This window comes from Pseudomonas sp. GD03903 (assembly GCF_029840045.1).
GTDB classification, from domain to species: domain Bacteria; phylum Pseudomonadota; class Gammaproteobacteria; order Pseudomonadales; family Pseudomonadaceae; genus Pseudomonas; species Pseudomonas pseudonitroreducens.
In genome coordinates, this window is record NZ_JAOCBT010000003.1 from 338,156 (window position 1) to 440,408 (window position 102,253).

The window sequence follows — 102,253 nt, forward strand, 5'->3', positions numbered from 1 at the left end:
TCACTGGAAGTCGCCGCCAAGGCGCCGGTCCAGCTGCGTCTTGGCTTCGCCCAGGGCGCCCAGGTCAGCTACAACGGCCAGCCGGTCGAAGTCACACCGGCGCGTGGTGGTACCGCACGCCTGAAGTTGGGTGGACAGTAAGATGCATTGCGAGTCTCCGATCAAACGTCGCCTGTCCCGCAAGATCTGGGTAGGCAACGTGCCGGTGGGTGGGGACGCCCCCATCGCCGTGCAGAGCATGACCAACACCGACACCCTGGACGTGGCTGCCACCGTGGCTCAGATCCGTCGTCTGGAAGACGCCGGTGCTGACATTGTCCGCGTCTCCGTGCCGGACATGGACGCCGCCGAGGCGTTCGGCAAGATCAAGCAGCAGGTGAAGGTCCCGCTGGTTGCCGATATCCACTTCGACTACAAGATCGCCTTGCGCGTGGCCGAATTGGGTGTCGACTGCCTGCGCATCAACCCGGGCAACATCGGTCGCGAAGACCGGGTAAAGGCCGTGGTGGATGCTGCCCGCGAGCGCAATATCCCGATCCGTATCGGCGTCAACGCCGGCTCCCTGGAGAAGGACCTGCAGAAGAAGTACGGCGAGCCGACCCCCGAGGCATTGCTGGAATCGGCCATGCGCCATGTCGATCACCTCGACCGCCTGGACTTCCAGAACTTCAAGGTCAGTGTGAAGGCCTCCGACGTGTTCATGGCCGTGGCCGCCTACCGGCTGCTGGCCAAGCAGATCGAGCAACCCCTGCACCTGGGTATCACCGAAGCCGGTGGCCTGCGCTCGGGCACCGTGAAATCGGCGGTGGGCCTGGGCATGCTGCTGGCCGAAGGCATCGGCGATACCATCCGCATCTCGCTGGCCGCCGACCCGGTGGAAGAGATCAAGGTCGGCTTCGATATCCTCAAGTCGCTGCGCCTGCGCTCCCGTGGCATCAACTTCATCGCCTGCCCGAGCTGCTCGCGGCAGAACTTCGATGTGGTGAAGACCATGAACGAGCTGGAAGGCCGCCTGGAGGACCTGCTGGTGCCGCTGGACGTCGCCGTGATCGGCTGCGTGGTCAACGGCCCGGGCGAAGCCAAGGAAGCCCATATCGGCCTTACCGGTGGTACGCCGAGCAACCTGATCTACATCGACGGCAAGCCGGCGCAGAAGCTGCAGAACGATAACCTGGTGGATGAGCTGGAACGGCTGATCCGCGAAAAAGCGGCCGAGAAGGCCGAGGCCGACGCCGCACTCATCGTGCGCGGCTGACCGCAACAAGGATCCTAAGTGAGCAAGTCCCTGCAAGCCATCCGTGGCATGAACGACATTCTGCCGGACCAGACCCCGGCCTGGCGCTATCTGGAACGTACCTTCGCCGGCCTGCTGGACAGCTACGGCTACAGCGAGATCCGCCTGCCGATCCTCGAGTTCACCGAGCTCTTCGCTCGCGGTATCGGTGAAGGTACTGATGTGGTCGACAAGGAGATGTACACCTTCCTCGACCGCAATGGCGAATCCCTGACCATGCGCCCGGAAGGCACTGCGGGCTGCGTGCGCGCCGTGCTGGAGCATGGTCTGTCCGGCGGTGGCCAGGTGCAGAAGCTCTGGTACACCGGCCCGATGTTCCGCTACGAGAAGCCGCAGAAGGGCCGCTATCGCCAGTTCCACCAGATTGGTGTGGAAGTCTTCAACCTGCCCGGCCCGGACATCGACGCCGAGCTGATCATCCTTACCTGGCGCCTGTGGCAGAAGCTGGGCATGGCCGATGCCGTGACCCTGCAACTGAACACCCTGGGCTCCAGCGAAGCCCGTGCGCGCTATCGCGATGACCTGGTGGCCTACCTGCAGGAGCGCTTCGAGCAGCTGGACGAAGACAGCCAGCGCCGCATGACCACCAACCCGTTGCGCATCCTCGACAGCAAGGTGGAGAGCACCCAGGCCCTGCTGGTCGGTGCGCCGAGCCTGCACGACTACCTGGACGAAGAATCGATCGCCCACTTCGAGGGCCTGAAGGCCCGCCTGGATGCGGTCGGCCTGCGCTACGAGATCAACCAGAAGCTGGTTCGCGGCCTGGATTACTACTGCCGCACCGCTTTCGAATGGGTCACTGACAAGCTCGGTGCCCAGGGCACCGTTTGCGGCGGGGGCCGCTACGACGGCCTGGTCAGCCAGTTCGGCGGCAAGCCGACGCCGGGCGTGGGCTTCGCCATGGGCGTGGAGCGCCTGGTGCTGCTGCTGGATACCCTGGGTGTGGTCCCGGCTGAATTGAACCGTCCGGCCGACCTCTACGTCTGTGCCTTCGGCGAGCCGGCAGAGCTGGCTGCGCTGGCCCTGGCGGAGAAGCTGCGTGAAGCCATCCCGGGGCTGCGCCTGCTGGTCAACGCCGGTGCCGGCAGCTTCAAGAGCCAGTTCAAGAAGGCCGACAAGAGCGGCGCACAGTTCGCAATGATTCTGGGTGACGACGAACTGGCCAACCGCGTGGTAGGTTTCAAGCCCCTGCGTGGCGAGGGCGAACAACAGAACATCGCCTGGGATGCTCTGCCCGAGCACCTGGCTGCCTGCCTCCAGCAGGCTTGAATCGAGCGGATAGGAGTATTGGGGTGAGTAACCGTACCGAAGAAGAACAGATCGCTGACATCAAGGACTGGTGGCAGCGTAACGGCATGCCCCTGCTGACCGGCGCCGCTCTGGCGCTGATCGTGGTGTTCGGCTGGCAGGCCTGGAAAAAGTACCAGACCAACCAGTCCCAGGGCGCTTCGACCATTTATCAGGCCCTGCTGGAAACCGCGCTGAACCCGACCGGCAAGCCCGACACCGCCAAGGTCGCCGAGCTCGCTGGCAAGCTGAACACCGACTTCGCCGGCACTCCGTACGCCCAGTACGGCCGCCTGTTCGTCGCCAAGGTCGCGGTGGACAGCGGCAAGCTGGATGACGCCGTCCTTGAGCTCAAGGCGGTAGTCGACAAGCCAGTTGACGCAACCCTCGGCGAGCTGGCCCGCCAGCGCCTGGCACGTGTCCTGGCTGCCCAGGGCAAGGCCGAAGACGGCCTGAAGCTGCTCGACGGCACCGTCGACAAAGCCTACGTTGCTACCCGCGAAGAACTGCGCGGCGACCTGCTGCTGCAGCTCAAGCGCAATGACGACGCGCGCGTCGCCTACGAGAAGGCCAAGGCTGCCCTGCCGGAAGATGCCGCCGTCGGCGCCCTGCAGATGAAACTCGACGACCTGGCCAAGGGAGACGCCTGAGATGTTGCGTTGGAAACACGTTGCACTGCTGGCACTGACCCTGATGGCTGTGGGTTGCAGCAGCAATAGCAAGAAAGAACTGCCGCCGGCCGAACTGACCGATTTCAAGGAAGAGGTTCGCCTGGAGAAACAGTGGAGCCGTTCGGTCGGTGACGGCCAGGGCGACCTGTACAACCTGCTCGAGCCTGCCGTCGATGGCCAGACCATCTACGCCGCGTCTGCCGAAGGCCGTGTCATGGCCATGCAGCGTGAAACGGGCGAAGTACTGTGGAAGAAAGATCTCGACCTGCCGATCTCCGGCGCCGTCGGCGTGGGCAGCGGCATGGTCCTGCTAGGCACTCTGCGTGGTGACGTGATCGCCCTGGATTCCGGCTCGGGTGAGCAGAAGTGGCGCGCCAAGGTCACCAGCGAAGTGCTGGCCGCTCCGGCCACCAACGGCGACGTGGTGGTGGTGCAGACCCAGGACGACAAGCTGATCGGCTTCGACGCTTCTACCGGCAACCAGCGCTGGATCTACGAAGGTACTGTCCCGGTGCTGACCCTGCGTGGCACCGGCGCTCCGCTGATCGCCGGCCGTCTGGCGCTGGCCGGCCTGGCCAGCGGCAAGGTCGTTGCCGTGGACGTCGAGCGTGGCCTGCCGGTGTGGGAACAGCGCGTTGCCATCCCGCAAGGCCGTTCCGAACTGGACCGCGTCGTCGACATCGACGGCGGTCTGCTGCTGGTCGACAACGTACTCTACGTGGCCAGCTACCAGGGCCGCGCCGCGGCGCTGGACGTAGGCACCGGCCGTGTACTCTGGCAGCGTGAGGCTTCCAGCTACGTCGGCGTGGCCGAAGGTACTGGCAGCGTGTTCATCAGCCAGGCCAGCGGCACCGTGGAAAGCCTCGATTCCCGTGGTTCGTCCTCGCTGTGGAGCAACGATGCACTGGCTCGCCGCCAGCTGTCCGCTCCGGCCGTGCTGTCGAGCAACGTGGTCGTCGGTGACCTGGAAGGTTACGTGCACCTGCTGAGCCAGGTGGACGGTCGTTTCGTTGGCCGCGAGAAGGTCGACGGTGACGGCGTGCGGGTTCGCCCGCTGGTAGTCGGCAGCTGGATGTACGTGTTCGGCAACAGCGGTAAGCTGGCCGCCTACACGATTCGCTAAGCTGAGTGTTACTGCCGGCCACTGCCGTGAAAAACGGCAGCGGCCGTCGTGTTTTCTGAAAATCAAATTTCCTGGAGAGCCGCATGGTTCCCGTTATAGCCCTGGTGGGCCGCCCGAACGTCGGCAAGTCCACCCTGTTCAACCGCCTGACCCGCACCCGTGACGCCATCGTCGCCGAGTACGCAGGTCTGACCCGCGACCGCCAGTACGGCGAGGCCAAGTGGCAGGGCAAGAAATTCATCGTCATCGATACCGGCGGTATCTCCGGTGACGAAGAGGGTATCGACGCCAAGATGGCCGAGCAGTCGCTGCAGGCCATCGAAGAGGCCGATGCCGTCCTGTTCATGGTCGATTCCCGCGCCGGCCTTACCGCTGCCGATGAGATGATCGGCGAGCACCTGCGCAAGAAGAACAAGCGCACCTACCTGGTGGCCAACAAGGTCGACACCGTCGATCCGGACATCGCCCGCGCCGAGTTCAGCCCGCTGGCCCTGGGCCATGCGATCCCGATTGCCGCCGCCCACGGCCGTGGCATCACCCAGATGTTGCAGGAAGCCCTGGGCGAGATGTTCGCTCCGGAGCCCGAGGCGCCGGAAGACAACGACCTGCCCAGCGAGCTGGAAGAGGTTGCCGAGGGTGAGGAAGCCAAGCGCATCCCCGGCCCGAGCGAGAAGGATGGCATCAAGATCGCCATCATCGGTCGGCCCAACGTCGGCAAGTCCACCCTGGTCAACCGCATGCTCGGTGAAGAGCGGGTGATCGTCTACGATCAGGCCGGCACCACCCGCGACAGCATCTACATTCCCTTCGAGCGCAACGAAGAGAAGTACACCCTGATCGACACCGCCGGCGTGCGCCGCCGCGGCAAGATCTTCGAGGCGGTGGAAAAGTTCTCCGTGGTGAAGACCCTGCAGGCGATCCAGGACGCCAACGTGGTCATCTTCGTCATGGACGCGCGCGAAGGCGTGGTCGAGCACGACCTCAACCTGCTCGGCTTCGTGCTGGAAACCGGCCGCGCGCTGGTCATCGCGCTGAACAAGTGGGATGGCATGGAATCGGCCGAGCGCGACTACGTGAAGACCGAGCTCGAGCGCCGGCTGATGTTCGCCGACTTCGCCGACATTCACTTCATCTCCGCCCTGCACGGTACCGGTGTCGGCCACCTGTACAAGTCGGTGCAGGACTCCTTCCGCTCCGCGGTGACCCGCTGGCCCACCAGCAAGCTCACGCAGATTCTGGAAGACGCCATCCAGGTCCACCAGCCGCCGATGGTCAACGGCCGCCGCATCAAGCTGCGCTATGCGCACCTGGGTGGCGCCAACCCGCCGTTGATCGTGATCCACGGCAACCAGGTGGACGCGGTGCCCAAGGCCTATACGCGTTACCTGGAGAAGACCTTCCGCCGCGTGCTGAAGCTGGTCGGTACGCCGATCCGCATCGAGTACAAGGGTGGCGACAACCCGTTCGAGGGCAAGAAGACTCAGCTCACCGATCGCCAGGTCAACAAGAAGCGCCGCCTGATGTCGCACCACAAGAAGGCCGAGAAGAAGAAGAAGGACAAACGTAAATAACGTCTTTCGGGCTTCAGGCCGCAGGCTACAGGCGATAAGCTGGGGCATCCCTTGCCGCCTGAAGCTTGTCGCCTGTAGCCATGATTGCCAGCAAACTGCCGAATGTCGGCACCACCATCTTCACCCGCATGTCCCAGCTCGCCGCACAAAGCGGAGCGCTGAACCTCTCCCAGGGCTTCCCGGACTTCCCCGGCCCGGCTCCGTTGCTCGAAGCCGTCGGCCGCCACGTCATGGCCGGACACAACCAGTACAGCCCGATGACCGGCCTGCCGGCACTGCGCGAACAGGTCGCGATCAAGGTTGCCAGCCTCTATGGCCGCCAGGTCAGCGCCGACGCTGAAGTAACCATCGTTCCCGGCGCTACCGAGGGCATCTTCTGTGCGGTGCAGGCACTGATCCGCGCCGGCGACGAGGCCATCGTCCTCGACCCCTGCTATGACAGCTACGAGCCTTCGGTGGAACTGGCCGGCGGGCGCTGTGTGCATGTCGCGCTGAGCCAGCCGGACTTCCGCATCGACTGGCAGCGTCTGGCCGATGCCATCACTCCGCGCACGCGCCTGATCTTCCTCAACAGCCCGCACAATCCCAGCGGCGCGCTGATCGACCGCGCCGACCTGGATCGCCTGGCCGAGCTGATTCGCGACCGCGAGATCTACGTCATCAGCGACGAGGTCTACGAGCACCTGGTCTACGACGGCGTGGAGCATGCCAGCGTGCTGGCCCATGACGAACTGTATCCGCGCGCCTTCGTCATCAGCTCCTTCGGCAAGACCTACCACGTCACCGGCTGGAAGACCGGCTACGTGGTGGCGCCGCCGGCGCTGTCGGCGGAGATGCGCAAGATCCACCAGTACGTGAACTTCTGCGGCGTGACCCCGCTGCAGCATGCGCTGGCCGACTTCATGGCGGCGCACCCCGAACACCTGCGCGAGCTGCCGGGCTTCTACCAGGCCAAGCGCGACCTGTTCTGCGACCTGCTGGACGGTTCGCGCTTCACCTTCCAGCGCGCTGCTGGCACCTATTTCCAGGTGGTGGACTACTCGGCGATCCGCCCGGACCTCGACGACGTCGCCATGTCCGAGTGGCTGACCCGCGAGCACGGCGTAGCCGCCATTCCGGTCTCAGTGTTCTACCAGCAGGCCCCGGCAGACATGCGCCTGGTGCGCTTCTGCTTCGCCAAGAAAGAGGAGACGCTGCGCCAGGCAGCGGAACGACTATGCGCGATCTGAGCCAACTGCCCGACCTCAAGCTTGCCCTGGTGCAGACCACCCTGGTCTGGCATGACGCCAAGGCCAATCGCGAGCGCTTCGACGCGCTGCTGGAGAGCGCCCGCGGCGCGGACGTGGTGATCCTCCCGGAGATGTTCACCACCGGATTCTCCATGGACTCCGAGGCATTGGCCGAAGCGGAGGAGGGCGCGACCTACGCCTGGCTGCGCGAGCAGGCTTCGAGGCTCGATGCCGTGGTCTGCGGCAGCGTGATCATCCGTGCCGCCGACGGCAGTCATCGCAACCGCCTGCTCTGGGCGCGCCCGGATGGCGAGATGCAGCACTACGACAAGCGCCACCTGTTCCGCATGGCCGGCGAGCACAAGCACTACACGCCGGGCGAGCAGCAGATACTGCTGGAATGGAAGGGCTGGCGGATTCGCCCGCTGGTCTGCTACGACCTGCGCTTCCCGGTGTGGAGCCGCGATGCCCAGGACACCGACCTGCTACTCTATACTGCCAACTGGCCGGCCGCGCGCCGGCAGCACTGGAACCGCCTGTTACCCGCGCGGGCTATTGAAAACCTCTGCTACGTCGCGGCGGTCAACCGTGTCGGCGAAGACGGCAAGGGCCATGCCTATTCCGGCGACAGTCAGGTGCTGGACTTCCAGGGCGACAACCTGCTGGCGGCCGGCAGTGCCGACGGGGTATTCCAGATCGCCCTGAATGCGGCGGAGCTGGCGGCCTACCGGGAACGCTTCCCGGCCAATCTCGATGCGGACGAGTTCGACATCCGTCGCTGAAGTCGTGCCTCGCTGAAATCAATCGCGGACGGAGTCCGCTCCTACGAAACTTGACACCGCGTAGGAGCGGACTCTGTCCGCGATGTTTTCGCCCCGCTCAATAAGCGCTGGCTGTGTTCAAGCGCTGGATCGCCTCGTCACTGAGCTTCAGGTCCACCGCTGCGATCAGGTCCGGCAACTGCTCAAGCTTCGATGCGCTGGCAATCGGTGCGGTGATGCTCGGGCGGGCCATCAGCCAGGCCAGGGAGACCTGTGCTGGCGTGGCATTCAGCTCGCCAGCCACTTCCTCCAGTGCATCGAGGATCGCGAAGCCGCGCGCGTTCATGAAGTTCTTCACCTTGTAACCGCGCACGCTGCTCTTGCCCAGGTCCGCCTCGCTGCGGTACTTGCCGGTGAGGAACCCCGCCGCCAGCGAGTAGAAACTGATGACGCCGAGACCCAGTTGTTGCACCGTGGGCTCCAGGTTGGTCTCGTAGTTGGCGCGATCGTAGAGGTTGTAGTTGGGCTGCAGGCTCTGGTAGTTCGGCAGCTTCAGACGTTCACACACCTCGCGCGCTTCGCGCAGGCGCCTGGCCTCCAGATTCGACGCGCCGATCACCCGCACCTTGCCGCTCTCTACTGCCTCGGCGAAGGCACCCATGGTTTCCTCCAGGGAGGTATGCGGGTCATCGCAGTGGGATTGGTAGAGGTCGATATAGTCAGTCTGCAGGCGCTTGAGCGAACGCCCCAGCGCCTGCTCGATGTAAACCGCCGACAGGCCCTTGTGGCCGTTGCCCATGTCCATGCCTACCTTGGTGGCGATCTGCACCTGGTTGCGCTTGCCGGTCTTCTTCAGCCATTTGCCGATCAGTGCTTCCGACTCGCCGCCATCGTGGCCGGGAGCCCAGCGCGAGTACACGTCCGCGGTGTCGATGCAGTTGAGTCCGGCGTCGAGCAGGGCGTCGAGCAGGCGAAAGGAGGTCGCTTCGTCGGCGGACCAGCCGAACACATTACCGCCGAACACCAGCGCGGGAATCTTCAGGCCCGATTGTCCGAGTTCGCGTGTACGCATCTGCTTTGCCTCCTCTGGGGTGTGCGAGAACCCTCAGTGTAGACGCCGCCTCTGGCCGCGCCGGGCGGAATAACCGGCAGCCGCCACCCAGCTGGTCTATCATGGCGGCCAGCCCAATTGCCGAGTGCCGAACATGACCACGACTCCCTATCTGCTGGACCAGCTGGAAACCGCCGACATGCTCTTGATCGACGGCCTGCATGCCTGGCAGTTCGAGCTCAACGAGGCACTACTGGACCAGGCGGACGCCGCCGCCAACGCCGGGCACCCCTTTGCCAGTGAAGACGTTGTCCTGCAGATCGAATCCATCGACGGCCGTGATCGCCGCGAATGGCGCTTCAGCTACAACCAGGTGATGGAGGCCAGCTATCAGGCCGAGGACGAGAGCTGGCTGCTCCACGCAGGCGAGCAGCAGCACCGCCTGTGTTGCCTGGGCGCGGTAACGGCCAGTGGCGACGACGAGTGAATGAACAAGGCCCCGAAAGGGGCCTTCTTCATTTCAGGGCCTTCAGAGCGCCAGCGGGTAGCTGGTGATGAAGCGCACCTCGTCATAATCGCTGGCGTAGCTGCTGCGCACGGTTGAGGTGCGCATCAGCAAGGACACTGACTTCAGTGGCCCGCCCTGGATGGTGTAGCCGATATCCGTGTCGCGCTCGTACTCGTGGCCATCGCTCTTGCCAGGGCGCGAGATATCGGTGCCCTTGGTATAGCGCGTCATCAGCGTCAGGCCCGGCAGGCCAAGACTGGCGAAGTCATAGTCGTAGCGCAGCTGGTAAGAGCGCTCCTGCGCCCAGAAGAAGCCGCCGTTGGTCACCCAGTTGACCAGATAGGGCTGTGGCGTGTTGCCCAGCAGCATGGGGAACATGTCCTCGCCCAGCATGCGCTGGTAGGTGGCCGATAGCGTGTGGCTGCCGTGTTTCACGCCCAGCCGCGCACCATAGGCACGGTTGTCGATGCGACCGGACAGCGCCTGCCCCGACTCCTCGTTGTGGAAGTAACTCAGGGTGCCGAGCAGCGCGGTGTTCTCGCCGACCGGCTGTTTGAAGTTGGCGCCGACATAGTGCTGGTCGTAGATGTCCTCGAGCTGGGCGAAGTAGTAGCTGGTGGACAGTCCAGGCGTCCACTGCGCATCGACGCCGCCCAGATTCAGCTTGTTGCTGTCCTGGCTGGCAGGACGCGTGGCCAGGTAGAACGACTCGCGGTCGCTGGAGGCGCGGGTGCTGGTATTCCATAGCTGCGCGGCGGTGAACTTGAAGCGCTCCGACTCCTTAGACTCCAGCATCACGCCCTGGAAGGTCTGTGGCAGCACGCGCACATCGTCCTGGAAGATCACCGGCAGGCGTGGCTCCAGCAGGCCAACTTTCAGCGTGGTCTTCGAATAGCGCAGCTTTAGCGTGGCGCCACCACGGCTGAAGTCATCCACCGGCTCGCCGGTCGTGCGGTCATAGGGCAGGTTGCTGTCGTTGCTGGTGCCGGCGCCGCCGTCGAGCTTCAAGGCGTAGAAACCGGTGAAGTCCATGCCGACACCGATGGTGCCTTCGCTAAAGCCCGAGCTGAAGCGTGCCAGCACCGCCTGCGACCAACTGCCCGCCTGGGACTGCGGAGCGTTGTCCTGGCGGTAATCGCGCAACATGTAGAAGTTGCGCAGCGAGGTGTCCAGGCGGCTGTCGTCGATCAGGTCGGCCTGGGCACAGAGGGGCAACAGCGCGCTGGAAAGCAGCGCACTGGCAAAGCGATTACGCAACATCGTCATCTCCTGAGCATCGTTCGCCGGGGCGCAGGGCGCCACGCCGGCGAACGGGCGTACGTCTTGTCGAGGCGGGCGCGATCAGTTCGCGGCGGCGGTGTTATCCAGCGATACCGCTTCAGGCTGGACTGTCTGCTCCTGGCCCAGGCTGCGGCGGAAGTGCTTGCGCCCGCTGCCCAGCAGCCACAGGCAGAGCAATCCGGCGAGGGTGACGATGATGCCGATGGAGGAGCCGACGGCTTTCGGGTCCTTGAAGTACTGGTCGGTGAGCAGCGCGACCAGGGTGGTGCCGACACCCAGGCCGATAAGGTTGGAGACCAGCAGGAACAGCGCCGACACCTGCGCGCGCAGGCGATTGGGTGTGAGCACCTGCATGGCGGCTGCCGAGGTGGAGATGCAGAAGGCGCAGAAGAACATCGCCGCGCCCATCAGCAGCACCGACAGCTGCAGGCTGCCGGCCGTCACCGAACCGATGACGAAGGGGATGGTGCAGGCGGCGCCGAGCATGCCGCTGATCAGCGCCGCATCGCTGCGCCCGCGCTTCTGCAGCACGTCCACCAGCCAGCCGGCGCAGAACACCCCGGCGGTGTTGAGCACCAGCAAAATGCCGCCGAGTATGTAGCCCACCTCCAGCGGCGACAGGCCGTACTGGCGGATGTACAGGGCCGGCGCCCAGCCCATCAGCGCGTACTGGCACATGGCGAAGAAGGAGAAACCCAGGTAGTGGCAGGCGAAGGTGGCGCGATGGCGCCCCAGGAAACGCAGCCCGTCACGAACCGTTGCCTTTTGCTCCCGATCGCCCAGCTTGCGCGCCGGGTCGCGGATGGTCAGCGCGATCAGCAGCGCCACCAGCACGCCGGGCAAGCCAACGATGAAGAACGCGATCTGCCAGGAACGCACCTGGCCCAACCAGCCCAGGTCGATGGCCGGTACGTCGCGCAGCGCCTCGATCACGTAGCCGCCGACCAGGAAGGCCAGGCCGCCGCCGAGGAAGGCGCCCATGGAGTACAGCCCCAGCGCGCGGCCGAGTTTTTCCTTGGGGAACAGGTCGGCGAGCATCAAGTAGGTCGCCGGGGTCAGCGCGGCTTCGCCGACGCCCACGCTCATGCGCGCGAGGAACATCTGCAGGAAGTTCTTCGACAGGCCGCACGCCGCGGTGGCGAAGCTCCAGAAGGCCACGCCGATGGCGATGATCCTGACCCGCGAGGAGCGATCGGCGAGGTAGGCAATGGGCAGGCCCATGAAGGCATAGAACAGCGAGAAGGCCAGCCCGCTGAGCAGGCTGAACTGGGTGTCGCTGATCTGCAGGTCGGCTTTGATCGGCTCGATCATCAGCGAGAGGATCTGCCGGTCAACGAAGGAGAAGATATACGCCACCATGCACAGCACGACGACATACCAGGAATAACGGGAAGTGTGGACGGATTGCGGGTGGGGAGATTGCGGGTTCACGGTTACTGGCTCCTGAAGCGGGTGAAGGCAGATGGCCAAGCACGTCGAGCTCGTTGTTGTTGTAGGTAACCAGGCGCCTCTGTACGCAAGGCAGGGGCGGCCGAAAGTGTCTGATTGCGTGACACGGTTTTTTGTTTGCCTGCCGCTTTCGCAGCAGTGCAGGCAAGACTAGGGAAGGGGGGAGCGGGGAGTAATCGGGGCGAGCCCCAGCATTGCGGAGACTTCCCCCTAGGGGGCTAGGGGGAATCTTTAGGTGATGTGCAGAGGGTGATTCAGATCAGCCCGAACAGCGCCAGGACAAAGGCACCGCCGAAGACCACGGCCATGACCGCGAGCAGGAACAGCAGGCTGACGCCGAAAGCACGCCAGTTGGAGGTGAACTGGCCACCCTGGGCCGCATGCTGCTCGACAGCTGCACCGGTGTGCTGCTTGGCGTAGTGATACATGCCGAAGACGGCGGCAATGTTGATGGGGGTGGCGGGGACGCTATCCGGCAGGAACATGCCCAGCAGGAAGATCGCAACGAGGGCGCCGATGCCGGTGATCCAGGCGTTGCGCACCTGAGCGTGGCGGCCCAGACGTTTGAGGTTCTGCGCGATGACCCAGGCTCCGGCGACCGGCGTGCCGAAGAAGGTGGCGATGCCCACGGCGGCGAGGCGGTAGAGCGGTTCGCCGGTGGCGACGGCCGGGCCATCCTGAAGTACCGCGGCGGGCGTCTGGAAGGGGTTGTCCTGTGGTGTATCGGTCATGTTTTCACTCCGTTGAAAACAGCCCCGGACGCACGAGGCGTCCGGGGCAAAGGGGACTGCTGTATTACCAGGCTTACGCGGCTTTCGCGTGGCCCAGCGTCACGGCACGGTTCAGGGCGCTGAACAGCGCACGGAAGCTCGCGGTGGTGATGTTTTCATCGATGCCGATGCCGTGCAGCGAACGACCACCCTCGACACGCAGTTCGATATAGGCGGCCGCGCGGGCATTGGTGCCGGCGCCGATGGCGTGCTCGTTGTAGTCCATGATCTCGACGTCCACCGGCAGCGAGGCGACCAGGGCTTCCAGGGTGCCCTTGCCCTTGCCGTGCCAGTGGTGCTGCTCACCCTTGTGGGTCACGTCGATATCGATGGCGCAGGTACCGTTCTCTTCCTGCAGACGGTAGTTCTTCAGGCCGAACGGAGAGACAGCCTGCAGGTACTCGGTCTGCAGCAGGGTGTAGATCTGCTCGGCGGTCATCTCCAGGCCGAGGCGATCGGTCTCGTTCTGCACGACCTGGCTGAACTCGATCTGCATGCGGCGCGGCAGGCTGATGCCGTATTCCTGTTCGAGCAGGAAGGTGATGCCGCCCTTGCCGGACTGGCTGTTCACACGGATCACTGCCTCGTAGCTGCGGCCGATGTCCGCCGGGTCGATCGGCAGGTACGGCACTTCCCACACGGCGTCTTCCTTCTGCTGGGCGAAGCCCTTGCGGATGGCATCCTGGTGGGAGCCGGAGAAGGCGGTGTGGACCAGGTCGCCGACATACGGGTGACGCGGGTGCACCGGAATCTGGTTGCACTCTTCGACCACCTTACGCACGGCATCGATGTCGGAGAAGTCCAGCTCGGGATCGATACCCTGGGTGTACATGTTCAGCGCCATGGTCACCAGGCAGAGGTTGCCAGTGCGCTCGCCGTTACCGAACAGGCAGCCTTCTACCCGATCGGCGCCGGCCATCAGGGCCAGTTCCGACGCGGCCACGCCAGTACCACGGTCGTTATGGGTGTGCAGGCTGATCAGCACGCTGTCGCGCTTGTTGATCTGGCGGCCGAACCACTCGATCTGGTCGGCGTAGTTGTTCGGCGTGGCGCACTCGACGGTAGCGGGCAGGTTGAGGATCAGGCGGTTCGCCGGAGTCGGCTGGAACACGTCGATCACCGCGTTGCACACCTCGACGGCGAAATCGGTCTCGGTGGAGCTGAACACTTCCGGCGAATATTCGAAGCCCCACTGGGTTTCCGGCGCGGCGTCGGCCAGGCGCTTGATGGTCTGGCCTGCGGCCACAGCGATGGCTTTCACGCCGGCCTTGTCCTGGTTGAAGACGATCTTGCGGAAGCTCGGTGCGCAGGCGTTGTAGTAGTGGACGATGGCTTTCTTCGCGCCCTTGAGGGACTCGAAGGTGCGCTCGATGAGATCGTCGCGGGCCTGGGTCAGCACCTGGATGGTGACGTCATCGGGAATGTGGCCGCCCTCGATCAGCTCACGAACGAAGTCGAAGTCGGTCTGCGAGGCGGACGGGAAGCCCACTTCGATTTCCTTCAGGCCGACCTGCACCAGGCACTTGAAGAAGCGCATCTTCTTCTCGGCGTCCATCGGCTCGATCAGCGACTGGTTGCCGTCGCGCAGGTCGGTGGACAGCCAGATCGGTGCCTTGTCGATGATCTTGTCCGGCCAGGTGCGGTCGGGCAGGGTGATCTGAGTGAAGGCACGGTATTTCTTCGACGGGTCTTTCAACATGCTCATGAGCGGAATCCTTGTTCTCTGCGGCCTGCGGGGCCTGCGCAAATAAAACGAAATGAGGCGAAACCGGGGGAGGGGGGCTCAGCCACGCAGTCGCGGGCTGACCAGACGCAGGCAGGCGTGTTGGCGAAGCAGGATGAGGGTGTGTGCGGTTTTCATGAGTGCCAAGCTAAAGGCCTCGGAGACCAATGGCAAGCATTTGGGGAAATTTGGTAGAAAAAGTCTATTACTGCATTTTTGCGATGATTAATTGTTGGTGATGTTGATTTTCAGCAATTATTCCTAGCGCTTAACGCTGTGCTTAACTGATTCTGCGTCCACGTGCCGCAGCGGAGCTTTGTAACTCCGTGCGATCATTGCGCACCCCCGCCGCAGGTGGGGCATACCCTGCTCAAGGACATTTCGTGACCCGTCGCACTCGACAAGGCGTAGGCACCTGGCTGGCGTTGTTCGCCATGCTGATGATCTATGTCGGCCCGCTGGTTTCCCAGTCGATGCCGATGGATCACGCCATGCCCATGGATCACGTCATGCCGATGGAGCATGGCAAGGCCATGGACCATGGTGCGGCCGTCGCCGCCATGGACGAAATGGCCTGTTCGGATGGGCACCGGGCTGCTGCACAACACGCGGCACCGACTTCCCACGGCGAACAGCCGCTCACCGCCGACGCCTTCATGGAGAAGTGCGGCTATTGCAGCCTGCTGATCCACAGCCCGCCGCTGACTCCGCCGCCAGTCCTGCTTGACCACGGCCTGCCCAGCGCCGGCGCCCCTGTCGTCCAGCTGCTTTCCTCGCGCATTCCCGACTCGCCGGTCTTTCCCGGCGCCCGTTCCCGCGCACCCCCGCTCCTGATCGGCTGACCTGCAATCCCGACTCCCCGACCCCGGCGCGGATGCCTGCATTCGCTAGCGCGCCGTGCGAGTACGTGTGGAGCGGGCGTCATCACTGATCATGGAATTCATGGAATGTCCCGCATGCCTATGCGCCGTCGGCAAACTGCCGTCGGCCTGCGCGCCCTGTGCGCGCTGACCGCCCTCGGCGGTTTCACTGCCGTCCCTGTGCTGGCCGAGGAAGAAGATCACTCGGCGCATGTCACCGAGCTGTCTCCCAGTGTCATCACCGCCGTGGCGCAGAGTTCGCCGCTGACCGTGGTCACTGATCCGAAGCAGCCGCGCCAACCGATCCCCGCCAGCGACGGCGCCGACTATCTCAAGACCATCCCCGGCTTCTCCTCCATCCGTAACGGCGGCACCAACGGTGACCCGGTGCTGCGCGGCATGTTCGGCTCGCGTCTGAACATCCTCACCAACGGCACTACCATGCTCGGCGCCTGCCCGGCGCGGATGGACGCGCCGACCTCCTATATCTCGCCGGAGACCTTCGACAAACTCACCGTGGTGAAAGGCCCGGAAACCGTGATCTGGGGGCCGGGCGCCTCGGCTGGCACCATCCGTTTCGACCGCGAGCCGGAGCGCTTCGGTGAGCTGGGCATGCGGGTCAACGGCAGCCTCACCGCTGGCTCCAATGGCCGCTTCGACCGGGTGCTGGATGCGGCCGCCGGCGGACCATTGGGTTACCTGCGCGTCACCGGCAACAAGTCCCAGTCCGACGACTACGAGGACGGCAGCGGCAATACCGTGCCCTCGCGCTGGAACAAGTGGAACGGCGACGTGGCTGTGGGCTGGACGCCGGACGCCGACACCCTGGTCGAACTCACCGCCGGCAAGGGCGATGGCGAAGCGCGTTATGCCGGACGCGGCATGGACGGTTCGCAGTTCAAGCGCGAAAGCCTCGGCCTGCGCTTCGAGAAGTCCAACATCGGCGAGGTGCTCGACAAGCTGGAGGCGCAGGTCTACTACAACTACGCCGACCACGTGATGGACAACTACAGCCTGCGCACGCCCTCAGGCATGGGCATGATGGCCGGCCCCATGGCCTCCAATGTCGACCGCCGCACCCTCGGCGGGCGCCTGGCCGCCACCTGGCGCTGGGACGATTTCAAGCTGATCACTGGCGTCGATGCGCAGACCAACGAACACCGTGAGCGCAGCGGCATGGGGATCAATACCTATGACGAGCAGCCGTGGGACAAGGACGCCGTGTTCCACAACTACGGCGCGTTCGGTGAGCTGACCTGGTACGCCGCCGACCGCGATCGCGTGATCACCGGTGCGCGCCTGGACCGCGCTTCGGTCAAGGATTACCGGCAGAGCTCCGGCTCGGGGATGATGGCGATGCCCAACCCCACTGCCGACGACACGCGCGCCGATACCTTGCCCAGTGGCTTTGCGCGCTACGAGCACGATCTGGCCGACACGCCGACCACCCTCTACGTCGGCCTCGGTCACGTACAGCGCTTCCCCGACTACTGGGAGCTGTTCTCCCCGGACAAGGGCCCGAGCGGTTCGGTCAACGCCTTCGACAGCATCAAGCCGGAGAAGACCACCCAGCTGGACTTCGGCGCGCAGTACGAGGACGAGAAGCTCAAGGCCTGGGCGTCGGGCTACGTCGGTGTGATTCGCGACTACATCCTGTTCGACTACATGCCCGGCGGCATGATGGGCCGCACCTCCCAGGCGCGGAACGTCGACGCCCGCATCATGGGCGGCGAACTGGGCGCGGCCTACGCGCTGACCAGCAACTGGACCGCCGACGGAACCCTGGCCTATGCCTGGGGCAAGAACACCACCGACGACACCGCGCTGCCGCAAATGCCGCCGCTGGAGGCACGTTTCGGCCTGACCTACGAGGAAGGCGACTGGAGCGCTGGCGGTCTTTGGCGCGTGGTCGCGCACCAGGGCCGCATCGCCGAGAACCAGGGCAACGTGGTCGGCTACGACTTCGACGAAAGCCCCGGTTTTGCGGTGTTCTCGCTCAACGGCGCGTACAAGCTGAGCAAGAACCTCAAGGTCAGCACTGGCGTCGACAACCTGTTCGACAAGGACTACGCCGAGCACCTGAACCTGGCGGGCAACGCCGGCTTCGGCTACCCGGCCAACGACCCTGAATCGATCCACGAGCCGGGACGCACGTTCTGGACCAAAGTGGACTTCTCGTTCTGATGCCCGACCGGCCCCCGCTGGTCGGGGGCCTCCTTGCGTGAGGAGATCAACGAATGCAGAACAAGACATTCGACTTCTACAACCTGGCCTGGCGCTGGCACTTCTATGCCGGGCTGTTCGTCGCACCGTTCATGATCCTGCTGTCGCTGACCGGCATCATCTACCTGTTCAAGCCACAGCTCGACCCGCTGATGTACAGCGACCTGCTGCACGTGAAACCGGGAGAGATGCGGCTGTCCGCCGATGAGCAACTGATGCACCTGCGCCACGAGAACCCGCAGTTGCAGGTCAGCCAGTATTTGCCGGCACCGGCCGCCGACCGCAGCGCGCAGTTCGTCGCCCAGCTCGATGGGCGCGAGGTGAATGCCTTCGTCGATCCCTACAGCGGCAAGCTGCTCGGCGTGCAGGACGCCAAGTCCAATCTGCAGGCCATGGCCCGCGCGCTGCACGGCGAGCTGATGATCGGCACCATCGGTGACCGGCTGATCGAACTGGCCGCCGGCTGGGGCATCGTATTGGTGGTCTCCGGCCTGTACCTGTGGTGGCCGCGCAAGCGTTCCCTGCGCGTGCTGCTCTGGCCGGACCTGTCCCGCCGCGGCCGTGCGCTCTGGCGCGAAGTTCATGTGGTGGTCGGTTTCTGGGGCTCGCTGCTGATGCTGTTCATGCTGCTCACCGGCATGACCTGGACCGGCTTCTGGGGAAAATCCTTCGCCGATGTCTGGAACCGCTTCCCGGTGGCCATGTGGAACGACGTGCCCAAATCGGACCTGGAGGCGCGCTCGCTCAACGAGGCGCACCGCCAGACCATTCCCTGGGCCATGGAAAACACCCCGATGCCGATGTCCGGCGGCGCCCACGCCGAACACATGGCCCACGGCTCCGGCGGCATGGCAATGCCGCAGATCAGCCTGCAGCAGGTGGTCGATACGGCCGACAAGGCCGGCGTGACACCGGGCTATGCCGTCGCATTGCCCAAGGGCGCCGAGGGCGTATTCACTGTCTCGGTGTTCGCCGACGACTCGCGCAACGACGCCACCCTGCACATCGACCAGTACACCGGCAAGGTGCTCGCCGACGTGCGCTGGAAGGACTACGGGCTGGTGGCCAAGGGCGTCGAATCCGGCGTGATGCTGCATGAAGGCAAGATGTTCGGCCTGTTCAACCAGCTGCTGATGCTCGCGGTCTGCCTGATGATCCTGCTCAGCGCCGGCAGCGGCCTGTGGATCTGGTGGAAGCGCCGCCCGCAGGGCCGCCTCGGCGTGCCGCCGATGCCCCATGCGCTGCCGGTGTGGAAGGGCGGGGTGGCGATCATGCTCATCCTCGGCATCGCCTTCCCGTTGGTGGGCGCATCGCTGCTGCTGGTATGGGCGCTGGACTGGGCGGTGCTGTCGCGCTTCAAGCCGCGCAGCCCGGCGCTGGGCTGATGCGTACCTGTTTCAACCTGACGCCTGCCGCGAGGCAGGCTATGCTGCGGCGCGATCGTTGCGCCCGCGGCCCGATGTTTTATCGCCCTTGTGGCGGATCTGATCACAAGCCAACTGGAGTCTCGAACATGCGTAAAACCCTGCTCGCTTTCGCTGTCCTGCTGGGCTTCTCCGGCGCCACCATGGCCCACGAATACGAGGCCGGCAACCTGCACATCGACCACCCGTGGTCGCTGCTGCTGCCGGCCAACTCGGTGAACGGCGCCGCCTACTTCATCGTGCAGAACCACGGCAAGGACGCGGACCGTCTGCTCGGCGCCGATACCGATCGCGCCGCCAGCGCCGAAATCCACCAGCACGTGGAGAAGGACGGCATGATGAAGATGCAGAAGGTCGAGGGCGTGGATATTCCCGCCGGCGGCAAGGTCATCTTCGCGCCGGGCCAGTACCACCTGATGCTGTTCGGCCTGAAGAAGCCGCTCACCGATGGCGAGCGCTTCCCGCTGACCCTGCACTTCCAGAAGGCCGGTGACGTGAAGGTCGAGATCGCCGTGCAGAAAGAAGCCCCGCTCTCTAAAGGAGCAGAGGGGGGCACCGACATGGGCCACGACATGCACGGCATGAAGATGAACTGATGAGCGACCGGCTCCTGCGCCCCTTGGTGTGGGCGCAAGACGGCGAGTGGCTGCTGGGTTTCGACGGCAGCTACTCGAGCGACTCGATCCTGCGCATCGAGAGCGCCGCCGATGGTTTCATCCTGCGCGAGGAGCGTCTGGCGGAGACGCAGACCAAGCGCTATCCCTTCGCCGATCTGAAGGATGACGTCACGGCGGCCGACTGGACCGCCGTGGTCGTCGACGAAGAAGGCGAGCGCCTGGGCTTTGCCATCGCCCACTACGAAATCTGGAACCGCCGCGCGGTGCTGGACGACCTGTTCGTCCTCCCCGAGGCGCGCGGGTTGGGCGTAGGCAAGCAACTGCTGGACGGTTGCCTGGACTGGGCGCGCGGCACCGAGGCGCGCCACCTGTGGCTGGAAACCCAGAGCCTCAACCTGCCGGCGGTGGGCTTCTACCGCTCCCGTGGCTTCGCCCTCAGTGGACTCTCCACTGACCTCTACGACCCGGCGCAGGTGCTGCCCGGGGAAATGGCGCTGTTCTTCAGCTACCCGCTGGCCTGAGGGCCATGCGCGCCTGTCGCGCCACAAGGATCAGCGCGAAGCCGATGCAGTAGGCCAGTACATCCAGCCAGTCCGGCGTGGCGCCCAGCACGATGCGCAGTGCGCGGTTGCCGATCTGCCAGTGGAAGGCTGCGGCGAGGAACTGGCCGAATTCGATCAGCAGCCCGCAGGCCAGCGCCGCTACGGCCAGCCAGTGCGCGGGCGCATCCAGCGCGGCGCGCAGCAGGCAGTACAGCCAGATCACCGCCAGCACGTCGCCGCCAAAGCCGCGCAGCCAGCCAAGGTGCGCGCCGGCCGTGGCCAGCCAGACGAGTACGGCAAACCAGAGCAGCGCGAAGATCGCGCTGCGTCCATCGAAACGAAGCTGCATCAGGGCTTGAACGCGCCGATGAAGATCGCCGGATCGACGCGGGCGTCGTTCAGGCTGACGTTCCAGTGCATGTGCGGCCCGGTGGCGCGGCCGGTGGCACCGACGCGGCCGACCACGCCGCCGCGCGGGAGCTGGTCGCCGACCTTCACGTCGATCTTCGACATGTGGCAGAACATGCTGATGAAGCCCTGGCCGTGGTCGACGAACACCGTGTTGCCGTTGAAGAAGTAGTTGCCGATCAGGATCACCTTGCCGGCGGCCGGTGTCTTGATCGGCGTGCCGGCGGGCACGGCGAAGTCGAGGCCCGAGTGCGGGTTGCGCTCCTCACCATTGAAGAAGCGGCGCAGGCCGAAGGGGCTGGAGAGCGGGCCGTTGACCGGTTTGTCGAGCACCAGGTTGCTTGGCGTGCCGGGGCTGAAGCTGCGGTAGGCGGCGGTCTGCTCGGCCAGCTCGCGGTTGATGCGCTTGAGGTCTTCGGGCAGCGGGTTCACTTGGCGGGTGTTCTTCAGGGTGATGTGCTGCTCTTTATAGTGCTTGGCTCCAACGCTGAAGCCGAGGTTGCGGCTGGCTCCGCCCTGCTTAACGGCGATCTGCTGGCTGCCGGCCTTGGCGGTCAACGGGATGCCGACGATGGCGATCCAGTCACGGCCTTCTTCACGCACCACCAGCACCGGCTTGCCCTGGAAGGTGGCGGTGGGCACGGCGGCATCCTGGCCCAGTTGCACCACGGCGACACCGCCGGGCACCGGCTTGTTCAGGGTACGGCTGATGAAGCCTTCGGCATGGGCGGGCAGGGTGAGAAGGGCGGCGGCGAGCAGGCAGAAGAGTCGAAACATGGCGCAATCCGTGGACGTATCGGCGGATGAAGCGGGCAGTCTACACGGCGCTCTTCGGCGAGCGGGACGATTTCGTCGAAAGCGGAATCCAGTTGTACTGCCGATCAATCCAGGAGCACCAACGTAGGATGGGTGGAGCGCAGCGATACCCATCGATAACTCAACTGCGCCTATTGATGGGTATCGCTGCGCTCCACGCCATCCTACAAAGCGACTGCTACCGGTGCAGGCCCTCGAGCTGCTGGCGCCACAGCTGTTCTAGCGGCAGTACCTGTGCCGGGCCGTAGATGGCGTGGGGCTTGCCCAGATGAGCGGCCCACAGCTGGTCGCCGTAGTCGTAGTGCCACCACTCACTGGAGAGGTTGCTGAAGCCCGCCGCGTGCATGGCGTTGAACAGGATTCGGCGGTTGTCGCGGATACGCCGTTGCGATTCGTCGGGCTCGGAAATCTCTTCGTAGTGGCGGGTATACGAGCGTGGCGTGGCCTCGTCGAACAGGCTGCCCATGTCCAGCCAGCGGCCTTCGCGGTCGCACAGGGTGAGGTCGATGGCGCCGCCGGTGAGGTGCGGGCTGGGTGATTCCGTGCGGGTACTGGGCGGGGCGACGAATTCGCGGGTGCGCCGGGTCAGTTCGGCGGGGTCGGCGTCCGGCTGGTGCTGGTGGAGGATGTCGTAGAGCGTGTCGTACAGGTGCTGCTGCACGGCAAACGGCCGCCAGGCGTCGAGGATGACCAGGCGCAGGCCGTCGGGCAGCAGGCTGGCCGCGAGCAGCAGGCGCTCGAAGACTTCCGTGCGGGCATAGCATTCCGGCTGCGCGTTGGGCACGCCGAGGCGGTGGTACGCCGGCCATACGCTGAATCCGCTGGCGATGCTCAGTGCCTGCAACGGCTGGTCGCATTCGATGATCGGCACCCGGAAGGCCTCGGCCCAGTCCGGGTCGGGTTGCGGCAGGATCGGCGCGAGCAGGTCGGTCATCGGCAGTCAGTCCAGCAGGGAAAGGGTGACGGGCGCCTGGTGGTTGTCTTCCACGCGCACTTCCAGCTCGCCGTCGCCCAGCCTGGCCTTGAGGCGCTGGCCGTTCTTCGTCTGCGCCGCGCTGCGGATGGCCTGGCCCTTGTCGTCCAGGAGGATGCTGTAGCCACGGCCGAGGGTCGCCAGCGGGCTGACGATGTGCAGCGTCTGCATCAGGCCATCCAGGCGCTGGCGCTGTTCGCGGAGCATGGCTTTGGTGGCGCGCGGCAGGCGGGCGCTGAGGTTGTCCAGACGCTGGCGCAGCAGGGCCAGGTTGCGGCCGGGATGTTGCGCGGCGAGGCGGGTATCCAGGCGCGCCACACGCTCCTGGCGGATCTGCAGCTGGCGCTCGAAGGCGCGGCGCAGGCGCATGTCCAGGTCGTCCAGGCGCTGGGACTGCTGGCGCAGGCGCTCGCCGGGGTGGCGCAGTCGTCGGGCCGTGCCTTCCAGACGCAGCCGTTCGCGGGTCAGGCGGTCCTGGATGCGCAGGATCAGCCGGCGGCGCAGGCTGTCCAGGCGTTGTTGCAGGTCGCCGCTGTGGGGTGCGAGCAGTTCGGCGGCGGCCGAGGGCGTCGGTGCGCGCACGTCGGCGACGAAATCGCTGATGGACACGTCGGTCTCATGGCCCACGGCACTGACGATGGGCGTCACGCAGGCGGCGATGGCGCGGGCTACCGGTTCCTCGTTGAAGCACCAGAGGTCTTCCAGCGAGCCGCCGCCACGGGCCAGGATCAGCGCGTCGAAGCCCTGCGCATCGGCCAGCTTGAGCGCGCGGACGATCTGCCCGATGGCTTCGCGGCCCTGCACGGCAGTGGGGATCAGGGTCAGCTCGACCTGTGGGGCGCGGCGGCGGAACACACTGATGATGTCGCGTATCACCGCGCCGGTGGGCGAGCTGACGATGCCGATGCGCCTGGGATGCGCAGGCAGTTCCTGCTTGCGTTCGGCGGCGAACAGGCCCTCGGCGGCGAGCTTTTCCTTCAGCGCCTCGAAGGCCAGGCGCAGCGCACCATCGCCGGCGGGTTCGACGGTATCGGCGATCAGCTGGTAGTCGCCCCGCCCCTCGAACAGCGAAACCTTGCCGCGCACCCGCACGGCCAGGCCGTCGCGCAGGGCCTGGCGCACGCGCAGGGCGTTCTGCCTGAACAGCGCGCAGCGCACCTGGGCGTTGCTGTCCTTGAGGGTGAAGTACATGTGGCCGGATGCGGGGCGGGCGAGGTTGGAAATCTCGCCTTCGACCCAGACCTGCGGGAACACGTCCTCCAGCAGGTGGCGGGCGCGCTGGTTGAGCTGGCTGACGGTCAGAACCTCGCGGTCGAGGCCCAGCCGTTGAAAGGGATCTTTCTGCATGGCGAAGGATGATAAGCGGGCCTGTGGACAGGGGCCAGCACGTAAGCCAGATAAAGACTGCATTCAGATCGTCTGGTTACGTTGAGCCGCACCCCTCAGCTGGGATATAATGCCGCGCTTCCATTTTTCCCGATCGGGAGCCCCCGCCATGCTGCGCATCAGCCAAGAAGCCCTCACTTTCGACGACGTCCTCCTGATCCCAGGTTATTCGGAAGTCCTGCCCAAGGACGTGAGTCTGAAGACTCGCCTGACCCGTGGCATCGAACTGAACATCCCGCTGGTGTCCGCCGCGATGGATACCGTGACCGAAGCCCGCCTCGCCATCGCCATGGCGCAGGAAGGCGGCATCGGCATCATCCACAAGAACATGAGCATCGAGCAGCAGGCTGCCGAAGTTCGCAAGGTCAAGAAGCACGAGACCGCCATCGTTCGCGACCCGGTCACCGTGACCCCGTCGACCAAGATCATCGAGCTGCTGCAGATCGCCCGCGAGTACGGCTTCTCCGGCTTCCCGGTGGTGGAAGAGGGTGAGCTGGTCGGCATCGTTACCGGCCGCGACCTGCGCGTGAAGCCGAACATCGGCGACAGCGTGGCCGCGATCATGACCCCGAAGGACAAGCTGGTCACCGCCCGCGAGAACACCCCGCTGGAAGAGATCAAGGCGGCGCTCTACGAGAACCGCATCGAGAAGATGCTGATCGTCGACGAGAACTTCTACCTCACTGGCCTGGTGACCTTCCGCGACATCGAGAAGGCCAAGACCTACCCGCTGGCGTCCAAGGATGACCTGGGTCGCCTGCGCGTCGGCGCAGCGGTCGGCACTGGCGCCGATACCGGCGAGCGTGTTTCCGCCCTGGTCGCTGCCGGCGTTGACGTGGTTGTCGTCGATACCGCCCACGGCCACTCCAAAGGCGTGATCGATCGCGTCCGCTGGGTCAAGGAAACCTTCCCGCAAGTCCAGGTCATCGGCGGCAACATCGCCACCGGCGAAGCGGCCAAGGCACTGGCTGACGCTGGCGCCGACGCCGTGAAGGTCGGCATCGGCCCGGGCTCCATCTGCACCACCCGTATCGTCGCTGGCGTCGGCGTGCCGCAGATCTCCGCCATCGCCAACGTCGCCGCCGCCCTCGAAGGCACCGGCGTTCCGCTGATCGCCGACGGCGGCATCCGTTTCTCCGGCGACCTGGCCAAGGCCATGGTGGCTGGCGCCTACTGCGTGATGATGGGCTCGATGTTCGCCGGTACCGAAGAAGCGCCGGGCGAGATCGAACTGTTCCAGGGCCGCTCCTACAAGTCCTACCGTGGCATGGGCTCCCTGGGCGCCATGGCCGGTTCCACCGGTTCCTCCGACCGCTACTTCCAGGACGCCTCCGCCGGCGCCGAGAAGCTGGTGCCGGAAGGCATCGAAGGTCGCGTGCCCTATAAGGGCCAGCTGACCGCCATCGTTCACCAACTGATGGGTGGCCTGCGTGCCGCCATGGGCTATACCGGCAGTGCCGATATCCAGGACATGCGCACCAAGCCGCAGTTCGTGCGCATCACCGGCGCCGGCATGGCCGAGTCCCACGTCCACGATGTGCAGATCACCAAGGAAGCCCCGAACTACCGCGTAGGTTAAGGGCTTTTCGGTTAATGAGTCGGACACGGGGCTGCTTGATACAGCCCCGTGTCGTTTAAGAATTTCGCTACGAGAGATGGCCATGGCCCAAGACATTCATGCTCACCGGATCCTGATCCTCGACTTCGGCTCCCAGTACACCCAGCTGATCGCCCGCCGCGTTCGCGAGATCGGTGTGTACTGCGAGATCCATCCGTTCGACATGAGCGACGACGAAGTTCGCGCCTTCGCCCCTCGCGGCATCATCCTGGCCGGCGGCCCGGAGTCGGTGCACGAAGCCAACAGCCCGCGCGCGCCGCAGGCCGTGTTCGACCTGAAGGTGCCGCTGTTCGGCATCTGCTACGGCATGCAGACCATGGCCGAGCAGATGGGCGGCAAGGTGCTGGGTTCTGACCTGCGCGAATTCGGCTACGCCCGTGTCGACGTGGTCGGCAAGGCTCGCCTGCTGGATGGCATCGAGGATTGCGTCAGTGAAGACGGCGTGTTCGGCCTCGATGTGTGGATGAGCCACGGCGACAAGGTCACCGAGATTCCCGAAGGCTTCCACATCCTCGCCAGCACCCCGAGCTGCCCGATCGCCGCCATGGCTGACGACGTCCGTGGCTACTATGGCGTGCAGTTCCACCCGGAAGTGACCCACACCAAGCAGGGCGGTCGCATCCTCTCGCGCTTCGTGCTGGACATCTGCGGCTGCGAAGCCCTGTGGACCCCGTCCAACATCGTCAATGACGCCATCGCCACCGTTCGCGCCCAGGTGGGCTCGTCCAAGGTGCTGCTGGGGCTGTCCGGTGGCGTGGACTCCTCGGTGGTCGCGGCGCTGCTGCACAAGGCGATCGGCGACCAGCTGACCTGCGTCTTCGTCGACAACGGCCTGCTGCGCCTGCACGAGGGTGACCAGGTGATGGCCATGTTCGCCGAGAACATGGGCGTCAAGGTGATCCGCGCCAACGCCGAAGAGAAGTTCCTCAGCCGTCTGGCCGGCGTCAGCGACCCGGAGCAGAAGCGCAAGATCATTGGCGGCAGCTTCATCGAAGTCTTCGATGAGGAAGCCACCAAGCTGAAGGACGTGAAGTTCCTCGCCCAGGGCACCATCTACCCCGACGTGATCGAGTCGGCCGGCGCCAAGACCGGCAAGGCCCACGTGATCAAGTCGCACCACAACGTCGGCGGCCTGCCCGAAGACATGCAGTTCGAACTGGTCGAGCCGCTGCGCGAGCTGTTCAAGGACGAAGTCCGCAAGATCGGCCTGGAGCTGGGCCTGCCCTACGACATGGTCTACCGCCACCCGTTCCCGGGCCCGGGCCTGGGCGTGCGCATTCTCGGCGAAGTGAAGAAGGAATATGCCGACCTGCTGCGTCGCGCGGACCACATCTTCATCGAAGAGCTGCGCAATTTCGACTGGTACCACAAGACCAGCCAGGCCTTCGTGGTGTTCCAGCCGGTGAAATCCGTCGGTGTGGTCGGTGATGGCCGCCGTTACGCCTGGGTCGTCGCCCTGCGTGCCGTGGAAACCGTCGACTTCATGACCGCTCGCTGGGCGCACCTGCCGTACGAGCTGCTGGAGAAGGTCTCGAACCGCATCATCAACGAGATCGAAGGCATCTCCCGCGTCACCTACGACGTGTCGAGCAAGCCGCCGGCGACCATCGAGTGGGAATGATCGGAGACGTCTGAAAACCTGTTTCGATCTGCTGCGCGTCGGCTGTAGTGTGCTTTCCACCTACTACGGCTCTAGCTCGCGAGATCGAAGTCAGGCTTTAACGTTTCCTTAACGAGGAAAGCGGCAATCTCGCCGCTTTCTTCGACAGGCCAGGACGGGGATACCTGTCCTTGACCTGGCGCATGAGAGGCGTTCGTGCCTTCATGCACAGTTGTCTTCTGCTTTCGATGTGGAAGCAGAGCAGTGCAGCCGGCCGCACGAGCCTGGCGCCGGGCGCTAAACGCGCCAACCTCCGTGAAAGCCGATGGGGTCGCAAGTCCCTTGTTTGAGGAGTCTGGACCCATGTCGTTTACCCGTAGACAAGTACTCGGTGGCCTCGCTGGCCTGGCCGTCGTCGGCCTGGGCGCCGGTGGCGCGCGCATCTGGCTGGCGCGCCCGCAGGTAGCCGCCGAGCACGATTACGAACTGATCGCCGCGCCGCTCGACCTGGAGCTGGTGCCCGGCCACAAGACCCCTGGCCTGGGCTATGGCGGCCAGGCTCCCGGTGTGGAAATCCGCGCGCGCCAGGGCGACTGGCTGCGCGTGCGCTTCACCAACAAGCTGGACGAGCCGACGACCATCCACTGGCACGGCATCCGCCTGCCCATCGAAATGGACGGCGTGCCCTACATCTCGCAGCCGCCGGTGCAGCCGGGCGAGAGCTTCATCTACCAGTTCAAGACGCCGGACGCCGGCAGCTACTGGTACCACCCGCACCTGATGAGCAGCGAGCAGCTGGGCCGTGGCCTGGTCGGGCCGCTGATCATCGACGAGCGCGAGCCGACCGAGTTCACCAGCGAAAAGATCCTCAACCTGAAGACCTGGCACGTGGACGAGGAGGGCAACTTCACGCCCTTCAGCGTGCCGCGCGAGGCCGCGCGCGAAGGCACTCGCGGACGCCTGTCGACCATCAACGGCGAGCGTACCCCGGTAATCGAACTGCCGGCCGGCGAGATCGTCCGCGTGCGCATCCTCAATGTCGACAACACCGTGACCTACCGCCTCAACCTGCCGGACGCCGAGGCGAAGATCTACGCCATCGATGGCCACCCGGTGGAGCCGCGGGATTTCGGCAAGGGGCCGAATGACCAGTACTGGATCGGCCCGGGCATGCGCCTGGAGCTGGGTATCCGCGGTCCGGCGGAAGGGACCGAGCTGTCGCTGCGCAATGGCCCGGTGCGCCTGGCGACCATTCGCGGTGTGGCCAATCCGAAAGCGCCCACCGCCAAGTGGCCGGCGCCGCTGCCGCACAACCCGGTGGCCGAGCCGGACCTGAAGAACGCCGAGACCATCAACTTCAAGTTCGAGTGGGTCGGCGCCATGTCCGACTACTCCAAGGGCCAGTCGGCGCCGTCGCTGTGGCAGATCAACGGCGTGGCCTGGCAGGGCGGCGAGGAGCACAAGCACAACGCGCCGCCGCTGGCCAAGCTCAAGGAAGGCAACAGCTACATCTTCGTGCTGCGCAACATGACCCAGTACCAGCATCCGATCCACCTGCACGGCATGGCCTTCAAGGTGCTGGATTCGGATCGCCGCGACATCATCCCGTACTTCACCGACACCTACCTGCTGGGCAAGAATGAGACGGCCCGCGTGGCGCTGGTGGCGGATAACCCCGGCCTGTGGATGTTCCACTGCCACGTGATCGATCACATGGAGACCGGCCTGATGGGAACCATCGCGGTGGGCGAGGCATGGTGCGGCTGACCAACAGCAAGGGGCATCCGACGGTGAAGGGGCTGGCGCCGGTCATCGACCGCAGCCAGGACATCCCCTTCATGCGCGAGGCAATGGCCCTGGCCGAGCAGGGCGCGGCGCTGGGCGAAGTGCCGGTGGGCGCCGTGCTGGTGCTGGATGGCCAGGTCATCGGCCGTGGCTTCAACCGCCCGATCACCGCCCACGACCCCAGTGCCCATGCAGAAATGGTCGCCATCCGCGAGGCCGCCGCGGCCGCGCAGAATTACCGCCTGCCCGGAAGCACCCTCTACGTTACCCTCGAACCCTGCAGCATGTGCGCCGGCCTGCTGGTGCACTCGCGCATCCAGCGCGTGGTGTTCGGCGCCACCGAGCCCAAGTCGGGCGTGGTGGTCAGCCGGGGCAACTTCTTCGAACAGGATTTCCTCAACCACCGCGTGCTGGTGGAGGGCGGAGTGCTGGGGGATGAGTGCAGCGCGATGCTCTCGGCCTTCTTCAAGGCGCGCCGCAAGGGTTCTTTGTAGGAGCGAGCTTGCTCGCGAACCTGCTCAACCTTGCGCGGTGCTCGGCCTATCGCGGATAAATCCGCTCCTGACTAATGCTCGACATCCGCGCAGGAGCAACTGTCTTCTCTGGATAGTCCGTTGCTGCGTTTTCCGCCCTCACCCCAGCCCTGGCTGCGCGCCCCGCTCCTCAGGGAGAGGGGGCAGTCCGAGCCGACTGACGCGAAGGTTTCATCCTGCACTGAACGGTCCCATCTCCCCTTGGGAGAGGGCTACGGTGAGGGATGGCCCAAGCGCAGAGGTATCTCGTAGGAGCGGACTCCGTCCGCGATCGATTCGACGTGTCACGTTGGCGAGTCAGTGAGGTTGAAGCCTCAGAGCTTCTGGTCCCGCGCGTCGTCGCCGTCGTCGGGCTTGGTCTTGTTCACGCCCGGCAGGTGCAGGCCGCTCTCGGCGAGCTGGCCGCCTTCCATCTGCGGCTGGGTCACCCAGGTGAGGATGTCGTAGTAACGGCGCACGTTCTGCACGAAGTGCACGGTTTCGCCGCCGCGCGCATAGCCGTAGCGCGTCTTGCGGTAGTACTGCTTCTGCGCCAGGCGCGGCAGCATCTTCTTCACGTCGAGCCACTTGTTCGGGTTCAGGCCTTCCTGCTCGGCCATCTTGCGCGCGTCGTCCAGGTGCGCGCCGCCGATGTTGTAGGCGGCCAGGGCGAACCACATGCGGTCCGGGTCCTTGATGCTGTCGGGCAGCTCGTCCTTGATCTGCACGTAATACTTGCTGCCGCCCTGGATGCTCTGCTTCGGGTCCAGGCGGTTGGCCACGCCCATGGCCTGGGCGGTGCGGTTGGTCAGCATCATCAGGCCGCGCACACCGGTCTTGGAGGTCGCGTCGGGCTGCCACATGGATTCCTGGTAGCCGATGGCCGCGAGCAGGCGCCAGTCGGCCTCGAGCTTGGTGCCGCTCTGGCGGAAATGCGGCTCGTACTTGGGCAGGCGCTGTTGCAGGTGCTGGGCGAAGGTGTAGGCGCCGACGTAGCCGAGTACGTCCACATGGCCGTAGTAGCGATCCTTCAGGCGTTGCAGCAGTCCGTCCTGCTTGGCCTTGTCGAGGAAGGCGTTGACCTTCTCCAGCAGGCTGTTGTCGTCGCCAGCCGGCAGCGCCCAGGCCAGGCCCTTGGCATCACCGAGATCGAAGGCGACGCGCACGTTGGGGAAATAGACCTGGTTCATCGCCAGTTCGTTGGAATCCACCAGGGTCAGGTCGATCTCGCCGACGTCCACCATGCGCAGCAGGTCGACCATTTCGTCGGCGTCGGACTCGCGGTACTCCAGTTTGGGGTACTGCTTCTTCAGTTCGGCCAATTGCGCGGCGTGGCTGCTGCCTTTCAGGACGACGATGCGTTTGCCCACCAGGTCTTCGGGGCGGGTGGGGCGCTGCGCGCCGTTGCGGTAGACGACCTGTGGGGTGACGTCGAGGTAGGAGTGCGAGTAGCGCACCTGGGTGTCGCGCTCGCCGCCCGGCGTCAGGCCGGCGGCCGCCAGGTTCGGTCCGCCGTCGCGGCCGATGCGGTCGTAGAGATCGTCGATGTTGTCGGCGGTTTCGATCTGCAGCTGGACGCCCAGGCTGTCGGCAAAGCGCTTGGCCAGTTCGTATTCGAAGCCGGTATCGCCGTTGCGGTCCTGGAAGTAGGTGGCCGGACTGTTGCGGGTAATCACGCGCAGCACGCCGTCCTTCTGCACGCGCTCGAGGGCCGTCGGGGCTTTCGCCTCGCTACAGCCGGAAAGCAGCAGAAAGATACAGGTCGCCAAGATCCAGGCGGTGCAGCGCACACGGGACACAGTCAGGGCAAGCATCGGGGCAGTATACGCAAAGGCCGTTGTGCGCCATATCTCGACAGGTCGAAGCTTCTCTGCTAGCCGGGGCACCGTTCGTCGGCATTTTTCTCGCTGAAGGCCGTGGGGCGGGGCTTTTTCCTACGCCGCTCGAAGGCCTTCGAAGATGAGTGGCGCTATCCGCCGGAGCAACGGCAAGGAAGGCACTTGAAAGGTGCCTCCGCGCAACGCTTTACGGTAGAATGCACGGCCTCTGTGGGCCGGCCCGTCCGGCCCCACACACTTCCCCGTCTCCAGAGGCTGTTCCGACAATGCTGATCCTGCGCGGTGCTCCCGCCCTTTCCGCTTTCCGCCACGGCAAACTGCTCGACCTGCTGACCCAGCATGTACCCGCCGTCACCGGGCTGTATGCCGAGTTTGCGCACTTCGCCGAGGTCACCGGAGCCCTCAACGCCGAGGAAGAACAAGTCCTGGCGCGCCTGCTGAAATACGGCCCGAGCGTCCCGGTTCAGGAGCCCGCCGGCCGCCTGTTCCTGGTCCTGCCGCGCTTCGGCACCATCTCGCCCTGGTCGAGCAAGGCCTCTGACATTGCCCGCAACTGCGGCCTGGCCAAGATCGAGCGCATCGAGCGCGGGATCGCCTACTACGTCACTGGCGAGTTGAGCGAGGCCGACGCACAAGCCGTCGCCGCCCGCCTGCACGACCGCATGACCCAGCTCGTGCTCAACGAACTGGAGCAGGCTTCTGCGCTGTTCAGCCACGCCCAGCCCAAGCCGTTGACCGTGGTCGACATCCTCGCCGGCGGTCGCGCCGCGCTGGAGAAGGCCAACCTCGAGCTGGGCCTGGCCCTGGCCGAAGACGAGATCGACTACCTGGTGAAAAGCTTCGTCGAGCTGGGCCGCAACCCGCACGACGTCGAACTGATGATGTTCGCCCAGGCCAACTCCGAACACTGCCGCCACAAGATCTTCAACGCCAGTTGGGACATCGACGGCCAGGCTCAGGAGAAGAGCCTGTTCGGCATGATCAAGAACACCTATGAAATGCACCGCGAAGGCGTGCTGTCCGCGTACAAGGACAACGCCGCGGTGATGAAGGGCTACGTGGCCGGGCGTTTCTACCCGAACGCCGAGACCCGCGAATACGCCGCCAGCGAAGAGCCGGTGCACATCCTGATGAAGGTGGAGACCCACAACCACCCGACCGCCATCGCTCCCTTCCCCGGCGCCTCCACCGGCTCCGGCGGCGAGATCCGCGACGAAGGCGCGACCGGTCGTGGCGCCAAGCCGAAGGCCGGTCTGGTCGGCTTCACCGTCTCCAACCTGAACATCCCCGGTTTCGAGCAGCCCTGGGAAGTGCCTTACGGCAAGCCCGAGCGCATCGTCACTCCGCTGGACATCATGATCGAAGGCCCGCTGGGCGGCGCCGCGTTCAACAACGAATTCGGCCGCCCGAACCTGGCCGGCTACTTCCGTACCTTCGAACAGTCCATCGCCACCCCGCGCGGCGAAGAAGTCCGTGGCTACCACAAGCCGATCATGATCGCCGGCGGCATGGGCAACATCCGCGAAGACCACGTGCAGAAGGGCGAAATCTCGGTCGGCGCCAAGCTGATCGTGCTTGGTGGCCCGGCCATGCTGATCGGTCTGGGCGGCGGTGCCGCTTCCTCCATGGCCACCGGCGCTTCCGCCGCTGACCTGGACTTCGCCTCGGTGCAGCGCGAGAACCCGGAAATGGAACGCCGCTGCCAGGAGGTCATCGACCGCTGCTGGCAGATGGGCGAGAACAACCCGATCAAGTTCATCCACGACGTGGGTGCGGGCGGCATCTCCAATGCCCTGCCGGAACTGATCAACGATGGCGGCCGCGGCGGCCGTTTCGAACTGCGTAACGTGCCCAACGACGAGCCGGGCATGAGCCCGCTGGAAATCTGGTGCAACGAGTCGCAGGAACGCTACGTGATGTCGGTGGACGCCGCCGACTTCGAAACCTTCAAGGCCATCTGCGAGCGCGAGCGCTGCCCGTTCGCCGTGGTCGGCGAAGCCACCGAAGAGATGCAGCTCACCGTCGCCGACAGCCACTTCGGCAACAAGCCGGTGGACATGCCACTCGAAGTGCTGCTCGGCAAGCCGCCGCGCATGCACCGTTCGGTCACCCGCGAAGCCGAACTGGGCGATGACTTCGCCGCTGCCGGCCTGGACCTGACCGAGTCCACCGAGCGCGTGCTGCGCCACCCGGCGGTGGCCAGCAAGAACTTCCTGATCACCATCGGCGATCGCACCATCACCGGCCTCGTGGCGCGCGACCAACTGGTCGGCCCGTGGCAGGTTCCGGTGGCCGACTGCGCCGTTACCGCCACCAGCTTCGACGTTTATACCGGCGAAGCCATGGCCATGGGCGAGCGCACCCCGCTGGCCGTGATCGATGCCCCGGCCTCCGGCCGCATGGCCATCGGCGAGACCATCACCAACCTGGCTGCCGCCAGCATCGACAAGATCTCCGAGATCAAGCTGTCCGCCAACTGGATGGCCGCCGCCGGCCACCCGGGCGAGGACGCGCGCCTGTACGACACCGTCAAGGCGGTCGGCATGGAGCTGTGCCCGGCGCTGGGCATCACCATCCCGGTGGGCAAGGACTCCATGTCCATGAAGACCCGCTGGCAGGATGGCGACGCCGAGAAGAGCGTCACCTCGCCGATGTCGCTGATCATTTCCGGCTTTGCCCCGGTCAACGACGTACGCAAGACCCTGACGCCGCAACTGCGCCTGGACAAGGGCGAGACCGACCTGATCGTCATCGATCTCGGCCGCGGCAAGAACCGTATGGGCGGCTCCATCCTTGCCCAGGTCAACGGCCAGATCGGCCGCGCCGCGCCGGACGTCGACAATGCCGAAGACCTCAAGGCCTTCTTCGCCGTGATCCAGGGCCTGAACGCCGACGGTCACCTGCTGGCCTACCACGACCGTTCCGACGGCGGCCTGATGGCCACCGTGGTGGAAATGGCCTTCGCCGGCCACTGCGGCCTCGACCTCAACCTCGACGCGCTGGCCGAAAACCGTGACGAGCTGAGCGCTGCGCTGTTCAACGAAGAGTTGGGCGCGGTGATCCAGGTTCGCACTGGCGCCACGCCGGAAGTCCTCGCCCAGTTCAGCGCTGCCGGCCTGGAAGACTGCGTTGCGGTCATCGGCCAACCGGTCAACACTGCCGAGATCGAGCTGTCCTTCAACGGCGAGCGCGTCTTCAGCGCCCAGCGTCGCAACCTGCAGCGCATCTGGAGCGAGACCAGCTACCGCATCCAGCGCATGCGCGACAACGCCGACTGCGCCGATCAGGAGTTCGACGGCTTGCTGGAAGAGGGTAACCCCGGCCTGTCGGTGAAACTCAGCTTCGACGTCAACGACAACATCGCCGCGCCCTACATCAAGAAGGGTGTGCGCCCGCAGATCGCCATCCTTCGTGAGCAGGGCGTCAACGGTCAGGTGGAAATGGCCGCGGCCTTCGATCGCGCCGGCTTCGCCGCAGTCGACGTGCACATGAGCGACATCCTCTCCGGCCGCATCAGCCTGGAGCAGTTCAAGGGCCTGGTGGCCTGCGGCGGCTTCTCCTACGGCGACGTCCTCGGCGCCGGTGAAGGCTGGGCCAAGTCGATCCTGTTCAACGCCCGTGCCCGTGATGGCTTCCAGGCCTTCTTCGAGCGCAAGGACAGCTTCGCCCTCGGCGTGTGCAACGGTTGCCAGATGATGTCCAACCTGCACGAGCTGATCCCCGGCACCGAGTTCTGGCCGCACTTCGTGCGCAACCGCTCCGAGCAGTTCGAAGCGCGCGTGGCGATGGTCCAGGTGCAGGAATCGCAGTCGATCTTCCTGCAGGGCATGGCCGGTTCGCGCCTGCCGATCGCCATCGCCCACGGTGAAGGCCATGCGGAATTCGAGAGCGAAGAGGCACTGCTGGAAGCCGACCTGTCCGGTACCGTGGCCCTGCGTTTCGTCGACAATCTGGGCAAGGTCACCGAAAGCTACCCGGCCAACCCGAACGGCTCGCCGCGTGGCATCACCGGTCTGACCAGCCGTGACGGCCGCGTCACCATCATGATGCCGCACCCGGAGCGCGTGTTCCGCGCCGTGCAGAACTCCTGGCGTCCGGATGAGTGGGAAGAGGACGGCGGCTGGATGCGCATGTTCCGCAACGCCCGCGTCTGGGTCGGCTGAGTCCGCGCTGATGCGACACGAGAAAGGGGAAAGCTTCGGCTTTCCCCTTTTTCTTTGCCCGGCCTCTGGAGGACAAGGTCTTGGCTGACCAGGAGATACTTCCCGATGTTCGTGCGGTCACGCCCGGGCAGGTGCTGCGCCTGTGTGGTTGCGGGCAGTGCGCCACTCGGCCGGATGCCGCTGCCGCCTGTACTAATCTGCTGGAACTGACGGTTGGACGCGAGCGTCACCTGTTGCTGTGCCGTTGCGGGCTCTCGGCGCGGTTGCCGTTCTGTGACGGTTCCCACGCGCCGGCTGCACCTGGCCTGAAAGAGCGCTGGCGACGTTTCACCGGTAGGTGAGATCGAAGTTCGTCACAGATTTCGTACAAAGTCGTCTGTAGGCGAACAAGCCCGGAACCGGACGGTCGAACTTCCACGACGACCTGCAAGTCATAAGGGGCAAAGTGCCACTATTTGTGGCAGCATTTGTCACCCGTGTCGCTCTTTGCCACGGCAGTGTCCCTGTTTCGATCGGAGTCTCCGATGTACAAACTGTGTTTCTACGTTCCGGAAAGCCATCTGGAACCGGTCAAGAAAGCGGTGTTCGCCGCCGGTGCAGGACGCATCGGAGCCTATGACAGCTGTTGCTGGCAGGCGCTTGGACAGGGACAGTTCCGCCCTCTGCAGGGCAGCAACCCGTTCATTGGCCAGGCCGGCAGCGTCGAGCAGGTCGCCGAATGGAAGGTGGAGATGGTGGTGGCCGACGAGTTGATCCATGACTCGGTGAAGGCTCTCAAGCAGGCTCATCCCTACGAAACGCCGGCCTTCGAGGTCTGGCGGCTGTCGGACATGGTGTTCTGAGCAGATGTTCTGAGCAGACATGAAAAAGGCGCCCTTGGGCGCCTTTTTCTTTTCGCTTCGCTTACGGGCGAATCTCGATCAGCGTGCCGTCCTTGACCAGGCTCCAGACCTCGCGCATGTCGGCGTTGGTCATGGCGATGCAGCCGTTGGTCCAGTCCAGGGTCGAGAAGTACCACTCGGGGTAGTCGTCATCCATCGGCGTGCCGTGGATCATGATCATTCCGCCGGGCGACAGGCTTTTCTCACGTGCCTTGGCGACGTCGCGGGCGTTGGGGTAGGAGATGTGCATGGAGAGGTTGTACTTGTCGCTGGTCTTGCGCCAGTCGACCCAGTAGAAGCCTTCCGGCGTGCGGTTGTCGCCCTCGGCGAGCTTGGGGCCCTGCGGGCGTTTGCCCAGCGACACGCGGTAGCTCTTGAGAACCTTGCCGTTGCTCATGAGATGCAGTTTGCGCTCGGACTTGAGCACGAGAATCTTGTCGATGTGACCGTCGAGCGTGGGCGTCGCGTTGGCATGCGAGAACGCTGCGAAGGTCAGACAAAGTACGGCAATCAACCAGCGCATCGAGTGGAGTTCCCCGGTAGTTCCTAAAGCCTTAGAGGCGGTATATGAGCTTATTAGTTCTTTTTCTGTACAAGCATTGGAAGAATCCCTTCATTGCGTATCGGAAAGTTCTGCACGATCCGGTCCGCCAGGAAATATTCTAAGGTACGGCCCACGGTGGGGAAAGCCAGCTCCCCCCACGGAATGTCGGATTCTTCGAAGAGTTGCACCTCCAGGCTTTCCTCGCCAGCGCAGAAGTCCAGATCGGCCAGCTGCGCGCGAAAGAAGATATAAACCTGGCTGATATGCGGCAGATCAAAGACCGTATAAAGCTGCAGGCCGTGGACGCGGGCATTGGCCTCTTCGAGGGTTTCCCGGGCGGCGGCCTGCTCCAGGGTCTCGCCGTTCTCCATGAAGCCTGCCGGTAGCGTCCAGAAGCCCTGGCGCGGCTGGATGGCGCGGCGGCAGAGGAGGATGCGCCCGTCCCAGACCGGCAGGCAGCCGGCGACGATACGTGGGTTCTGGTAATGCACGGTCTGGCACTGGTCGCAGACGAAGCGCGGGCGGTTGTCGCCGCTGGGGATGCGCAAACTCACGCTGGCGCCGCACTGACTGCAGAATTTCATGCTGCTTCCTTGTTATCGATTGGAACAATCTTGCGCGTTGCGCGGGGCGCCCAGCAAGGGGCGGGGGTTGGGCAGGGACGTCTTTCGTGCCATGATCCCTCAATTAGAAGAATCGGCCCCCCGCAGGATGTTCGGCATGCTGGACCAGCTGCGCCAACGTATACAGACGCACAAGCCAAGCGACCTTGAAACGGACCACAGCTTTCCGGAAGCGGCGGTCCTGCTCCCCATCACTCCCCAGGAAGAGCTCGTGCTCACCCTGCGCGCGACCGGGTTGTCGACCCACAGCGGCGAAGTCGCCTTTCCCGGTGGGCGCCGCGATCCCGAAGACGTCGACCTGATTCACACGGCCCTGCGCGAGGCCCACGAGGAGATCGCCCTGCCGCCGGGACTGGTGGAGGTCGTCGGGCCGTTGAGCACCCTGGTGTCGCGGCACGGCATTCTGGTCAAGCCGTTCGTCGGCTTTGTCCCCGATTTCGTGGAGTACCGCCCCAACGACGGCGAGATCGACGCCGTGTTCAAGGTGCCGCTGGAGTTCTTTCGCGGCGACCCAAGGGAAACCACCCACCGCATCGATTATTTCGGCCGCAGCTGGTATGTCCCGAGCTACCTGTTCGAGGGCTACAAGATCTGGGGCCTGTCCGCGATCATGCTGGTCGAACTGCTGAACCTGCTCTATGACGCCCGTATCGACCTGCACCAGCCGCCGTCGAAGTTCATCAAGCTGAGCTGAGACCCGAGAATAAAAAGCGGCCCCCGCCTGAGGAGAAACCCATGAAGTACCGCCTGGGCTCGTCCCGAGTCGAAACCCATCCGGAAAGCTGGATCGCCCCCAATGCCACGGTGGTCGGCAAGGTGCGCCTCGATGCCGGCGCCAGCGTGTGGTTCAACGCCGTGCTGCGCGGCGACAACGAGCTGATCCACATCGGCGAACACAGCAACGTGCAGGATGGCACCGTCATGCACACCGACATGGGCTTTCCGCTGACCCTGGGCAAGGGCGTGACCATCGGCCACAACGCCATGCTGCATGGCTGCCAGGTAGGCGACTACAGCCTCGTCGGCATTAACGCGGTGATCCTCAACGGCGCGAAGATCGGCAAATACTGCATCATCGGCGCCAACGCGCTGATTCCCGAAGGCAAGGAAATCCCCGATGGCTCACTGGTCATGGGCTCGCCCGGCAAGGTCGTGCGCGAACTGACCGAGCCGCAGAAGAAGATGCTCGAAGCCAGCGCCGCCCACTACGTGCACAACGCCCAGCGTTACGCCCGCGACCTGGCCGAGCAGGAAGATGACTGAAGAACGTCCCGTCGCCTCGCCCTGCGTGCACGTCTGCGCGCTGGACGACGCCGACGTCTGCCTGGGCTGCCAGCGTAGCGCAGCCGAAATCACCCGCTGGGGCCTCATGGACAACGCCGAGCGTCGTGAGGTGCTGAAGCGCTGCGAACAGCGCGCCCGCGAGCAGGGCGTGCTGGTCTAGAGCCTTCACGCTTGAGAGCTACCCTGTTTCGAACTTTCCCTTCCCGAGGTTTCCCGCAATGCCCCGTATTGGAACTCCCCTGTCGCCGAGCGCGACCCGCGTACTGCTCTGTGGCTCCGGCGAGCTGGGCAAGGAAGTGGCGCTCGAACTGCAGCGCCTGGGCTGCGAAGTCATCGCTGTCGACCGCTATGCGAACGCGCCGGCCATGCAGGTTGCGCATCGCAGCCACGTGATCAGCATGCTCGACGGTGTCGCCCTGCGTGCCGTGATCGAGCAGGAGAAGCCGCATTACATCGTGCCGGAGATCGAAGCCATCGCCACGGCGACTCTGGTCGAGCTGGAAAGCGAAGGCTACACCGTCATCCCCACGGCCCGTGCCGCCCAGCTGACCATGAACCGCGAGGGCATTCGTCGCCTGGCCGCTGAAGAACTGGGCCTGCCGACCTCGCCCTACCACTTCGCCGACACCTACGAGGATTACGCCGCTGGCGTCGCCGCCGTGGGTTATCCGTGCGTGGTCAAGCCGATCATGAGTTCCTCGGGCAAGGGCCAGAGCGTGCTGAAATCCGCCGCCGACCTGAAGACCGCCTGGGACTACGCCCAGGAAGGTGGGCGTGCCGGCAAGGGGCGGGTGATTGTCGAGGGCTTCATCGACTTCGACTACGAGATCACCCTGCTGACCGTGCGGCACATCGGCGGCACCACCTTCTGCGCGCCCATCGGCCATCGTCAGGTGAAGGGTGACTACCACGAGTCCTGGCAGCCCCAGGCGATGAGCCCGAAGGCGCTGGCGGAGTCCGAGCGCGTAGCCAGGGCTGTCACTGAAGCGCTGGGCGGCCGGGGCCTGTTCGGCGTGGAGCTGTTCGTCAAAGGTGACGAGGTGTGGTTCAGCGAAGTTTCGCCGCGCCCGCACGATACCGGCCTGGTCACGCTGATTTCCCAGGACCTCTCCGAGTTCGCGCTGCACGCCCGGGCCATTCTCGGCCTGCCGATTCCGGTGATCCGCCAGCTGGGCGACTCCGCTTCGGCGGTGATCCTGGTGGAAGGCAAGTCGCAGCAGGTTTCCTTCGGCAACCTCGGCGCCGCGCTGAGCGAACCTGACACCGCACTGCGTCTGTTCGGCAAGCCGGAAGTGGATGGCCAGCGGCGCATGGGCGTAGCCCTGGCGCGCGACGAGTCGATCGACGCCGCCCGCGCCAAGGCCACCCGCTCGGCCCAGGCGGTCAACGTCGAACTGTGAGCCGCTGGGCGGGGCTGATCTGGTGGGCGGCGGCACTGCCGCTGCTGCCGCTGGCCCTGCCCATGGCCGTGCGCACCCGGCGCACGGCCTTGCGTCTGGCTCCCGCTGCTGGCGTCTGCGAAGGTGTCGCCGGTGCGGAGCTGCCAGGCCAACCCTTTCGCCTGCTGTTACTGGGCGAGTCCACGGTTGCCGGTGTCGGCGCGTCCTGCCTGGACTTCGCGCTGGCCGGCCGGCTGGCTTCGGCGCTTGCCAGCCGTCTCCAGCGTCCCGTCGCCTGGCGCGCGGCAGGGGAGAACGGGATCACCGCCGGTGAAGCCTGCGAACGCCTGCTACCGTTGGTGGCCGAGCAGGGTTACGACCTGGTGGCACTGGTCTTCGGCGTCAACGACACCACGCACTTCAGCTCGCGCCAGCGTTGGCTGGGCGCCCTTGAACGGCTGATCGAGCACTTCCAGCGGCGCGGGGCGCGGGTGGTATGCACCGCCGTGCCGCCGCTGCAGCATTTCACCGCCTTGCCCTGGCTGTTACGGCAGTTGCTGGGGTGGCGTGCGTCGTTGCTGAACCGGCAACTCAGTGCGCAAGCGCTGCTCCAGGGCGCCGGGTACTGCGCAGTGAGCCTGGAGATGCAGCCGCAGTTCCTCGCCATCGACGGCTATCACCCTTCGGCGCTGGGCTACCAGGTGTGGGGCGAGCATCTCGCGCAGTGGCTGGTTTCCCGGCCCTGAGTCGATGCGTCAGTGCAAGCGCACCCAACAGAAAACCAGCAGCGAAGCCGCCACCAACCAGGCCAGCGCGGCCATCGCCAGTGAGAGCTCAAGGCGCATGCGATCCACCATCAGGTAGAGCGCGGCCAGATAGACGAAGTAGGGGATGATCGACCACATGCCGAACAGGATGGTGGTCTTCAGGTCGTCCAGCGAACGACTCTTGCCGACGATGTAGTGGGCGATCAGGGCGAAGGTGGGGAACAGCGGCACCAGGCCGGCGATGTAGTAATTGCGCGTCTTCGACAGCGCGGCGAGGATCAGCACCACGCCGGCGCCGAGGGCTGCCTTGAGGATCAGGTCCACGTCGTTCTCTATGCGGCGACGCCACCGGGTCGGTGGCGTCGGGGATTATCCGCGAGAGAGGTGGCTCGCTCCAATGCGACGTTCAGGCAACCTGCGTGCTGGGCTCCAGCGGGCTTTCGCTGCCGAGGAGTTGCTCCAGGCGCTCCCGCTGCCGCGCATTGAGAAACAGGCCGAGCTTGGTGCGGCGCCAGAGGATGTCGTCGGCGTCGCGCGCCCATTCTTCATGAACCAGGTATTCCACTTCCCGCGCATACAGCCCGGCGCCCAGGTGTTCGCCCAGCTCGCTGAGGTTGTGCGCGCCGTCCAGCAGTTTCCAGATGCGACTGCCGTAGGTGCTGGCCCAGCGGCGGGCGAGGGCGGGGTCGAGCTGGCGCAGGCGTTCCATGAGCTGGATGGCGAGGTCTTCCACTGTGGTCATCGCTTCGCCGCCGGGCAGCGGGGCGCTGGCGGTCCAGCTCGCTTTCATCACGCCGGCGAAGTGCGGCGCCAGTTGTTCCAGCGCAGCTTCCGCGAGCTTGCGGTAGGTGGTCAGCTTGCCGCCGAACACCGACAGCAGTGGCGCTTCGCCGGGGGTGTTGTCCAGCGCCAGGGTGTAGTCGCGGGTGACGGCAGAGGGATCGTCGGACTCGTCGTCGCACAGCGGGCGCACGCCGGAGAAGGTCCGCAGGATGTCCTGGCGGCCCAGCTGGCGCTTGAAGTGGGCATTGACCACGTTCAGCAGGTAGTCGGTCTCTGCTTCGCTGATGCTGATCTGCGCCGGGTCGCCCTGATACTCGCGGTCGGTGGTGCCGATCAGGGTGAACTGGCGCAGGTAGGGGATGGCGAAAACGATGCGGCGGTCTTCGTTCTGCAGGATGTACGCATGCTCGCCGTCGTACAGGCGCGGCACGATCAGGTGGCTGCCCTGGATCAGGCGGATGCCGTAGGGAGGCTTCTGCCGCAGTTCCTCGCGCAGGAACCGATCGACCCAGGGGCCGGCGGCGTTGACCAGCGCGCGGGCGCGGATCGAGTAGAGGCTGCCGTCGTGGCGCTCCAGGTGCAGGTGCCACAAACCCTTGCTGCGCCGCGCGCTGACGCAGCGGGTGCGCGGGTGGATATGCGCACCATTCTCGCGGGCGGCCATGGCGTTGAGCACCACCAGGCGGGCGTCGTCCACCGAGCAGTCGGAGTATTCGAAACCGCGGGTGATCTCGGCTTTCAGCGGGCTATCCAGGCCGAAACGCAGGCCACGGGACGCCGGCAGCTTCTCGCGCTTGCCCAGGTGGTCATAGAGGAACAGCCCGGCGCGGATCATCCAGGCCGGGCGCAGGTGCGGGCGGTGCGGCAGCACGAAACGCAGCGGGTGGACGATATGCGGGGCCTTGGCCAGCAGGACTTCGCGCTCGGCGAGAGCCTCGCGGACCAGGCGGAATTCGTAATGTTCGAGGTAGCGCAGGCCACCATGGATCAGCTTGCTGCTGGCGGAGGAGGTGTGGGCGGCGAGGTCGTGCTGTTCGCAAAGGAACACTGACAGCCCGCGCCCGGCGGCGTCCGCCGCGATCCCCGCGCCATTGATGCCGCCGCCAACGACGGCCAGGTCATAGACTTCGGCAAGGGGCGCGTGGCGCTTGCTGGTGGAATTCATGGGACCGCCTGGGTGTTGAAAGTGAATCTTTTATGTTCGTTTTCGAAAATATCCTAGTTCAGTGAACGAAACATGACCAGCCTTTGCCGCGAATTCGCGCAGGCATTCGTCTGAATGTTCGAAAGTGAATTGACTGGAGGGGCTCAGACCAGCTCGAGCTGAACCTTGTGCTGGCTCATCAGGCGTGCCACGGCGGCAGGCGGCGGGCTGTCGGTGAACACCCGGTTGACCAGGGAGATCGGTCCCAGGCGCACCATGGCGTTGCGGCCGAACTTGCTGGAGTCGGCGGCGAGGAATACCTGCCGCGCGTTGTCGATGATGGCGCGGGAGACGCGCACTTCCTGGTAGTCGAAGTCCAGCAGGCTGCCCTCTTCGTCGATGCCACTGATGCCGACCACGGCGAAGTCGACGCGAAACTGCTCGATGAAATCCACTGCCGCCTGCCCGACCACGCCGCCGTCGCCGCGCACCGTGCCGCCGGCGATCAGCACTTCGAAATCATCCTTGCCGGCGAGGATGCTGGCGACGTGCAGGTTGTTGCTGATGACCTTCAGGTTGCGGTGGCCGAGCAGGGCGCGGGCGATGGCTTCGGTGGTGGTGCCGATGTTGATGAACAGCGAGGCATTGTCCGGAATCTGCGCGGCGATGGCTTCGGCGATGCGCTGCTTCTCGTCGCGCATCTGGTCGGCGCGGGTGTTGTAGGCGGTGTTCTCGATGCTCGAATCCCAGGCTGCGCCACCGTGGTAGCGACGCAGAAGATTCTGTTCGGCAAGCTGGTTGATATCGCGGCGGATGGTCTGCGGGGTGACGGCGAACTGCTGGGCGAGCTCTTCGATGCTCAGGTAGCCGCGTTCGCGGACCAGATCGAGGATGTTCTGCTGGCGGGGTGGCAGGTTCATGCGGTTCGCTCGTGCGGACGGGCCGGGAGGGCAAGGATGCCGCACGCAGCCAACGCTGTCATGCGGCGCGGGCTTCACCTGTTGGAGCGAGCTTGCTCGCGAACCCGTCCAGGCACATCGGCATCCAGCGGTTCGCGAGCAAGGACTGGGCGTCCCCCTCGGTCCTACAGAAGAGCAATCAGTCGTCGGCAGCCCAGCCTCGGGTGCGTTCGACGGCTTTTTGCCAGCCCTTGTACAGCCGCGCGCGCTCGATCTCATCGCAAGCCGGCTGGAACACCCGCTCGATCACTGCCTTGTTCTTCAGCTCTGCGAGGTCGCCCCAGAAGCCACAGGCCAGGCCTGCCAGCACGGCGGCGCCGAGGGCGGTGGTCTCGCGCATCTGTGGGCGCTCCACTGGCGTGCCGAGGATGTCGGCCTGGAACTGCATGAGGAAGTTGTTGGCCACCGCGCCGCCGTCCACGCGCAGCGCGCGTAGCGGTTCGCCGGCGTCCTGCTGCATGGCGTCGAGCACGTCGCGGGTCTGGTAGGCGATGGACTCCAGGGTGGCGCGGATCAGGTGATCGGCCTTCACCCCACGGGTCAGGCCGAACAGTGCGCCGCGCGCGTAAGGGTCCCAGTAGGGCGCGCCGAGCCCGGTGAAGGCGGGGACCAGGTAGACGCCGTTGCTGTCCTTCACCTTGGTGGCGAAGTACTCCGAATCGTGGGCATCGTTGATCACCTTCAGCTCGTCGCGCAGCCATTGCACGGTGGAGCCGCCGTTGAACACCGCGCCTTCCAGCGCATAGGCGACTTCGCCGCGCGGCCCGCAGGCGATGGTGGTGAGCAGGCCGTGGGTGGACTTCACCGCCTTGTCGCCGGTGTTCATCAGCAGGAAGCAGCCGGTGCCATAGGTGTTCTTCGCCTGGCCCGGCTCCACGCACATCTGCCCGAACAGCGCGGCCTGCTGGTCGCCGGCGATCCCGGCGATGGGCGTGCGGTGCACGCCGAGGCCGCCGACTTTGGCGTGGCCATACACCTCGGACGAAGCTCGCACCTGCGGCAGCATGGCGCGCGGGACGTCCAGCGCGGCAAGCAGCCGTTCGTCCCAGTCGCGCTTGTGGATATCGAACATCAGGGTGCGCGAGGCATTGGTGTAGTCGGTGACGTGCACCTCGCCCTCGGTGAGCTTCCAGATCAGCCAGCTGTCGACCGTGCCGAACAGCAGCTCGCCGCGCTGCGCGCGCTCGCGGGCGCCGTCGACGTTGTCGAGAATCCACTTGAGCTTGGTGCCGGAGAAGTAGGGATCGAGGACCAGCCCGGTGGTGTCGCGGATGTGCTGCTCCAGGCCGTCGCGCTTGAGCTGCTCGCAGATCGCGGCGCTGCGCCGGCATTGCCAGACGATGGCGTTGTGGATCGGCCGGCCACTGGCCTTGTCCCACACCAGGGTGGTTTCGCGCTGGTTGGTGATGCCGATGGCGGCTACTTCGGCAACGCTGATGTTGGCCTGGGCCAGGGCTTCCACCAGGGTCGAACTCTGGGTCGCCCAGATTTCCATCGGGTCGTGCTCGACCCAGCCCGGCTGCGGGTAGATCTGCGCGAACTCGCGCTGGGCCGTGCTGACCACGTTGGCGTCGTGGTCGAAAATGATGGCGCGCGAGCTGGTGGTGCCCTGGTCGAGGGCGACGACGTATTTCTTGTTCTTCGGGTCGGTCATGCGGGCGGCCTTGTGCGGATTCCGTTCGGTAGTCCCGGCCACGTGGGCCGGAAGGTGAATGGCGCAGACCATACGGGATTCGCCCGCGTCGGTGAAGCGAACACCGTGCAGTGCAACACGCCTTGGCTTACTGTTATGCGCTGGAAAGCCGCTTGCGAGAAGCCTGCCGATCATGACCCCCGCCATCGACCTGCTGAAGAAGAACCGTGCCGAACACCATGTGCTGAGCTATGAGCACGACCCCAAGGCACCATCCTATGGCCTGGAAGCCGCCGAGAAGCTCAATCTCGACCCGGCGCGGGTGTTCAAGACCCTGTTGGCGGCGAGCGAAAAGGGCGAGCTGCTGGTGGCGGTGGTACCGGTGGTGGGCACTCTGGACCTCAAGGCGCTGGCCCACGCGGCAGGCGTCAAGAAGGCCGACATGGCCGACCCGAATGCCGCGCAGCGCGCGACCGGTTACCTGGTGGGGGGCATCAGCCCGCTGGGGCAGAAGAAGCGCTTGCGCACCTTTATCGATGAGTCCGCCCAGGGCTTCCCGACCATCCATGTCAGCGCCGGCCGGCGCGGCCTGGAGGTGGAGCTGAGCGCCGAGACACTGGCCGGGCTGACCTCGGCGAAATTCGCCCCTATCGGTCGCCCCTGAGCACGCCGTACCGGGGACTGTCTGGTCCCTACTGTACGGTTCGTCGTTGATCGGCTTCTGTCATGCTCGGCCATCACTTTTCAGGAGACTGCCATGCTGCTCGATTTCCACCAGGTAGACGCTTTCACCGACCGCCCGTTCGCCGGCAACCCGGCCATGGTCTACCGCCTCGATGCCTGGTTGAGCGACGAGCTGATGCAGCAGATCGCCGCCGAGCACAACCTCTCGGAGACCGCCTTCCTGGTGAAGGAACCGGCCGGTTGGCGCATCCGCTGGTTTACCCCGACCGCCGAGGTGCCGCTCTGCGGCCACGCCACCCTGGCCAGCGCCCATGTGCTGTTCGAAGTGTTCGATGAGCCGGGCGAAGTGCTGGAGCTGAACTCCCTGTCCGGGCCGCTTCGCGTGACCCGCGAGGAAGGCCGGCTGGCACTGAACTTCCCGGCGCAGCCGCCGAGCGAGTCGGGCTCCACGCTGGAGCTGGAGAATGCCCTGGGAGTCGACGTGGTGGATGCGCTGAATACCGCCAACCATCTGTTGGTTCTGCTCGAGTCGGAGCAGGCGGTGCGCGACTGCAAACCTGACTTCGGCGCCCTGGCGCGCCTGCCGTACCTGGGCGTTATCGTCACGGCACGTAGCGACAACTACGACTTCGTTTCGCGCTTCTTCGCCCCGGCCATCGGCCTCAACGAAGACCCGGTGACCGGCGCCGCCCACTGCGTGCTGATTCCCTACTGGTCGCGGCGACTGAACAAACTGCAGATGCGCGCATTCCAGTCTTCCGCCCGTGGCGGTGAGCTGTGGTGCCGTCTCGAGGGGGAGCGCGTGAGCATCGCCGGCTACGCGCGCCTGGTGGCCAGCGGTCGTTTACTGGTTGTTTGATCTGTGACCGGGGAGTTTTGCGCTTCCTCGCCTAGGCTTGCTCCCATTGGCTGTCGCGCACCCGGCGCGGCTTGGAGGCAGGCCCATGGCAATCCTGGTCATCGCTGACTACCACACCTACACCGGCTCCGCCGTCCTGGCGCCGGCGACCCTGAATGCCCTGGCGGCCGCACGGCAGATCGGCAACGACGTGCACCTGCTGTTGGCCGGCAGCGGCCTTGACCGACTCTGCGAGACGGCACGCCGTCTCGAGGGAGTCACTCGCGTGCTGCAGGTGGATGATCCGCTCTATGACCACCTGCTGGCGGAAAACCTCTCCGCGCTGGTCATTCGGCTCTCGCCTGGCTACAGCCACATTCTCGCGCCCGCCACGGCGATGGGCCGTGACTGCCTGCCGCGGATTGCCGCGTTGCTGGACGTGGATGCGGTTTCCGAGGTTATTGCGGTGATCGACAGCGAGACATTCCAGCGCCCGATCTACGCCGGCAACGCCATCGCCACGGTGCGCTGCGAAGGGCCGATGACGGTGCTGGGGATTCGCCCCACGGCGTTCGATCCGGTTCGCGCCGAGGGTGGGAACGCCGAGCTGGAGCGGCTCAGCGGCGCCGGCGATCTCGCACTTTCATCATGGCAGGGGGAAGAACATCCGGACTTCGAACGCCCCGCGCTGGAGTCGGCGCGCGTGATCGTTGCGGGTGGTCGCGGGCTGCAAACGGCGGAGGGCTTCGCCGCGCTCTATCCCTTGGCGGATCGCCTGCACGGCGCCGTGGGCGCTTCGCTGGCGGCGGTGGATGCCGGCTTCGCGCCGGCAGAACTGCAGATCGGCCAGTCCGGACGCATCGTCGCGCCGGAGCTTTATCTGGCCGTGGGGATTTCCGGTGCGGTTCAGCACGTGGCGGGCATGAAGGATGCCAAGGTCATCGCCGCGATCAACCTCGACCCGGACGCGCCAATCTTCGAGATTGCCGACTATGGACTGCAGGGCGACCTGTTCGAGTTGCTGCCGGAGCTGCTGCGCGAACTGGACGATTCGCTCGGCTAGAGCGCTACGCTGCCCTGGGCCGGAAACAGCACCAGATGCTCGGCGGCCACGCCAATCGCCACTTCGTCGCCCGGCTCATGGTCGGCATGGCTGGGGAACAGTGACTCCAGTTGGGTACCGGTGGGCAGTTGCAGACGATAGAGCGTCGCTGCACCGAGGAACGACTTGCCGACGATCCGTGCCTTCAGCGCGCCGTCGGCGGCCGGCACCAGGTCATCCGGGCGTAGCAACACGTCTACCGCGCTGCCGTCCGGCAGGCTGTAGGCGCGGTTGCCGCGCAGCAGACCGAGTTCGGTCTGCACCGCATCGTTGCCGCGCATTTGCCCGCGAATGAAATAACCCTGGCCGACGAAGCTGGCGACAAAGGGCGTCTGCGGTTCGTGGTACAGGTTGAACGGAGTGTCCCACTGCTCCAGCAGACCGTTGCGGAATACACCGACATGATCGCTGACGGCGAAGGCCTCTTCCTGATCGTGGGTCACCAGGATGGCGCTGGTGCCGCGTGCCTTGAGGATATCGCGGACCTCGTGGCTGAGCTGGCGGCGCAGCTCCACATCGAGGTTGGAGAAGGGCTCGTCGAGCAGCAGCAGCTGCGGTTGCGGGGCCAGCGCGCGGGCCAGGGACACGCGTTGCTGCTGGCCGCCGGAGAGTTCGTGGGGGAAGCGCTGGCCGAGGCTGTCGAGCTTCACCAGTTCCAGCAGCTCGCCGACGATGCGCCCGCGCTCGGGGTGCTTGCGGATGCCGAAGGCGATGTTGTCCGCCACTGACAGGTGCGGGAACAGCGCGTAGTCCTGGAACACCATGCCGATCCGGCGTTTCTCCGGCGACAGGGTAAAACCGGCGCGGGAAATGACTTCGCCGGCCAGCTCGATCCGGCCGCCTTGGACCGGCTCGAAACCGGCAATGGCACGCAGGGTGGTGGTTTTGCCGCAGCCCGAAGGGCCGAGCAGGCAGCCGATATCGCCGGCGTTCAGGTGCAGGCTGACGCCTTGCACCACGCGCTGCTGTTCATAGCCACAGGAAAGATCGTCGAGGTTGAGCAGCAGCGTTTGGGTCATCGGGCTCGAAACAGGGGCTTAGGCGTAATGCGCGTGCTCGACCAGCAGTTCGAGCAGGGCCTTCTGGGCGTGGAGACGGTTTTCCGCCTGGTCCCAGGCCACCGAGCGCGCGTCGTCCAGCAGGTCTTCGCTGATCTCTTCGCCACGGTGGGCCGGCAGGCAGTGCATGAATAGTACATCCGCCGCCGCGCCGTCGAGCAGCGCACGTGTTACCTGATATGGCTGGAACAGGCGCAGGCGCGCGGCAGCTTCGTCCTCCTGGCCCATGGAGGCCCAGACGTCGGTGCTCACCAGGTGCGCGCCGGCTACCGCCTCGCGCGGGTCGCGGAAGATCTTCACACGCTCGCCGGCCTGCGCCATCAGGGCCGCGTTCGGCTCGTAGCCTTCCGGGCAGGCGACGTTCAGCTGGAAGTCGAAGCGGATCGCCGCCTCGATGTAGCTGTTGCACATGTTGTTGCCGTCGCCGATCCAGGCGACAGTCTTGCCGGCAATGCTGCCGCGGTGCTCATGGAAGGTCTGCATGTCGGCCAGCAGCTGGCAGGGGTGCAGATCGTCCGAGAGGCCGTTGATCACCGGTACGCGGGAGTTCTCGGCGAACTCGATCAGGTTGCTGTGGGCGAAGGTGCGGATCATCACCGCATCGACCATCCGCGACATCACCCGCGCGGCGTCGGCGATCGGCTCGCCACGGCCCAGCTGGGTGTCGCGCGGGGAGAGGAAGATGGCCTGGCCGCCGAGCTGGATCATGCCGGCCTCGAAGGAGATTCGCGTCCGCGTCGAGGCTTTCTCGAAGATCATGCCCAGCACGCGATTCTTCAGCGGTTCGTAGAGCACGCCTCGGTCGCGCAGGTCCTTCAGCTCGGTGGCGCGGCGGATCAGACCGAGCAGTTCTTCGGTCGTGTAATCCAGCATCGAGAGGAAGTGACGTGCGCTCATGGTTCGTACCTACTACTTATTCTCAGAATCAGGCCGAGGTACCGACCGGCTTTCGTGAGAAAAAACGGGCTGAACCTGCGGCGGGACCGCATGGAGCGGGAAATGGGGGAAGGCGCGATCCTATAAGGAAATGACGGATCTACGCAAGTTTCGCCCGGAAGGCCCGTCGGCCGGGGCTTCAACATGGTCGTTCCTGATGCCCGGGGATTCACCCGACGGAAGCTGGTGGTGCTTCGCCAGGACTGGATTCATAGTGCTTTCGACCCTGCGACCGGCCCCTTGAGCGCCGGCGACAACAATAACGAGGCGAGCCATGAGCAAGACCCTCCACCACCGTGCGTGCCACCTGTGCGAGGCCATCTGCGGCCTGACCATCGAGACCGAAGACGAGCGCATTCTGTCGATCAAGGGCGATGCCCAGGACAGCTTCAGCCGTGGCCACATCTGCCCCAAGGCGGTGGCCTTGCAGGACATCCAGAACGACCCGGACCGTCTGCGCCAGCCGGTGCGCCGCGTCGGCAGCGAGTGGCAGCCGATCGGCTGGGACGAAGCCTTCGAGCTGGTCGCCACGCGTCTGGCGGAGATCCGCGAGCGCCATGGCAACGATGCCGTGGCCGTGTACCAGGGCAACCCCAGCGTGCACAACTACGGGCTGATGACCCACAGCAACTACTTCCTCGGCCAGTTGAAAACCCGCAACCGCTACTCGGCGACCTCCGTCGACCAGCTGCCGCACCACCTGGTCAGCCAGCAGATGTTCGGCCATGGCCTGCTGATCCCGATTCCGGACATCGACCACACTGATTTCATGCTGATCCTGGGCGGCAACCCGCTGGCCTCCAATGGCAGCATCATGACCGTGCCGGACGTGGAGAAGCGCCTGAAGGCGCTGAAGGCGCGCGGCGGCAAGCTGGTGGTGGTCGACCCGCGTCGCACCGAGACCGCGGCGATTGCGGACCAGCACCTGTTCGTCCGGCCCGGGGAGGACGCCGCGCTGCTGCTGGGCATCCTCGATACGCTGCTCAGCGAAGGGCTGACCCGCGAATCCTCGTTGCCGGTCAACGGCCTCGACGTGGTGCGCGAGGCGCTGGCGCCATTCAAGGTCGAAACCATGGCCGTTCGTTGTGGCGTGCCGGCCGAGGATATTCGCCAGTTGGCGCGGGAATTCGCCGCCGCCGACAAGGCCGTCTGCTATGGGCGCATGGGCGTTTCCACCCAGGTTTTCGGCAGCCTCTGTCAGTGGCTGGTACAACTGATCAACCTGTTGACCGGCAACCTCGACCGCGTCGGTGGCACCCTGTGCACCACGCCGGCGGTGGACCTGGTGGCGACCACCGCGGGTGGCGCGTTCAATCGCTGGCAGAGCCGCGTGTCCGGCCTCCCCGAATACGGCGGCGAGCTGCCGGTGGCGGCGCTGGCCGAAGAGATGCTCACCGAAGGGGAAGGGCAGGTGCATGCGCTGGTGACGGTGGCCGGCAATCCGGTGCTGTCCACGCCCAATGGCCGTCGCCTGGAACAGGCGCTGGACGGCCTGGAATTCATGCTCAGCGTCGATCTGTACATCAACGAAACCACCCGCTACGCCGACCTGATCCTGCCGCCCACCGCGCCGCTGGAGCACGATCATTACGACACCACCTTCAACGTCTTCGCGGTGCGCAACGTTACCCGCTTCAACGAAGCGATCCTGCCCAAGCCCGAGAGCGCGCTACACGACTGGGAAATTTTCGTTGGCCTGGCAAAGGCCTACGCCGCGCGCCTGGGTACCGAGCTGAAGCCGACCATGGCGCCGGAGCAGATGATCGAGATGGGCCTGCGCTTCGGCCCCTACGGTGACGCCAGCGAGCACAAGCTGAACCTGGCCAGGCTGCGCGAGCATCCTCACGGGCTGGACCTCGGCCCGCTGCAACCGAACCTGGCGCCGCGCCTTAAGACCGCCAGTCGCAGCATCGAAGCGGCGCCGGACATCTTCCTCAATGACCTGCGCCGCTTCGCCGATACCCAGTCGCCGGCCGTCGACCAGTTACTGCTGATCGGTCGCCGCCACGTGCGCAGCAACAACTCGTGGATGCACAACTATCACCGCCTGGTGAAGGGCAAGCCGCGCCATCACTTGCTGATGCATCCGCAGGATCTGGCCTCGCGTGGGCTGGTGGACGGGCAGAAGGTGCGGGTGCGTTCGCGGGTTGGCAGCATCGAAATCGAGGTCGCCTCCAGCGACGAAGTCATGGCCGGTGTGGTCAGCCTTCCCCACGGCTGGGGGCATCGGCGACCGGGTGTGCAACTGTCCATTGCCAGCGAGCAGGGCGGCGCCAGCGCCAACGACCTGACCGATGAGCGTCATCTGGATTCGCTCTCCGGCAACACCGCGCTCAACGGCGTGCCGGTGGAGGTGGAAGCGGCCTGACAAGCTGACGCACGTCACCTGCAAAGCCGAGCGTGGCGCTCGGCTTTGCAGTACAATGCGCGGTACCGTGCCGGCCAACGCCCACCGTGGGGACTGCCGGGTCAGTATCTGATAGTTCAGCCGAGGAAGTTCATGGATATCATCGATACCATCAAAGAGCAGATCGCCAACAACCCTGTCCTGCTGTACATGAAGGGTTCGCCGAATGCTCCGCAGTGCGGTTTCTCGTCCCGCGCCGCCCAGGTTCTGATGGCTTGTGGTGAGAAGTTCGCCTACGTGGATATTCTGCAAAACCCGGAAATCCGCGCCAACCTGCCCAAGTACGCCAACTGGCCGACCTTCCCGCAACTGTGGGTTGGTGGTGAGCTGGTCGGCGGCAGTGACATCCTGGCCGAGATGTTCGAGAAAGGTGAGCTGCAACCGCTGATCAAGGAAGCCGTAGGCAAGGCCGACGCCTGAGTCTTTCGTGCTGTCGCACAAAGCCCCGCTTCGGCGGGGCTTTGTTTTTGGGAAGAAAAACATGACTGAACAGACGCGGGCCAACGCCGCCCGCTGGGCGTGCGGATACTGCTTCGCCATGGGCGGGATGGTCCACGGCAGCGTGATGGGGCGGGTGCCGGCGCTCAAGAGCATGACCGGGGTGGATGAGCAGCAACTGGGCCAGGCGCTGTTGGGCGCGGGCTTCGGTGCGCTGCTGGCGTTTGCCTTCGCCGGCGCGCTGGTCCGCCGCTACGGTAGCCGGGCGATCACCGTGATCTCGGGGCTGGCGCTGATGGCGACCTTCCCGCTGCTCGGGCTGGCTCAGGACGTCTGGGTCCTGGCGGCGGGCTTCCTCGCCGTTGGCCTGACCTTCGCCACCATGGACGTGGCGATGAACACCCAGGCGGTGGAAGTCGAGCGGCGCCTCGGCCGCCCGTGCATCTCCAGCCTGCACGGCATGTACAGCCTGGGTGGCCTGGTGGGTGCCGTCGGCGCTGCAGTCTTCGCCGGCCTGGCGCCGATCTGGCATTTCAGCCTGTTGGCGCTGATCGCCGTGGCGATCCTGCCGTTCTTCGCTCGCCAACTGTTCGAGGGCCGTCCGGAACCCATGGAGGAACAGGCGCCAGCCCAACGTGGCTGGCGCCTGCCGCCCCCGGCGCTGATCGGCCTGGGCCTGTTGACGCTGTGCGCGTTCGTTTCCGAAGGGGCGGTCGCTGACTGGGGCGCTCTGCTGCTGCACCAGGTGCTGGGCGCGTCGGAACGCCTGGCGGCGCTGGGCTTCGCGGCATTTTCCGCGACCATGGTGCTGGGCCGGTTGTTCGGTGATCGCCTGCGCGTGCGCTTCGCCGATGAAGCGCTGGTGCGCAACCTGGCGCTGCTGGCCATCGCCGGCATGCTGCTGGCGTTGTTCAGCCCTTGGGTCGCCGGTGCGATTGCCGGTTTCGCCCTGGTCGGTGCGGGACTGTCGGTGGTCGTGCCGATCCTGATTGGCGCAGCGGGCAATCGCCCGGGCGTCGAGCCGTCGCGTGGTGTGGCGGCAGTGGCGTCGTTCGGCTATGGCGGTTTGCTGATGGGCCCGCCGCTGATCGGCTTCCTCGCCGAGCACGTGGGCTTGCGCCTGTCATTGCTGGTAGTGGTGGGGCTGTGCGCCGGGCTGGTGCTGAAGGCGTCACTGGTACGCCGCCCGCCGAAGGCGAACGTCTAGGAGGGAAGGGCACCGGCGTCCACAACTGCGCCGGTGCCCCAGGCCGGTCAGTCGTCTTCGTGCATGTGCGACTGCAGGTAGTTCTCCAGACCGACCTTCTGGATCAGGCCCAGCTGGGTTTCCAGATAGTCGATGTGCTCTTCCTCGGACTCGAGGATGTCCTTGAGCAGGTCGCGGCTGACGTAGTCATGCACGCTTTCGCAATGCACGATGGCGTCGCGCAGGTCCTTGGTGGCCTTGAGTTCCAGGTTCAGGTCGCACTGCAGCATTTCCTGGGTGTTCTCGCCAATCAGCAGCTTGCCCAGGTCCTGCAGGTTGGGCAGGCCCTCGAGGAACAGGATGCGTTCGATGAGCTTGTCGGCGTGCTTCATCTCATCGATGGACTCGTGGTACTCGTGCGCGCCGAGGCGCTTCAGGCCCCAGTCGTTCCACATGCGCGAGTGCAGGAAGTACTGGTTGATGGCGATCAGCTCGTTGCCGAGGATCTTGTTCAGATGCTGGATGACTTTCTTGTCGCCTTTCATGCCGGGGTCCTGCCGTGTGGAGTGGGAGAGATTGAAATTCTCGCGCCCTTATAACCATCTGTCAAACATAAGCCCTTGAATTTGTTATAAAAAGGAATATGAATGCGAATGTTTTCATTCCGCAACTTGGCGCTAAACCACTGAATTGCGGGCATAAAAAAACCGGGCCATGGCCCGGTTTCTGCGGTATTCCTGCTGAACTGATCAGCGGTATTTTTTCTCAACCCGCCGCATAGGCCAGGTTGTAGTTCATCGCCTGGGCGCTCTGCAGCTCGCCGAGGGTCTCGCGAACCACCTGTTTGGCCAGGCAGGCGCACTTGCCACACTGGGTGCCGACACCGGTGCACTCACGCACTTGGCGATAGTTGCAGGCGCCGTCGTAGATCGCATCGCGGATCTGGGTATCGGTAACACCGTTGCAGAGGCAGACGTACATGGTTGCACTACAGTCGCTGTGGGGTTGTTGGAAGCGATACTAATAATAATGAGAATGATTGTCAAAAGTTGACGGAGTCTCATCTCGGCATCCCGATAAATGGTCTGCCGGGTCAATGAGTTAGCGCCTGGGGTGGGTGGATGAAGGCATGGCGCGCCAGGTGTATGATGGCTGCCCCACAGGAGCGGCAGCCTCTCAAGCACGGCAGTTTCGACCGGGCAGGGCAGCCACTCCCAAGCGCCTCACCATCACTGGAGACAAGGAATGAGCGTACTCGTAGGTAAGAAAGCTCCCGATTTCAACGTGGCTGCCGTGCTCGGCACCGGCGAGATCGTCGACAGCTTCGTGTTGTCCGAAGCCATCAAGGGCAAGTACGGCCTGGTGTTCTTCTACCCGCTGGACTTCACCTTCGTCTGCCCGTCCGAGCTGATCGCCCTGGACCACCGCATCCCGGACTTCCAGGCGCGCAACGTTGAGGTCATCGGCGTTTCCATCGACTCCCACTTCACCCACAACGCCTGGCGCAACACCCCGGTGGACAAGGGCGGTATCGGTCCGGTCAAGTACACCCTGGCTGCCGATATCACTCACGAGATCGCCAAGGCCTATGACGTCGAGTCCGAAGGTGGCGTGGCTTTCCGTGGCGCCTTCCTGATCGACCAGAACGGCGTGGTGCGTTCGCAGATCGTCAACGACCTGCCGCTGGGCCGCAACATGGACGAACTGCTGCGTCTGGTCGACGCCCTGCAGTTCACCGAGGAGCACGGCGAAGTCTGCCCGGCCAACTGGAAGAAGGGCGACAAGGGCATGACCGCCTCGCCCGAAGGTGTCGCTGCCTACCTGGCGGAGAATGCCGGCAAGCTGTAAGGCTGCCGTCGCATGAAAAAGCCCCGCTCCGGCGGGGCTTTTTCATGGTGGCGCAGGATTGCTCTTCGTAGGAGCGAGCTTGCTCGCGAACCGTCACACCGTCGGATACTGGCCTTGCCGCCCTTGTTCGCGAGCAAGCTCGCTCCTACAGATAGATCGCGAGATCAGAGCGCAAAAAAAAGCCCCGCGAGTGCGGGGCTTTTTCATTCCGGAAGGTGCGATCAGTGATCGTCTTCCATCCAGCCGCCGAATTCCTTCCAGCGGTTGACGATGCCGCAGAACAGCTCGGCGGTCTTCTCGGTGTCGTAACGGGCCGAGTGCGCTTCGCGGTTGTCGAACTCGATACCTGCGGTCTGGCAGGCCTTGGCCAGGACGGTCTGGCCGTAGGCGAGGCCGGCGAGGGTGGCGGTGTCGAAGCTGGAGAACGGGTGGAACGGGTTGCGCTTCACACCGCTGCGGTTGACTGCGGCGTTGAGGAAGCCCAGGTCGAAGCTGCTGTTGTGGCCGACCAGGATCGCCCGCTTGCAGCCGTTGGACTTCAGCGATTTGCGGATGCCACGGAAGATTTCGGTCAGCGCCTGTTCTTCCGGTACGGCCATGCGCAGCGGGTGGTCCAGCTTGATGCCGGTGAACTCCAGCGCAGCCTGCTCGATGTTGGCGCCTTCGAAGGGCTCCACACGGAAGAAATAGGTGTGCTCCGGGAACAGGTAGCCGCTCTCGTCCATGCCGATGGTGACGGCGGCGATTTCCAGCAGGGCGTCGGTGCCGGCGTTGAAGCCGCCAGTCTCGACGTCCACCACGACCGGCAGGTAGCCACGGAAGCGGCGTGCCATCGGGTGGCGCGGGCCCGGCGGGAAGGAGCCGTCGAGTTCTTCTTCGAAGATTTCGTTCTCGTCACTCATGCCACGGTCTCCAGCAGGCGCCAGCGCAGTTTCTCGCCGGCACGCAGCGGGACGACATCGAAGTCACCGAACGGCAGGGCCGCCGGCGCTTCCCATTCCTCACGCACCAGGGTGATGCGGTCGCTGTTGCGCGGCAGGCCGTAGAAGTCCGGGCCGTGCAGGCTTGCGAAGCCCTCCAGCTTGTCCAGCGCATTGCGTTGCTCGAAGGCTTCCGCGTACAGCTCGATGGCGGCGTAGGCGGTGTAGCAGCCGGCGCAGCCGCAGGCGGCTTCCTTGGCGTGGCGCGCGTGGGGTGCCGAGTCGGTGCCGAGGAAGAACTTCGGGCTGCCGCTCACTGCCGCATCCAGCAGGGCTTCCTGGTGGGTGTTGCGCTTGAGGATCGGCAGGCAATAGAAGTGCGGGCGAATGCCGCCCACCAGCATGTGGTTGCGGTTGTACAGCAGGTGGTGCGCGGTGATGGTGGCGCCGACGTTGGCCGGGGCGGCCTTGACGAAGGCGGCGGCATCGCCGGTGGTGATGTGCTCGAAGACCACCTTGAGAGTCGGGAAACGCTCGACCACGCGGGTCAGGTGCTCGTCGATGAAGCGCTTCTCGCGGTCGAACACGTCGACTTCCGCGCGGGTCACTTCACCGTGCACCAGCAGCGGCAGGCCGACTTCGGCCATGGCTTCGAGGACGTGGAAGATGTTGTCGACGCTGGTCACACCGGAATCGGAGTTGGTGGTGGCGCCGGCCGGGTACAGCTTGGCGGCATGCACGAAGCCCGAGGCCTTGGCGGCGCGGACTTCCTCGGCGCTGGTACGGTCGGTGAGGTAGAGCACCATCAGCGGTTCGAAGCGGCTGCCGGCCGGACGGGCAGCGAGGATGCGCTGGCGGTAGGCATCGGCTTCGGCGGCGTTGCGTACCGGCGGGACCAGGTTCGGCATGATGATGGCGCGGCCGAAGGTGCGGGCGGCGTCGCCGACGGTTTGCGCGAGTGCGGCGCCGTCGCGCAGGTGGATGTGCCAGTCGTCGGGGCGCAGGAGTGTCAGGCGGTCGGACATGCGGATTCCAGGGGTGCGGTTGCAGCGGGAAGAGGGTGAAATGCTACCGGAAAAGGCCGCCGCCGGCACTCGCTATCAAGTTTTACCGAGGTCGACCGATAGATTGTGGGACGCCTATTTACCTGTGTGGATGCCGCCGTGCGCCAGCCCTCCCTCCTCCTGCTCTCACTTTGCGCCAGCCTGCCGGCCTGGGGGCTGACCTTCCAGCCGCGCCTGGAAAGCGCCCAGTGGACGGTGGCGGGTGACCAGTTCGAGTGCCGGCTGTCGCAGAGCGTGGGTGGTTTCGGGGTGGGCGAATTTGTCTGGCGCGCCGGCGAACAGCCCACGTTCCGCCTCAAATCCCAGCAGGGCTGGCTGGGCTCCGGCTCGGCAACCTTGCTGGCCGCCGCGCCGCCGTGGCGGCCGGGGCAGGGTGACCTGAACCTGGGCTCGGTGAGCGTGAGCTCCGGCGAGGTGCCGTTCAACAGTACCCAGCAGCAGGCCGGGCGCCTGCTCGGTGGGCTGCTGGAAGGCCGTACGCCAGAGGTGCGCCATCGCACGCGTACCGGCGAAAACCTGCTGGTGCGCCTGCTGCCGACACGTTTCGCTGATGGTTACGCGCAGTTCCAGGACTGTTCGACGAAGATGCTTCCAGTCAACTTCGACCAGGTGCGCCAGAGCCAGGTCGGCTTCCCGGACGGCGGCACCGAGGTCGACCCGCTGGGGCGCGCCAAGCTGGACATCATCCTGCAGTACATGAAGGCCGACCCGACGGTGAACCGCATCGAACTGGACGGCCACTCCGACAACAGCGGCAACCGCCTGGCCAACCGCGAGGCCTCGCGCCGTCGCGCCATTGCGGTCATGGAATACCTCAAGGCCAACGGTGTGGCGGAGTCGCAGATCACCGTGCGTTTCTATGGTGAGCGCTATCCGCTGGTGAAGAACAATTCCGCCGCCAATCGGGCGAAGAACCGCCGGGTGACGGTGAACCTGTCCCGCGAGGCGGTGATCGAGCCGCCTCCCGCCGAAGCTCCACCCGCACCTGCTGCATCGGCTCCCGTCGCGCCCGCTGGCGACGCCAGTGCCCCTGCGCAGGGCGTCCCGGCAGCGCCAGCGCCTGCCGCCAACGCTTCCAGCCCGCCTGTCGCGCCGTCCGCTACGCCCAAGGGCTAAGCCGCGGCGACAGGTCGCACCGACGATAGTATCTGTCGCTTTGTCGTCAAAAGCTGTCGCCCCTCTGTAAATTATTCCGAGCGGACAGTAGAATCGGTCCCTTTCGTGACAACCCCCGTGGAGTTGAGTGGCATGGCGGACGTGAAGAAGGTAGTCCTGGCGTATTCCGGTGGCCTGGACACCTCCGTAATTCTGAAGTGGCTGCAGGATACCTATAACTGCGAAGTAGTGACCTTTACCGCTGACCTGGGTCAGGGCGAGGAGGTCGAGCCGGCCCGCGCCAAGGCCAAGCAGATGGGTGTGAAAGAGATCTTCATCGAGGACCTGCGAGAAGAGTTCGTCCGCGACTTCGTCTTCCCGATGTTCCGTGCCAACACCGTCTACGAAGGCGAGTACCTGCTGGGTACTTCCATCGCTCGTCCGCTGATCGCCAAGCGCCTGATCGAGATCGCCAACGCCACCGGCGCTGACGCCATCTCCCATGGCGCCACCGGCAAGGGCAACGACCAGGTTCGCTTCGAGCTGGGCGCCTACGCGCTGAAGCCGGGCGTGAAGGTGATCGCTCCCTGGCGCGAGTGGGACCTGCTGTCCCGCGAGAAGCTGATGGACTACGCCGAAACCCACAACATCCCGATCGAGCGCCACGGCAAGAAGAAATCGCCGTACTCCATGGATGCCAACCTGCTGCACATCTCCTATGAAGGCGGCGTGCTGGAAGACACCTGGACCGAGCACGAAGAGGACATGTGGAAGTGGACCGTCTCCCCGGAGAAGGCCCCTGACACCGCCACCTACATCGAGCTGACCTACCGCAAGGGCGACATCGTTGCCATCGACGGCAAGGACATGAGCCCGGCGCAGGTCCTCACCGAGCTGAACCGCATCGGCGGCGCCAACGGCATCGGCCGCCTGGACATCGTCGAGAACCGCTACGTCGGCATGAAGTCCCGTGGCTGCTACGAGACCCCCGGCGGCACCATCATGCTCAAGGCGCACCGCGCCATCGAGTCGATCACCCTGGACCGCGAAGTCGCTCACCTGAAGGACGAGCTGATGCCGCGCTACGCCAAGCTGATCTACACCGGCTACTGGTGGAGCCCGGAGCGCGAGATGCTCCAGCAGATGATCGATGCCTCCCAGGAACACGTGAACGGCGTCGTGCGCCTGAAACTGTACAAGGGCAACGTCATCGTGGTTGGCCGCAAGTCCGACGACTCGCTGTTCGATGCCAACATCGCGACCTTCGAGGAAGACGGCGGCGCCTACAACCAGGCCGATGCTGCTGGCTTCATCAAGCTCAACGCGCTGCGCATGCGTATCGCCGCGAACAAGGGTCGCAAGCTGTTCTAAGCGACCTGTGCTAGGAGCGAGCTGACTCGCGAAGCTTTTGCTTTTTGCGCGGTTCGCGAGCAAGCTCGCTCCTACAGAAAAACAACAATCCCCGGCCACGAGCCGGGGTTTGTGTTTATAAGCCCCGCACCGGGGCACCTGATGAGGAAAGAACCGATGAGACTGCTGCACACCATGCTGCGCGTCGGCGACATGGACAAATCCATCGCCTTCTACACCGAAGTCCTGGGCATGACCCTGCTGCGTCGCAAGGATTATCCGGACGGCCAGTTCACCCTGGCCTTCGTCGGCTATGGCAACGAGGAGGACAACAGCGTCATCGAGCTGACCTACAACTGGGGCGTGGACCAGTACGAGCTGGGCACCGGCTACGGCCACATCGCCCTGGAAGTGGCCGACGTCTACAAGGCCTGCGAGGACATCCGCTCCCGCGGCGGCAAGATCACTCGCGAGCCGGGCCCGATGAAGCACGGCACCAGCATCCTGGCCTTCGTCGAAGACCCGGACGGCTACAAGATCGAGCTGCTCAGCCCGCAGCGCAAGGACTGACTCTGCGCCTTCGCGCAGACGACCTCGGAGAAACCCCGCCTTCATGGCGGGGTTTTTCTTTTCCAGCTGTCATCAGAAAGTCACCACAGCGTTCATACTCAAGGGGCATCGACGCCGGACGCGTCGATTGCGGAAGCAGTTTCCGCCATTCGCTTGTCACAGTCAGAAGGAGCGCGCTGCGGGCCGGAGAATCCCCGCCGCGACGCCCCCGGCAATGACGGCCGAATGGACGGCCGCATCGATTTATCGGAAGGCCCCGCGCCCAGGCGCCTGGCTTCCATCGTCAAGGAATACAGCATGTCCCCAAGACCGGTTAACAACGCCTCGGTCAGCCCCAAGGGCAGCCTCGAAACCCTTTCCCAACGTGAAGTCCACCAGCTCAGCGAAGCGGGCTCGGGCAGCACCTACAAGCTCTTCCGCCAATGTGCCCTGGCCATCCTCAACACCGGCACGCAGATCGACAACGCCAAGCACATCCTCGACGCCTACCGTGACTTCGAGCTGGAAATCCACCAGCAGGACCGCGGTGTGCGCCTGGAGCTGTTCAACGCGCCGGCCGACGCCTTCGTCGACGGCGAGATGATCGCCAGCACCCGCGAGATGCTCTTCAGCGCCCTGCGCGACATCGTCTACACCCAGAATGCGCTGAACAGCCGCCGCTTCGGCCTGGACAGCTCGGCCGGCATCACCGACTACGTCTTCCATCTGCTGCGCAATGCGCGCGCCCTGCGTGCCGGCGTGGAGCCGAAGATCGTCGTGTGCTGGGGCGGCCACTCGATCAGTACCAACGAATACAAGTACACCAAGAAGGTCGGCCACGAACTGGGCCTGCGCAGCCTCGACGTCTGCACCGGCTGCGGCCCGGGCGTGATGAAGGGCCCGATGAAGGGCGCCACCATCGGCCATGCCAAGCAGCGCATCACCGACGGGCGCTATATCGGCCTGACCGAGCCGGGGATCATCGCCGCCGAGGCACCAAACCCGATCGTCAATGAACTGGTGATCCTGCCGGACATCGAGAAGCGCCTGGAGGCTTTCGTCCGTGTCGGCCACGGCATCATCGTGTTCCCCGGCGGCGTCGGCACGGCGGAGGAGTTCCTCTACCTGCTGGGCATCCTGATGCACCCGGAGAACCAGGACATGCCGTTCCCGCTGGTGCTCACCGGCCCGCGCAGCGCGGCGGCCTACATCGAGCAACTGCACGCCTTCGTCGGCGCGACCCTGGGCGAGGCGGCGCAGCAGCGCTACCGCATCATCATCGACGACCCGGCGGAAGTGGCGCGGGAAATGAGCGAAGGACTCAAGCGGGTCAAGCAGTTCCGCCGCGAGCGCAACGACGCCTACCACTTCAACTGGCTGCTGAAGATCGACGAGGGCTTCCAGCGCCCGTTCGAGCCGACCCACGAGAACATGGCGAGCCTCGACCTGGGCCGCGACGTGCCGCCCCACGAACTGGCGGCGAACCTGCGCCGGGCGTTCTCCGGCATCGTCGCCGGCAACGTCAAGGACCGCGGCATCCGCATGATCGAGGAGTTCGGCCCCTACGAAATCCACGGCGATGCGGCCATCATGGAGCCGCTGGACGCACTGCTGCAGGCCTTCGTCGAGCAGCACCGGATGAAGTTGCCGGGTGGCGCGGCGTACGAGCCTTGTTACCGGGTGGTTCAACGTAGTCCTGCACTGGCCGGCTGACTGCAGACTGGCGCTTTGCAGAGGACAGTCCCCTCTCCCGCTGGGAGAGGGTTAGGGTGAGGGGCGCCGGGAAGCACGGTGTCAGGGCTGGCCCTCACCCCCGCCCTCTCCCGGAGGGAGAGGGAGCCATCCGAGCAGGCGGATGCAGTGGGTTCACCCGACGGTAAAAACAAAAAGCCCCGCCAGGATGCGGGGCTTTTTCATGCGGGTACTTCGCTTAGGAGAAGGCTTACAGATCGAAATCGTAGTCGGACAGTTGGCGCTGCAGGCGACGCTCTTCCAGGTAGTTGTCGATGATGCGGCGCTTGGTCAGGTTGGTCTTGGCGACCTCTGCCGTGGCTTCTGCGCCGTCATCGCTGTCGTCTGTGCTGACATCGTCCTCGAGTTCGAGGTCTTCTTTGTCGTTTGCCATTCGGTGCACTCCACAACACGGGGTGTGTTGGCGCCCCTTATAGCGACAAAGGAGTGGGCGGTAAAAAAGATTTTTTCAATCAGCCTGAAGGAATTTTCCCATAACGCTCAATCGTCCGACGTCTTGTGCTTGAACTCGCACAGGTCTTCGATCCGGCAGCTGCCGCACTGCGGCTTGCGCGCCTTGCAGACGTAGCGCCCGTGCAGGATCAGCCAGTGGTGCGCATCCAGCAGGTATTCCTTGGGCACGAACTTGAGCAGCTTGCGCTCCACCTCCAGCACATTGCGTCCCGGCGCGATGTTGGTGCGGTTGGAAACGCGGAAGATGTGCGTGTCCACCGCCATCGCCGGCTGTCGGAAAGCCGTGTTGAGGACCACGTTGGCGGTCTTGCGGCCCACGCCGGGCAAGGCTTCGAGATCTTCGCGGTTCTCCGGCACCTGGCCGCCGTGCTTCTCGATGAGGATGCGGCAGGTCTCGATGGTGTTCTTCGCCTTGCTGTTGTACAGGCCGATGGTCTTGATGTACTCCGACAGGCCCTCCACGCCGAGGGCGTAGATCGCTTCCGGGGTATTGGCTACCGGGTAGAGCTTGGCGGTGGCCTTGTTCACTCCCACGTCGGTGGCCTGGGCGGAGAGCAGCACGGCGATCAGCAGTTCGAAGGGCGAGCTGTAGGCCAGCTCGGTTTCCGGGTTGGGGTTGTCTTCCTTGAGTCGGCGGAAAATCTCCGCGCGCTTGGCGGCATTCATTCGATCACTCCGGTCACGCGGACGCGCTGGCGCTCGGTCGCGGGTACGTCGCCCGCCTGCGCCTTGGCACGTTCCGCCAGGCTTTCATCAATACGGTTCTTCAGGGCTATGAGCAGGCCCAGCACCAGGAAGGCGCCGGGCGGCAATACTGCCAGCAGCAGGCCCTGGTAGCCGGGGATTTGCACTTTCCAGTCGGCGGCGGCCGGGCCGAACAGCAGGTCCATGCCGGCCAGCAGGGTGCCCTGGCCGAGCAGTTCGCGCAGGGTGCCGAGAGTCAGCAGGACGAGGGCGAAGCCCAGGCCCATCATCAATCCGTCGAAGGCCGAGCGCGCCACGCTGTTGTTCGCGGCGAACGACTCGGCACGGCCGAGGATCACGCAGTTGGTAGTGATCAGCGGCACGAAGATGCCCAGCACCTGGTACAGCTCGAAGCGCCAGGCCTGCATCAGCAGTTCGATGCAGGTGGTCAGCGTGGCGATGATCAGCAGGAAGACGGGCAGGCGCACGGTCTGGCTGAGGGAGCCGCGGATCAGCGCAACGGCGGTGCTGCACAGCACCAGCACGACGATGGTCGCCAGGCCCAGGCCAAGGGCCTTGACCATGGAGTTGCTGGTGCCCAGCAGTGGGCACAGGCCCAGCAGTTGCACCAGCCCCGGGTTGTTTTTCCACAGGCCCTGCAGGGCCATCTCGCGGTAGCCGGGATTATTCATGGCTCTCTCCCGAAGCAGCAGGGGCGAGCAGCTCCGCCTTGTGTGCATCGAAATACTGCAGCGCCAGGTGCGTGGCCTTGACCACCGCGCGTGGGGTGACGGTGGCGCCGACGAACTGGTCGAACTGGCCGCCATCCTTCTTCACCTTCCAACCGGCGTCGCCTGGATCGGTCAGCGAGCGGTCGTCGAAGCCGTGCAGCCAGTTGCTCTTGCCCAGCTCGATGCGGTCGCCCTGGCCCGGAGTTTCATGGTGCGCCACGACGCGCACGCCGAGCAGGCGGCCCTGGGCGCTGATACCCACGAGCAACTGGATGGAGCCACCGTAACCATCCCGTGCGATGGGCTGCAGGATCACTGCCGTGGTCTGCCCCCGGAGCCGGGCAATATAGGCGGATGCCGGCTCGTCGCGGCCCAGCAGCCTGGGATCGAAGGCGCGGACTTCAGCCTCCAGCGGATGGTTGTCATAGCTGCCCCTGGGCAGCAGCTCAAGCACTGAACGGCCTCGAAACTCGCGCTGCGCGGTGTCGATGCGCTGCGCGGTGAACTGGTGAACGGTGGCCACCACGCCGGCGGCGATCAATGCGACCAGGCCCAGTGCGAGGGCACTCTTGAGCAGCTCGCGGTTCATCGGTCACCCGCCCTGAAGCCGCGCTCCGGCTTCTTGTGCCCGTAGGTGCGCGGGCGGCTGAAGTAATCGATGGTCGGCGCGGCGAGGTTCATCAGCAGCACGGCGAAGGCCAGGCCGTCCGGGTAGCCGCCCCAGGCGCGGATCACGTAGGTGAGCACGCCGACGCCGATGCCGAACATCAGCCGGCCACGGTTGCTGGTGGCGCCGGAAACCGGGTCGGTGACGATGAAGAAGGCGCCGAGCATGGTCGCGCCGCTGAACAGGTGCAGCAGCGGCGAGCCGTGGGAGTCGGAGCCGCTACCGTTCCAGAACAGCAGGCTCATGATGAACAGGCCGCCGAGCATGCCCACCGGTGCGTGCCAGGTGAACAACCTGCGCCAGAGCAGGAACAGGCCGCCGGCAAGGAAGGCCAGGTTGACCAGTTCCACACCGCGCCCGCCGACGCTGCCGAAGGCCGGAGACTGCGCCAGCAGTTCGTCCATGGTCAGGCTGTGGTTGTTGCGTACCACGTCCAGTGCGGTGGCGCCGACCCAGGCGTCGGGCCCCTGGCTGGCAAAGCCGAATATCTGCCGCAGGCCTTCGCCGAAGCCAAGCGCGCTGTCCGGCGCCGGCCACTGGCTCATGTGCTGCGGGAAGGACACCAGCACCACCGCGTAGCCGACCATCGCCGGGTTGAACGGGTTCTGCCCGAGGCCGCCGTAGAGGTGCTTGCCGAAGACCAGCGCGAACACCGTGGCGACCGCGCTCAGCCACCACGGTGAGTAGGGCGGCAGGGCGAGGGCGAGCAGCACGGCGGTAACCAGGGCGCTGCCATCCTTGAGGAAGAACGCCAGTGGGCGGTCGCGCAGCCTGAGCATGAGCGCTTCGGTGGAAAGGGCGAGCAGGCTGCACCAGAGCAGGTTGAACAGGGTGCCGACGCCGTACAGGCCGATCAGCACCAGCGCGCCCGGTGCGCAGGCGGCGAGCAGGGTCAGCATGACCTTCTGCGTGCGACTGCTGCCTGTGATGTGGGGCGAACTGATGCGCGGCAGCTTCATCACGGCGCCTCACCACTGGCGTCGGCAACGGCGCTTTCCGCCGCTTGCAGGCGTTCGCGCGCGACAGCCAGTGCCGGGTCGCCGGCGCCTTCGCGTTCGAGTTTCTTCAGGTCGGCGCGGGCGTAGGCCAGTTCGGTCTTGGCGGCGCGCAGGGCGGCACTGACCGGCCGTTTTTCGGTGCGGACCAGATCCGGCGGGGCCTTGCCGCTGGCGTCCTCGGCGGCGTGCAGGGCGGCTTCCGCGGCGCCTAGCGCCCGCTGGATCGCCTCCAGCTCTTCAGGGCCGGCGCCTTCGCGCTCGGCGGCACGCAAGGCATCGCGCTGGGCAATGTAGGCGAGCTTGGCCTGGCGCAGGGCGAGAACGCCGTCGACGGGCTGGGCGGCGTTCGATTCGGTCGGCATGGCGGTCCCCTGCAGTTGGTTGAGTTGGCGCTCGATGCGCTCGACGTCCCCGCGCAGGGAGGCCAGTGTGGCGCATTGCTCGTCCGTGGGCGATTCGCCGAAGGCCTTTTCCGACTTCTTCAATTGGGCGCGGGCCATGGCGGCGTCGATCTTCGCTTTCTTCAGTGCAACCTCGTGCTCCGCAGGCACTGTGATCGGCGCCGGCGCGCTGGGGGTGCTTGCCGATTCGGCGGCGTCCAGCGCGGCTCTTGCCTCTTCGGCAGCGACGCGCAGTTCGGCGACCTGGCTGCGCAGCTGTTCGGTGTCGTGGGCGGTCAGTTGCTTCTCGGCCTTCTTCAGCGCGACCTGGGCCATGCTCGCCTCGATCTTCAGGCGCTTGAGCTCGTCGGGGGCATTGCCCACGGACTTCTCGGCCTTGACCCGCTCGATCACTGCTTGCGCGGCCGGCGCGCTGGGTGATGCGATCTCGGGCTGTTCTTCCTGCACACGCGTGGCGCGTTCCTGGCGGGCCAGGCGGTCTGCGGAGCGTTGTACTTCTTCCCGGCGCAGACGCTCCTGACGCTGCTCGAAGCGCAGGCGCGCTTGCTCGGCTTTCGACTGGTGCTGCGCCAGCTGGCGAATCTCGGCCTTGGATGCGCGGTAGTACTGCACCAGAGGAATGCTCGACGGGCAGACATAGGCGCAGGCGCCGCACTCGATGCAATCGAACAGGTTGTGCGCCATTAGCTGGTCGTGGTCTTCAGCGAAGAAGTGCAGTTGTTGCGGCAGCAGGCTGGCCGGGCAGACCTGCGCGCAGTCGCCGCAGCGGATGCACGGCATGGCTGGCGCCGGCGCTGGCAGTTCCTCGCGCGTGGCGGCCAGCAGACAATTGGCGGTCTTGGTCAGCGGCCCGTCCTGCGAGGAAAGGCTGTCGCCCATCAGCGGCCCGCCGAGAATCAGACGGTCCAGCCGGCCGTGGTCGAGGCCGGCGAAATCCAGCAGTTCGCCAATCGGCGTGCCGATCAGTGCTTCGACGTTGCACGGGCGCGCCAGCGCAGCGCCGCTCAGGGTGGTGATGCGTGAGATCAGTGGCACCCCGCGCAACACGGCGTCGGCCACGGCGACAGCGGTAGCGACGTTCATGCAGAGCATGCCGATATCCGCCGGCAGCCCGCCGGAAGGCACTTCGCGGCCGGTGAGGATCTGGATCAGCTGGCGTTCGCCGCCGGAGGGATAGCGCGAGGGTATCGACTGCAGGTGGATCGGCCGTTCGCCGATGGCGGCCTGCACGGCGGCGATGGCCTGGGGTTTGTCATCCTCGATACCGAGCAGCACCTGCTGCGGCTGGAGGATGTGCATCAGCACTTCGATGCCTTCCACCAGTTCGACGGCGCGTTCGCGCATCAGCAGGTCGTCGGCGCTGATGTACGGCTCGCACTCGGCGCCGTTGATGATCAGCGTATGCAGGTCGTCCTGCGCGCGCGAGGCCAGCTTGGCGGCGGTGGGGAAGCCGGCGCCGCCGAGGCCGGCGATGCCCGCCAGGCGAATGCGCTGCAACAGTTCGCCAGCAGCGAGGGAGGCATAGCCGGGCTCGGGTGTGAGATCGGCCCATTCGTCCGCGCCGTCGCTGTCGATGACGATAGCCAGCGCCGGCAGGCCGGAGGCGTGCGGATAAGGCTGCTCGCTGATCTCGACCACGGTGCCGGAGGTCGGCGCATGCAGCGCGGCGCTGATGGCGCTGCCCGCTTCGGCGATCCGCTGGCCCTTGAGCACGCGCTGGCCGACTGCGACACAGGGCACGGCGGGTTCGCCGATATGCTGTTGCAGCGGCAGCACCAGCCGGCGCGGCAGTGGCGGATGCTGGATTGGCGTGGCGGTGGATTGCTGCTTGTTGGCCGGTAACCTGAGGCCGCCCGGGAAATTCCAGACCTGCATGTTCATGCCGCCTGCTCCCGGTCGCTGTGGATCAGTCGACCCTGCGGCAGCGGCCACTTCCAGTCGGCGACGCCTACCGGCAGGTCGCGCATCTCGATGCAGTCCACCGGACAGGGCTCCAGGCACAGGTCGCAGCCGGTGCATTCGTCGACTATCACCGTGTGCATCAGCTTGGCCGCGCCAACGATGGCGTCGACCGGGCAGGCGCGGATGCACTTGGTGCAGCCGATGCACTCGGCCTCGCGGATGTAGGCCACGCGCAGCGGCGTCTCTTCGGCAGCGTCCAGCGGCAAGGGTTCGACGTCCAGCAGGTCGGCAAGCGCGGCGATGGTCGCCGCGCCACCGGGCGGGCACTTGTTGATCGCATCGCCTTCGGCCATGGCCTGGGCGTAGGGCTTGCAGCCGGCATAGCCACACTGGCCGCACTGGGTCTGTGGCAGCAGGTCGTTGATCTGCTCGGCAGTGGGCTCGGCGCTGATATCCACCCGTGCCGAGGCGTAGCGCAGCGCGACGATGCCGGCCAGGCCAGCGAGGATGATGAGCAGCGCCGCGATCATGGCTTGAGCAACCCACTGAAGCCTATGAACGCCAGCGACATCAACCCGGCGGTGATCATGCCGATCGCTGCGCCCCTGAACGGCTTGGGCACGTCGGCGATGGCGATGCGCTCGCGCAGGGCGGCGAACAGCAGGAGTACCAGGGTAAAGCCCAGCCCCGCGCCGAAGCCCTGCAATGTGGACTGCAGGAAACCGAATTCGGCCTTGCGGGCATTGAGCAGCGCCACCCCCAGCACGATGCAGTTGGTGGTGATCAGCGGCAGGAAGATGCCCAGTGTGCGGGCGAGCAGGGGGCTGGTCTTGTTCACCAGCAGTTCGGTGAACTGCACGACTATGGCGATCACCAGGATGAAGCCGATGGTGCGCAGGAACTCCAGGTCCAGCGGTTGCAGCACGTAGCGCTGCAGGATGTAGCTCAGCGCCGAGGCGAGGGTGAGGACAAAGGTGGTCGCCAGGGCCAGCGCGAGCGCCGCCTCGATCTTGCGCGACACGCCCATGAACGGGCAGATGCCGAGGAACTGCACCAGTACGAAGTTGTTGACCAGGATGGCGCTGACGAGGATCAGGGCGAGTTCGGTCATGGCTGGCGACTCGTGCTCAGGTGTGGGCGGTTCATGCTCAGATTCCGCTGATCAGCAGATCGATAGCGGCGATGATCTCCAGGCGCAGATGCGCCAGGCTGCCCACCGGCTCGCCCAGTTCGCGGCGGGAGATTCCGGCCATCTGCGGGGTCAGCAGCAGGAACGCCTCATCGCCCACTCGTACCTCCGGCATCAGCCGGTGGATGCCGGCCAGGCCCTTGGCGCGGCTGAGCGGGATCACCATGCGCGTGTTCAGCGAGGCCAGCAGGTCGCTCTGAACGTCCAGCAACAGCGGTATCGCCTCGCGGGTGCGCGGGTTGGCGTTGCGATACAGATCGAACTGCTTCATCAGAAGCTCCGCAATCCATCGCTGAACACGCCGGTTTCCTCGACGTGCTGGTTATAGGTTTCGATGGCTTCGCGGTTCTGCTCCAGCCAGCGTTGGCCGAGGCGCTCCTTGACCACATCGGCCAGCGCCTCCTCGAGCACCGCCGAGAGGTTCACGTCCAGTTCACGGGCCTGCTTCAACAGGTCGCTGTTGAGACTCAGGTTGGTGGCTTTCTTCGGCGCTTGAGGATCGTAGGTCGTGTGCATGGGCACCTCCACGGTGGATGCGCATAGGTTATGCGCATTGCTCGCCGGGGACAATCTTCCTGCTCCGTAAATCAGTTGCGGTGCCAGGGCTGGCGGGAGGAACATCAACGGCTGCCGAACCCGATCGGTTCCCCTCACGGAAGTCGCGATGCGCATACCCCTGTCCGGACGCTTTACCGCCCTCTGCCTGCTGTTCTCCAGTGCTCTGGCCTCGGCCGCACCCTTCACCAGCGCTGACCTGGTTGCTTGGCCGCGCATGAATGTCGCTGACTTCGCCTGCCTGCTGGAGCAGCGCAGCGGTCACGCCGACGCGCAGTTCAGCTGCGCCGCCAGCCGGAAGCTGAGCAACTGGGGCGATGCCTGCCATGACACCGACCTCAGCTACGCCGGTCCGCAGTTGCCCGAAGCCCTGGCACGGCAGCTGAATCCGCATATCACGGCCGTGGACCTGGACTGGGAGTACGGCCGCCTGCAGTCGGTCAACGTCACCTTCGACAAGATCATGACCGCGGAAGAAGTGGCGGACATCTTCCCCGAGGTGAACCTGGAAGACCCGACCTCACGGGAAAACCTGAGCAACGCCTCGCTGCAAGACTGCGCCGAGGATGCTTCCTGCCTCTACCTGGAAGGCTTCGAGCACCTGGGCGGCGGCGATGTGGACTGCGAGGACGCTCAGTAGGGCCTGGAGCAGCCCCGGTCCGTGTCAGGCAGCTCGCTTCGTGGCGCGCCGGGTTCCGAGTTTGCGCCACAGCCAGCGCAGGATCAGGCCGGCGATCAGCAGCACCAGCAGCAGCGGCAGTCCGTAGGCAGCCACCTGGATGGCGTTGACGGTGCCGTCGGTGAGTTCGTCCAGGGAGTTGCCGAAGGCCTTGCCGATGCGCGACCAGCGCCCGGTCGGCTGGTATTCGCTGGAGAAGTCCAGGGTCAGCAGGTTGGTGGCGATGCGTCGCTGTTGTTGGGCGGCATCCTGGCGGGCGGCGTGCAGTTGCTGCTCAACCTCGGCGGTGGCCTTGGCCAGCGCCAGCAGGTCGCTGACGCTCATGTCCTTGCGGCCCTGAAAACCTTGCAGAGTCTGGTACTCACGCTCCAGGCGCTCGCGCAGTTGCTGGTTGTCGCTCACCGCGTGGGCGAGGTCTTCGGCCTGGGTGCGGCGGCTTTGCAGTTGGCCGCCTTCGGCGGCGAGGGCGACGAGCTTTTCCACGCCCTCGGGGACGATGCGAACCACGAGATGCGCGTTGCGCATCTGGCTGTCGCCGCTCTGCTCGATGGCGATCAGCTCGCAGGCGCCGAAGCGGTCCTGGCTGCAGGCATCGCGGGAGGCGGCCAGTTGCGCGTCGATGCGCTCGCTGGCCAGGCGGATGCCGACCTGGTGTTCGTAAGCGAGGAAGGTGCCGGCTTTCGCTGCCTCCCCCTGGAAAGCGGCGCCGGAACCGGCGCTGTGCTCCGAGGATGCGCCGCAGCCGGCGAGGGCAGCGCTCAGGGCGAGCGCTGCCAGGTGGTGCAGTTTCATCGATGGCCTCCTTGCCGTCCGATGCTTACTTGACGCGCTGGCCGGGCTTGGCGCCGCTGTCCGGGCTGAGCAGGTAGATCTCTTCACCGCCGGGGCCGGCGGCCAGGACCATGCCTTCGGAGACGCCGAATTTCATCTTGCGCGGGGCCAGGTTGGCCACGTACAGGGTCAGGCGGCCTTCGAGCTTGCTCGGGTCCGGGTAGGCGCTCTTGATGCCGGAGAACACGTTGCGCTTCTCGTCGCCGATATCCAGGGACAGGCGCAGCAGCTTGTCGGCGCCCTCGACGAACTCGCACTTCTCGATCAGCGCGATGCGCAGGTCGACGGCGGCGAAGGCGTCGAAGTTGATTTCCGCGGCCAGCGGGTCCTTGGTCAGCTCGCCATTGCCGGCGGGTTTCGGGGCACTGGCGAGGAGGTCTTCCTTGGAGGCTTCGATCATGGCTTCGATTTTCGCGGGCTCGATACGGGTCATCAGCGGGTTGAACGGGTTCAGTTGGTGATTGGCCAGCAGTTGCTCGTGGTCGGCCCATTTCAGCGGGGCGACGTTGAGGAAGGCTTCGGCGGCAACGGCCAGCTTCGGCAGTACGGGCTTGAGGAAGATCACCAACTGGCGGAACAGGTTCACGCCCAGGGCGCAAATTGCCTGGACCTCGTCCTGCTTGCCTTCCTGCTTGTTCAGCGACCACGGCGCCTTGTCGGCGATCCAGGCGTTGGCCTGGTCGGCGAGGGCCATGATTTCGCGCATGGCGCGGCCGAAGTCACGGGCTTCGTAGGCGGCGGCGATGCTCGGCGCGGCGTCCTTGAAGGCCTGGGCCAGTTCCGGTGCCGGGTTGGCGTCCACCAGCAGGCCGTTGTTGCCCTTGTGGATGAAACCGGCGCAACGGCTGGCGATGTTGACCACCTTGCCGACCAGGTCGGAGTTGACCTTCTGCACGAAGTCCTCGAGGTTCAGGTCGAGGTCGTCCACGCCGCGGCCCAGCTTGGACGCGTAGTAGTAGCGCAGGTATTCCGGATCCAGGTGATCCAGGTAGGTGCGCGCCTTGACGAAGGTGCCGCGCGACTTGGACATCTTCTGCCCGTTGACGGTCAGGTAGCCGTGCACGTTCAGCGCGGTCGGCTTGCGGTAGCCGGCGCCCTCGAGCATGGCCGGCCAGAACAGCGCATGGAAGTTGACGATGTCCTTGCCGATGAAGTGGTACAGCTCGGCGTCCGAGCCCTGCTTCCAGTAGGCGTCGAAGTCCAGTTCCGGGCGGCGCGCGCAGAGGTTCTTGAAGCTGGCCATGTAGCCGATCGGCGCGTCCAGCCAGACATAGAAATACTTGCCCGGCGCGTCGGGAATCTCGAAGCCGAAGTACGGTGCGTCGCGGGAGATATCCCATTCCTGCAGGCCGGAATCCAGCCACTCGGCGAGCTTGTTGGCCACCGACTCCTGCAGGGCGCCGCTGCGCGTCCACTGCTGCAGCATGGCCTGGAAGTCAGGCAGCTTGAAGAAGTAGTGCAGCGATTCCTTGAGCACCGGGGTGGCGCCGGAGATGGCCGATTTCGGGTCCTTCAGCTCGGTCGGCGCGTAGGTCGCGCCACAGGCTTCGCAGTTGTCGCCATACTGGTCGGCGGTGCCGCACTTCGGGCAGGTGCCCTTGATGAAGCGGTCGGCCAGGAACATCTGCTTTTCCGGGTCGAAGTACTGGGTCACCGGGCGGGTGGCGATGTGGCCGGCGTCGCGCAGCTTCAGGTAGATAGCCGAGGACAGCTCGCGGTTCTCTTCCGAGTGGGTCGAATGGTAGTTGTCGAATTCCACCAGGAAGTCGGCGAAATCGCCCATGTGCTCGGCGCGCACGCCGTCGATCAGTTGCTCGGAGGTAATGCCTTCGCGCTCGGCGCGCAGCATGATGGCCGAGCCGTGGGCATCGTCCGCGCACACGTACACCGCCTGGTTGCCACGCATCTTCTGGAAGCGAACCCAGATGTCGGTCTGGATGTACTCCAGCATGTGACCGAGGTGGATCGAACCATTGGCGTAGGGCAGGGCGCTGGTGACGAGGATCTTGCGGGCTTCGGACATGATGATCGGCCGTTCCGGTTAAAACGAGGGAATCGGCAACTATATAGGGCCGGGGCGAAATTTTCATCCGTGGGCCGCTTGGCTGTAGGGGCGTTCGTCCTTGAACCATGGGCGCTTGGACTGTTCGCGAGCAAGCTCGCTCCTACGAAGAGCATGATGGCGCAGCCCTGGAATGTAGGAGCGAGCTTGCTCGCGAACCCGGCCTACCACCGATGATCCCGAGCAAGGCTGCGATGACAGGCGTAAGATACCCGCCCATTCTGCTCAGTCTTTCATCGGGAGTACCCATGAGCGCCGTTACCCGTGCCACGGTGGAGGCCGTCCTCCGCCAGATCAACGACCCCCACACCGGCCAGAACCTGCTGGACGCCGGCTACCTGCACGAGCTGGATATCCAGGGCGGGCGCGTTGCGCTGACCCTGGAGCTGGGTTACGCCGCCGGCCTGTTCAAGAATGGCCTGGCGCAGACCGTGCAGATGGCTCTGGAAACGCTGGATGGCGTCGACTCGGCGCAGGTCAAGGTGGAAATCCATATCGCCGCGCACAAGGCCCAGGCCCAGGTGCCGGGCATGAGCAACGTGAAGAACATCATCGCCGTGGCCTCCGGCAAGGGCGGCGTGGGCAAGTCCACCACCGCCGCCAACCTCGCGCTGGCGCTGGCCCGCGAAGGCGCCAAGGTGGGCATCCTCGACGCGGATATCTATGGCCCGAGCCAGGGCATCATGTTCGGTATCCCTGAAGGCACCCGGCCGAAGATCCGCGAGCAGAAGTGGTTCATCCCGCTCGAGGCCCACGGCGTGGAAGTCATGTCCATGGCCTTCCTCACCGACGACAACACGCCGGTGGTGTGGCGCGGCCCGATGGTTTCCGGCGCGTTGCTGCAGCTGATCACCCAGACCGCCTGGAACGACCTGGATTACCTGGTCATCGACATGCCGCCGGGTACCGGCGATATCCAGCTGACCCTGGCGCAGAAAGTCCCGGTGGCTGGCTCGGTCATCGTCACCACCCCGCAGGACCTGGCCCTGCTCGACGCCAGGAAGGGCGTGGAGATGTTCCGCAAGGTCAACATCCCGGTGCTGGGTGTGGTCGAGAACATGGCGGTGCACATCTGCTCCAACTGTGGCCATGCCGAGCACCTGTTCGGTGAAGGCGGCGGCGAGAAGTTGGCTGCGCAGTACGGCGTCGAGTTGCTGGCGTCGCTGCCGCTGTCCATGGCCATCCGCATGCAGGCCGACGGCGGCAAGCCGACTGTGATCGCCGACCCGGAAAGCCAGCTGGCGATGATCTACCAGGAAATGGCCCGCTGCGTCGGCGCCCGCATCGCCCTGAGCGAGAAGGCCGCGCCGGACATGCCGAACATCTCCATCAGCGACGACTGATACGCAGGGACTGCCATGCGCAAGGATGCGAAACGCGCCGCCGGCTGGCTGCTGGCGGTGTGCCTGGGGCTTGCTGGCTCAGTGGCACGGGGCGCCGACGAGGATTCCGCCAACTGGCAGGCCCAGTGCCTGATCGGCGGCCAGCCGGTGATTCTGGACTTCCGCTCTGCCTCGGGTGACGCCTTCGAAGACGACATGGTCGTGCAGGCGCGCCCCGCCGATGCTTCCTTCGTCACCCTGCCGTTGCCGCCTGCGCTGTACCACGCCATCGGGCCGCTCGGCAGCCCGAAGAGTGCCTGCGACTCAGTGCCGCTGCTGGACATGGGGGGCGGCCTCGGCCTCTTACTGGTGGTGCGCGACAATCGCCCCGGCCTGCCGGTGGTGGATGCGCTCCTGCTGGACCAGGCCACCCTGCAGGTTGTGGATAAACGCCTGGGCGACCCCGGCGCCGTGGCAGGTCTGCTGAAGACCAGCAGCCTGGTACTGCGTCAGTCCGCCGATGGCGTCGACCTGCGTCTGGTGCGCGAGGCCGTGCCTGGCGCCGAGTGCGATTGCGCCGACGGCTACGCCGAGGATTGGCTGCGCTTCTCGGTGGAGCAGCGCAAGCTGCGCACCGACTGGCGACCCTGAGGGGTTACGGAAGCCATTCCGTTCCATCGCCCGCAGGCAACTGACCGCTACGCAGTTCGTCCTGGCTGAGCTCGCGCCCGGTCCAGAGTCGAACCTTGCGTGCTCCGGCCCCGCGGCAGAGCTCATACAGCCCGCGGACCTCCACCTGTGTCAGCCCGCCCTCGAGGAGCTCCTGAGGGTGCAGGATCAACACCGGCGCGGCCTTGAGCAGAGACCTGGGGACGAGTCGGCCGACCAGCAGCTTGAGCGTCATCTCGGCGAAAGAGAAATTCGCCAGCAAGGAGCGGGGATGGTCGAAGCCGTTGACGATCTCGATGCCGTCCTGGCCCTGCAACTGCCGGGCGGCGGCACCGGCCGCAAGGACCTTGGGTTTGCCACCTTCATAGCGCACCGCCAGCAGCGGCGGTTCGGCGAATGCTTCGCCGGACGGGAGCACCACTCCGCTGATCCAGTGGCGGGAAAGCTTCAGGTACAGGGTGGATGAAAAATGATCGAGCATGCCTGGCCTCTTCCATGAGTCAATGTGCTGCAGGTTACGGAAATCCACCCGCTAGCGTCGACCATCCGGCCGCACCCTTTGCTGGAAATTGTGACGCCCGGTAAGATTCGCGTTCTTTTTCAACCGCCGCACAGGACACCCGCCATGAGCATCAAATCGGACAAGTGGATTCGCCGCATGGCTCAGGAGCACGGCATGATCGAGCCGTTCGTCGAGCGCCAGATTCGTGGTGCCGATGACAGCCGGGTGATTTCCTACGGTGTTTCCAGCTATGGCTACGACGTGCGCTGCGCCGCCGAATTCAAGGTGTTCACCAACATCCACTCGGCGGTGGTCGATCCGAAGAACTTCGACGAGAAGAGCTTCGTGGACATCAACAGCGACGTCTGCATCATCCCGCCGAACTCTTTCGCCCTGGCTCGCACCGTCGAGTACTTCCGCATCCCGCGTGACGTGCTGACCATCTGCCTGGGCAAGAGCACCTATGCGCGCTGCGGCATCATCGTCAACGTGACCCCGCTGGAACCGGAGTGGGAAGGCCACGTGACCCTGGAGTTCTCCAACACCACCAACCTGCCGGCGAAGATCTACGCCCACGAAGGCGTGGCGCAGATGCTGTTCCTGCAGTCGGACGAAGCCTGCGAAGTGTCCTACCGCGACCGTGGCGGCAAGTACCAGGGCCAGACTGGCGTCACCCTGCCCAAGGCCTGATTCGCGCTCCGCTTCATGAAGAACCGGGCCAAGGCCCGGTTTTTTCTTGGAACGAAGAGCCTGTAGGAGCGCGCCTGCTCGCGAACGGTCTGGCGCGGCCCTGGGGCGGGAGGTTCGCGAGCAAGCTCGCTCCTACAAAAGGCAGCGCATCAAGACGAATTCCGCGCGTTCCTCCAGACCGCCCAGCGGCAGCTCCAGCAGCCGATACCCCAATTCCTCATACACCTTGGTCATCATCGCCGCCGTTCGCTGCGCTTCGGCGAAGTCCTGCCTGCGTTCGGCGTCGTTGCGGTAGATGGCTTCCCACGCGGGCGCCAGGAACACGGTCCGCGCGTAGCGCAGTTTCCGCGCGGCGATTTGCAGTTCTTCCGGAACCGCCAGGCCGCAGAGCCTCGCATACCCCAGCACATCCGGCAGGCCGCGATCGAACAGCCACAGGCCACCGCTATCGAGCGCCTGCTCACGAGTCGTCAGCGCGTGCTCGAACATTTCCCGGCAGAAGGCCTCCCGGTTTGCCCACGGCAGCGCGTCGCCGCCACTGGCCAGTTGCTCGCGGATGATGGCGCGGCCGCCTTCCTCGACGATGTTCAGGCCGTGATGGCGGTGCAGGTGATCGAGCAGTGTGCTCTTGCCGGCGCCGGGACCGCCGGTGATGACGATGAGGGATTCGGACATGGCGATGACTCCTGGGAAAGGATGCAGGGGAGTGCCAGCCGGGGAAGGTCTTGCAGGAAAGAAATGCAGCGGAGGAGAGGCGGGAAAAAAGAAAGGCACCCAAGGGGTGCCTGAATATGATCATGGAGTAAGTCGACAATTCTGATTCCGGGGCGGGAAGCAAGTTCCCGGCTCCCGGAAATATTTTTCAGATCATCACTTCTCCGGCACCAGGGTCAGGCGCTTCACGCCGTAGACCTTCTCCAGGTTCTGCGACTGGAAGGGGAAGCTCATGTAGTTGCCCTTCAGCCAGGCGTCGATACCGTCGGCGTAGTGCGGGCTGGCCGGATTGCCGGACTGGCCGCTGCTGTTGAGGCCGATCATCGGTTCGCTCTGGCCGAAATCGACGACGATGCGCATGGCCGGGATCAGCCAGGTGTTGAAGTCCTGGCCCCAGTGGTAGGCCGAGACGTTCAGCGTGCTGTGGTCGCCGCCAGCCGGGTAGGGGCCACGATCCAGGTAGCCCTTGATCGCGCCGAGGCTGGCGCGCTCGCCGGCACTGAGGTTGGGCGCCATCTTGGTGCTATCGCTGACCCACTCGTAGGTGTGCAGCTTGCCCCATTGCCAGGCGCGGCGGTCGCTGCCCAGCTTCTGTTCGCAGAAGGCGGTGGCGGCAGCCAGGCTGCGGGCGAGGATGGTCGGTTTGTCTTCCTTCTGCGGGGTGCGGGTGTCATCCCAGAACGGGCTGTCGTCACGGCCCAGCAGATGGTCGGCCTGGGCCGAGTAGGAGAGGTTGGCGGTCTCGACGAAGGCCTTCCAGGACGGGCTGTCTTCCGGGCCCAGCTCGTCGAGGAAGATCTGTTTGCTGCTCTCCTGCAGGAAGGCCTCGTACAGCGCCGCATCAGCGGAAGTGGCCGAGAGCTTGCCGTCGAACGCCATGATCCGGTCCAGCGCTTCGCGCGCGCGGGCGCGCTGGTCGGCGGGCAGGGCGTCGATGGCCTTCTTCAGCGGCTGTGCCATGCCGGGTGCGTCGAACATCGACTGCAGCTTGCCGGCGAAGGGCGTGGTCTGGTCGTACTGCATGGCGATCATGCTGCGGTAGTCGTGGCTCTTGCTGCCGCCGGCGAGCTGGGCGATGCGCTCGTAACGCTCCGGGTAATACCAGGAGCTGGACAGCTGCGCGCCGTAGCCGGGCTGCACGCTGCGGTGGTTGGCGGTGCCCAGCCAGCCCTGCTGCGGGTCCTGGTCGGACGGGTGGAGGATCGGATCGGCGAAGCCGTCCCAGTCGTAGCGTCCATCCCAGCCGGGAGAGGGCAGCAGGCCGCGGCCTTCCTTGCGGTTGGGGAAGCGTCCGGTGACCTGCCAGCCGATATGCTTCTCGTCGGCGAACACGATGTTCAGCGCCATCGCGCGTACGTCACGGGTGGCGTCGAATGCCTGCTCGACGTTCTTCGCCCGGGACAGGTCGAAGAAGGCGTCGAGGGTGCGGTCGGTTTCGCCCTGGATGCTCTGGTAGGCGATGCCGTAGCCGCTGGACAGCGGCAGCGGCTGCAGGTCGTGTTTGCGCTCGCCCAGCGCGCTGTTGAGCAGCGGACCGTGGCGGGTTTCGTAGATGACCTCGCGGACCGGACTCTGGCCCTTGATGAAGAAGGTCTCGTTGCGTTCGATAGCCGGCTTCCACTGGCCATCGGCGAGGTAGTAGAGCTTGCTGCCCTGGCGCTTCACCTGTTCGAGGAAGAGGTCCTGGTTGTCGCCCATGACCATGGTCATGCCCCAGGCCAGCTTGCCGTTGAAACCGGCGACCACACCCGGTACGCCGGCGATGGAGACGCCCGCGGCGTTGTACTTGGGCGAGCGGATCTGCACGTAGTTCCATACCGAGGGCATGGACAGTGGCAGATGGGTGTCGTTGGCCAGGATGCTCTTGCCGCTGCGGGTGCGCTGCGGGGCAATCGCCCAGTTGTTGGAGGCGGCGACGCCCATCATCTGCAGCGCAGCGATCTGGCCGGCGGCCTCGTCCAGTTGTTCCAGGCCAGCGATCTTGCCGTCCAGGCGCAGGCCTTTGAGCTTCTCCGCCTCCTCGAAGGGCAGTGCTTCATCCGGATAGATCGGCGTCAGCCAGGGCAGCTTGTCGGCACCGACTTTTTGCGCGAGCACCAGGGAGGCGATCTCCTCCTGCAGGTTCACCGCCAGGCCAAAGTTGAGCAGGCTGAAGACCAGTGCGGAATCTTCCGGCTTCCAGTACTCGGGACGATAGCCGGACTCGGCCAGGTCCATCGGCAGCTTGTCGCGGTAGCGGTACAGGTAGGCGTTGACGCCGCGCGCGTAGGTCTCGAAGAAACGCTTGAGGCGTGGCGAGGCGCCGGCATACAGCGCATCGGCGGCCTTCTTCAGGTTCACCGTGCGCATGAAGCGGTCGGTCTCCAGGGCGCCGGGGCCGACCATTTCCGACAGGCGCCCCTGGGCCATCAGGCGCAGGCCGACCATCTGGCTGATGCGGTCGCTGGCGTGCACGTAGCCCAGGGTGAACAGCGCGTCGTGGAAGGTGCTGGTCTCGATCAGCGGCATCCCCAGGCTATTGCGGCGGATCGATACGTTGTCCGCCAGGCCCTTGATCGGCTGCACGCCGTAGGTTGGCGGCAGGCTGCCCGCGTAGCGGTCGTTGAGCCAGCCCTGGCAACCGGTGAGGCTGACGGCGGCAGTGACGGTGGCGGCAAGGCCGAAGCTGGGAAGCCGGCGGAAGGCTCGCGGGGCCATGGAGATGTGCTCCTGCACAAAGAGGTCGCTTGGAATAGGTCGCTTGAAACGCGCTACGTTAGTGAGCCGCCGGGGCCTGCGCAAGCCGCGCGGGCCGGGAATTGCAGCAGCCGACGAATAGTTGGGCCAGACAGCAGAAGGCCCGCGCTCGGCGGGCCCTCGGGGTAGTGCTCGAAGCCTGGATCAGGCGCCGTGGCACTTCTTGTACTTGCTGCCGCTGCCGCAGGGGCAAGGATCGTTGCGGCCCACGTCCTTGAGCGGATTGCGCGCCGGCTCGTGGCTGTGGTTGCAGTGCGGGCCGTGCACGTGACCGTGGTCATGGTGGTGCTCATGATCGTGGTCGTGGTTGCAGTTCGGACCGTGTACGTGGGGTTCCTGGCTCATGGTGACGCTCACTCGGGGATGAAATCGCCGGGAATTATCTCGCCATTGCGGGCGATGTGCACGCTCTGTCCGAACAGCAGGCCGGTCTTCACTTCGCCATCGAGGCGGTAGCGGATCGGCTTGTCCGGGTCTTCCAGCAGCTTGACGATGTATTTCATGTGCCGCCACAGGTTGGTGGTCACCGGCACTTCGAAGGTTTCATGGCCGTTGGCCGGCACTGTGAACCAGTTATTCGACTCGCCTTCGGCGAGATCGATATCGTTCAGCTTGACCTTGTAGGCCAGGCCGCGAACCGGAAGACTGAAATCGTTCGGGTTGTCGATGCGGAAATGCAGGACGAATTCCTGCTCCAGCAAACGAGCTTTCACGACGTCGACTTTCTGCAGTTTCACGTCGGGTTGCTCGAAATCACCTGCCATCCAGCCGCAGCCCGAAACGAGGCTGAACAGCCAGAACAGGCTGAAAATTCTTATCATTTGCGCCTGATAATTCATGTCTACCCCTCAAGACGCCCCAGTGTACCAAGCACCTGCTCGGCCGCAAGTTGTTGTTACGTTAAAAGAAGCTGCACCATACTGGCCGAATGTAACCGGCGGGTTAACACAGGAGAGTGATGATGAGCCGTTATGAGATAGCCTTCTCGGGGCAGGTGGTGCCGGGCGCGCAGCTGGATACCGTCAAGGCCAACCTGGCCAGGCTGTTCCAGGCCGACGCCCAGCGTATCGCGCTGCTGTTCTCCGGGCGGCGCATGGTGATCAAGAACAACCTCGATGCCGAGGCGGCGGAGAAATACCGCAGTGTCATCGAGCGTGCCGGTGCGATTGTCGAAGTGGTCGACATGGACGCACAGATCGAGGAGATCGAACTGGCGCCGCCGCCCCCCGCGGAACCAGTGCCCGCTCCGCCTCATCCTGCTGCCGCGGTTCCGCCGGGTGCGCCACAAGGTCGCCTGAAGGTCGCACCGCGTGACGAATACATGGCGGCTTTCGCTGATGTCGAGGCGCCGGACTTCGGCCTTGCCCCGGTGGGTGCCGACCTGCAGGACGAGAAACCCGAGGCCCAGGCGCCGCGCGTGGATCTCAGCCAGTTCAGCGTCGCCCCGGTGGGCAGCGACATGGGCCAGGCCAAGACCGAGCCGGCCGGGCCTGCGCCGGACACCAGCCACCTCAAGTTGCAGGACTGATCAATCGCCCTGGTGCGGATCGTCCTGGTAGACGAACTTGGGCATTTCCCAGCGGAAGCGGATCGCCAGCATGCGGAACAGGAAGCCGGCGAACAGGGTGATCAGCATGGCCTGCTCCTTGGGCAGGTCGATCTGCAGGCAGATCAGGTAGCACCAGGCGCTGGCGAAGGACACGCTGGCGTACAGCTCGCGGCGGAAGATCAGCGGCACGTCGTTGCAGAAGATGTCCCGCAGGATGCCGCCGAATACCCCGGTAATCACCCCGCTCACGGCGGCGATCAGCAGGCTGTGGCCCATCTCCAGGCTGACCTGGCAGCCGATCAGGGTGAAAGCCACCAGGCCCACGGCGTCCAGCGCGAGGAACATCGAGCGCAGGTGGCGCATCAGCGGTGCGATGAACACGGTGACCAGTGCGGCGCCAGCGGTGAGCGCCAGGTACTCCGGGTGGCGCACCCAGGTCAGCGGGTAGTGGCCCAGCAGCATGTCACGCACCGAACCGCCGCCCAGGGCGGTGACGCAGGCGACCAGCACCACGCCGAACAGGTCCATGCTGCGCCGGCCGGCGGACAGTGCGCCGGTCATGGCTTCGGCGGTGATGGCGATGATGTAGAGAACGGTCAGCAGCATGGCGAGGTCCGGCAGGGGTAGCCGGTGCGGCGAATCACTGCCGTCCCGGAAAAAAGCGCGGATTCTAGCCCAGACACCGAATGCCCCCAAGGGGGGCGAGTTGGCGCCTCACTCGATCCTGTCCTACTCAATCCAGGGACCGCAGCATTTCTTCAGCTTGCCGCCGGCGCCGCAGGGGCAGGGATCGTTGCGCCCCAGCTTCATCGGCACGGTAGGGTCGAGGAAGTACCAGCGGCCGTCGCGCTGGACGAATCCCGAGCACTCGTGGTGGCTGTGCTCGCCGCCGGCGTCATGCCAGCGTGCGATGAAGGCCACCCGCGCGTGCTCCGGCTGGCCGCCGAGCACTTCGTGGCTCTCCACCTCCAGGCCCAGCCAGGTGCTGCCCAGGCTCCAGGTGCGGATGGCGTCCAGGTCCAGGCCCGGTTGCTGGGCCGGCAGCGTGGTATCGCGCAGGTAATCCACCAGGCCAAGCGCATAGGCGCTGTAGCGCGAACGCATCAGCGCCTCGGCAGTTGGCGCGGCCAGGCCCGCGTGGAAGCGCCCGCAGCAGTCGGGCAGCGGGCGGCCGCTGCAGCAGGGACAGGTCGGTTCGGTCATGGTCACCACCAGTACTTGCCGAAGTTTTCCGGGTTGGCCCAGAACTTCGCGTTGAGCCAGTCCGGGACCTGTTTGTATTCGTGCAGATCGTAGGTGAACAGGGTGATCACCTGGGCGTCGCGCTGGAAGCGCTCGCTGGCCTGCATGGCCAGGGCGTAGAAGTCCGCGTCCTGCGCCTGGGCGGCGTCGAGGTCGACCAGTACGGCGACGCGGCTGCTGTTGAGATTGCGGATACCGCCCACCAGTTGCTGCGCTTCGCGGCGCGGCAGGTGTTCCAAGCAGTCGGCCAGCAACGCCAGGTCGTAGCGCTGGCCGGCCAGTTCCGTCGGCAGAGCGCCAGCGTCGGCATGGAACAGCTCGCAGTCCGGATGCGCCGCGAGGAAGGCATCCACTGCCGGGATCTGGCTGGCACCCACCAGCAGCAAGCGCTGCGGTTGATAGCGATCGAGCAGGGCGGCGAGGGCTTGTTGCGGCGTGCGTGTCGAAATCATGGGGCTCGTCGAAAGCGAAAAATAATGAACGAAGACTAGCGTGTGACACCCATATGGCCTAGTGCTGGCGCATTCTGTCAGTCACGTCTTTACTCGGTAATTGTCGGTCGAGACCCGATCATTAGAGGAGACATAACTTTATGAGCATCACAAGGACCGCTTTACCCCTGCTGCTGGTAAGCACGTTGCTCACCGGTTGCGCAGGGTTGCAGAAGTCCGATTGGCCGACTTGCGCCGTGGTTGGCGGTGTCGGTGGCGCAGGTCTGGGTTCCATTGAAAGCAGCGCATGGGCTGGCTGGGGCGCCCTGATCGGTGGTGTGCTGGGTGCGTCCTACTGCTGGGTACATGGTGCCGCAGAACAAGTGGCCGAGGTCCCGCCGCCTGCACCGGCTCCTGAGCCTGCTCCGGCTCCGCTGCCCAAGGAAGAGACCATCGTGGTGCGTGACCTGCACTTCGCCTTCGACTCGTCGAAGATCGATGCGCAGGACAAGGACAAGCTCGATACCATCGCTACCCGCCTGAAAGGTGAGGCCGCGAGCACCGAGCTGAACATCGGTGGTCATACCGACAGCATCGGTACCGACGCCTACAACCAGAAACTGTCCGAGCGCCGCGCCAACGCCGTGTCCAACTACCTGGTCGATGCCGGCGTACCTGCCAGCAGCATCAAATCTGTCGTCGGTTATGGCGAAAGCCAGCCGGTCGCGGACAACAAGACCAAGGAAGGCCGCGCCGAGAACCGTCGCGTGGAAATCAAGATCACCCGCCAGTAAGTCTGGGGTGATGCCTGCAGAGGGGGCCTTCGTGGCCCCCTTTGTCATTCCCGGTTGCCACTGGCATAGGCCGGGGCAGAGGCGTATGTTCCCCCGCAAAGAAAAAACCGGGGGCATTTCATGAAAGCGTTGTTGGGGCTGGGCAAGCTGATTGCCCTGTTGTTCTGGCTGGCGGTGCTGGCCAACCTGATCCAACCCTTCGCACATCCCTTCGCCCTGCTGCTCAATGCGGCTGGCGCGCTGATCCTGCTGATCCACATCCTTGAAGTCCTGGCGCTGCGCAAGCGTCTGCAGGAGCGCCCGCATCCGGGCATGGACCGCCTGCAGATACTGCTGTTCGGCGTCTTTCATTTCGCGACCCTGCCGCTGCCGGCAGTGGAGCAACCGGCATCCGCAAAAGTAGAAGGAGATACCCATGCGTAAGTCGCTGCTGGGCCTGGCGCTGTTCGCTCCGCTGGCCTGTTCGGCTGCCGGCACCGTCTCGGTGGAAGCCAATACCGTGCTGCGCCTGCCGGTGAAGGGCGACAGCCTGAGCCTGGACCGCGTCAGCGTAGGGCCCGAAGGCGCGCTGCTGATCCCGTCGCGGGTCAAGGAGCTGAAGATCGGCGAGCTGGACCTGGCGAAGAATGCCCGCCTCGGTGTGTTTCCCGGCAGCGACGCGCTGCAGATCGAGGTGCTGCACGGCAACCTTGCCGACGGCAGCGTGATCGCCGCGCAGGGCAGTTCCGGCAGCTTCGAGAAGCCCGCCAGCGGCGGTCGCAACCTGGTGTTGCGGCTGCAGGACGTGGCGGTGGAAAACCTGCTGATCGACGTCCGCGGCGGTGTTGGTGCGCCGGGCTATGACGGCCTGGATGGCGGCAGTGCGCAGACTTCCGGTTGCCTGTGGGGCAGCGGCAGGTCCGCTGGCGACGGCCAGAACGGTGCCGATGGCCAGACCGGGGCGTCCGGCGGCGTGGTGCGCCTGGAAGTCCCTGAGCAGTTCGCTGTCGAGAAGGTCAGGGTGCGCCTGGAAGGCGGCGCTGGCGGAGCGGGCGGCAAGCCCGGCAAGGCCGGACCGCGCAGCGCCGAGAAAGGCTGCTGGTTCTATTCGGTGGCGGGCGAGAAGCCCGGCGCGGAAGGCCAGGGCGGTGCGGAAGGGGCGAAGGGCAGCGAAGGCCGCCTGGACGTGAAGCGCTTCTGAAACCCAGGCTCGTTGCAACTGAGGGCCCGCCCGGTAAGTCAGGCGGGCCTTTTGTTTACCAGTGCGGGCGTGCTGCGACGAAGGCCACCAGCGCCATGCCGATCAGCAGGTTCAGACCCACGGTCTTGCGGATCTTGCCCAGCGCGGCGCCACCGGCCGGCCAGTCCTCGGCGCCCACCGCGCGGCGCAGTTCCGGCAGCTGCAGCGCCTGGATGCGCAGGAACAGTGCCAGCATCGCCACGTACAACCCCATCATCACCTGCACGTAGCGCGGTGCACCGGCCATGCCGTTGAAGCTCAGGTGCAGCATGCCCACGCCGGTCACCGGCAGCAGGATCACCGCCGCCCACACCCAGCGGAAGAAGCGCGGGAATACCTCCAGCCACAGCTTCAGCCGGGCCGGCGCCTCCAGCGCAGCGACCGCGGCCGGGCGCAGCACCATCCAGGCGAAGAACATGCCGCCGACCCAGACCAGGGCGGCCAGGAGGTGCAGGGCATAGACGAAGGCAAAGGGTGTCATTCGGACGATCTCCGCTGGCGGTTGTGGTCGAGCGCGCTATCATAGCCGCCGATTCGAACCACTGAAAATTTATCCAGCATCCGGATGTGTCCACCAGGGCACCGCCGGAGCCCGGGAAGTCCATGCTCAGCACCGAACTCAAGGCCACGATCCAGGGCGCCTACTCGCGCTTTCTCGAGGCCAAGGAACTCAAGCCGCGCTACGGCCAGCGCCTGATGATCGCCGAAGTCGCCAAGGTCCTGGGGACCATCGCCAGCGACGAGGAAGGCCATCGCCTGGGCGACGCCGCCGTGGTCGCCGTGGAGGCCGGCACCGGCACCGGCAAGACCGTCGCCTATAGCCTGGCCGCCATCGCCTGCGCCAAGGCTGCCGGCAAGCGTCTGGTGGTCGCTACCGCCACCGTCGCCCTGCAGGAGCAGATCGTCCACAAGGACCTGCCCGACCTGCTGCGCAACTCCGGCCTGTCGTTCAGCTTCGCCCTGGCCAAGGGGCGGGGGCGCTACCTGTGCCTGTCCAAGCTCGACCACCTGTTGCAGGAAGGCCAGGCGCAGAGCGCCACCGCCCAGTTGTTCGAGGAGGAAGGTTTCCGCATCGACGTCGACGAAACCTCCACCAAGCTGTTCAACCAGATGATCGAGCGCCTGGCCGGCAATCGCTGGGACGGCGACCGCGACTCCTGGTCCGAGGCCATCGAGGACGCGCACTGGTCGCAGGTCACCACCGACCACAGCCAGTGCACCAACCGCCATTGCCCGAACTTCCAGCAGTGCGCCTTCTACAAGGCGCGCGAAGGCATGACCAAGGTCGATGTGATCGTCACCAACCATGACCTGGTGTTGGCTGACCTGGCGCTGGGCGGCGGGGCGATCCTGCCCGACCCGCGCGAAACCATTTACGTGTTCGACGAAGGCCATCACCTGCCGGACAAGGCCATCGGCCACTTCGCCCACTTCACCCGCCTGCGTGCCACGGCCGACTGGCTGGCCCAGGTCGACAAGAACCTCACCAAGCTGCTGGCGCAGAACCCGCTGCCGGGTGACCTCGGCCGCCTGATCGAGCAGGTGCCGGAACTGGCCCGCGAGTTGCGCACGCACCAGCAGTTCATGTTCACCGCCTGCGAGGAGATCGGTGACTTCCGCGCCGGCGAGGACATGGAAGGCCGCGAGCGGCCACGCCATCGCTTCGAAGGCGGAGTGATCCCCGAGCACATCCGCGAGATGGGCATCGAGCTGAAGAAGGGCTTCGCCAAGCTCACCGACCTGTTCACCCGCCTGACCGAACTGCTCAAGGAAGCCATGGACGGGGAGGGCAGCGTCGGCATCGCCAGCCACCAGGCCGAAGAGTGGTACCCGCTGTTCGGCAGCCTGCTGTCCCGCGCCCAGGGCAACTGGGAACTGTGGACCGCCTTCACCAGTGAAGACCCGGAAGACAGCCCGCCCATGGCGCGCTGGCTGACCCTCGCCGAGAGCGGCACCTTCTACGACATCGAGGCCAACGCCAGCCCGATCCTCGCCGCCGAGACCCTGCGCCGCAACCTGTGGAACGTCGCTTATGGCGTGCTGGTGACCTCCGCCACCCTCACCGCCCTGGGCACCTTCGACCGCTACCGCATGCGCGCCGGCCTGCCGCGCGCGGCGGTCACCGCCGTGGTGCCGAGCCCGTTCCACCATGCCGATGCCGGCGTGCTGCGCGTACCGGACCTCAAGGCCGATCCGCGCGATGCTGCCGCGCATACCGCCGCGATCATTCGCGAGTTGCCGGAGATAGTCGAAGGTTCGCGTGGTTCGCTGATCCTGTTCTCCTCGCGCAAGCAGATGCAGGAAGTCTTCGACGGCCTGGATCGCGACTGGCGCAAGCGTGTGCTGATCCAGGGCAACCTGTCCAAGCAGGAAACCCTGAACAAGCACCGCTCCCGCGTGGACGATGGCGAGCCGAGCGTGCTGTTCGGCCTGGCCAGCTTCTCCGAAGGTGTGGACCTGCCCGGCGCCTATTGCGAGCACGTGGTGATCGCCAAGATTCCCTTCGCCGTGCCGGATGACCCGGTGGAAGCGGCGCTGTCGGAGTGGATCGAGGCGCGCGGCGGCAATCCCTTCATGGAGATCGCCGTGCCCGATGCCTCGCTGCGCCTGGTGCAGGCCTGTGGTCGCCTGCTGCGGACCGAGCAGGACCGCGGCATCATTACGCTGCTGGACCGTCGCGTGGTGACGCAGCGCTACGGCAAGGCCATTCTTAACGCATTGCCGCCGTTCCGCCGCGAAATTGCTTGAGTGTGCGGGAGCGAGTTCCCGCGCTGGCTGTCAAACGATCGCCCGCCGTCCGGCGGGCGTGTTGCAAGGATTCGAATCCATGACATCGATGCGTTGGCATCTGCCTCTGCTGCTCAGCCTGGCCATCGCCAGTGCCCCGGCCTGGTCGGCCGGCGGCAATGAAACCCTGTTCAACTTCGTCAAGCCGATGGGGGTGGTCAGCGTCACCACGCAGAACGCCGACCTGCCCAGTTCCACTGCCGAGGCCACGCCCGAAGGCGAAATCCTGCGCCGGGTGAACTTCAACCCCGCGCCGCAACCGACCCTGCGCCTGGCGCCATCCAGCGGCAGTTGGGATTTCTCCCAGGCCGACAGCATCAGCCTGCGGATCCAGAACGCCATGGACTGGGCCATCACCCTGGAAGTGGAGATCGAAGGCGTAGCCGGCGCCCCCGGCCTGCGTGCGAGCATCGCCTTGCCGCCGGGGCCGGCACAGACCCTGGTGATCCCGCTGCACGCCATCGCCCCGGAAGACTTCGGCATGCGTGCCGGCGTGCCTATGCCCGCGACACAGGACGGCCAGCGCCTGCTGCTGGCGAGCAAGGTCAGCGGTGAGCTCAACCGCAGCCAGGTTGGCGCGGTGAAGCTGTTCCTCACCTCGCCCAAGGCGGCACAGGACATCCTCGTTGGTCGTTTCGGCACCCGTGCCGGCAACGACGAATACCACAAGGCCTACGCCGGCATCGTCGACGGCTTCGGCCAGTCCACCCGCAGCGACTGGCCGGAGAAGGTGAAGAGCCCGGAGCAACTGGCCAACGCCTGGAAGGCTGAAGGCGAGCAACTGAAGAAGTGGCAGCCGGCGCCAGGGCGCGACGCCTTTGGCGGCCTACTCGATGGCCCGGCCTTCGAAGGTACCGGCTTCTTCCGCACCGAGAAGCGCAATGGCCGCTGGTGGCTGGTGACGCCGGAAGGGCATTCGTTCTGGTCCATGGGTGTCAACGCGGTGAACGCCGACAGCAGCCAGACCTACGTCGAAGGCCGTGAATACATGTTTGCCAGCCTGCCCAAGGAGGACGAGCCACTGGCCGCCTTCTACGGCCAGCGCGACGACCGCAGTGGCGTCGGCGCCCAGCAGGGGCGTGCCTTTGGCAACGGTCGCTGGTTCGACTTCTATGCTGCCAACCGCTTCCGTGCCGATGGTGGCCTGACTGCCGATGCCGCAGCCGCCGCGTGGCGCGAGCGCACCGTACAGCGCCTCGGTTCCTGGGGCTTCAATACCCTGGGCGACTGGAGCGATCCGGCCTTCGCCGACGATCCGCGCATGCCCTACAGCGTGCCGCTGTCCATCAGCGGCGACTATGCCACGGTGAGCACCGGCTACGACTGGTGGGGCGCCATGCCCGATCCGTTCGACCCGCGCTTCGCCATGGCCGCCGAACGGGCCATCGCCATCGCCGCACGCGATCATCGCGAGGACGCCTGGCTGCTGGGTTACTACGCCGATAATGAGCTGGCCTGGGCCGGCCGTGGCGACGACGACCAGGCGCACTTCGCCCTGGCCTTCGGCACGCTCAAGCTGTCCACCGACAGCCCGGCCAAGCGCGCCTTCATCAAGCAGCTCAAGGACAAGTACGAGGATCACGAGCAACTCGCCGAGGCCTGGGGCGTGCAGCTGGGTTCCTGGGAAGACCTCGATGCGCCGGGCTACCAGGCGCCGCTGCCGAGCGAGGTTCACCCGGCGATCGCCCAGGACTACAGCGCCTTCCTGCGCCTGTACGCCGACCAGTACTTCAAGACCCTGAAGGACTCGCTGCAGTGGCACGCGCCGAATCACCTGCTGCTCGGCCCGCGCTTCGCCGTCAGCACGCCGGAAGCGCTGGCCTCCTGCGCGCAGTATTGCGACATCCTCAGCTTCAACCTTTACGTGCCGTTGCCGCAGCAGGGCTTCGATGCCAACTACGTGCGCAGCCTGGACAAGCCGGTGCTGATCACCGAGTTCCACTTCGGCTCCCGCGACCGCGGGCCGTTCTGGGGCGGCGTTGCCGAGGTGTACACCGAGCAGCAGCGTGGCGAGGCGTACCAGCGCTTCATCGCCGAGGCGGCGAAACAACCGAATATCGTCGGCGCACATTGGTTCCAGTACCTCGACCAGCCGGTGACCGGCCGCCTGCTCGATGGCGAGAACGGCCATATCGGTTTGGTCGGCATCACCGACCTGCCGTTCACCGGCTTCGTCGACGCCGTGCGCAAGGCCAACCAGCAGACGCTGAAAGGTATCGACGAGCTGGCCCGTGCCGCCGCCAAGGTCGCGCCGGAGCCCAAGCCGAAACCGGCGCCGGCCGCCGATGACAGCGACGATGAGGAGCAGGCGTCGCAGTGACGGCGCGGCGATGATCGGACATTCGCGGGACCACACCCTGCCTTCGGCAGGGTTCCCAGGGGCAGAAGGCGCTGAAACAATGGCGCTTCCTGCCCCTGTGCATTTCCGGAGCCTGAGATGACCCTGAACGGCCACTGCGATCCGCGTTTCACCCCCGTTGCCGATGCTTTCAGTGCGCTGTTCGAAGACCCGCAGGAGCGCGGTGCGGCGCTGTGCATCCAGGTCGGCGGCGAAACCGTGGTCGATCTCTGGGCCGGCAGTGCCGGCAAGGAGCCGGGCCAGGACTGGCAGGCCGACACACTGCTCAACCTGTTCTCCTGCACCAAGACTTTCGCCGCCGTCGCCGCACTGCAACTGGTGGGTGAGGGCCGTCTGGAACTGGACGCCCCGGTGGCGCGCTACTGGCCGGAGTTCGCCGCCGCAGGCAAGCAGGACATCACCGTACGCCAGCTCCTCTGCCATCGCGCGGGGCTGCTGGCGATCCGCGAGCCGCTGGCGCCCGAGGCGCTGTACGACTGGGACAGCATGACCGCCGCGCTGGCCGACGAAACGCCGTGGTGGACACCCGGCGCCGAGCATGGCTATGCCCCCATTACCTACGGCTGGCTGATCGGCGAAGTGATCCGCCGTGTCGACGGTCGCGAGCCGGGGGCCGCCATCGTCGCGCGCACGGCCACGCCACTGGGACTGGACTTCCATATCGGCCTGGATGACAGCGAGTTCCACCGCGTGGCGCACATCGCCCGGGGCAAGGGCAACCTGGGCGACGCCGCGGCGCAACGTCTGTTGCGAACCATGATGACCGACGCCGCCGCACTCTCGACCCGCGCCTTCACCAACCCGCCTTCGGTGCTCACCAGCACCAACAAGCCGGAATGGCGCCGCATGTCTCAGCCCGCCGCCAATGGCCATGGCAACGCACGCTCGCTGGCCGGCTTCTACAGCGGCCTGTTGCAGGGCAAGCTGCTTGACGACGCGTTGCTGGCCGAACTCACTCGTGAACATGCCGTCGGTGAGGATCGAACTTTATTGACCTGTACGCGCTTCGGCCTGGGCTGCATGCTTGACCAGCCGAGTGTGGCCAACGCCACCTACGGCCTTGGTCCGCAGGCTTTCGGGCATCCCGGCGCCGGCGGCTCCATTGGCTTCGCCGATCCCGAGCGCGAGCTGGCCTTCGGTTTCGTCGTCAACACGCTCGGCCCGTACGTGCTGATCGACCCGCGCGCACAGCGCCTGGCGCGTCTCGCCGGCGACTGCCTGTAGCGACGAACGGGAGGAACCTTCCTCCCGCCGTACCTTCTCAAGGTCGTCCGCTTTTGCCGTCGGCAAGTATTGCGCCGGCATTCCGCTCCAGGTGCCGATGAGCGCCGCTCGTCAGTTCGAGATTAAAATCTCGTTCCAACTGAGTAAGTTATGTACAACTCTTAAGCTGATTGCTGAAGTCAGGGTGCCGCTGCTCGCCAGTCGCGCCCGGCCTCCCTTCATCCCCCGACTTGTGGATCGCTCCCATGAACGTGCTGCCCATGAATGTGTTGAAAGTTTCCACGCTTGCCCTCTGCATGGGCCTCGCCGCCTGTAGCCAGTTCCAGTCCAGTGATTCGACCAAGGCGCCGGACAATGTCGCGGCAGCAGCCAAGCCCGCCGCCGGCACCGGCCATTGGTGGTGGCCATTCGCTGCCGGGGACGAAGCGACTGCCGCCGCTCCCGCGCCGCAGCAGAAAGCCGTGGAAGCGCCCAAGGTGGCCGAAGCGGGCAGCAAGCAGCCCGGCGGTCATTGGTGGTGGCCGTTTGGTGTCAGTGAGAGCAAGCCGGGTGCCGAGAAGGCCGCCAAGCCGCAATCCGTGCAAGTCAGCAAGGAGTGGCTGGACCAGCACGAGAAGTCCCTGCGCGCGGCAGTTGCCGGCAGCAAGTTCACCGTCGAGCGCCGCGAGAATGCCCTGGTGCTGATTGCGCCGGTGGAAGGCTCGTTCAACCCCAAGCGTCCTGAACTGCTGCTGCCGATTACCCTGGCGCCGCTGGGCAACGTGGCGAAGATGCTGCAGAACGATCCGGAGAGCGGTGTGCTGGTGCTTGGCCACAGCGACAGCTCGGGCGACAAGGCGAGCAACGACAAGGTCAGCCTGCAGCGCGCCCAGGCGGTGTCCTCGATCTTCCGCCTCAGCGGGTTGGGTGCCGACCGTCTGCGCCTGAAGGGCGTCGGTTCCAGCCTGCCGCGCGCCGACAACGCCAGCGCCGAAGGTCGCGCGCTGAACCGCCGTGTCGAAGTGCTGGTAACCCAGCGCACCAGCCTGCTGGCGCTCGCCCAGGCCAACTGATCCGCCGCAGGCAAAGCGTCATTCCGCCTGGAATGACGCTTGTCGTGGATCAAGCGCGAAGGCGCAACTCTGGATAAGCTTAGGGACCTCTTCTGCAGGAGATTTCCGATGGCCCAGACCCTGGCCGATATGCGTCGCGAATACACCCGTGACGGACTGACCGAAACCCAGGCTCCCGCCGAGCCGTTCAGCCTGTTCAACCAGTGGTTCGAGGACGCGGTGAAGACCGAGCAATTGCCGGTCGAACCCAACGCGATGATGCTCGCCACCGTGGACGCCGACGGCCAGCCGCACTGCCGCGTGCTCCTGCTCAAGGGCCTGGACGAGCGTGGCTTCACCTTCTTCAGCAACTATGAAAGCGCCAAGGGCCAGCAACTCGGGGAAAACCCGCGTGCGGCCATGACCTTCTTCTGGCCGGCCCTGGAGCGCCAGGTGCGTATCGAAGGACGAGTCGAGAAGGTTTCCAGCGAAGAGTCCGCCGCCTACTACCGTGTGCGCCCGCTGGGCAGCCGGCTGGGCGCCTGGGCGTCACCGCAGAGCCGGGTGATCGATGGCCGTGGCGAGCTGGAGCAACTGCTGGCGGAGACCGAACAGCGCTTCGCCGACAGCGCGCCAAGCTGCCCGGACTTCTGGGGCGGCTACCGCCTGCTGCCGAGCCGCATCGAGTTCTGGCAGGGCCGCCCGAGCCGCCTGCATGATCGCCTCAACTTCCGCAACGAAAATGGCGCCTGGGTGCGCGAACGTCTCGCTCCCTGATCTTCTGCTCTTCGTAGGAGCGAGCTTGCTCGCGATCTGCCTCACTATTGGGGTTGTTCGCGAGCAAGCTCGCTCCTACAGGTCAACTCAATTTTCAGGCCTGAATCGGACCGATCGCGGACGAAGTCCGCTCCTACGCACGCCGGAGTCCGTGCTGCGGTGTAGGATGCCCAGCATCCTCCCGCTCAACGGACCTGTCCCATGAAAGTCGTCATCGCTCCCGACTCCTTCAAGGAAAGCCTTTCCGCCCCTGAGGTCGCCGAGGCCATTTCCCGTGGCTGGCTGCGCGCCCGGCCCGATGACGAAACCCTGCTGCGGCCCATGGCCGACGGCGGTGAAGGCACGGTGGATGCGGTGCTGGCTGCGCGGCCGGGCGAGCGTCGCGAATTGCTGGTTTGTGGCCCGCTGGAGCAGCCGGTAACGGCGCACTGGGGCTGGCTGGAAGATGCCACGGCGGTGATCGAGATGGCCGCTGCCAGCGGTTTGCACTGGGTGCCGGAAGGCAAGCGTGACGCCACCCGCACCACCAGCCGAGGTACCGGTGAGGTGATCCGGGCGGCGCTGGATGCCGGTGCGAAGAAGATCATCATCGGCCTGGGTGGCAGTGCCACCAATGACGCTGGCCTGGGTCTGCTGCAAGCGCTGGGTGTGAGTTTCCTCGATGGCGAGGGCAGCGAACTCGGCGCCGGCGGAGCGCAACTCGCGCAGCTCGAGCGCATCGACCTGTCGGGGCTCGACCCGCGACTGGGCGCGGTCGAGTTTGAAGTCGCCGCCGACGTCAACAATCCCCTTTGCGGCCCGCATGGCGCTTCGGCCGTGTTCGGCCCGCAGAAGGGCGCCAACCCGGCGCAGGTGCAGCAGCTGGACGCCGCGCTCGAACGCTTCGCCGAAGTGGCGGCGCAGGCCCTCGGGCAGGATCACCGCCTGTTTCCTGGTGTCGGTGCCGCAGGTGGCCTGGGCTTCGCTTGCCGGGCCGTCCTCAAGGCACGATTCCGCCCGGGGATCGAACTGATCGCCGAATTGTCGGAACTGGAACCGGCGCTGACCGGCGCCTCACTGGTCATCACCGGGGAAGGGCGGCTGGACGGCCAGAGTCTCCACGGCAAGACACCGGTGGGCGTGGCCCACGTTGCCCGGCGCGTCGGCGTGCCGGTAATCGCCCTGGCGGGCAGTGTCGGCGAGGGGCTGGCCGAATTGCGTGAAGTGGGAATCGAGGCGGCCTTCAGCCTGGCGCCGGGCCCCATCACCCTGGCCGACGCCTGCGCCCGGGCGGCGCAGGAGCTGGAAAACCGCGCCGAGGCGCTGGCACGCTTCTGGTCGCTGGCTCAGGCCGCGCGATAGTCGTCAGCGGCGCGCTGCAGCCAGTCGGGGAGGTCGCGGCGCTTCACCTTCTGGCGCTTGGCGTCAGCCAGGCGTTCGAGCAGGTAGGTGCGTTTGCGCGGATCATCACCGGCCAGCGACAACGCCAGGTCGCGGTCCATCCAGCGACGGATGCGCCAGTAGATCCACCAATGGAAGTACAGGCCGGCGGCGGTGGTGACGACGATGATGAAATAGTCCATGGGAGTATCCGTGCGGGGCGCTTCTGCGGCGGGCGCCAGCCTAACCGATCCGCCGACAGGAAAAACTGAGCCACGGCAGGCGTTTTCGGTGGATATGGCACAAACTGTACGAAAGCTGAATCGAGATCAGCTGTTTCACGACCTGGCGTGACAGGCGGGCTGTCGTCGGAGTCTAATAGTCGTAGCCCTACTCGGAGGTTCCCTAATGCGTAAAACTGCCCTGATCGCCGTGACTTTCGCGGCCCTGGCCATGACCCTCGGTGGTTGCCAGTCCAGCCTGACCGGCGACACCTATACCCGTGAAGAAGCACGCACCGTGCAGAACGTTCGCATGGGTACCATCCAGGCCCTGCGCCCGGTGAAGATCGAAGGCACCAAGACTCCCATCGGCTCGGTTGCCGGCGCCGCGGTTGGCGGTATCGGCGGCAGCGCCATCGGTGGCGGCAAGGGCAGCTATGTCACCGCCATCATTGGCGCCGTGGCCGGCGGCCTGCTCGGCGCAGCGACCGAAGAAGGCCTGACCCGTACCCAGGGTGTGGAAATCACCGTTCGCGAAGACGACGGCAGCACTCGCGCCTACGTCCAGCAGGTCGACGAAGGTGCCGTGTTCCGCGTTGGCGAGCGCGTGCGCATCCTCACCGTCAACGGTACCAGCCGCGTCGCTCACTGACCGGCATCGGCTGCCCACCTGTGGCAGCCAGCGAAAAACAGCGCGCGACAGTCGACCCGACTGTCGCGCGCTATCGTTTGGGGGATCGGAAAATCCGTCGCAGCTCAATGCAGCTGCGGCTCATGGCTGTATTTTCGTAATAATTCAATCCATGACGCGTAATCGATAGATATGGATAATCGTCGCCTTTGCAAGCCGGCCGCCTGTGCGCGGTGTTGTCTGCCAGAACGCCGTCCTGCGGTGAAAAGGAGTAGGTCATGACGTTGGCGCTGATTATCGCGCTGCCTTTCTTCGGGGTTTTGCTGCCGCTGCTGACCGAGCGTTTCGGCCGTACCGCCTGCGCTGCCGCCACCGGCCTGGTGCCGTTGCTGGGCTTGATCCTGCTGCTGGGGCAGGGCTCGGTGCTGGGTTCCGATGCGCAGGTGTATCGCCAGCAGTGGCTGCCGGAGCTGGGCCTGAACCTCAGCCTGCGCCTGGATGGCCTGGGCTTCCTGTTCGCCCTGCTGATCCTCGGCATTGGCCTGCTGGTGATCCTCTACGCCCGCTATTACCTGTCCGAGAAGGAGCCCGCAGGGCGCTTCTTTGCCTTCCTGCTGCTGTTCATGGGCGCCATGCTCGGCGTAGTGCTTAGCGAAAACCTGCTGCTGATGCTGGTGTTCTGGGAACTGACCAGCCTGTCGTCGTTCCTGCTGATCGGCTTCTGGGGGCATCGCTCGGATGCGCGCAAGGGCGCGCGGATGTCCCTGGCGGTCACCGGTGGCGGCGGCCTGGCGCTGCTCGCCGGCATCCTGTTGATCGGCCACGTGGTCGGCAGCTTCGAGCTGAGCACTGTGCTCGGCGCGCGCGAGGTGCTGCAGGCCAGCCCGCTGTTCCCGCTGGCGCTGTGTCTGGTGCTGCTGGGCGTGTTCACCAAGTCGGCGCAGTTCCCGTTCCACTTCTGGTTGCCCCACGCCATGGCGGCGCCGACGCCGGTGTCGGCCTACCTGCACTCGGCGACCATGGTGAAGGCCGGCGTGTTCCTGCTGGCGCGCCTGTATCCGCTGCTGTCGGGCAATGACCTGTGGTTCTACCTGGTCAGTCTGACCGGCCTGGCGACCCTGCTGATGGGCGCCTTCATGGCGCTGTTCCAGAACGACCTCAAGGGCCTGCTGGCGTATTCCACCATCAGCCACCTGGGCCTGATCACCCTGCTGTTCGGCCTGGATTCGCCCATGGCCAACGTCGCGGCGATCTTCCACATCATCAACCACGCGACCTTCAAGGCCTCGCTGTTCATGGCCGCCGGGATCATCGACCACGAGACTGGCAGCCGCGACATGCGCCGCATCAACGGCATGTGGAAGTACATGCCGCACACCGCCGTGCTGGCGATGGTGGCGTCGGCGTCCATGGCCGGGGTGCCGCTGCTCAACGGCTTCCTCAGCAAGGAGATGTTCTTCGGCGAGACTCTGGCGCAGAACATGATGGGCAGCTTCAACTGGCTGATTCCGGCGCTGGCCACCCTGGGCGCGCTGTTCTCGGTGAGCTACTCGGTGCGCTTCATCCACGATGTGTTCTTCAATGGCGAGCCGATCAACCTGCCCAATCCGCACCCCCACGAGCCGCCGCGCTACATGAAGGTGCCGGTGGAAATCCTGGTGCTGATCTGCCTGCTGGTCGGCGTCATGCCGGGAGTCATCGTCGGGCCGCTGCTGGCCGGCGCCGCGGCGTCGAGCCTGAACGGTGCGCTGCCCGAGTACAGCCTGGCGATCTGGCACGGCTTCAACGCGCCGCTGGCCATGAGTTTCGTGGCGAGCGCCGGTGGCGTGCTGCTCTACGTGCTGCGCAAGCCACTGTTCGACTGGTACGCCGGGTTGCCGGCGATGGATGCCAAGCTGGTGTTCGAGCAGCAGGTGCAGCGCGTGGCGCGCTTTGCCGCGCGCGCCACCGACTTGCTGGAGAACGGCTCGCTGCAGCGCTATTCCATGCTGCTGGTGCTGGCTGCCGTGGTCGTGGTGTTCGCCGGTCTTGCACCGCTGCCGGGTATCGAGGGCGCGCGTGCGCAGACGCCTCTGGATGGCATCACCGCCCTGGGGCTGGCACTGCTGGCCGTCGCCGGCCCGCTCACCGTATGGTTCCACCGCCAGCGCCTGACCGCACTGGTCATCCTCAGCATCGCCGGGTTGCTGGTGGCGCTGGCCTTCGCCCGCTTCGCTGCGCCGGACCTGGCGCTGACCCAGCTGTCGGTGGAGGTGGTGACCATGGTCCTGCTGATGCTCGCGCTGTACTACCTGCCAGCGCGCACGCCGAAGACTTCCAGCAGCCTGCGCCGCTTGCGTGATTTCGTGATCGCCGTGGGTGCCGGGGTAATGGTCACGCTGCTGACCTATGCCGTGCTCACCCGGCCGTACGACAGCATCGCCGGTTACTACCTGGAGAACAGCGTCACCGGTGGCGGCGGTCACAATGTGGTGAACGTGATCCTGGTGGACTTCCGTGGCTTCGATACCCTCGGCGAGATCACCGTGCTGGCCATCGCCGCCGTCGGTATCTTCGCGCTGCTCGACGGCCTGCGCCTGCTGCGCCGCGAGCAGGACGACGAAGGCCGCGCCTGGGCGAAGGATCGCTTCCCGCCCATCCTCGCCGCGCTGTCGCGCCTGCTGCTGCCGCTGGCGCTGCTGGTTTCGGTGTTCATCTTCCTGCGCGGGCACAACCTGCCGGGTGGCGGCTTCATTGCGGGGTTGATCACCTCGGTGGCGCTGATCCTCCAGTACATCGCCTGTGGCAGCCGTTGGGTGAACACGCGCCTGCCGCTGGACTACAGCCGCCTGGCCGGCCTCGGTGTGCTGATCGCCGGGCTGACCGGCCTGGGCGCCTGGTTCTTCGGTTTCCCGTTTCTCACCTCGGCGTTCGGCCACTTCCACATTCCGCTGGTGGGCGAGATCGAGCTGGCTACCGCCATGCTCTTCGACCTGGGCGTGTACTTCACCGTGGTCGGCGCGACGCTGCTGATTCTTTCCGGGCTGGGTTCGGTCACCGCGCCGCCGGAGCCTCTGACCAAGGAGGCGCACTGATGGAAGCGCTGTTCGCCATCGCTCTCGGCCTGCTGACCGCCAGCGGCGTCTACCTGCTGCTGCGCGCACGCACTTTCCCCGTCGTGCTGGGGCTGACCTTGCTGTCCTACGCAGTGAACCTGTTTCTCTTCGCCATGGGCCGCCTGGCCGGTGACCCGGCGGTGGTCGGCAAGGTTGCCAATGCCGGCGATCCGATCCCCCAGGCGCTGGTGCTGACTGCCATCGTCATCGGCTTCGCCATGACCGCCTTCGTTATCGTCCTGGCTCTGCGTGGGCTGGCGGAGACTGGCGGCGATCATGTCGATGGCGGTAATGGGGAGGAAGGCCGATGAACCACTGGCTGATCCTGCCCGTCCTGCTGCCGCTGTTCGCCGGCTGTGCGCTGCTGCTGGTTGGCGAACGCCTGCAACGAGCCCTGTCGTTGCTCGCCACCTTGGCCTTGTTGCCGCTTTCCGCCGTGCTTTTGCAACAGGCCGACAGTGGCGTGGTGCAGTTCTACGCGCTGGGCAACTGGCAGCCGCCGTTCGGCATCATCCTGGTGCTGGACCGCCTCAGTGCGCTGATGATTGCCGCTACTGCGCTGCTCGCCAGCCTGTCGCTGATCTACGCAGTGCGCGGGGACGACAAGCGCGGCAAGCGCTTCCATCCGTTGTTCCAGTTCCAGTTGCTCGGGCTCAACGGTGCTTTCCTCACCGGCGACCTGTTCAACCTCTTCGTGTTCTTCGAGATCCTGCTGATCGCGTCCTATGCGCTGTTGCTGCATGGCGGCGGGGCAGGGCGGGTGCGCGCGGGTGTGCACTATGTGGTGCTCAACCTGGTTGGCTCGGCGTTCTTCCTCATCGCCGTGGGCACCCTCTATGGCATCACCGGCACCCTGAACATGGCGCACATGGCCGAGCGCGTGGCGCAGTTGAGCGCCGAGCAGGCGCCGCTGGTACGTGCGGCGGCGCTGTTGCTGCTGGTGGTGTTCGGCCTCAAAGCGGCGTTGCTGCCGCTTTACTTCTGGCTGCCCAGGGCCTACGCCGAAGCCAGCGCGCCGGTGGCGGCGCTGTTCTCGATCATGACCAAGGTGGGCATCTACTCGATCCTGCGCGTGTATACGCTGATCTTCGGCGAGCAGGCCGGCGAGTTGGCGAACCTCGCGCAGGCCTGGCTGTGGCCACTGGCGCTGGCCGGTATCGTGGCCGGTGCGCTGGGTACCCTGGCGGCGACCACGCTGCAGGGCCTGTTGTCGTATCTGGTCGTGGTATCGGCCGGTACGCTGCTGGCGGCCATCGCCCTGGGCACGCCGGAAGCGTTGTCCGCCGCGCTTTATTACCTGCTGCACAGCATCTGGGTGGCCGGCGGCCTGTTCCTGCTGGCCGACCTGATCGCCCGCCAGCGTGGTGACAAGGCTGGCCGGCTGGTGCAAGGCCCGGCGTTGCTGCAGCCGCATCTGCTGGGTGCTGCGTTCTTCTTCGGCGCCATCGCGGTTGCCGGGTTGCCGCCACTGTCGGGCTTCCTCGGCAAGCTGATGCTGCTGCGCTCGGTAAGCGGCGGCAGCGAGGCTATCGCGCTGTGGAGCGTGGTGCTGGTGAGCGGGCTGGTAACCATCGTTGCCTTGAGCCGCGCCGGTAGCACGCTGTTCTGGCGCACCGGGCACACCGTGCTGGGCAGCGCCGAACGTGAACCGGTGAAGCTGCTGGCGGCCTTCGGCCTGCTGGCCAGCGCACCGCTGATGGTGGTTGCCGCGCGGCCGCTGATCGACTACACCCAGGCCGCCGCCCTGCAATTGCTGGATGCCGGGCTGTATCGCCACGCAATCCTGCTGGGAGGTGGCGCATGATTCGTCGTCTGCTGCCACACCCGCTGCTCAGCGGCGTACTGCTACTGACCTGGTTGCTGCTGGTCAACGATTTCTCTCTGGGCCATTGGCTGCTCGGCGCCTTCCTCGGCCTGGCGATCCCGCTGTTGTGCCGCAATCTGCTGCTGGCGGCGCCACGCATCCAGCGACCTGGGCTGCTGCTGCGCTTCATCGGCCTGGTGCTCTACGACATCGTGGTGGCCAACCTGCAGGTGGCGAAACTGGTGCTGGGGCCGAAGGCCAACCTGCGGCCCGGCTTCGTGGAAATCCCGCTGGAGCTGACCGATGACCTGGCCATCAGCATCCTCGCCAGCGTCATCACCCTGACCCCGGGTACCTGTTCGGCCGACTTGTCCACCGACCGCCGCAGGCTGCTGGTCCATGGCATCGATGTGCCCGATCCGCAGGCGCTGGTCGCGGATATCAAGGCGCGTTACGAGGCGCCGCTGAAGGAGGTATTCGCATGCTCGGCATCGTGATCCCGATCTGCCTGGTGCTGCTGGGGATCGCCGTGCTGCTCACCGTGGCGCGGCTGGTTCGCGGGCCGTCGGTGGCGGACCGCATCCTGGCGCTGGATACCCTGTCGGTGGAAGCCATCGCGCTGATCGTGCTGTTCGGCATCTGGAAGGGCAGCGGCCTGTACTTCGAGGCGGCGCTGCTGATCGCGGTGATGGGCTTCGTCAGCACCGTGGCGCTGTGCAAGTTCCTCCTGCGCGGAGACATCATCGAATGAACATGCTCATTGAAGCGCTGGTCTGCTTCCTGCTGCTGGCCGGCAGCCTGTTCGCCCTGCTCGGCGCCATCGGCCTGTACCGGCTGCCGGACTTCTACACGCGCCTGCACGCACCGACCAAGGCCTCGACCCTGGGCGTGGGCGGCGTGGTGCTGGCCTCGCTGCTGTACTTCAGCACGCGCGGCGAGGGCGTGAGCCTGCACGAAGTGCTGATCACGGTGTTCCTCTTCATCACCGCACCGGTGAGCGCGCACCTGCTGGCCAAGGCGGCGATGCAGCAGCGCGTGCCGGTGCAGCGGGGGACCAAGGGCAAGCCCTGGGACTGATTTTGAGCTTTGATTGCGATGCTTCTGGTTGGGGTGGTTCAGCATCGCTTTGGCGTACGCGCGGACTCTGTGTTTCGCCCCCTCGGGCGAGTCCCTTTTGTCAAACGCCACAAAAGGAACCAAAAAGTCTTGCCCCGGACATCCGGTTTTTCGCTTAGGCG

General features: G+C 65.4%; 102 protein-coding genes (1 of these 102 only partly in view). 58 read left to right on the plus strand and 44 right to left on the minus strand.

The genetic code is table 11. The features are described 5' to 3' along the window. The 8 genes from N5C91_RS06460 to N5C91_RS06495 all read left to right on the plus strand — a co-directional run. Positions 1 to 141, plus strand: partial view of a RodZ family helix-turn-helix domain-containing protein gene (locus tag N5C91_RS06460; protein ID WP_236174178.1) — the 3' end only. Its footprint begins 891 nt before the window's first position; the window shows 141 of its 1,032 coding nt (coding positions 892–1,032); its start codon lies off the left edge, out of view; its stop codon occupies positions 139 to 141. A gap of 1 nt (position 142) precedes the next feature. Continuing rightward, complete coding sequence (gene ispG, locus N5C91_RS06465) at positions 143 to 1,255, plus strand: flavodoxin-dependent (E)-4-hydroxy-3-methylbut-2-enyl-diphosphate synthase (RefSeq protein WP_017522283.1); 1,113 nt, start codon at positions 143 to 145, stop codon at positions 1,253 to 1,255. 18 nt (positions 1,256 to 1,273) lie between these two features. Next, positions 1,274 to 2,563, plus strand: a complete 1,290-nt coding sequence (gene hisS, locus N5C91_RS06470) for a histidine--tRNA ligase (protein WP_236199481.1) — start codon at positions 1,274 to 1,276, stop codon at positions 2,561 to 2,563. 23 nt (positions 2,564 to 2,586) lie between these two features. Further along, on the plus strand, positions 2,587 to 3,231 hold the full coding sequence (locus tag N5C91_RS06475) for a tetratricopeptide repeat protein (protein WP_279828597.1): 645 nt from the start codon (positions 2,587 to 2,589) through the stop codon (positions 3,229 to 3,231). Position 3,232: 1 nt separating this feature from the next. Continuing rightward, on the plus strand, positions 3,233 to 4,375 hold the full coding sequence (gene bamB, locus N5C91_RS06480) for an outer membrane protein assembly factor BamB (RefSeq protein WP_236174175.1): 1,143 nt from the start codon (positions 3,233 to 3,235) through the stop codon (positions 4,373 to 4,375). An 83-nt stretch (positions 4,376 to 4,458) separates the two neighbouring features. Next, on the plus strand, positions 4,459 to 5,946 hold the full coding sequence (gene der, locus N5C91_RS06485) for a ribosome biogenesis GTPase Der (RefSeq protein WP_045210518.1): 1,488 nt from the start codon (positions 4,459 to 4,461) through the stop codon (positions 5,944 to 5,946). Between the two features lie 80 nt (positions 5,947 to 6,026). After that, positions 6,027 to 7,175, plus strand: coding sequence for a pyridoxal phosphate-dependent aminotransferase (locus N5C91_RS06490; protein ID WP_279828602.1), 1,149 nt, complete (start codon positions 6,027 to 6,029; stop codon positions 7,173 to 7,175). Continuing rightward, positions 7,163 to 7,957, plus strand: a complete 795-nt coding sequence (locus N5C91_RS06495; RefSeq protein ID WP_279828605.1) for an amidohydrolase — start codon at positions 7,163 to 7,165, stop codon at positions 7,955 to 7,957. The genes N5C91_RS06490 and N5C91_RS06495 overlap by 13 nt, the downstream gene beginning before the upstream one ends. 97 nt (positions 7,958 to 8,054) lie before the next feature. Here N5C91_RS06495 and N5C91_RS06500 read toward each other — a convergent pair whose 3' ends face one another. Next, positions 8,055 to 9,008, minus strand: coding sequence for an aldo/keto reductase (locus tag N5C91_RS06500; RefSeq protein ID WP_279828607.1), 954 nt, complete (start codon positions 9,006 to 9,008; stop codon positions 8,055 to 8,057). Between the two features lie 133 nt (positions 9,009 to 9,141). Here N5C91_RS06500 and N5C91_RS06505 point away from each other — a divergent pair, with 133 nt between their 5' ends. After that, positions 9,142 to 9,474 carry a DUF5629 family protein gene (locus N5C91_RS06505; RefSeq protein WP_236174171.1) on the plus strand — a complete coding sequence of 111 codons (333 nt, stop codon included), beginning with the start codon at positions 9,142 to 9,144 and terminating at the stop codon, positions 9,472 to 9,474. 42 nt (positions 9,475 to 9,516) lie between these two features. Here N5C91_RS06505 and N5C91_RS06510 read toward each other — a convergent pair whose 3' ends face one another. From N5C91_RS06510 to leuA, 4 genes are all read right to left on the minus strand, one after another. After that, the gene (locus N5C91_RS06510; RefSeq protein ID WP_279828610.1) at positions 9,517 to 10,755 is read right to left on the minus strand and encodes an OprD family porin; all 1,239 of its coding nucleotides are present in this window, start codon (positions 10,753 to 10,755) and stop codon (positions 9,517 to 9,519) included. An 81-nt stretch (positions 10,756 to 10,836) separates the two neighbouring features. Further along, complete coding sequence (locus N5C91_RS06515; protein ID WP_279828612.1) at positions 10,837 to 12,207, minus strand: MFS transporter; 1,371 nt, start codon at positions 12,205 to 12,207, stop codon at positions 10,837 to 10,839. 272 nt (positions 12,208 to 12,479) lie between these two features. Then, positions 12,480 to 12,956: a hypothetical protein gene (locus N5C91_RS06520; RefSeq protein WP_279828614.1), complete on the minus strand. Its 477-nt coding sequence runs from the start codon at positions 12,954 to 12,956 to the stop codon at positions 12,480 to 12,482. A 73-nt stretch (positions 12,957 to 13,029) separates the two neighbouring features. Further along, positions 13,030 to 14,700 carry a 2-isopropylmalate synthase gene (gene leuA / locus N5C91_RS06525; protein WP_236174168.1) on the minus strand — a complete coding sequence of 557 codons (1,671 nt, stop codon included), beginning with the start codon at positions 14,698 to 14,700 and terminating at the stop codon, positions 13,030 to 13,032. Positions 14,701 to 15,101: 401 nt separating this feature from the next. Between leuA and N5C91_RS06530 the strand changes: the two genes are divergently transcribed. From N5C91_RS06530 to N5C91_RS06550, 5 genes are all read left to right on the plus strand, one after another. After that, complete coding sequence (locus N5C91_RS06530) at positions 15,102 to 15,560, plus strand: DUF2946 domain-containing protein (RefSeq protein ID WP_279828616.1); 459 nt, start codon at positions 15,102 to 15,104, stop codon at positions 15,558 to 15,560. Between the two features lie 105 nt (positions 15,561 to 15,665). Then, the gene (locus tag N5C91_RS06535; RefSeq protein ID WP_236174166.1) at positions 15,666 to 17,762 is read left to right on the plus strand and encodes a TonB-dependent copper receptor; all 2,097 of its coding nucleotides are present in this window, start codon (positions 15,666 to 15,668) and stop codon (positions 17,760 to 17,762) included. A gap of 53 nt (positions 17,763 to 17,815) precedes the next feature. Continuing rightward, positions 17,816 to 19,186 (plus strand): PepSY domain-containing protein, encoded by a 1,371-nt coding sequence (locus N5C91_RS06540; RefSeq protein WP_279828619.1) that lies wholly within the window; start codon positions 17,816 to 17,818, stop codon positions 19,184 to 19,186. Positions 19,187 to 19,314: 128 nt separating this feature from the next. Continuing rightward, entirely contained in the window at positions 19,315 to 19,821 is a 507-nt protein-coding gene (locus N5C91_RS06545; RefSeq protein ID WP_236174164.1) for a copper chaperone PCu(A)C, read from the plus strand. Further along, positions 19,821 to 20,363, plus strand: coding sequence for a GNAT family N-acetyltransferase (locus N5C91_RS06550; protein ID WP_279828622.1), 543 nt, complete (start codon positions 19,821 to 19,823; stop codon positions 20,361 to 20,363). The genes N5C91_RS06545 and N5C91_RS06550 overlap by 1 nt, the downstream gene beginning before the upstream one ends. On the opposite strand, the gene N5C91_RS06555 is transcribed toward N5C91_RS06550, so the two are convergent. From N5C91_RS06555 to xseA, 4 genes are all read right to left on the minus strand, one after another. After that, positions 20,344 to 20,733 (minus strand): DUF2809 domain-containing protein, encoded by a 390-nt coding sequence (locus N5C91_RS06555; RefSeq protein WP_279828624.1) that lies wholly within the window; start codon positions 20,731 to 20,733, stop codon positions 20,344 to 20,346. The two genes, N5C91_RS06550 and N5C91_RS06555, sit on opposite strands and share 20 nt — an antisense overlap. Beyond that, on the minus strand, positions 20,733 to 21,569 hold the full coding sequence (locus N5C91_RS06560; RefSeq protein WP_279828626.1) for a M23 family metallopeptidase: 837 nt from the start codon (positions 21,567 to 21,569) through the stop codon (positions 20,733 to 20,735). The genes N5C91_RS06555 and N5C91_RS06560 overlap by 1 nt, the downstream gene beginning before the upstream one ends. 217 nt (positions 21,570 to 21,786) lie before the next feature. Continuing rightward, positions 21,787 to 22,542, minus strand: coding sequence for a M15 family metallopeptidase (locus N5C91_RS06565; RefSeq protein ID WP_279828628.1), 756 nt, complete (start codon positions 22,540 to 22,542; stop codon positions 21,787 to 21,789). A 6-nt stretch (positions 22,543 to 22,548) separates the two neighbouring features. Next, complete coding sequence (gene xseA, locus N5C91_RS06570) at positions 22,549 to 23,928, minus strand: exodeoxyribonuclease VII large subunit (RefSeq protein WP_236174159.1); 1,380 nt, start codon at positions 23,926 to 23,928, stop codon at positions 22,549 to 22,551. A gap of 148 nt (positions 23,929 to 24,076) precedes the next feature. Here xseA and guaB point away from each other — a divergent pair, with 148 nt between their 5' ends. The 4 genes from guaB (at position 24,077) to tadA (ending at position 29,464) form a co-directional block, all read left to right on the plus strand. After that, complete coding sequence (guaB, locus tag N5C91_RS06575; RefSeq protein WP_024762983.1) at positions 24,077 to 25,546, plus strand: IMP dehydrogenase; 1,470 nt, start codon at positions 24,077 to 24,079, stop codon at positions 25,544 to 25,546. An 82-nt stretch (positions 25,547 to 25,628) separates the two neighbouring features. After that, entirely contained in the window at positions 25,629 to 27,206 is a 1,578-nt protein-coding gene (guaA, locus tag N5C91_RS06580) for a glutamine-hydrolyzing GMP synthase (RefSeq protein WP_279828632.1), read from the plus strand. A gap of 342 nt (positions 27,207 to 27,548) precedes the next feature. Continuing rightward, on the plus strand, positions 27,549 to 28,952 hold the full coding sequence (locus N5C91_RS06585) for a multicopper oxidase family protein (protein ID WP_236174157.1): 1,404 nt from the start codon (positions 27,549 to 27,551) through the stop codon (positions 28,950 to 28,952). Continuing rightward, positions 28,940 to 29,464, plus strand: coding sequence for a tRNA adenosine(34) deaminase TadA (tadA, locus tag N5C91_RS06590; protein ID WP_279828634.1), 525 nt, complete (start codon positions 28,940 to 28,942; stop codon positions 29,462 to 29,464). The genes N5C91_RS06585 and tadA overlap by 13 nt, the downstream gene beginning before the upstream one ends. Before the next feature lie 353 nt (positions 29,465 to 29,817). Here tadA and mltF read toward each other — a convergent pair whose 3' ends face one another. Continuing rightward, positions 29,818 to 31,296, minus strand: a complete 1,479-nt coding sequence (gene mltF / locus N5C91_RS06595; protein ID WP_236174155.1) for a membrane-bound lytic murein transglycosylase MltF — start codon at positions 31,294 to 31,296, stop codon at positions 29,818 to 29,820. Between the two features lie 290 nt (positions 31,297 to 31,586). Between mltF and purL the strand changes: the two genes are divergently transcribed. The 3 genes from purL to N5C91_RS06610 all read left to right on the plus strand — a co-directional run bounded on the left by purL (position 31,587) and on the right by N5C91_RS06610 (position 36,325). Beyond that, positions 31,587 to 35,483: a phosphoribosylformylglycinamidine synthase gene (purL, locus tag N5C91_RS06600; protein ID WP_279828637.1), complete on the plus strand. Its 3,897-nt coding sequence runs from the start codon at positions 31,587 to 31,589 to the stop codon at positions 35,481 to 35,483. Between the two features lie 131 nt (positions 35,484 to 35,614). Then, positions 35,615 to 35,824 (plus strand): CDGSH iron-sulfur domain-containing protein, encoded by a 210-nt coding sequence (locus N5C91_RS06605; protein ID WP_236174261.1) that lies wholly within the window; start codon positions 35,615 to 35,617, stop codon positions 35,822 to 35,824. A gap of 183 nt (positions 35,825 to 36,007) precedes the next feature. Next, the gene (locus N5C91_RS06610) at positions 36,008 to 36,325 is read left to right on the plus strand and encodes a YqfO family protein (RefSeq protein WP_017522254.1); all 318 of its coding nucleotides are present in this window, start codon (positions 36,008 to 36,010) and stop codon (positions 36,323 to 36,325) included. 61 nt (positions 36,326 to 36,386) lie between these two features. Here N5C91_RS06610 and N5C91_RS06615 read toward each other — a convergent pair whose 3' ends face one another. Next, positions 36,387 to 36,887: a L,D-transpeptidase family protein gene (locus N5C91_RS06615; RefSeq protein ID WP_236174773.1), complete on the minus strand. Its 501-nt coding sequence runs from the start codon at positions 36,885 to 36,887 to the stop codon at positions 36,387 to 36,389. 53 nt (positions 36,888 to 36,940) lie between these two features. Next, complete coding sequence (locus tag N5C91_RS06620) at positions 36,941 to 37,492, minus strand: NUDIX hydrolase (RefSeq protein WP_236174772.1); 552 nt, start codon at positions 37,490 to 37,492, stop codon at positions 36,941 to 36,943. Positions 37,493 to 37,619: 127 nt separating this feature from the next. Between N5C91_RS06620 and N5C91_RS06625 the strand changes: the two genes are divergently transcribed. From N5C91_RS06625 to N5C91_RS06645, 5 genes are read left to right on the plus strand one after another with little or no spacing between them, the layout of a single operon-like run. Then, positions 37,620 to 38,225: a CoA pyrophosphatase gene (locus N5C91_RS06625; RefSeq protein ID WP_236174771.1), complete on the plus strand. Its 606-nt coding sequence runs from the start codon at positions 37,620 to 37,622 to the stop codon at positions 38,223 to 38,225. A gap of 41 nt (positions 38,226 to 38,266) precedes the next feature. Beyond that, complete coding sequence (locus N5C91_RS06630; RefSeq protein ID WP_054907384.1) at positions 38,267 to 38,794, plus strand: gamma carbonic anhydrase family protein; 528 nt, start codon at positions 38,267 to 38,269, stop codon at positions 38,792 to 38,794. Further along, positions 38,787 to 38,975 (plus strand): DUF1289 domain-containing protein, encoded by a 189-nt coding sequence (locus tag N5C91_RS06635; RefSeq protein ID WP_236174769.1) that lies wholly within the window; start codon positions 38,787 to 38,789, stop codon positions 38,973 to 38,975. Before N5C91_RS06630 ends, N5C91_RS06635 begins: the two co-directional genes overlap by 8 nt. A 58-nt stretch (positions 38,976 to 39,033) precedes the next feature. Next, complete coding sequence (purT, locus tag N5C91_RS06640; protein ID WP_236174768.1) at positions 39,034 to 40,215, plus strand: formate-dependent phosphoribosylglycinamide formyltransferase; 1,182 nt, start codon at positions 39,034 to 39,036, stop codon at positions 40,213 to 40,215. After that, a complete protein-coding gene (locus N5C91_RS06645; RefSeq protein ID WP_279828643.1) occupies positions 40,212 to 40,940 on the plus strand; it encodes an SGNH/GDSL hydrolase family protein in 729 nt (242 codons plus the stop codon). The genes purT and N5C91_RS06645 overlap by 4 nt, the downstream gene beginning before the upstream one ends. 9 nt (positions 40,941 to 40,949) lie before the next feature. Here the strand turns inward: N5C91_RS06645 and N5C91_RS06650 are convergent, their stop codons facing one another. The 4 genes from N5C91_RS06650 to glpK form a co-directional block, all read right to left on the minus strand. Then, positions 40,950 to 41,276: a GlpM family protein gene (locus tag N5C91_RS06650; RefSeq protein WP_279828684.1), complete on the minus strand. Its 327-nt coding sequence runs from the start codon at positions 41,274 to 41,276 to the stop codon at positions 40,950 to 40,952. A 91-nt stretch (positions 41,277 to 41,367) separates the two neighbouring features. Then, positions 41,368 to 42,909, minus strand: coding sequence for a glycerol-3-phosphate dehydrogenase (gene glpD, locus N5C91_RS06655; RefSeq protein ID WP_279828644.1), 1,542 nt, complete (start codon positions 42,907 to 42,909; stop codon positions 41,368 to 41,370). A gap of 143 nt (positions 42,910 to 43,052) precedes the next feature. Beyond that, a complete protein-coding gene (locus N5C91_RS06660) occupies positions 43,053 to 43,808 on the minus strand; it encodes a DeoR/GlpR family transcriptional regulator (protein WP_279828645.1) in 756 nt (251 codons plus the stop codon). 178 nt (positions 43,809 to 43,986) lie between these two features. Beyond that, positions 43,987 to 45,501: a glycerol kinase GlpK gene (gene glpK, locus N5C91_RS06665; RefSeq protein ID WP_279828646.1), complete on the minus strand. Its 1,515-nt coding sequence runs from the start codon at positions 45,499 to 45,501 to the stop codon at positions 43,987 to 43,989. Positions 45,502 to 45,673: 172 nt separating this feature from the next. Between glpK and ybaK the strand changes: the two genes are divergently transcribed. The 3 genes from ybaK to N5C91_RS06680 all read left to right on the plus strand — a co-directional run bounded on the left by ybaK (position 45,674) and on the right by N5C91_RS06680 (position 48,065). Further along, entirely contained in the window at positions 45,674 to 46,144 is a 471-nt protein-coding gene (gene ybaK / locus N5C91_RS06670; protein WP_138212510.1) for a Cys-tRNA(Pro) deacylase, read from the plus strand. Between the two features lie 93 nt (positions 46,145 to 46,237). Beyond that, complete coding sequence (locus N5C91_RS06675; RefSeq protein WP_279828647.1) at positions 46,238 to 47,023, plus strand: PhzF family phenazine biosynthesis protein; 786 nt, start codon at positions 46,238 to 46,240, stop codon at positions 47,021 to 47,023. Between the two features lie 85 nt (positions 47,024 to 47,108). Next, on the plus strand, positions 47,109 to 48,065 hold the full coding sequence (locus N5C91_RS06680; protein WP_236199504.1) for an FAD-binding protein: 957 nt from the start codon (positions 47,109 to 47,111) through the stop codon (positions 48,063 to 48,065). Here the strand turns inward: N5C91_RS06680 and N5C91_RS06685 are convergent. Then, positions 48,062 to 49,123 (minus strand): ABC transporter ATP-binding protein, encoded by a 1,062-nt coding sequence (locus N5C91_RS06685; RefSeq protein WP_279828648.1) that lies wholly within the window; start codon positions 49,121 to 49,123, stop codon positions 48,062 to 48,064. The two genes, N5C91_RS06680 and N5C91_RS06685, sit on opposite strands and share 4 nt — an antisense overlap. A gap of 18 nt (positions 49,124 to 49,141) precedes the next feature. Then, entirely contained in the window at positions 49,142 to 50,059 is a 918-nt protein-coding gene (argF, locus tag N5C91_RS06690; protein ID WP_236174760.1) for an ornithine carbamoyltransferase, read from the minus strand. A gap of 313 nt (positions 50,060 to 50,372) precedes the next feature. Between argF and N5C91_RS06695 the strand changes: the two genes are divergently transcribed. The 3 genes from N5C91_RS06695 (at position 50,373) to N5C91_RS06705 (ending at position 54,150) form a co-directional block, all read left to right on the plus strand. Next, entirely contained in the window at positions 50,373 to 52,466 is a 2,094-nt protein-coding gene (locus tag N5C91_RS06695; RefSeq protein WP_279828649.1) for a molybdopterin oxidoreductase family protein, read from the plus strand. A gap of 132 nt (positions 52,467 to 52,598) precedes the next feature. Next, on the plus strand, positions 52,599 to 52,925 hold the full coding sequence (gene grxD, locus N5C91_RS06700; protein WP_015476170.1) for a Grx4 family monothiol glutaredoxin: 327 nt from the start codon (positions 52,599 to 52,601) through the stop codon (positions 52,923 to 52,925). Between the two features lie 61 nt (positions 52,926 to 52,986). Continuing rightward, complete coding sequence (locus N5C91_RS06705; RefSeq protein WP_236199507.1) at positions 52,987 to 54,150, plus strand: MFS transporter; 1,164 nt, start codon at positions 52,987 to 52,989, stop codon at positions 54,148 to 54,150. Between the two features lie 47 nt (positions 54,151 to 54,197). Here N5C91_RS06705 and bfrB read toward each other — a convergent pair whose 3' ends face one another. Together bfrB and N5C91_RS06715 are read right to left on the minus strand one after the other, a co-directional pair. Then, a complete protein-coding gene (gene bfrB, locus N5C91_RS06710) occupies positions 54,198 to 54,674 on the minus strand; it encodes a bacterioferritin BfrB (RefSeq protein ID WP_024765400.1) in 477 nt (158 codons plus the stop codon). A gap of 220 nt (positions 54,675 to 54,894) precedes the next feature. Beyond that, a complete protein-coding gene (locus N5C91_RS06715) occupies positions 54,895 to 55,110 on the minus strand; it encodes a bacterioferritin-associated ferredoxin (RefSeq protein WP_236174757.1) in 216 nt (71 codons plus the stop codon). 264 nt (positions 55,111 to 55,374) lie between these two features. Here N5C91_RS06715 and N5C91_RS06720 point away from each other — a divergent pair, with 264 nt between their 5' ends. Further along, entirely contained in the window at positions 55,375 to 55,977 is a 603-nt protein-coding gene (locus N5C91_RS06720) for a peroxiredoxin C (RefSeq protein ID WP_081517709.1), read from the plus strand. A gap of 221 nt (positions 55,978 to 56,198) precedes the next feature. Here N5C91_RS06720 and rnt read toward each other — a convergent pair whose 3' ends face one another. Beyond that, the gene (rnt, locus tag N5C91_RS06725) at positions 56,199 to 56,879 is read right to left on the minus strand and encodes a ribonuclease T (RefSeq protein ID WP_037011317.1); all 681 of its coding nucleotides are present in this window, start codon (positions 56,877 to 56,879) and stop codon (positions 56,199 to 56,201) included. Then, on the minus strand, positions 56,876 to 57,922 hold the full coding sequence (gene pyrC, locus N5C91_RS06730; protein ID WP_236174756.1) for a dihydroorotase: 1,047 nt from the start codon (positions 57,920 to 57,922) through the stop codon (positions 56,876 to 56,878). The genes rnt and pyrC overlap by 4 nt, the downstream gene beginning before the upstream one ends. A 138-nt stretch (positions 57,923 to 58,060) precedes the next feature. Here pyrC and N5C91_RS06735 point away from each other — a divergent pair, with 138 nt between their 5' ends. The 4 genes from N5C91_RS06735 (at position 58,061) to ppnN (ending at position 62,668) form a co-directional block, all read left to right on the plus strand. Further along, on the plus strand, positions 58,061 to 59,077 hold the full coding sequence (locus N5C91_RS06735; RefSeq protein ID WP_279828650.1) for an OmpA family protein: 1,017 nt from the start codon (positions 58,061 to 58,063) through the stop codon (positions 59,075 to 59,077). A gap of 132 nt (positions 59,078 to 59,209) precedes the next feature. Beyond that, the gene (locus tag N5C91_RS06740; RefSeq protein ID WP_054908855.1) at positions 59,210 to 60,427 is read left to right on the plus strand and encodes an argininosuccinate synthase; all 1,218 of its coding nucleotides are present in this window, start codon (positions 59,210 to 59,212) and stop codon (positions 60,425 to 60,427) included. A gap of 156 nt (positions 60,428 to 60,583) precedes the next feature. Further along, positions 60,584 to 60,976, plus strand: coding sequence for a lactoylglutathione lyase (gene gloA, locus N5C91_RS06745; RefSeq protein ID WP_279828651.1), 393 nt, complete (start codon positions 60,584 to 60,586; stop codon positions 60,974 to 60,976). A gap of 297 nt (positions 60,977 to 61,273) precedes the next feature. Beyond that, a complete protein-coding gene (ppnN, locus tag N5C91_RS06750) occupies positions 61,274 to 62,668 on the plus strand; it encodes a nucleotide 5'-monophosphate nucleosidase PpnN (protein ID WP_236174754.1) in 1,395 nt (464 codons plus the stop codon). 229 nt (positions 62,669 to 62,897) lie between these two features. Here the strand turns inward: ppnN and N5C91_RS06755 are convergent, their stop codons facing one another. From N5C91_RS06755 to N5C91_RS06800, 10 genes are all read right to left on the minus strand, one after another. Next, on the minus strand, positions 62,898 to 63,080 hold the full coding sequence (locus tag N5C91_RS06755) for a hypothetical protein (protein WP_017521020.1): 183 nt from the start codon (positions 63,078 to 63,080) through the stop codon (positions 62,898 to 62,900). Positions 63,081 to 63,187: 107 nt separating this feature from the next. Continuing rightward, entirely contained in the window at positions 63,188 to 63,826 is a 639-nt protein-coding gene (gene nth, locus N5C91_RS06760; protein WP_236174753.1) for an endonuclease III, read from the minus strand. Beyond that, positions 63,823 to 64,536: an electron transport complex subunit E gene (locus tag N5C91_RS06765; protein ID WP_279828652.1), complete on the minus strand. Its 714-nt coding sequence runs from the start codon at positions 64,534 to 64,536 to the stop codon at positions 63,823 to 63,825. The genes nth and N5C91_RS06765 overlap by 4 nt, the downstream gene beginning before the upstream one ends. Continuing rightward, entirely contained in the window at positions 64,529 to 65,164 is a 636-nt protein-coding gene (gene rsxG, locus N5C91_RS06770; protein WP_279828653.1) for an electron transport complex subunit RsxG, read from the minus strand. The genes N5C91_RS06765 and rsxG overlap by 8 nt, the downstream gene beginning before the upstream one ends. After that, entirely contained in the window at positions 65,161 to 66,201 is a 1,041-nt protein-coding gene (locus N5C91_RS06775) for an RnfABCDGE type electron transport complex subunit D (protein WP_279828654.1), read from the minus strand. Before N5C91_RS06775 ends, rsxG begins: the two co-directional genes overlap by 4 nt. Further along, positions 66,201 to 68,522 (minus strand): electron transport complex subunit RsxC, encoded by a 2,322-nt coding sequence (gene rsxC / locus N5C91_RS06780; protein WP_279828655.1) that lies wholly within the window; start codon positions 68,520 to 68,522, stop codon positions 66,201 to 66,203. Before rsxC ends, N5C91_RS06775 begins: the two co-directional genes overlap by 1 nt. After that, positions 68,519 to 69,073, minus strand: coding sequence for an electron transport complex subunit RsxB (rsxB, locus tag N5C91_RS06785; RefSeq protein WP_279828656.1), 555 nt, complete (start codon positions 69,071 to 69,073; stop codon positions 68,519 to 68,521). Before rsxB ends, rsxC begins: the two co-directional genes overlap by 4 nt. Then, positions 69,070 to 69,654: an electron transport complex subunit RsxA gene (gene rsxA / locus N5C91_RS06790; protein WP_279828657.1), complete on the minus strand. Its 585-nt coding sequence runs from the start codon at positions 69,652 to 69,654 to the stop codon at positions 69,070 to 69,072. The genes rsxB and rsxA overlap by 4 nt, the downstream gene beginning before the upstream one ends. A 37-nt stretch (positions 69,655 to 69,691) precedes the next feature. Further along, a complete protein-coding gene (locus N5C91_RS06795; protein ID WP_236174746.1) occupies positions 69,692 to 70,003 on the minus strand; it encodes a CcdB family protein in 312 nt (103 codons plus the stop codon). Further along, complete coding sequence (locus N5C91_RS06800) at positions 70,003 to 70,248, minus strand: type II toxin-antitoxin system CcdA family antitoxin (protein WP_045209847.1); 246 nt, start codon at positions 70,246 to 70,248, stop codon at positions 70,003 to 70,005. The genes N5C91_RS06795 and N5C91_RS06800 overlap by 1 nt, the downstream gene beginning before the upstream one ends. A gap of 148 nt (positions 70,249 to 70,396) precedes the next feature. On the opposite strand from N5C91_RS06800, the gene N5C91_RS06805 reads away from it, so the two are divergent. Further along, positions 70,397 to 70,927 carry a hypothetical protein gene (locus N5C91_RS06805; RefSeq protein ID WP_236199601.1) on the plus strand — a complete coding sequence of 177 codons (531 nt, stop codon included), beginning with the start codon at positions 70,397 to 70,399 and terminating at the stop codon, positions 70,925 to 70,927. 24 nt (positions 70,928 to 70,951) lie between these two features. On the opposite strand, the gene N5C91_RS06810 is transcribed toward N5C91_RS06805, so the two are convergent. Both N5C91_RS06810 and metG read right to left on the minus strand, forming a co-directional pair. Beyond that, a complete protein-coding gene (locus tag N5C91_RS06810; protein ID WP_279828658.1) occupies positions 70,952 to 71,758 on the minus strand; it encodes a DUF4349 domain-containing protein in 807 nt (268 codons plus the stop codon). A gap of 25 nt (positions 71,759 to 71,783) precedes the next feature. Beyond that, positions 71,784 to 73,820 (minus strand): methionine--tRNA ligase, encoded by a 2,037-nt coding sequence (metG, locus tag N5C91_RS06815; protein WP_233298246.1) that lies wholly within the window; start codon positions 73,818 to 73,820, stop codon positions 71,784 to 71,786. Positions 73,821 to 74,107: 287 nt separating this feature from the next. Between metG and apbC the strand changes: the two genes are divergently transcribed. Then, on the plus strand, positions 74,108 to 75,202 hold the full coding sequence (apbC, locus tag N5C91_RS06820) for an iron-sulfur cluster carrier protein ApbC (protein WP_236199603.1): 1,095 nt from the start codon (positions 74,108 to 74,110) through the stop codon (positions 75,200 to 75,202). A 15-nt stretch (positions 75,203 to 75,217) separates the two neighbouring features. Next, positions 75,218 to 75,832 (plus strand): hypothetical protein, encoded by a 615-nt coding sequence (locus N5C91_RS06825; protein ID WP_279828659.1) that lies wholly within the window; start codon positions 75,218 to 75,220, stop codon positions 75,830 to 75,832. Positions 75,833 to 75,836: 4 nt separating this feature from the next. Here N5C91_RS06825 and N5C91_RS06830 read toward each other — a convergent pair whose 3' ends face one another. Next, positions 75,837 to 76,331 carry a rod shape-determining protein gene (locus N5C91_RS06830; RefSeq protein WP_236174741.1) on the minus strand — a complete coding sequence of 165 codons (495 nt, stop codon included), beginning with the start codon at positions 76,329 to 76,331 and terminating at the stop codon, positions 75,837 to 75,839. Between the two features lie 144 nt (positions 76,332 to 76,475). On the opposite strand from N5C91_RS06830, the gene dcd reads away from it, so the two are divergent. Next, positions 76,476 to 77,042 carry a dCTP deaminase gene (gene dcd / locus N5C91_RS06835; RefSeq protein WP_017521037.1) on the plus strand — a complete coding sequence of 189 codons (567 nt, stop codon included), beginning with the start codon at positions 76,476 to 76,478 and terminating at the stop codon, positions 77,040 to 77,042. Between the two features lie 132 nt (positions 77,043 to 77,174). Here dcd and N5C91_RS06840 read toward each other — a convergent pair whose 3' ends face one another. The 4 genes from N5C91_RS06840 to N5C91_RS06855 form a co-directional block, all read right to left on the minus strand. Beyond that, on the minus strand, positions 77,175 to 77,717 hold the full coding sequence (locus N5C91_RS06840; protein WP_279828660.1) for an AAA family ATPase: 543 nt from the start codon (positions 77,715 to 77,717) through the stop codon (positions 77,175 to 77,177). Positions 77,718 to 77,912: 195 nt separating this feature from the next. Then, positions 77,913 to 80,453: a penicillin acylase family protein gene (locus N5C91_RS06845; RefSeq protein ID WP_279828661.1), complete on the minus strand. Its 2,541-nt coding sequence runs from the start codon at positions 80,451 to 80,453 to the stop codon at positions 77,913 to 77,915. Between the two features lie 183 nt (positions 80,454 to 80,636). Next, complete coding sequence (locus N5C91_RS06850; RefSeq protein ID WP_236199608.1) at positions 80,637 to 80,837, minus strand: SEC-C metal-binding domain-containing protein; 201 nt, start codon at positions 80,835 to 80,837, stop codon at positions 80,637 to 80,639. A gap of 8 nt (positions 80,838 to 80,845) precedes the next feature. Then, positions 80,846 to 81,331: an LEA type 2 family protein gene (locus N5C91_RS06855; protein ID WP_236174738.1), complete on the minus strand. Its 486-nt coding sequence runs from the start codon at positions 81,329 to 81,331 to the stop codon at positions 80,846 to 80,848. Between the two features lie 122 nt (positions 81,332 to 81,453). On the opposite strand from N5C91_RS06855, the gene N5C91_RS06860 reads away from it, so the two are divergent. After that, positions 81,454 to 82,020: a hypothetical protein gene (locus tag N5C91_RS06860; RefSeq protein WP_236199609.1), complete on the plus strand. Its 567-nt coding sequence runs from the start codon at positions 81,454 to 81,456 to the stop codon at positions 82,018 to 82,020. On the opposite strand, the gene N5C91_RS06865 is transcribed toward N5C91_RS06860, so the two are convergent. The 3 genes from N5C91_RS06865 to N5C91_RS06875 form a co-directional block, all read right to left on the minus strand. After that, a complete protein-coding gene (locus N5C91_RS06865) occupies positions 82,021 to 82,647 on the minus strand; it encodes a trimeric intracellular cation channel family protein (protein ID WP_236174736.1) in 627 nt (208 codons plus the stop codon). 123 nt (positions 82,648 to 82,770) lie between these two features. Then, positions 82,771 to 83,244, minus strand: a complete 474-nt coding sequence (locus N5C91_RS06870) for a YchJ family protein (RefSeq protein ID WP_236199610.1) — start codon at positions 83,242 to 83,244, stop codon at positions 82,771 to 82,773. A 2-nt stretch (positions 83,245 to 83,246) separates the two neighbouring features. Next, positions 83,247 to 83,735 carry a DUF6231 family protein gene (locus N5C91_RS06875; RefSeq protein WP_279828662.1) on the minus strand — a complete coding sequence of 163 codons (489 nt, stop codon included), beginning with the start codon at positions 83,733 to 83,735 and terminating at the stop codon, positions 83,247 to 83,249. A gap of 140 nt (positions 83,736 to 83,875) precedes the next feature. Between N5C91_RS06875 and N5C91_RS06880 the strand changes: the two genes are divergently transcribed. The 3 genes from N5C91_RS06880 (at position 83,876) to N5C91_RS06890 (ending at position 85,688) form a co-directional block, all read left to right on the plus strand. After that, positions 83,876 to 84,508: an OmpA family protein gene (locus N5C91_RS06880; protein WP_024765226.1), complete on the plus strand. Its 633-nt coding sequence runs from the start codon at positions 83,876 to 83,878 to the stop codon at positions 84,506 to 84,508. Positions 84,509 to 84,628: 120 nt separating this feature from the next. Further along, the gene (locus tag N5C91_RS06885; RefSeq protein WP_279828663.1) at positions 84,629 to 84,931 is read left to right on the plus strand and encodes a DUF1145 domain-containing protein; all 303 of its coding nucleotides are present in this window, start codon (positions 84,629 to 84,631) and stop codon (positions 84,929 to 84,931) included. Then, positions 84,924 to 85,688 (plus strand): collagen-like protein, encoded by a 765-nt coding sequence (locus tag N5C91_RS06890; RefSeq protein WP_236174732.1) that lies wholly within the window; start codon positions 84,924 to 84,926, stop codon positions 85,686 to 85,688. Before N5C91_RS06885 ends, N5C91_RS06890 begins: the two co-directional genes overlap by 8 nt. A 55-nt stretch (positions 85,689 to 85,743) precedes the next feature. On the opposite strand, the gene N5C91_RS06895 is transcribed toward N5C91_RS06890, so the two are convergent. Beyond that, positions 85,744 to 86,208 carry a CopD family protein gene (locus N5C91_RS06895; protein WP_024765224.1) on the minus strand — a complete coding sequence of 155 codons (465 nt, stop codon included), beginning with the start codon at positions 86,206 to 86,208 and terminating at the stop codon, positions 85,744 to 85,746. Between the two features lie 122 nt (positions 86,209 to 86,330). Between N5C91_RS06895 and dinG the strand changes: the two genes are divergently transcribed. The 6 genes from dinG to N5C91_RS06925 all read left to right on the plus strand — a co-directional run bounded on the left by dinG (position 86,331) and on the right by N5C91_RS06925 (position 95,246). Next, positions 86,331 to 88,475 carry an ATP-dependent DNA helicase DinG gene (dinG, locus tag N5C91_RS06900; RefSeq protein WP_279828664.1) on the plus strand — a complete coding sequence of 715 codons (2,145 nt, stop codon included), beginning with the start codon at positions 86,331 to 86,333 and terminating at the stop codon, positions 88,473 to 88,475. Between the two features lie 79 nt (positions 88,476 to 88,554). Beyond that, positions 88,555 to 90,834: a beta-galactosidase gene (locus N5C91_RS06905; RefSeq protein WP_279828665.1), complete on the plus strand. Its 2,280-nt coding sequence runs from the start codon at positions 88,555 to 88,557 to the stop codon at positions 90,832 to 90,834. 117 nt (positions 90,835 to 90,951) lie between these two features. Continuing rightward, positions 90,952 to 92,097 (plus strand): serine hydrolase, encoded by a 1,146-nt coding sequence (locus N5C91_RS06910; RefSeq protein ID WP_279828666.1) that lies wholly within the window; start codon positions 90,952 to 90,954, stop codon positions 92,095 to 92,097. 260 nt (positions 92,098 to 92,357) lie between these two features. Beyond that, the gene (locus N5C91_RS06915; protein WP_236174728.1) at positions 92,358 to 93,149 is read left to right on the plus strand and encodes an OmpA family protein; all 792 of its coding nucleotides are present in this window, start codon (positions 92,358 to 92,360) and stop codon (positions 93,147 to 93,149) included. Between the two features lie 108 nt (positions 93,150 to 93,257). After that, on the plus strand, positions 93,258 to 93,905 hold the full coding sequence (gene pdxH / locus N5C91_RS06920) for a pyridoxamine 5'-phosphate oxidase (protein ID WP_236199614.1): 648 nt from the start codon (positions 93,258 to 93,260) through the stop codon (positions 93,903 to 93,905). Between the two features lie 201 nt (positions 93,906 to 94,106). After that, positions 94,107 to 95,246, plus strand: a complete 1,140-nt coding sequence (locus N5C91_RS06925; RefSeq protein ID WP_236199615.1) for a glycerate kinase — start codon at positions 94,107 to 94,109, stop codon at positions 95,244 to 95,246. Here N5C91_RS06925 and N5C91_RS06930 read toward each other — a convergent pair. Next, positions 95,231 to 95,467: a hypothetical protein gene (locus N5C91_RS06930; protein WP_236174725.1), complete on the minus strand. Its 237-nt coding sequence runs from the start codon at positions 95,465 to 95,467 to the stop codon at positions 95,231 to 95,233. The two genes, N5C91_RS06925 and N5C91_RS06930, sit on opposite strands and share 16 nt — an antisense overlap. A gap of 205 nt (positions 95,468 to 95,672) precedes the next feature. Between N5C91_RS06930 and N5C91_RS06935 the strand changes: the two genes are divergently transcribed. The 7 genes from N5C91_RS06935 to N5C91_RS06965 all read left to right on the plus strand — a co-directional run bounded on the left by N5C91_RS06935 (position 95,673) and on the right by N5C91_RS06965 (position 102,092). After that, positions 95,673 to 96,137, plus strand: a complete 465-nt coding sequence (locus tag N5C91_RS06935; protein ID WP_045209875.1) for a glycine zipper 2TM domain-containing protein — start codon at positions 95,673 to 95,675, stop codon at positions 96,135 to 96,137. A 257-nt stretch (positions 96,138 to 96,394) separates the two neighbouring features. After that, positions 96,395 to 99,190 (plus strand): monovalent cation/H+ antiporter subunit A, encoded by a 2,796-nt coding sequence (locus tag N5C91_RS06940; RefSeq protein WP_279828669.1) that lies wholly within the window; start codon positions 96,395 to 96,397, stop codon positions 99,188 to 99,190. Continuing rightward, positions 99,190 to 99,522, plus strand: coding sequence for a Na+/H+ antiporter subunit C (locus tag N5C91_RS06945; RefSeq protein WP_236174723.1), 333 nt, complete (start codon positions 99,190 to 99,192; stop codon positions 99,520 to 99,522). The genes N5C91_RS06940 and N5C91_RS06945 overlap by 1 nt, the downstream gene beginning before the upstream one ends. Beyond that, on the plus strand, positions 99,519 to 101,015 hold the full coding sequence (locus tag N5C91_RS06950; protein ID WP_279828671.1) for a monovalent cation/H+ antiporter subunit D: 1,497 nt from the start codon (positions 99,519 to 99,521) through the stop codon (positions 101,013 to 101,015). Before N5C91_RS06945 ends, N5C91_RS06950 begins: the two co-directional genes overlap by 4 nt. Next, positions 101,012 to 101,512, plus strand: a complete 501-nt coding sequence (locus N5C91_RS06955; RefSeq protein ID WP_279828672.1) for a Na+/H+ antiporter subunit E — start codon at positions 101,012 to 101,014, stop codon at positions 101,510 to 101,512. Before N5C91_RS06950 ends, N5C91_RS06955 begins: the two co-directional genes overlap by 4 nt. After that, positions 101,497 to 101,766 carry a K+/H+ antiporter subunit F gene (locus N5C91_RS06960; RefSeq protein ID WP_236174720.1) on the plus strand — a complete coding sequence of 90 codons (270 nt, stop codon included), beginning with the start codon at positions 101,497 to 101,499 and terminating at the stop codon, positions 101,764 to 101,766. Before N5C91_RS06955 ends, N5C91_RS06960 begins: the two co-directional genes overlap by 16 nt. Continuing rightward, the gene (locus N5C91_RS06965; RefSeq protein ID WP_236199619.1) at positions 101,763 to 102,092 is read left to right on the plus strand and encodes a Na+/H+ antiporter subunit G; all 330 of its coding nucleotides are present in this window, start codon (positions 101,763 to 101,765) and stop codon (positions 102,090 to 102,092) included. The genes N5C91_RS06960 and N5C91_RS06965 overlap by 4 nt, the downstream gene beginning before the upstream one ends. Positions 102,093 to 102,253: the final 161 nt, after the last annotated feature.

Excerpts from the sequence above, each read along its gene's own strand:
- ispG (WP_017522283.1), top strand. The coding sequence starts at position 143 with ATGCATTGCGAGTCTCCGATCAAACGTCGCCTGTCCCGCAAGATCTGG.
- bamB (WP_236174175.1), top strand. The coding sequence starts at position 3,233 with ATGTTGCGTTGGAAACACGTTGCACTGCTGGCACTGACCCTGATGGCT.
- der (WP_045210518.1), top strand. The coding sequence starts at position 4,459 with ATGGTTCCCGTTATAGCCCTGGTGGGCCGCCCGAACGTCGGCAAGTCC.
- N5C91_RS06490 (WP_279828602.1), top strand. The coding sequence starts at position 6,027 with ATGATTGCCAGCAAACTGCCGAATGTCGGCACCACCATCTTCACCCGC.
- N5C91_RS06495 (WP_279828605.1), top strand. The coding sequence starts at position 7,163 with ATGCGCGATCTGAGCCAACTGCCCGACCTCAAGCTTGCCCTGGTGCAG.
- N5C91_RS06500 (WP_279828607.1), bottom strand. The coding sequence starts at position 9,008 with ATGCGTACACGCGAACTCGGACAATCGGGCCTGAAGATTCCCGCGCTG.
- N5C91_RS06505 (WP_236174171.1), top strand. The coding sequence starts at position 9,142 with ATGACCACGACTCCCTATCTGCTGGACCAGCTGGAAACCGCCGACATG.
- N5C91_RS06510 (WP_279828610.1), bottom strand. The coding sequence starts at position 10,755 with ATGTTGCGTAATCGCTTTGCCAGTGCGCTGCTTTCCAGCGCGCTGTTG.
- N5C91_RS06520 (WP_279828614.1), bottom strand. The coding sequence starts at position 12,956 with ATGACCGATACACCACAGGACAACCCCTTCCAGACGCCCGCCGCGGTA.
- leuA (WP_236174168.1), bottom strand. The coding sequence starts at position 14,700 with ATGAGCATGTTGAAAGACCCGTCGAAGAAATACCGTGCCTTCACTCAG.
- N5C91_RS06535 (WP_236174166.1), top strand. The coding sequence starts at position 15,666 with ATGTCCCGCATGCCTATGCGCCGTCGGCAAACTGCCGTCGGCCTGCGC.
- N5C91_RS06540 (WP_279828619.1), top strand. The coding sequence starts at position 17,816 with ATGCAGAACAAGACATTCGACTTCTACAACCTGGCCTGGCGCTGGCAC.
- N5C91_RS06545 (WP_236174164.1), top strand. The coding sequence starts at position 19,315 with ATGCGTAAAACCCTGCTCGCTTTCGCTGTCCTGCTGGGCTTCTCCGGC.
- N5C91_RS06550 (WP_279828622.1), top strand. The coding sequence starts at position 19,821 with ATGAGCGACCGGCTCCTGCGCCCCTTGGTGTGGGCGCAAGACGGCGAG.
- N5C91_RS06555 (WP_279828624.1), bottom strand. The coding sequence starts at position 20,733 with ATGCAGCTTCGTTTCGATGGACGCAGCGCGATCTTCGCGCTGCTCTGG.
- N5C91_RS06560 (WP_279828626.1), bottom strand. The coding sequence starts at position 21,569 with ATGTTTCGACTCTTCTGCCTGCTCGCCGCCGCCCTTCTCACCCTGCCC.
- N5C91_RS06565 (WP_279828628.1), bottom strand. The coding sequence starts at position 22,542 with ATGACCGACCTGCTCGCGCCGATCCTGCCGCAACCCGACCCGGACTGG.
- xseA (WP_236174159.1), bottom strand. The coding sequence starts at position 23,928 with ATGCAGAAAGATCCCTTTCAACGGCTGGGCCTCGACCGCGAGGTTCTG.
- guaB (WP_024762983.1), top strand. The coding sequence starts at position 24,077 with ATGCTGCGCATCAGCCAAGAAGCCCTCACTTTCGACGACGTCCTCCTG.
- guaA (WP_279828632.1), top strand. The coding sequence starts at position 25,629 with ATGGCCCAAGACATTCATGCTCACCGGATCCTGATCCTCGACTTCGGC.
- N5C91_RS06585 (WP_236174157.1), top strand. The coding sequence starts at position 27,549 with ATGTCGTTTACCCGTAGACAAGTACTCGGTGGCCTCGCTGGCCTGGCC.
- tadA (WP_279828634.1), top strand. The coding sequence starts at position 28,940 with ATGGTGCGGCTGACCAACAGCAAGGGGCATCCGACGGTGAAGGGGCTG.
- mltF (WP_236174155.1), bottom strand. The coding sequence starts at position 31,296 with ATGCTTGCCCTGACTGTGTCCCGTGTGCGCTGCACCGCCTGGATCTTG.
- purL (WP_279828637.1), top strand. The coding sequence starts at position 31,587 with ATGCTGATCCTGCGCGGTGCTCCCGCCCTTTCCGCTTTCCGCCACGGC.
- N5C91_RS06610 (WP_017522254.1), top strand. The coding sequence starts at position 36,008 with ATGTACAAACTGTGTTTCTACGTTCCGGAAAGCCATCTGGAACCGGTC.
- N5C91_RS06615 (WP_236174773.1), bottom strand. The coding sequence starts at position 36,887 with ATGCGCTGGTTGATTGCCGTACTTTGTCTGACCTTCGCAGCGTTCTCG.
- N5C91_RS06620 (WP_236174772.1), bottom strand. The coding sequence starts at position 37,492 with ATGAAATTCTGCAGTCAGTGCGGCGCCAGCGTGAGTTTGCGCATCCCC.
- N5C91_RS06625 (WP_236174771.1), top strand. The coding sequence starts at position 37,620 with ATGTTCGGCATGCTGGACCAGCTGCGCCAACGTATACAGACGCACAAG.
- N5C91_RS06630 (WP_054907384.1), top strand. The coding sequence starts at position 38,267 with ATGAAGTACCGCCTGGGCTCGTCCCGAGTCGAAACCCATCCGGAAAGC.
- N5C91_RS06635 (WP_236174769.1), top strand. The coding sequence starts at position 38,787 with ATGACTGAAGAACGTCCCGTCGCCTCGCCCTGCGTGCACGTCTGCGCG.
- purT (WP_236174768.1), top strand. The coding sequence starts at position 39,034 with ATGCCCCGTATTGGAACTCCCCTGTCGCCGAGCGCGACCCGCGTACTG.
- glpD (WP_279828644.1), bottom strand. The coding sequence starts at position 42,909 with ATGAATTCCACCAGCAAGCGCCACGCGCCCCTTGCCGAAGTCTATGAC.
- N5C91_RS06660 (WP_279828645.1), bottom strand. The coding sequence starts at position 43,808 with ATGAACCTGCCACCCCGCCAGCAGAACATCCTCGATCTGGTCCGCGAA.
- glpK (WP_279828646.1), bottom strand. The coding sequence starts at position 45,501 with ATGACCGACCCGAAGAACAAGAAATACGTCGTCGCCCTCGACCAGGGC.
- ybaK (WP_138212510.1), top strand. The coding sequence starts at position 45,674 with ATGACCCCCGCCATCGACCTGCTGAAGAAGAACCGTGCCGAACACCAT.
- N5C91_RS06675 (WP_279828647.1), top strand. The coding sequence starts at position 46,238 with ATGCTGCTCGATTTCCACCAGGTAGACGCTTTCACCGACCGCCCGTTC.
- N5C91_RS06680 (WP_236199504.1), top strand. The coding sequence starts at position 47,109 with ATGGCAATCCTGGTCATCGCTGACTACCACACCTACACCGGCTCCGCC.
- N5C91_RS06685 (WP_279828648.1), bottom strand. The coding sequence starts at position 49,123 with ATGACCCAAACGCTGCTGCTCAACCTCGACGATCTTTCCTGTGGCTAT.
- argF (WP_236174760.1), bottom strand. The coding sequence starts at position 50,059 with ATGAGCGCACGTCACTTCCTCTCGATGCTGGATTACACGACCGAAGAA.
- N5C91_RS06695 (WP_279828649.1), top strand. The coding sequence starts at position 50,373 with ATGAGCAAGACCCTCCACCACCGTGCGTGCCACCTGTGCGAGGCCATC.
- grxD (WP_015476170.1), top strand. The coding sequence starts at position 52,599 with ATGGATATCATCGATACCATCAAAGAGCAGATCGCCAACAACCCTGTC.
- N5C91_RS06705 (WP_236199507.1), top strand. The coding sequence starts at position 52,987 with ATGACTGAACAGACGCGGGCCAACGCCGCCCGCTGGGCGTGCGGATAC.
- bfrB (WP_024765400.1), bottom strand. The coding sequence starts at position 54,674 with ATGAAAGGCGACAAGAAAGTCATCCAGCATCTGAACAAGATCCTCGGC.
- N5C91_RS06715 (WP_236174757.1), bottom strand. The coding sequence starts at position 55,110 with ATGTACGTCTGCCTCTGCAACGGTGTTACCGATACCCAGATCCGCGAT.
- N5C91_RS06720 (WP_081517709.1), top strand. The coding sequence starts at position 55,375 with ATGAGCGTACTCGTAGGTAAGAAAGCTCCCGATTTCAACGTGGCTGCC.
- rnt (WP_037011317.1), bottom strand. The coding sequence starts at position 56,879 with ATGAGTGACGAGAACGAAATCTTCGAAGAAGAACTCGACGGCTCCTTC.
- pyrC (WP_236174756.1), bottom strand. The coding sequence starts at position 57,922 with ATGTCCGACCGCCTGACACTCCTGCGCCCCGACGACTGGCACATCCAC.
- N5C91_RS06740 (WP_054908855.1), top strand. The coding sequence starts at position 59,210 with ATGGCGGACGTGAAGAAGGTAGTCCTGGCGTATTCCGGTGGCCTGGAC.
- gloA (WP_279828651.1), top strand. The coding sequence starts at position 60,584 with ATGAGACTGCTGCACACCATGCTGCGCGTCGGCGACATGGACAAATCC.
- ppnN (WP_236174754.1), top strand. The coding sequence starts at position 61,274 with ATGTCCCCAAGACCGGTTAACAACGCCTCGGTCAGCCCCAAGGGCAGC.
- N5C91_RS06755 (WP_017521020.1), bottom strand. The coding sequence starts at position 63,080 with ATGGCAAACGACAAAGAAGACCTCGAACTCGAGGACGATGTCAGCACA.
- nth (WP_236174753.1), bottom strand. The coding sequence starts at position 63,826 with ATGAATGCCGCCAAGCGCGCGGAGATTTTCCGCCGACTCAAGGAAGAC.
- N5C91_RS06765 (WP_279828652.1), bottom strand. The coding sequence starts at position 64,536 with ATGAATAATCCCGGCTACCGCGAGATGGCCCTGCAGGGCCTGTGGAAA.
- rsxG (WP_279828653.1), bottom strand. The coding sequence starts at position 65,164 with ATGAACCGCGAGCTGCTCAAGAGTGCCCTCGCACTGGGCCTGGTCGCA.
- N5C91_RS06775 (WP_279828654.1), bottom strand. The coding sequence starts at position 66,201 with ATGAAGCTGCCGCGCATCAGTTCGCCCCACATCACAGGCAGCAGTCGC.
- rsxC (WP_279828655.1), bottom strand. The coding sequence starts at position 68,522 with ATGAACATGCAGGTCTGGAATTTCCCGGGCGGCCTCAGGTTACCGGCC.
- rsxB (WP_279828656.1), bottom strand. The coding sequence starts at position 69,073 with ATGATCGCGGCGCTGCTCATCATCCTCGCTGGCCTGGCCGGCATCGTC.
- rsxA (WP_279828657.1), bottom strand. The coding sequence starts at position 69,654 with ATGACCGAACTCGCCCTGATCCTCGTCAGCGCCATCCTGGTCAACAAC.
- N5C91_RS06795 (WP_236174746.1), bottom strand. The coding sequence starts at position 70,003 with ATGAAGCAGTTCGATCTGTATCGCAACGCCAACCCGCGCACCCGCGAG.
- N5C91_RS06800 (WP_045209847.1), bottom strand. The coding sequence starts at position 70,248 with ATGCACACGACCTACGATCCTCAAGCGCCGAAGAAAGCCACCAACCTG.
- N5C91_RS06805 (WP_236199601.1), top strand. The coding sequence starts at position 70,397 with ATGCGCATACCCCTGTCCGGACGCTTTACCGCCCTCTGCCTGCTGTTC.
- N5C91_RS06810 (WP_279828658.1), bottom strand. The coding sequence starts at position 71,758 with ATGAAACTGCACCACCTGGCAGCGCTCGCCCTGAGCGCTGCCCTCGCC.
- metG (WP_233298246.1), bottom strand. The coding sequence starts at position 73,820 with ATGTCCGAAGCCCGCAAGATCCTCGTCACCAGCGCCCTGCCCTACGCC.
- apbC (WP_236199603.1), top strand. The coding sequence starts at position 74,108 with ATGAGCGCCGTTACCCGTGCCACGGTGGAGGCCGTCCTCCGCCAGATC.
- N5C91_RS06825 (WP_279828659.1), top strand. The coding sequence starts at position 75,218 with ATGCGCAAGGATGCGAAACGCGCCGCCGGCTGGCTGCTGGCGGTGTGC.
- N5C91_RS06830 (WP_236174741.1), bottom strand. The coding sequence starts at position 76,331 with ATGCTCGATCATTTTTCATCCACCCTGTACCTGAAGCTTTCCCGCCAC.
- dcd (WP_017521037.1), top strand. The coding sequence starts at position 76,476 with ATGAGCATCAAATCGGACAAGTGGATTCGCCGCATGGCTCAGGAGCAC.
- N5C91_RS06840 (WP_279828660.1), bottom strand. The coding sequence starts at position 77,717 with ATGTCCGAATCCCTCATCGTCATCACCGGCGGTCCCGGCGCCGGCAAG.
- N5C91_RS06845 (WP_279828661.1), bottom strand. The coding sequence starts at position 80,453 with ATGGCCCCGCGAGCCTTCCGCCGGCTTCCCAGCTTCGGCCTTGCCGCC.
- N5C91_RS06850 (WP_236199608.1), bottom strand. The coding sequence starts at position 80,837 with ATGAGCCAGGAACCCCACGTACACGGTCCGAACTGCAACCACGACCAC.
- N5C91_RS06855 (WP_236174738.1), bottom strand. The coding sequence starts at position 81,331 with ATGAATTATCAGGCGCAAATGATAAGAATTTTCAGCCTGTTCTGGCTG.
- N5C91_RS06860 (WP_236199609.1), top strand. The coding sequence starts at position 81,454 with ATGAGCCGTTATGAGATAGCCTTCTCGGGGCAGGTGGTGCCGGGCGCG.
- N5C91_RS06865 (WP_236174736.1), bottom strand. The coding sequence starts at position 82,647 with ATGCTGCTGACCGTTCTCTACATCATCGCCATCACCGCCGAAGCCATG.
- N5C91_RS06870 (WP_236199610.1), bottom strand. The coding sequence starts at position 83,244 with ATGACCGAACCGACCTGTCCCTGCTGCAGCGGCCGCCCGCTGCCCGAC.
- N5C91_RS06875 (WP_279828662.1), bottom strand. The coding sequence starts at position 83,735 with ATGATTTCGACACGCACGCCGCAACAAGCCCTCGCCGCCCTGCTCGAT.
- N5C91_RS06880 (WP_024765226.1), top strand. The coding sequence starts at position 83,876 with ATGAGCATCACAAGGACCGCTTTACCCCTGCTGCTGGTAAGCACGTTG.
- N5C91_RS06885 (WP_279828663.1), top strand. The coding sequence starts at position 84,629 with ATGAAAGCGTTGTTGGGGCTGGGCAAGCTGATTGCCCTGTTGTTCTGG.
- N5C91_RS06890 (WP_236174732.1), top strand. The coding sequence starts at position 84,924 with ATGCGTAAGTCGCTGCTGGGCCTGGCGCTGTTCGCTCCGCTGGCCTGT.
- N5C91_RS06895 (WP_024765224.1), bottom strand. The coding sequence starts at position 86,208 with ATGACACCCTTTGCCTTCGTCTATGCCCTGCACCTCCTGGCCGCCCTG.
- dinG (WP_279828664.1), top strand. The coding sequence starts at position 86,331 with ATGCTCAGCACCGAACTCAAGGCCACGATCCAGGGCGCCTACTCGCGC.
- N5C91_RS06905 (WP_279828665.1), top strand. The coding sequence starts at position 88,555 with ATGACATCGATGCGTTGGCATCTGCCTCTGCTGCTCAGCCTGGCCATC.
- N5C91_RS06910 (WP_279828666.1), top strand. The coding sequence starts at position 90,952 with ATGACCCTGAACGGCCACTGCGATCCGCGTTTCACCCCCGTTGCCGAT.
- N5C91_RS06915 (WP_236174728.1), top strand. The coding sequence starts at position 92,358 with ATGAATGTGTTGAAAGTTTCCACGCTTGCCCTCTGCATGGGCCTCGCC.
- pdxH (WP_236199614.1), top strand. The coding sequence starts at position 93,258 with ATGGCCCAGACCCTGGCCGATATGCGTCGCGAATACACCCGTGACGGA.
- N5C91_RS06925 (WP_236199615.1), top strand. The coding sequence starts at position 94,107 with ATGAAAGTCGTCATCGCTCCCGACTCCTTCAAGGAAAGCCTTTCCGCC.
- N5C91_RS06930 (WP_236174725.1), bottom strand. The coding sequence starts at position 95,467 with ATGGACTATTTCATCATCGTCGTCACCACCGCCGCCGGCCTGTACTTC.
- N5C91_RS06935 (WP_045209875.1), top strand. The coding sequence starts at position 95,673 with ATGCGTAAAACTGCCCTGATCGCCGTGACTTTCGCGGCCCTGGCCATG.
- N5C91_RS06940 (WP_279828669.1), top strand. The coding sequence starts at position 96,395 with ATGACGTTGGCGCTGATTATCGCGCTGCCTTTCTTCGGGGTTTTGCTG.
- N5C91_RS06945 (WP_236174723.1), top strand. The coding sequence starts at position 99,190 with ATGGAAGCGCTGTTCGCCATCGCTCTCGGCCTGCTGACCGCCAGCGGC.
- N5C91_RS06950 (WP_279828671.1), top strand. The coding sequence starts at position 99,519 with ATGAACCACTGGCTGATCCTGCCCGTCCTGCTGCCGCTGTTCGCCGGC.
- N5C91_RS06955 (WP_279828672.1), top strand. The coding sequence starts at position 101,012 with ATGATTCGTCGTCTGCTGCCACACCCGCTGCTCAGCGGCGTACTGCTA.
- N5C91_RS06960 (WP_236174720.1), top strand. The coding sequence starts at position 101,497 with ATGCTCGGCATCGTGATCCCGATCTGCCTGGTGCTGCTGGGGATCGCC.
- N5C91_RS06965 (WP_236199619.1), top strand. The coding sequence starts at position 101,763 with ATGAACATGCTCATTGAAGCGCTGGTCTGCTTCCTGCTGCTGGCCGGC.